105 protein-coding genes, 5 tRNA genes, 1 other RNA gene, 1 pseudogene and 1 other annotated feature are annotated in these 115,343 nt (G+C 43.0%); of the genes and pseudogenes, 90 read left to right on the forward strand and 22 right to left on the reverse strand.

Annotated features, from left to right (window positions below):
* Positions 1–82 precede the first annotated feature (82 nt).
* The 3 genes from AC1EKL_RS03705 (at position 83) to AC1EKL_RS03715 (ending at position 1,325) form a co-directional block, all read left to right on the forward strand.
* A tRNA-Asn gene (locus tag AC1EKL_RS03705) sits at positions 83–155 on the forward strand.
* A 50-nt stretch (positions 156–205) separates the two neighbouring features.
* Positions 206–278: transfer RNA gene (locus AC1EKL_RS03710), tRNA-Thr, on the forward strand.
* Positions 279–422: 144 nt separating this feature from the next.
* On the forward strand, positions 423–1,325 hold the full coding sequence (locus AC1EKL_RS03715; protein WP_480189613.1) for a DUF4767 domain-containing protein: 903 nt from the start codon (positions 423–425) through the stop codon (positions 1,323–1,325).
* A gap of 51 nt (positions 1,326–1,376) precedes the next feature.
* Here AC1EKL_RS03715 and AC1EKL_RS03720 read toward each other — a convergent pair whose 3' ends face one another.
* Positions 1,377–1,739 (reverse strand): winged helix-turn-helix transcriptional regulator, encoded by a 363-nt coding sequence (locus tag AC1EKL_RS03720; RefSeq protein ID WP_480190202.1) that lies wholly within the window; start codon positions 1,737–1,739, stop codon positions 1,377–1,379.
* Positions 1,740–1,855: 116 nt separating this feature from the next.
* Between AC1EKL_RS03720 and AC1EKL_RS03725 the strand changes: the two genes are divergently transcribed.
* The 23 genes and pseudogenes from AC1EKL_RS03725 to AC1EKL_RS03835 all read left to right on the forward strand — a co-directional run bounded on the left by AC1EKL_RS03725 (position 1,856) and on the right by AC1EKL_RS03835 (position 25,262).
* Positions 1,856–2,218: a phenylpyruvate tautomerase MIF-related protein gene (locus AC1EKL_RS03725; protein WP_480189614.1), complete on the forward strand. Its 363-nt coding sequence runs from the start codon at positions 1,856–1,858 to the stop codon at positions 2,216–2,218.
* A gap of 66 nt (positions 2,219–2,284) precedes the next feature.
* A pseudogene (locus tag AC1EKL_RS03730) lies at positions 2,285–3,391 on the forward strand (NADH-dependent flavin oxidoreductase).
* 11 nt (positions 3,392–3,402) lie between these two features.
* A complete protein-coding gene (locus AC1EKL_RS03735) occupies positions 3,403–4,260 on the forward strand; it encodes a DsbA family protein (RefSeq protein ID WP_480189615.1) in 858 nt (285 codons plus the stop codon).
* A gap of 3 nt (positions 4,261–4,263) precedes the next feature.
* Positions 4,264–5,127: a DUF1749 domain-containing protein gene (locus AC1EKL_RS03740; RefSeq protein ID WP_480189616.1), complete on the forward strand. Its 864-nt coding sequence runs from the start codon at positions 4,264–4,266 to the stop codon at positions 5,125–5,127.
* 23 nt (positions 5,128–5,150) lie between these two features.
* Positions 5,151–5,747, forward strand: a complete 597-nt coding sequence (locus tag AC1EKL_RS03745) for a TMEM175 family protein (protein WP_480189617.1) — start codon at positions 5,151–5,153, stop codon at positions 5,745–5,747.
* Complete coding sequence (locus tag AC1EKL_RS03750; RefSeq protein WP_480189618.1) at positions 5,737–6,861, forward strand: NADH-dependent flavin oxidoreductase; 1,125 nt, start codon at positions 5,737–5,739, stop codon at positions 6,859–6,861. Before AC1EKL_RS03745 ends, AC1EKL_RS03750 begins: the two co-directional genes overlap by 11 nt.
* Positions 6,862–6,879: 18 nt before the next feature.
* On the forward strand, positions 6,880–7,743 hold the full coding sequence (locus AC1EKL_RS03755) for an alpha/beta hydrolase (RefSeq protein ID WP_480190203.1): 864 nt from the start codon (positions 6,880–6,882) through the stop codon (positions 7,741–7,743).
* Positions 7,744–7,879: 136 nt separating this feature from the next.
* A complete protein-coding gene (locus tag AC1EKL_RS03760) occupies positions 7,880–9,379 on the forward strand; it encodes a peptide MFS transporter (RefSeq protein WP_480189620.1) in 1,500 nt (499 codons plus the stop codon).
* 165 nt (positions 9,380–9,544) lie between these two features.
* Positions 9,545–9,627 (forward strand) — tRNA-Tyr (locus tag AC1EKL_RS03765).
* Between the two features lie 11 nt (positions 9,628–9,638).
* Positions 9,639–9,710 (forward strand) — tRNA-Gln (locus AC1EKL_RS03770).
* Between the two features lie 61 nt (positions 9,711–9,771).
* Entirely contained in the window at positions 9,772–10,422 is a 651-nt protein-coding gene (locus AC1EKL_RS03775; protein ID WP_480190014.1) for a hypothetical protein, read from the forward strand.
* A gap of 106 nt (positions 10,423–10,528) precedes the next feature.
* Positions 10,529–11,101: a TIGR01440 family protein gene (locus AC1EKL_RS03780; RefSeq protein WP_480189639.1), complete on the forward strand. Its 573-nt coding sequence runs from the start codon at positions 10,529–10,531 to the stop codon at positions 11,099–11,101.
* Positions 11,102–11,207: 106 nt separating this feature from the next.
* Complete coding sequence (locus AC1EKL_RS03785; RefSeq protein WP_480189622.1) at positions 11,208–12,830, forward strand: bifunctional aspartate transaminase/aspartate 4-decarboxylase; 1,623 nt, start codon at positions 11,208–11,210, stop codon at positions 12,828–12,830.
* A 55-nt stretch (positions 12,831–12,885) separates the two neighbouring features.
* Positions 12,886–13,587, forward strand: a complete 702-nt coding sequence (locus AC1EKL_RS03790) for a GntR family transcriptional regulator (protein WP_480189623.1) — start codon at positions 12,886–12,888, stop codon at positions 13,585–13,587.
* 74 nt (positions 13,588–13,661) lie between these two features.
* Entirely contained in the window at positions 13,662–15,125 is a 1,464-nt protein-coding gene (locus AC1EKL_RS03795; RefSeq protein ID WP_480189624.1) for a nicotinate phosphoribosyltransferase, read from the forward strand.
* Positions 15,126–15,137: 12 nt separating this feature from the next.
* Positions 15,138–15,965, forward strand: coding sequence for an ammonia-dependent NAD(+) synthetase (nadE, locus tag AC1EKL_RS03800; RefSeq protein ID WP_480189625.1), 828 nt, complete (start codon positions 15,138–15,140; stop codon positions 15,963–15,965).
* A gap of 17 nt (positions 15,966–15,982) precedes the next feature.
* Entirely contained in the window at positions 15,983–18,154 is a 2,172-nt protein-coding gene (locus tag AC1EKL_RS03805; RefSeq protein WP_480189626.1) for a Tex family protein, read from the forward strand.
* Positions 18,154–18,624 carry a SprT family protein gene (locus AC1EKL_RS03810; RefSeq protein WP_480189627.1) on the forward strand — a complete coding sequence of 157 codons (471 nt, stop codon included), beginning with the start codon at positions 18,154–18,156 and terminating at the stop codon, positions 18,622–18,624. Before AC1EKL_RS03805 ends, AC1EKL_RS03810 begins: the two co-directional genes overlap by 1 nt.
* Positions 18,625–18,666: 42 nt before the next feature.
* Positions 18,667–18,751 (forward strand) — tRNA-Leu (locus AC1EKL_RS03815).
* Positions 18,752–18,851: 100 nt separating this feature from the next.
* Positions 18,852–21,056: a glycoside hydrolase family 3 C-terminal domain-containing protein gene (locus AC1EKL_RS03820; RefSeq protein ID WP_480190204.1), complete on the forward strand. Its 2,205-nt coding sequence runs from the start codon at positions 18,852–18,854 to the stop codon at positions 21,054–21,056.
* A gap of 111 nt (positions 21,057–21,167) precedes the next feature.
* Positions 21,168–21,845 carry a 2,3-bisphosphoglycerate-dependent phosphoglycerate mutase gene (locus AC1EKL_RS03825; RefSeq protein WP_480189629.1) on the forward strand — a complete coding sequence of 226 codons (678 nt, stop codon included), beginning with the start codon at positions 21,168–21,170 and terminating at the stop codon, positions 21,843–21,845.
* A gap of 1 nt (position 21,846) precedes the next feature.
* Positions 21,847–22,725: a prolyl oligopeptidase family serine peptidase gene (locus tag AC1EKL_RS03830; RefSeq protein WP_480189630.1), complete on the forward strand. Its 879-nt coding sequence runs from the start codon at positions 21,847–21,849 to the stop codon at positions 22,723–22,725.
* Between the two features lie 11 nt (positions 22,726–22,736).
* Positions 22,737–25,262 carry a M1 family metallopeptidase gene (locus tag AC1EKL_RS03835; protein ID WP_480190011.1) on the forward strand — a complete coding sequence of 842 codons (2,526 nt, stop codon included), beginning with the start codon at positions 22,737–22,739 and terminating at the stop codon, positions 25,260–25,262.
* A gap of 61 nt (positions 25,263–25,323) precedes the next feature.
* Here the strand turns inward: AC1EKL_RS03835 and AC1EKL_RS03840 are convergent, their stop codons facing one another.
* The 4 genes from AC1EKL_RS03840 to AC1EKL_RS03855 form a co-directional block, all read right to left on the reverse strand.
* Positions 25,324–26,661, reverse strand: a complete 1,338-nt coding sequence (locus AC1EKL_RS03840; protein WP_480189632.1) for a C1 family peptidase — start codon at positions 26,659–26,661, stop codon at positions 25,324–25,326.
* A gap of 47 nt (positions 26,662–26,708) precedes the next feature.
* Positions 26,709–27,323 carry a sugar O-acetyltransferase gene (locus AC1EKL_RS03845; RefSeq protein ID WP_480189633.1) on the reverse strand — a complete coding sequence of 205 codons (615 nt, stop codon included), beginning with the start codon at positions 27,321–27,323 and terminating at the stop codon, positions 26,709–26,711.
* Positions 27,324–27,389: 66 nt separating this feature from the next.
* A complete protein-coding gene (rpiA, locus tag AC1EKL_RS03850; RefSeq protein ID WP_480189634.1) occupies positions 27,390–28,073 on the reverse strand; it encodes a ribose-5-phosphate isomerase RpiA in 684 nt (227 codons plus the stop codon).
* Positions 28,074–28,088: 15 nt separating this feature from the next.
* The gene (locus AC1EKL_RS03855; protein ID WP_480189635.1) at positions 28,089–28,382 is read right to left on the reverse strand and encodes a GNAT family N-acetyltransferase; all 294 of its coding nucleotides are present in this window, start codon (positions 28,380–28,382) and stop codon (positions 28,089–28,091) included.
* Positions 28,383–28,503: 121 nt separating this feature from the next.
* On the opposite strand from AC1EKL_RS03855, the gene AC1EKL_RS03860 reads away from it, so the two are divergent.
* The 12 genes from AC1EKL_RS03860 (at position 28,504) to rplA (ending at position 37,811) form a co-directional block, all read left to right on the forward strand.
* Positions 28,504–29,040, forward strand: coding sequence for a dCTP deaminase/dUTPase family protein (locus AC1EKL_RS03860; protein WP_480189636.1), 537 nt, complete (start codon positions 28,504–28,506; stop codon positions 29,038–29,040).
* A gap of 14 nt (positions 29,041–29,054) precedes the next feature.
* On the forward strand, positions 29,055–30,428 hold the full coding sequence (gene radA, locus AC1EKL_RS03865; RefSeq protein WP_480189637.1) for a DNA repair protein RadA: 1,374 nt from the start codon (positions 29,055–29,057) through the stop codon (positions 30,426–30,428).
* An 18-nt stretch (positions 30,429–30,446) separates the two neighbouring features.
* Positions 30,447–31,577: a PIN/TRAM domain-containing protein gene (locus tag AC1EKL_RS03870; RefSeq protein ID WP_480190010.1), complete on the forward strand. Its 1,131-nt coding sequence runs from the start codon at positions 30,447–30,449 to the stop codon at positions 31,575–31,577.
* Between the two features lie 365 nt (positions 31,578–31,942).
* Complete coding sequence (cysS, locus tag AC1EKL_RS03875; RefSeq protein ID WP_480188491.1) at positions 31,943–33,352, forward strand: cysteine--tRNA ligase; 1,410 nt, start codon at positions 31,943–31,945, stop codon at positions 33,350–33,352.
* Between the two features lies 1 nt (position 33,353).
* Positions 33,354–33,767 carry a Mini-ribonuclease 3 gene (locus tag AC1EKL_RS03880; protein WP_480188492.1) on the forward strand — a complete coding sequence of 138 codons (414 nt, stop codon included), beginning with the start codon at positions 33,354–33,356 and terminating at the stop codon, positions 33,765–33,767.
* On the forward strand, positions 33,757–34,506 hold the full coding sequence (rlmB, locus tag AC1EKL_RS03885) for a 23S rRNA (guanosine(2251)-2'-O)-methyltransferase RlmB (RefSeq protein WP_480188493.1): 750 nt from the start codon (positions 33,757–33,759) through the stop codon (positions 34,504–34,506). The genes AC1EKL_RS03880 and rlmB overlap by 11 nt, the downstream gene beginning before the upstream one ends.
* A gap of 299 nt (positions 34,507–34,805) precedes the next feature.
* Positions 34,806–35,378 carry an RNA polymerase sigma factor gene (locus AC1EKL_RS03890; RefSeq protein WP_480188494.1) on the forward strand — a complete coding sequence of 191 codons (573 nt, stop codon included), beginning with the start codon at positions 34,806–34,808 and terminating at the stop codon, positions 35,376–35,378.
* 99 nt (positions 35,379–35,477) lie between these two features.
* Positions 35,478–35,627, forward strand: a complete 150-nt coding sequence (rpmG, locus tag AC1EKL_RS03895) for a 50S ribosomal protein L33 (protein WP_006917071.1) — start codon at positions 35,478–35,480, stop codon at positions 35,625–35,627.
* A 12-nt stretch (positions 35,628–35,639) separates the two neighbouring features.
* Positions 35,640–35,819 carry a preprotein translocase subunit SecE gene (secE, locus tag AC1EKL_RS03900; protein WP_006917070.1) on the forward strand — a complete coding sequence of 60 codons (180 nt, stop codon included), beginning with the start codon at positions 35,640–35,642 and terminating at the stop codon, positions 35,817–35,819.
* Between the two features lie 106 nt (positions 35,820–35,925).
* Complete coding sequence (nusG, locus tag AC1EKL_RS03905) at positions 35,926–36,474, forward strand: transcription termination/antitermination protein NusG (protein ID WP_480188495.1); 549 nt, start codon at positions 35,926–35,928, stop codon at positions 36,472–36,474.
* A gap of 126 nt (positions 36,475–36,600) precedes the next feature.
* Positions 36,601–37,026, forward strand: a complete 426-nt coding sequence (gene rplK, locus AC1EKL_RS03910) for a 50S ribosomal protein L11 (RefSeq protein ID WP_295731444.1) — start codon at positions 36,601–36,603, stop codon at positions 37,024–37,026.
* 92 nt (positions 37,027–37,118) lie between these two features.
* Positions 37,119–37,811 (forward strand): 50S ribosomal protein L1, encoded by a 693-nt coding sequence (rplA, locus tag AC1EKL_RS03915; RefSeq protein ID WP_006917067.1) that lies wholly within the window; start codon positions 37,119–37,121, stop codon positions 37,809–37,811.
* A 65-nt stretch (positions 37,812–37,876) separates the two neighbouring features.
* Here rplA and AC1EKL_RS03920 read toward each other — a convergent pair whose 3' ends face one another.
* The 3 genes from AC1EKL_RS03920 to AC1EKL_RS03930 form a co-directional block, all read right to left on the reverse strand.
* Entirely contained in the window at positions 37,877–39,181 is a 1,305-nt protein-coding gene (locus AC1EKL_RS03920; protein WP_480188496.1) for an Nramp family divalent metal transporter, read from the reverse strand.
* On the reverse strand, positions 39,162–40,112 hold the full coding sequence (hemH, locus tag AC1EKL_RS03925) for a ferrochelatase (RefSeq protein WP_480188497.1): 951 nt from the start codon (positions 40,110–40,112) through the stop codon (positions 39,162–39,164). Before hemH ends, AC1EKL_RS03920 begins: the two co-directional genes overlap by 20 nt.
* Before the next feature lie 136 nt (positions 40,113–40,248).
* Complete coding sequence (locus AC1EKL_RS03930; protein ID WP_480188498.1) at positions 40,249–41,580, reverse strand: APC family permease; 1,332 nt, start codon at positions 41,578–41,580, stop codon at positions 40,249–40,251.
* 312 nt (positions 41,581–41,892) lie between these two features.
* Positions 41,893–42,011 (forward strand) — a sequence feature (ribosomal protein L10 leader region).
* Positions 42,012–42,040: 29 nt separating this feature from the next.
* On the opposite strand from AC1EKL_RS03930, the gene rplJ reads away from it, so the two are divergent.
* Positions 42,041–42,541 carry a 50S ribosomal protein L10 gene (gene rplJ / locus AC1EKL_RS03935; protein ID WP_006917063.1) on the forward strand — a complete coding sequence of 167 codons (501 nt, stop codon included), beginning with the start codon at positions 42,041–42,043 and terminating at the stop codon, positions 42,539–42,541.
* 66 nt (positions 42,542–42,607) lie between these two features.
* The gene (gene rplL, locus AC1EKL_RS03940) at positions 42,608–42,973 is read left to right on the forward strand and encodes a 50S ribosomal protein L7/L12 (protein WP_006917062.1); all 366 of its coding nucleotides are present in this window, start codon (positions 42,608–42,610) and stop codon (positions 42,971–42,973) included.
* 104 nt (positions 42,974–43,077) lie between these two features.
* On the opposite strand, the gene thrC is transcribed toward rplL, so the two are convergent.
* Complete coding sequence (gene thrC, locus AC1EKL_RS03945) at positions 43,078–44,571, reverse strand: threonine synthase (protein WP_480188499.1); 1,494 nt, start codon at positions 44,569–44,571, stop codon at positions 43,078–43,080.
* Between the two features lie 113 nt (positions 44,572–44,684).
* On the opposite strand from thrC, the gene AC1EKL_RS03950 reads away from it, so the two are divergent.
* Together AC1EKL_RS03950 and thrB are read left to right on the forward strand one after the other, a co-directional pair.
* Entirely contained in the window at positions 44,685–45,959 is a 1,275-nt protein-coding gene (locus tag AC1EKL_RS03950; RefSeq protein ID WP_480190205.1) for a homoserine dehydrogenase, read from the forward strand.
* Positions 45,960–45,972: 13 nt separating this feature from the next.
* Positions 45,973–46,836, forward strand: coding sequence for a homoserine kinase (gene thrB / locus AC1EKL_RS03955; protein ID WP_480188501.1), 864 nt, complete (start codon positions 45,973–45,975; stop codon positions 46,834–46,836).
* Positions 46,837–46,945: 109 nt separating this feature from the next.
* Here thrB and AC1EKL_RS03960 read toward each other — a convergent pair whose 3' ends face one another.
* Positions 46,946–48,352 carry a glycoside-pentoside-hexuronide (GPH):cation symporter gene (locus AC1EKL_RS03960; RefSeq protein WP_480188502.1) on the reverse strand — a complete coding sequence of 469 codons (1,407 nt, stop codon included), beginning with the start codon at positions 48,350–48,352 and terminating at the stop codon, positions 46,946–46,948.
* Positions 48,353–48,364: 12 nt separating this feature from the next.
* Entirely contained in the window at positions 48,365–50,548 is a 2,184-nt protein-coding gene (locus AC1EKL_RS03965; protein WP_480190009.1) for an alpha-galactosidase, read from the reverse strand.
* Positions 50,549–50,737: 189 nt separating this feature from the next.
* Between AC1EKL_RS03965 and AC1EKL_RS03970 the strand changes: the two genes are divergently transcribed.
* Both AC1EKL_RS03970 and AC1EKL_RS03975 read left to right on the forward strand, forming a co-directional pair.
* Entirely contained in the window at positions 50,738–51,766 is a 1,029-nt protein-coding gene (locus AC1EKL_RS03970) for a LacI family DNA-binding transcriptional regulator (RefSeq protein WP_480188504.1), read from the forward strand.
* A gap of 54 nt (positions 51,767–51,820) precedes the next feature.
* Complete coding sequence (locus AC1EKL_RS03975; RefSeq protein WP_480190206.1) at positions 51,821–52,351, forward strand: TIGR01440 family protein; 531 nt, start codon at positions 51,821–51,823, stop codon at positions 52,349–52,351.
* Positions 52,352–52,537: 186 nt separating this feature from the next.
* On the opposite strand, the gene AC1EKL_RS03980 is transcribed toward AC1EKL_RS03975, so the two are convergent.
* The 8 genes from AC1EKL_RS03980 to nrdH all read right to left on the reverse strand — a co-directional run bounded on the left by AC1EKL_RS03980 (position 52,538) and on the right by nrdH (position 62,309).
* A complete protein-coding gene (locus AC1EKL_RS03980; RefSeq protein ID WP_480188506.1) occupies positions 52,538–52,969 on the reverse strand; it encodes an Rrf2 family transcriptional regulator in 432 nt (143 codons plus the stop codon).
* A 27-nt stretch (positions 52,970–52,996) separates the two neighbouring features.
* Positions 52,997–53,848: an NAD(P)H-binding protein gene (locus tag AC1EKL_RS03985; protein ID WP_480190007.1), complete on the reverse strand. Its 852-nt coding sequence runs from the start codon at positions 53,846–53,848 to the stop codon at positions 52,997–52,999.
* Positions 53,849–54,224: 376 nt separating this feature from the next.
* Entirely contained in the window at positions 54,225–54,854 is a 630-nt protein-coding gene (locus AC1EKL_RS03990) for a pyridoxamine 5'-phosphate oxidase family protein (RefSeq protein WP_480190207.1), read from the reverse strand.
* A 48-nt stretch (positions 54,855–54,902) separates the two neighbouring features.
* Complete coding sequence (thiD, locus tag AC1EKL_RS03995) at positions 54,903–55,724, reverse strand: bifunctional hydroxymethylpyrimidine kinase/phosphomethylpyrimidine kinase (RefSeq protein WP_480188508.1); 822 nt, start codon at positions 55,722–55,724, stop codon at positions 54,903–54,905.
* Between the two features lie 90 nt (positions 55,725–55,814).
* Positions 55,815–58,451 (reverse strand): bifunctional acetaldehyde-CoA/alcohol dehydrogenase, encoded by a 2,637-nt coding sequence (adhE, locus tag AC1EKL_RS04000; RefSeq protein ID WP_480188509.1) that lies wholly within the window; start codon positions 58,449–58,451, stop codon positions 55,815–55,817.
* Positions 58,452–58,763: 312 nt separating this feature from the next.
* The gene (nrdF, locus tag AC1EKL_RS04005) at positions 58,764–59,765 is read right to left on the reverse strand and encodes a class 1b ribonucleoside-diphosphate reductase subunit beta (protein WP_480188510.1); all 1,002 of its coding nucleotides are present in this window, start codon (positions 59,763–59,765) and stop codon (positions 58,764–58,766) included.
* A 55-nt stretch (positions 59,766–59,820) separates the two neighbouring features.
* Entirely contained in the window at positions 59,821–61,992 is a 2,172-nt protein-coding gene (nrdE, locus tag AC1EKL_RS04010; protein WP_480188739.1) for a class 1b ribonucleoside-diphosphate reductase subunit alpha, read from the reverse strand.
* Positions 61,993–62,087: 95 nt separating this feature from the next.
* Positions 62,088–62,309, reverse strand: a complete 222-nt coding sequence (gene nrdH / locus AC1EKL_RS04015) for a glutaredoxin-like protein NrdH (RefSeq protein WP_006917048.1) — start codon at positions 62,307–62,309, stop codon at positions 62,088–62,090.
* Between the two features lie 268 nt (positions 62,310–62,577).
* Here nrdH and tadA point away from each other — a divergent pair, with 268 nt between their 5' ends.
* The 21 genes from tadA to AC1EKL_RS04120 all read left to right on the forward strand — a co-directional run bounded on the left by tadA (position 62,578) and on the right by AC1EKL_RS04120 (position 83,072).
* Complete coding sequence (tadA, locus tag AC1EKL_RS04020) at positions 62,578–63,087, forward strand: tRNA adenosine(34) deaminase TadA (RefSeq protein WP_480188511.1); 510 nt, start codon at positions 62,578–62,580, stop codon at positions 63,085–63,087.
* Positions 63,088–63,123: 36 nt separating this feature from the next.
* Positions 63,124–63,223: signal recognition particle sRNA small type (gene ffs / locus AC1EKL_RS04025), an RNA gene on the forward strand.
* Positions 63,224–63,420: 197 nt separating this feature from the next.
* The gene (dnaX, locus tag AC1EKL_RS04030) at positions 63,421–65,133 is read left to right on the forward strand and encodes a DNA polymerase III subunit gamma/tau (RefSeq protein WP_480188512.1); all 1,713 of its coding nucleotides are present in this window, start codon (positions 63,421–63,423) and stop codon (positions 65,131–65,133) included.
* Between the two features lie 27 nt (positions 65,134–65,160).
* A complete protein-coding gene (locus AC1EKL_RS04035) occupies positions 65,161–65,475 on the forward strand; it encodes a YbaB/EbfC family nucleoid-associated protein (protein WP_480188513.1) in 315 nt (104 codons plus the stop codon).
* 1 nt (position 65,476) lies between these two features.
* The gene (gene recR, locus AC1EKL_RS04040) at positions 65,477–66,076 is read left to right on the forward strand and encodes a recombination mediator RecR (protein WP_480188514.1); all 600 of its coding nucleotides are present in this window, start codon (positions 65,477–65,479) and stop codon (positions 66,074–66,076) included.
* 2 nt (positions 66,077–66,078) lie between these two features.
* On the forward strand, positions 66,079–66,327 hold the full coding sequence (locus AC1EKL_RS04045) for a YaaL family protein (RefSeq protein WP_480188515.1): 249 nt from the start codon (positions 66,079–66,081) through the stop codon (positions 66,325–66,327).
* Between the two features lie 10 nt (positions 66,328–66,337).
* Complete coding sequence (gene tmk, locus AC1EKL_RS04050) at positions 66,338–66,976, forward strand: dTMP kinase (protein ID WP_480188516.1); 639 nt, start codon at positions 66,338–66,340, stop codon at positions 66,974–66,976.
* Positions 66,977–66,999: 23 nt separating this feature from the next.
* A complete protein-coding gene (locus tag AC1EKL_RS04055; RefSeq protein ID WP_480188517.1) occupies positions 67,000–67,320 on the forward strand; it encodes a cyclic-di-AMP receptor in 321 nt (106 codons plus the stop codon).
* A 32-nt stretch (positions 67,321–67,352) separates the two neighbouring features.
* A complete protein-coding gene (gene holB / locus AC1EKL_RS04060; protein WP_480188518.1) occupies positions 67,353–68,354 on the forward strand; it encodes a DNA polymerase III subunit delta' in 1,002 nt (333 codons plus the stop codon).
* Positions 68,355–68,364: 10 nt separating this feature from the next.
* Positions 68,365–68,706, forward strand: a complete 342-nt coding sequence (locus AC1EKL_RS04065) for a DNA replication initiation control protein YabA (RefSeq protein WP_006917030.1) — start codon at positions 68,365–68,367, stop codon at positions 68,704–68,706.
* 13 nt (positions 68,707–68,719) lie between these two features.
* Positions 68,720–69,583: a 16S rRNA (cytidine(1402)-2'-O)-methyltransferase gene (gene rsmI, locus AC1EKL_RS04070; protein ID WP_480188519.1), complete on the forward strand. Its 864-nt coding sequence runs from the start codon at positions 68,720–68,722 to the stop codon at positions 69,581–69,583.
* 8 nt (positions 69,584–69,591) lie between these two features.
* Positions 69,592–70,341 (forward strand): acyl-[acyl-carrier-protein] thioesterase, encoded by a 750-nt coding sequence (locus AC1EKL_RS04075; protein ID WP_480188520.1) that lies wholly within the window; start codon positions 69,592–69,594, stop codon positions 70,339–70,341.
* Positions 70,342–70,439: 98 nt separating this feature from the next.
* Positions 70,440–71,939: an exopolyphosphatase gene (locus tag AC1EKL_RS04080; protein WP_480188521.1), complete on the forward strand. Its 1,500-nt coding sequence runs from the start codon at positions 70,440–70,442 to the stop codon at positions 71,937–71,939.
* 3 nt (positions 71,940–71,942) lie between these two features.
* Positions 71,943–74,189 carry an RNA degradosome polyphosphate kinase gene (locus tag AC1EKL_RS04085; RefSeq protein WP_480190208.1) on the forward strand — a complete coding sequence of 749 codons (2,247 nt, stop codon included), beginning with the start codon at positions 71,943–71,945 and terminating at the stop codon, positions 74,187–74,189.
* Between the two features lie 3 nt (positions 74,190–74,192).
* Positions 74,193–75,149, forward strand: coding sequence for a Ppx/GppA phosphatase family protein (locus AC1EKL_RS04090; protein ID WP_480188523.1), 957 nt, complete (start codon positions 74,193–74,195; stop codon positions 75,147–75,149).
* An 84-nt stretch (positions 75,150–75,233) separates the two neighbouring features.
* The gene (gene galE / locus AC1EKL_RS04095) at positions 75,234–76,229 is read left to right on the forward strand and encodes a UDP-glucose 4-epimerase GalE (RefSeq protein WP_464465313.1); all 996 of its coding nucleotides are present in this window, start codon (positions 75,234–75,236) and stop codon (positions 76,227–76,229) included.
* Between the two features lie 109 nt (positions 76,230–76,338).
* Positions 76,339–77,067 carry a tRNA (adenosine(37)-N6)-threonylcarbamoyltransferase complex dimerization subunit type 1 TsaB gene (gene tsaB, locus AC1EKL_RS04100; RefSeq protein WP_480188524.1) on the forward strand — a complete coding sequence of 243 codons (729 nt, stop codon included), beginning with the start codon at positions 76,339–76,341 and terminating at the stop codon, positions 77,065–77,067.
* Positions 77,051–77,617 (forward strand): ribosomal protein S18-alanine N-acetyltransferase, encoded by a 567-nt coding sequence (gene rimI / locus AC1EKL_RS04105; RefSeq protein WP_480188525.1) that lies wholly within the window; start codon positions 77,051–77,053, stop codon positions 77,615–77,617. Before tsaB ends, rimI begins: the two co-directional genes overlap by 17 nt.
* Positions 77,618–77,620: 3 nt before the next feature.
* A complete protein-coding gene (gene tsaD / locus AC1EKL_RS04110; RefSeq protein WP_480188526.1) occupies positions 77,621–78,652 on the forward strand; it encodes a tRNA (adenosine(37)-N6)-threonylcarbamoyltransferase complex transferase subunit TsaD in 1,032 nt (343 codons plus the stop codon).
* 143 nt (positions 78,653–78,795) lie between these two features.
* Positions 78,796–82,236, forward strand: coding sequence for a pyruvate carboxylase (locus AC1EKL_RS04115; protein ID WP_480188527.1), 3,441 nt, complete (start codon positions 78,796–78,798; stop codon positions 82,234–82,236).
* A 77-nt stretch (positions 82,237–82,313) separates the two neighbouring features.
* Entirely contained in the window at positions 82,314–83,072 is a 759-nt protein-coding gene (locus tag AC1EKL_RS04120; protein ID WP_480188528.1) for a biotin--[acetyl-CoA-carboxylase] ligase, read from the forward strand.
* A gap of 70 nt (positions 83,073–83,142) precedes the next feature.
* Here AC1EKL_RS04120 and AC1EKL_RS04125 read toward each other — a convergent pair whose 3' ends face one another.
* Positions 83,143–85,080, reverse strand: a complete 1,938-nt coding sequence (locus tag AC1EKL_RS04125; protein ID WP_480190005.1) for an ABC-F family ATP-binding cassette domain-containing protein — start codon at positions 85,078–85,080, stop codon at positions 83,143–83,145.
* Positions 85,081–85,257: 177 nt separating this feature from the next.
* Between AC1EKL_RS04125 and AC1EKL_RS04130 the strand changes: the two genes are divergently transcribed.
* The 5 genes from AC1EKL_RS04130 (at position 85,258) to AC1EKL_RS04150 (ending at position 90,339) form a co-directional block, all read left to right on the forward strand.
* A complete protein-coding gene (locus AC1EKL_RS04130; RefSeq protein ID WP_480172678.1) occupies positions 85,258–85,905 on the forward strand; it encodes a redox-sensing transcriptional repressor Rex in 648 nt (215 codons plus the stop codon).
* Between the two features lie 202 nt (positions 85,906–86,107).
* Positions 86,108–86,392, forward strand: coding sequence for a co-chaperone GroES (gene groES / locus AC1EKL_RS04135; protein WP_480188530.1), 285 nt, complete (start codon positions 86,108–86,110; stop codon positions 86,390–86,392).
* Between the two features lie 42 nt (positions 86,393–86,434).
* Positions 86,435–88,069, forward strand: coding sequence for a chaperonin GroEL (gene groL, locus AC1EKL_RS04140; protein ID WP_480188531.1), 1,635 nt, complete (start codon positions 86,435–86,437; stop codon positions 88,067–88,069).
* A 154-nt stretch (positions 88,070–88,223) separates the two neighbouring features.
* Positions 88,224–90,062, forward strand: a complete 1,839-nt coding sequence (locus tag AC1EKL_RS04145) for an APC family permease (RefSeq protein WP_480188532.1) — start codon at positions 88,224–88,226, stop codon at positions 90,060–90,062.
* Between the two features lie 16 nt (positions 90,063–90,078).
* The gene (locus AC1EKL_RS04150) at positions 90,079–90,339 is read left to right on the forward strand and encodes a hypothetical protein (RefSeq protein ID WP_480188533.1); all 261 of its coding nucleotides are present in this window, start codon (positions 90,079–90,081) and stop codon (positions 90,337–90,339) included.
* Between the two features lie 46 nt (positions 90,340–90,385).
* On the opposite strand, the gene AC1EKL_RS04155 is transcribed toward AC1EKL_RS04150, so the two are convergent.
* On the reverse strand, positions 90,386–91,027 hold the full coding sequence (locus tag AC1EKL_RS04155; RefSeq protein ID WP_480190209.1) for a YigZ family protein: 642 nt from the start codon (positions 91,025–91,027) through the stop codon (positions 90,386–90,388).
* Between the two features lie 60 nt (positions 91,028–91,087).
* Between AC1EKL_RS04155 and AC1EKL_RS04160 the strand changes: the two genes are divergently transcribed.
* From AC1EKL_RS04160 to whiA, 20 genes are all read left to right on the forward strand, one after another.
* On the forward strand, positions 91,088–92,413 hold the full coding sequence (locus tag AC1EKL_RS04160; protein WP_480190210.1) for an ATP-dependent helicase ComFA: 1,326 nt from the start codon (positions 91,088–91,090) through the stop codon (positions 92,411–92,413).
* Positions 92,407–93,081 carry a phosphoribosyltransferase family protein gene (locus AC1EKL_RS04165; RefSeq protein ID WP_480188536.1) on the forward strand — a complete coding sequence of 225 codons (675 nt, stop codon included), beginning with the start codon at positions 92,407–92,409 and terminating at the stop codon, positions 93,079–93,081. The genes AC1EKL_RS04160 and AC1EKL_RS04165 overlap by 7 nt, the downstream gene beginning before the upstream one ends.
* A gap of 138 nt (positions 93,082–93,219) precedes the next feature.
* Complete coding sequence (gene hpf, locus AC1EKL_RS04170; RefSeq protein WP_480172686.1) at positions 93,220–93,759, forward strand: ribosome hibernation-promoting factor, HPF/YfiA family; 540 nt, start codon at positions 93,220–93,222, stop codon at positions 93,757–93,759.
* A gap of 188 nt (positions 93,760–93,947) precedes the next feature.
* The gene (gene secA / locus AC1EKL_RS04175; RefSeq protein ID WP_480188537.1) at positions 93,948–96,311 is read left to right on the forward strand and encodes a preprotein translocase subunit SecA; all 2,364 of its coding nucleotides are present in this window, start codon (positions 93,948–93,950) and stop codon (positions 96,309–96,311) included.
* A 160-nt stretch (positions 96,312–96,471) separates the two neighbouring features.
* Positions 96,472–97,588, forward strand: a protein-coding gene (gene prfB, locus AC1EKL_RS04180) for a peptide chain release factor 2 (RefSeq protein WP_480188538.1) whose coding sequence is annotated in 2 segments (ribosomal slippage) — positions 96,472–96,543 and positions 96,545–97,588 — 1,116 coding nt in all. Because the reading frame shifts where the segments join, the coding sequence is not laid out codon by codon here.
* Between the two features lie 55 nt (positions 97,589–97,643).
* A complete protein-coding gene (locus AC1EKL_RS04185; protein WP_480188539.1) occupies positions 97,644–97,958 on the forward strand; it encodes a PspC domain-containing protein in 315 nt (104 codons plus the stop codon).
* A gap of 12 nt (positions 97,959–97,970) precedes the next feature.
* The gene (locus AC1EKL_RS04190) at positions 97,971–98,336 is read left to right on the forward strand and encodes a phage holin family protein (RefSeq protein WP_480188540.1); all 366 of its coding nucleotides are present in this window, start codon (positions 97,971–97,973) and stop codon (positions 98,334–98,336) included.
* 9 nt (positions 98,337–98,345) lie between these two features.
* Complete coding sequence (hprK, locus tag AC1EKL_RS04195; protein WP_480188541.1) at positions 98,346–99,305, forward strand: HPr(Ser) kinase/phosphatase; 960 nt, start codon at positions 98,346–98,348, stop codon at positions 99,303–99,305.
* Entirely contained in the window at positions 99,305–100,129 is an 825-nt protein-coding gene (gene lgt, locus AC1EKL_RS04200) for a prolipoprotein diacylglyceryl transferase (protein ID WP_480188542.1), read from the forward strand. Before hprK ends, lgt begins: the two co-directional genes overlap by 1 nt.
* A gap of 5 nt (positions 100,130–100,134) precedes the next feature.
* Positions 100,135–101,151, forward strand: a complete 1,017-nt coding sequence (locus AC1EKL_RS04205) for an NAD(P)H-dependent glycerol-3-phosphate dehydrogenase (RefSeq protein WP_480188543.1) — start codon at positions 100,135–100,137, stop codon at positions 101,149–101,151.
* 61 nt (positions 101,152–101,212) lie between these two features.
* Positions 101,213–102,121, forward strand: a complete 909-nt coding sequence (galU, locus tag AC1EKL_RS04210) for a UTP--glucose-1-phosphate uridylyltransferase GalU (RefSeq protein WP_006916997.1) — start codon at positions 101,213–101,215, stop codon at positions 102,119–102,121.
* A gap of 194 nt (positions 102,122–102,315) precedes the next feature.
* On the forward strand, positions 102,316–103,254 hold the full coding sequence (gene trxB, locus AC1EKL_RS04215; protein WP_480188544.1) for a thioredoxin-disulfide reductase: 939 nt from the start codon (positions 102,316–102,318) through the stop codon (positions 103,252–103,254).
* 46 nt (positions 103,255–103,300) lie between these two features.
* Positions 103,301–104,086: an HAD family hydrolase gene (locus tag AC1EKL_RS04220; protein ID WP_480190211.1), complete on the forward strand. Its 786-nt coding sequence runs from the start codon at positions 103,301–103,303 to the stop codon at positions 104,084–104,086.
* Positions 104,087–104,167: 81 nt separating this feature from the next.
* Positions 104,168–105,895 carry a phospho-sugar mutase gene (locus tag AC1EKL_RS04225; protein WP_480188546.1) on the forward strand — a complete coding sequence of 576 codons (1,728 nt, stop codon included), beginning with the start codon at positions 104,168–104,170 and terminating at the stop codon, positions 105,893–105,895.
* A gap of 60 nt (positions 105,896–105,955) precedes the next feature.
* Positions 105,956–106,594 carry a YfbR-like 5'-deoxynucleotidase gene (locus AC1EKL_RS04230; RefSeq protein WP_480188547.1) on the forward strand — a complete coding sequence of 213 codons (639 nt, stop codon included), beginning with the start codon at positions 105,956–105,958 and terminating at the stop codon, positions 106,592–106,594.
* A gap of 125 nt (positions 106,595–106,719) precedes the next feature.
* On the forward strand, positions 106,720–108,759 hold the full coding sequence (uvrB, locus tag AC1EKL_RS04235; RefSeq protein ID WP_480188548.1) for an excinuclease ABC subunit UvrB: 2,040 nt from the start codon (positions 106,720–106,722) through the stop codon (positions 108,757–108,759).
* A 3-nt stretch (positions 108,760–108,762) separates the two neighbouring features.
* The gene (uvrA, locus tag AC1EKL_RS04240) at positions 108,763–111,618 is read left to right on the forward strand and encodes an excinuclease ABC subunit UvrA (RefSeq protein WP_480190212.1); all 2,856 of its coding nucleotides are present in this window, start codon (positions 108,763–108,765) and stop codon (positions 111,616–111,618) included.
* 112 nt (positions 111,619–111,730) lie between these two features.
* Positions 111,731–112,600 carry an RNase adapter RapZ gene (gene rapZ / locus AC1EKL_RS04245; RefSeq protein ID WP_480188550.1) on the forward strand — a complete coding sequence of 290 codons (870 nt, stop codon included), beginning with the start codon at positions 111,731–111,733 and terminating at the stop codon, positions 112,598–112,600.
* Positions 112,601–112,611: 11 nt separating this feature from the next.
* Positions 112,612–113,595 carry a gluconeogenesis factor YvcK family protein gene (locus tag AC1EKL_RS04250; RefSeq protein WP_480188740.1) on the forward strand — a complete coding sequence of 328 codons (984 nt, stop codon included), beginning with the start codon at positions 112,612–112,614 and terminating at the stop codon, positions 113,593–113,595.
* 14 nt (positions 113,596–113,609) lie between these two features.
* Entirely contained in the window at positions 113,610–114,542 is a 933-nt protein-coding gene (gene whiA / locus AC1EKL_RS04255) for a DNA-binding protein WhiA (protein ID WP_480188551.1), read from the forward strand.
* A 45-nt stretch (positions 114,543–114,587) separates the two neighbouring features.
* Here the strand turns inward: whiA and clpP are convergent, their stop codons facing one another.
* Positions 114,588–115,181, reverse strand: coding sequence for an ATP-dependent Clp endopeptidase proteolytic subunit ClpP (gene clpP / locus AC1EKL_RS04260; protein WP_480172703.1), 594 nt, complete (start codon positions 115,179–115,181; stop codon positions 114,588–114,590).
* Positions 115,182–115,343 lie beyond the last annotated feature (162 nt).

Here is a 115,343-nt window from a genome sequence, read left to right on the forward strand (position 1 = left end):
CGAACACAGAAGTTAAGCTTCAACGCGCCAAAAGTAGTTGGGGGATCGCTCCCTGCGAGGATAGGACGTTGCCACGCGTTATTGCGAATTAGCTCAGTTGGTAGAGCACCTGACTGTTAATCAGGTTGTCGTCGGTTCGAGCCCGACATTCGCAGTTGCTGAGAGGAAGTGTTGATTGTACCGATCGGCATTTCCTTTTTATTTTGCCAACTTAGCTCAGCTGGTAGAGCATCTCCCTCGTAAAGAGAAGGTCGGAGGTTCGACTCCTCTAGTTGGCATTACATTAGAACTATTAAGTCTTCGTACCAACCTTTAACGGTTATGTATGAGGACTTTTTTTATTATGATAAATTAAATTTTAACTTTAACGTTTTTACGAGTATACTATAAAACGGTTATTCATAATTAAGGGAGAGTACAGAATGCTTCGGAAAAGAACTTTAGTAACAATTAGTGCGTTAGCGGGAATTTCAATTTTATTAGGCGGTTGTGGTAAGAGTTCACCGACTAATCACTCCAATCAAGCCGCGACCTCATCATCAAAGAGTGTTCAGAAAGGATCCACTCAATCTAATTCTTCAGCTCTTTGGAATAAGAAAAAGGACCAAGAATTAACGAGTTTTATTAATCAATGGGCGCCAACGATGGGGCAATCTTATACTAAATATGATGGGAACACTGACTTAAAAACCAAGGCTGGGATGTATTATCCCAAAGACCTTAGTAAGACAACCGTAAATGGTAGTAACGATTCAATTGGTTGGGCACCATCAGGAAAGGGATCATACGACTATAACGTGGTTGCTTTGTACAACTATGATCGTCCGGGGAATGCGGCCACCCACATTACGTATGCTTTTGCTTTTCATAACGGGGAACCAGTAGCTTTAGTAGAGCAAAGCACGAACGGTACTCCAAACTGGACACCAACAAAGAATACGGATGTTTCTAGCAATTTCGCTAAAATTGCCAATGGTAATGGATCAGCAAAGCAATCCTCAACCACCAAGAAAGATAATGATACTTCTAGTACAGCAGAGTTATCGTTTGAAGATGCTGCAGCTTTGATTCAAAAGGGTGGATTTACTGACTTCAATTATGACTCTGCTAAGACGATGCACGACGGAAGTCATCCAACCAGTAACGGTGGTTATGTCATGATTACCTACCCTGGGGCCAAGGGGCAAGATCAATTCACCATTACCAAGACAGGGAAAAATAAATATCACATTGAGGCTAAATATGGCACCCTAGAAGGTGGCAGCTTTAAAGCCTTTGATGATCAAAGTACCTATGGTCCAACTTCAGCAGATGTAACTAAATAATAGTGGACCCAAAAGAGGGTGATCACGTTTTTTTGTGATCACCCTCTTTTATTATTGTTGTTTTTCCATCAAAGACTTCCCCCATTCAAAGAGGTCGCCCATCGTATAAATTAGATTCTTTCCGGTATCGGTTAAATGATAAGTTACAGAAGGAGGGACTGTTCCCTTAGAATGGCGTTCCAAAAGGCCGTCCTCTTCTAATTCCCGCAGACTCTTTGACAGCATCGTATTCGTAATGGAACCAATGCTCCGTTTCAATTCATTATAGTGCTGACCGTCATTGAGCATTAGATACCACATGACCGGAATTTTCCATTTTGAGCCAATAATCTTCATTGAATATAAGATCGGACACTGAGGTGGCATATTTTCATGAAAGTATTTAATCTTTTGGTCAAACTCTTGTTGCTTCATTTTTAAGCACCTCCAAAAAATTTTAAGGAAGAAAAAACTGCGTACTTGTTCTTCTCTATCCACAACGATATACTTACTTTAGATTCAAGTCAAGGAACATGAGAGGAGGAATTAAAATGCCATTTATTATGTCACGAACTAATGTTAAGTTACCTAAAAACAAGGAACTAGCGTTGAAGAAACGTTTGGGATTGGCGATTGCCAACGTCCCAGGCAAGAGTGAAGATGTATTGATGGTCGGTTTTCAAGACAATTATCCCTTGTACTTACGGGGGCAAGGAGACGACCCGTTAGCTTATATTGAAGTTAGTATTTTCGGCACAGAAGATCATGCTGGTTATGATAAATTGAATTTCGCGATCACCCAGGCATTTTATGATGTCCTCGGGATCCAACCTGATCATTTATATATCAAGTACGATGATATTAGTAGTTGGGGTGTTCAAGGGCAGTATATTGACCGCCGTGACTACTTATAATTTTTTTACTTGTTAAGGAAGAAAAATATACGTATAACTATAAAACTTTTAAAGGAGATTTTTAAAATGAACAAAAAATACGAACCATTATTCCAACCATATACACTTAATAACGACGTTGAAATCAAGAATCGTTTGGTAGTGGCACCATTGACGGTCTATGATGCTGGTCCAGACGGTGAATTAACTCCTACTTCGCGCAGATTCTGGCATGACCGCTTTAACGGCTTTGGAATGTGGATCATTCCTTTCACTAACGTTCACCCAAGCGGAATTGGTTTTGAATCACCAAATGCATTTAGTGAAGACCATTTAGCAAATCTTCGTGAATATGCCAAGATCTCCCATGAACAAGGGGCGAAGGCGGTAATCCAATTAGCCCATGCGGGACTCCATGCTGATGCAAGTATGACTCGTGGAAACGGCGTTTGGGGACCAAGTGCTATGTCATATTATGGAGCACACGAAATGACCGATGCTGAAGTGCGAGAAATCATCCATTCCTTTGCCTATGCCACTGAACTGGCAATTCGCGCTGGATTAGATGGAGTCGAAATTCACGGTGCCAACGGTTGGCTAATTCAACAATTTGTTTCCGCAACTTTTAATCACCGTACGGACCACTGGGGTGGGACAATGGAAAAACGCTTTAACTTCCCACTGTAAATTATTGATGCGGTTGATCGAGTTCGGCAAAAGTACCACCGACCAGATTTTATCGTTGGTTACCGTTTTTCACCTGAAGAACCTGGTACAGATGGCTTAACGATGAAGGAAAACCTGGCGTTAGTTGACAAGCCACTCCAATATCTCCATATTTCGTTATGGAACTTCTACAAGAAAGTGCGACGGGGTGGCGATCCAAAGATGACAAGAATGGAAGCAGTCCACAAGCGGATTAACGGGCGTCTTCCGTTCATTGGGGTCGGTGACCTATTTGCTGAAGAAAATGGTTTGAAGGCTTTTGAAACTGGTTGGGCTGATTTCCTAGCTGTCGGTGGATCAGTGGAATTAAACCCACACTTGGTTCAAATGATTAAAGAAGGTCGGGAAGCAGAAGTACAAAGTGAATTTGACTGGGAAAAGATGGATTCTTATCGGTTTACGCCCGCAATGCTCTACGGAACAATGGCGGGAAACGCGATGTTCCCAAAAGTAAAACAACGTTACTGAGGTGATCTTAAATGAAAAAATTAGTAATTACGACGGTAGCTGATCCAATGATGGGCATGCTCTGGGAAACGTGGCCCACAACGCGCAAGTTAGAAACCCATTATGGAGAACAATTGGAATTTAAGTTTCTATCGGGGCAACTAGTAAAAAATGTTTATGATTTAGTGGACCAAAATGTCCGACAGCGATTTGGCGATCGGGTGGCCCTAAACCAATATTGGGTGCGACTAATGCAGATCTATCTCCAAGAGGAGCAAATCGGCAATATGCCGATTTATATGGGTGGTAATGAGCGGTTATTTGATGAACACCATCTGTCTTCTGTTACACTCAATCAAGGGATCCTCACAATCGCAGGCGATCAACAACCACGATTAGACCAGGTATTGTATGAAATTCAATATGACACGGTGATCAATAACCTGCAGACTAACGATATTAAATATTTAACGACTTTAGCTCAACGCTTTGGCTTAGGTGCGGAAGAATTTAAGGCCAGTTACAACTCGGCTACCATCAAACAAAAACTTAATGATAGTGAACAAGCTCGCCAACAGCTACAAATTGATCAGCTACCAGCATACCTACTGACCTACCAAGGGAAAACATTTGTCGTTAAAGGGCTGCCTAAATATGGGGATTGGCAAAAATTAATTCAACAGGTAACTGATGGAGCAATTACCGAGCGAACGGTGAAGTTTGATGTTACGACATTGGCTGCCTTTTTGAATAAACATCCGCATATTTCGCAATTAGAATTGCAGACGGCATTTGATGTGAACGAACAAGCCATCACGGATGCATTAGCAACTTTTGACTTGGAAAAGCAACGGGTTAAGGGAACAATATTTTATCGAAAGAAGGGATGATCGATGAAACGATTAGCATTACCAACTAAACGGGGAAGTGTTCTAACCGGGGTCCTTTTTGATGCTCCTGCAGATAAGCATGCTTCCACAGTGGTCATTGCGATTACTGGGATCCACGGTAACTTTTACTCGAATCCTTTCTATGTCAACATCGGGAAGACCCTTTCGGCTGCCGGAATTGACTTTATCTATGCGCAAACGGCAGATGCCTTCGGTGAAATTCCCACCGTTAACGTCAAGACTGGCCAGCAGGAAGTGATTGGTTCATGGAATGAAGATTTTAATAATACTGATGAGGATATTGAGGCCTATCTCAACTATGTCTATCAACAGGGATACCAGAATGTGATTTTGGCCGGTCATTCCCTAGGAGCAAATAAGGTCATTTACTATTTGGCTCGGCACCATGACTACCGGATCAGCCACTTCTTGCTATTGAGCCCGGCTAATCTTGAGCATCTAACCAGTGTGGTAACCGATGAAGAAAAACAGGCAATTCTCGATCAGCGTAAACGGGGTGAGGGAGACCAGCGGATGCCATTTAATTTGCTTGGCTGGATTCCTGGGACCGCTGATACGGATTACCAATGGGTCTTTGATAACATTTTGGATAATGTTCACGTCGAACCAGAGAAAGATTTCTCCCAAGTTGCAGCGGTAACACATAGTGGGGCGCTAGTGATCGGTGGCTATGATCGATTTACTTATGGAGACCCAGAACAATTTTTGAAAAATATTAATGATCATTTTCCAACGGCTCAGCAAAATCAAATGATTATTATCCCCAAGACCGGTCATACCTACCAACAAAAGGAGCAAGAGTTAGCTGATGATATTTTAAAAATCGTTCAAGAATGGAATAAGTGATTTGATGAGAGGAGGGAAACAGCATGAATAAAGCACGTGTTGAAGCGTTTACTGACGCCATTATCGCAATTGTGATGACCATAATGGTTCTAGAAATCAAGATTCCAGAAGGCGCAACCCTATGGTCACTACTGAGGGAGCGGGCGTATTTTCTGGCCTACTTAATCAGTTTTTTCCGGATTGCCGCTACTTGGTACAATCACCACTATTTGTTTGCAAACGCTCAGTGGATTTCGCGGAAGGTCTTTTGGCTCAACATTGTCTGGTTATTTTTCATGTCGCTCTTTCCAGTGGCAACCGGCTGGATTAGCGCTGATCCCTTCTCTCGGGCAGCAGCCTACTTCTATTTTCTGATTTTTGCAGTGTGGGGCGTGACCTTTTATATTATGGTAGCTGTCCTCGCAAAAGATAACCCGCGTCGGGCACCAAAAATTATGTTAATGCTCAAGCCACAACGGTGGTTATTTGAATTATTTTCATTAGTCACCGGGCTGATTGTCATTTACTGGCTACCAATTGCTTCGCTTTTAATTCTCGGGATTAATATTATCTTTTGGATTTTGTTTCCACCCAAGGATTCAGATCAAATTACAGATTGGAGGGATAATCATGAAAGTTAAATTTCAACCATTATTTGAACCATATACATTTAACAACGGAGTCCAACTTAAGAATCGGCTGGTGGTAGCACCACTGACTATTTATGACTCAGGTGACAATGGTGAACTAACCCCAACCGCGCGGGAATTTTGGCGGGATCGTTTTCGTGGCTTTGGCATGTTTATCATGCCATTTACCAACGTTGCACCGAGTGGAATTGGGTTTGAGTCACCAAACGCCTATTCCGAGGAGAACTTAGCAACGCTACAAGAATATGTCCAAATTGCGCATGAACAGGGTGCCAAGATTATCATGCAGTTAGCGCACTCCGGGTATAAGGCGAAGCGTTGGATGACGAAAGGGTATCCAGTTATTTCCCCAAGTGGTGATTCGCGTGGACGGGCTAAAACGATGACAGGTGCCGAAGTTAAACAGATGGTCAATAATTTTGCAAAGGCGGCCGAACTTGGACTGCGGGCCGGAATGGACGGTGTTGAAATCCAAGGCTCGAATGGCTGGTTAATTGAACAATTTTTTGCGGGCAACGTTAACCACCGGACTGACGAATGGGGCGGTAGTTTTGAAAAACGGCTCAAGTTTCCATTAGCAATCATTGATGCGATTGACGCGGTTCGTCAAAAGCACCACCGGCCAGATTTCATTATTGGGTATCGTTTCTCTCCAGAACGGCCATACCAGGGTTTTACCATGACGGATACGTTAAAGCTGGTGGATGAACTCACTAAAAAGCCGCTGCAATATCTCCACATCTCACTACTAGGCTTTTACTCGCATCCACGGCGGGGTGCTGACCGCAAATTGACTCGGATGCAGGTATACCATGAGCGGATTAATGGTCGCTTGCCATTAATTGGGGTTGGCTCATTAAAGACTGCTGACCAAATTCTCGATGCCTATAATACCGGCTGGGCGGACTTGATTGCAGTTGGCCGAGCGGTAATGTTAAATCCAGATTTAATTGAACTTATTCGTACCGATCGTGAAGATCAGATTGAGACGAGTTTTAATTGGCAACATGCTGCTCACTATCGATATACACCAGCAATGTTGCAAGCAGAACGTGATCACCTCGATATGGCGATTCATAACCCCCGACCAGTTAGGAAACATTAGACGAAGGAAGGTGACATTATGGTTCGTGAATTGAAGGTAACGACGCGGACCGGGTTGGTTCTAAATGGGCGACTGTTTCACTCCGCAGCTGCAAAAACCGTTTTAATTTTAGTAACCGGAGTTGAAGGTAATATCTACAATAATCCATTTTATTCGGTGATTGGCCACCAACTGCAACAGCAGCAGATTGATCTGGTAGTGGCCCATACGCGGGACGCTTTTAATGTGACCAATGCGGTGAACCAAATTACTGGTCGTCAGGAAACGTATGGGGCGTTTGATGAATACTTTCAGGACGGTGATGATGACGTGGCAGCATATGTAAATTTTGCCACGCAACATCATTACGCACAGATCATCTTAGGTGGGCAATCGCTAGGCGCCAATAAGGTTATTCATTATCTAGCTAACCATCCTGAAGCACCAATTGAACATTTTCTATTTATGAGTCCAGTGAACTTAGCGGTTTTACGAAAAAAGATTGGTCCCGACCAACGAAGCGTAATTCAGCAAATGATCGATGCGGGACGTGATGAAGAACGTTTGCCGTTTCGCCTTTTTCGTTGGTTAACCAGTACGGCAGGCAATGCCAAACGTTGGCTAACTGATAACACACTGGATAATGTTCACTTTGACCCCCGTGGTGATTTTAGTCAGTTAAAGGCCATCACAAAATCAGGGGCGTTCTTGATTGGGGAAAATGATCATTTTACTGGTGGAAATCCAGCAACGTATTTACGAACTTTAAATCGTCAAATGGCGACTGCACAGCAGAATCAGTTGATTTTGATCCGGAAAGCAAGTCATATCTATCGTAATCGCGAGCAAGAGGTGAGTGCGGAGATTCGTGATTTACTGAAAAATTGGCACGTTCTCGGGTAAGAGGTCGCCTTAAAAATGAAGTTTGCGTTTAACAATCAAAGGTGTATACTAACAAGGTTGTTATTAATTTCAAATTAAATCTTAATAGAATTTTCATGTGCGCCATTATGGTGCCTTTTTCATTAGGAGGAATTGCATGAAAACGCAAAGGAGCTTAGACACAGCCTTTTTTGGTCAGCCCCGAGGCCTTTCCACCCTCTTCTTTACGGAAATGTGGGAACGTTTTAGTTACTATGGAATGCGTGCCATTCTGTTGTTTTATATGTACTATGCCGTTAGTCAGGGTGGACTTGGAATGCGGCAGACGACTGCTGCCTCGGTAATGTCCATCTATGGTGCGTTGGTTTATCTTTCCAGCATGGTTGGTGGTTGGCTAGCAGATCGGGTTTGGGGAGCTCGCCGGACGGTGTTTATCGGCGGCGTGCTTATTATGCTGGGGCATGTTGCACTTGCTGTGCCGCTTGGTTTAAGAGCACTCTATGTTTCAATTATTTTAATTGTTTGTGGAACGGGATTATTAAAGCCCAATGTTTCAGAAATGGTTGGCCGACTTTATTCGCCGAATGATCGGCGCCGCGATGCTGGATTTAGTATGTTTGTTTTTGGCATTAACTTGGGAGCTGCCTTAGCCCCCTGGCTAGTTCCATGGGTTGCCAATGGATTTCGAAACTCTTCGATTGATTCATCAATGAATTTTCATGCCGGCTTCGCGCTGGCCGCCGTTGGGATGTTGCTAGGCTTGATTCAATATTATTACGGAGGCCAGCGGTACCTCTCTAAGGAGAGTTTGTATCCGAATAACCCCATTGATCAAGACGCCCTCCGTCCAATTATGATTTGGATTGGAGTACTAGTTGCAACTTTAGCAGTAATCCTAGCTTTAATGGCAACAATGCGCTTATTGACCGTCGCCAATTTGATTACCTTAATTAGTATTCTGGCAATTTTATTGCCAATCGGTTACTTTATTATGATGCTCAATAGTCGAAAAGTGACGGCAAATGAACGGGCCCGGGTTTGGGCCTACATTCCGTTATTTATTGCGGCAGCAATTTTCTGGGGAATTGAGGAATCCGGTTCGGTTGTCCTAGCGTTATTTGCAGAACAACGGACGGTTTTAAGAATCGGTGATTGGCACTTGATGGCCGCTAATTTTCAAACACTTAACCCATTCTTCATTATGATCTTGACCCCGTTGTTTGTATGGCTGTGGGACCATTGGAAAAGCCAACCAGGGGCACCAGTTAAATTTGCGGCCGGACTAATTATCGCTGGTGTTTCCTATGTTTGGATGGCCCTTCCCGGAATCATTCATGGGACGACAAATGGCCGGGTTAGCCCATTTTGGCTAATTGGTTCCTGGTTAATCGTGGAAGTCGCGGAAATGTTGATTTCGCCAATTGGTTCATCGATCACGACTAAATTAGCGCCGAAGGCTTTTCGTTCACAACTGATGAGTATGTGGTTTCTGGCGGATGCCGTGGGGCAAGCCATAAATTCGCAATTAGTGAAGTACTATTCAACGGCGACAGAAGTGCCGTACTTCTTAATCATTGGTCTGGTGACCGTTGGTTGTGGTGTAGTTATGGCCCTAATTGCGCGAAGATTACAAACACTCATTCAGAATAATCTTTAAAATAATGTGGACGGACGATTGAAATAATGGTTCGTCCTTTTTGTTAAAGTAATTTGATGAAACTTGGACATTTTTTGAAAAAAGTCCGAAAAACCTCTTGAAAAAAATGGGGGAGTTGTGTATTATAATACATGTTGATTGTTAGTAAACAACAACAGACCTCACGGAGGAGTAGCGAAGTCTGGTTAAACGCGACGGTCTGTAAAACCGTTCCTTCGGGTTCGGCGGTTCGAATCCACCCTCCTCCATATTTTATTATTGGGCTATAGCCAAGCGGTAAGGCAACGGTTTTTGGTACCGTCATGCGCTGGTTCGAATCCAGCTAGCCCAACTGCCAAAGTCGTCACAATTGTGGCGACTTTTTTTATACCTTAACGAAAGGGACGGTTGAAATGCCAAAACAGGGACAATTTGCCCGTAGTCAGCGACACGGAATCAGTAAATCATTCCGCCAACACCATCAGCGCCAACGCCAACGCACAATTGATCAGACAATGGTGAACGATTTTTTAATTGTTCGTTATCGCCTTACTACTGGGAAACATCTTAAATCCTTAGACCGGGAAACCGGTCAGCGTTTTCTTCAAGAATTAACGCCCCGCCTGCAAGGGACCTCGTTTGATTTGTCGGCTGCGGTTCATCAAACATTAGTTGAGATTAATGCAAAAGTACCATGGCAATTTTTCTATCAGCTCAGCCGGAATTGGTCATTGCTGAACCAATTTATTCAGCGGGAGCTACCGGCATTGCCGTTAGCTAAACCAGTGCTACTGAAAAACTTGGTAACGCAGGAGGAGCTTGATCAGGTCATTGTTCAATTACTGGCGCAACGGATTATTGGGATGACTTTATTGCAACGGTCGGTACCAGCAACCGTTCAGCAAAACTTAATTCACCAAATGGTGACCAGCTTGGAAAGTGACGCACAAATTCAGTGGCCCAAAGTGGCGGCTGCCTTCAAGCCATGGCCATTTCCGCTTGATGAGCATATTGATTCTGGAACAAAAGATTGGCTGAAGGCCATTTCTCAAATTCATGTTTAAATTTCGACGTTTTTCAAACATTGTCATACGGTATTTGCTAGCGTTTTCTTAACAAGGATTTTATAATGAAGATATCGAAATAATAGACAAAAGGAAGGGCGATATGATGACAGAGGAACTCGAAACCTACCGTAAAGAAGTCCATACTGGCTTAACGGAACTCTTGAAAGAAGCCAAGCTGGAGAATGGGGACTTATTTGTTGTTGGTTTGAGTACAAGTGAAGTCCAAGGCCAACACATTGGAAAGGACTCCGACATTGAAATTGGCCGGACGATCATTAAGGAAATCATCTCCGTATTGCGGCCGCTGGGGATTCACCTAGCAGTGCAGGGCTGTGAACATCTTAACCGGGCGTTAGTAGTGGAACGTGACGTGGCCAAAAAATTTGGTTTAGAAATTGTGACAGTTTACCCCCAAATCCATGCCGGTGGTGCGGGGCAAATTGCAGCATTTGAAAACTTTGAAGATCCGGTCGAAGTTGAACACCTCCAAGCCAAGGCCGGGATGGATATCGGTGATACTTCCATTGGGATGCAAGTGAAATTTGTTCAGATTCCGGTCCGGACTTCCGTAAAGGAAGTTGGTAAGGCTCACACGACTTACTTACGGTCACGACCAAAGTTGATTGGTGGCGCGCGGGCCAAATACACTTGGGATCCATTTAACCAAAATAAGTAATGCTAGATATGGAACTGATTCATCGCTAAATGTTGATGAATCAGTTTTTTTGTTATAATTAATGGGAACGATTAATAAGGTGAAAAGACTTGGAAGGATCTCTAATATGACAGCAGATTTAAATATTTTTCGGCAAGTTGATGATACTAAGGTCAAGCAGTTCGATCAGCTTTCCAATTTTGAAATTGCCGCAATTTTTAAACAGTTGGCCAAGAATAACTTGCGCCATCAATCAGTCGTAAATGGTGGGCGTGGAAATCCCAATTGGATTGAAACAACGGCCCGGCTGGCGTACTCACGTTTACTTGAAATTGGGGTTGAAGAAGCAGAAAGCACGTTCCAACACGATGCCGGAATGGCTGGTGATGTCAAAAAAGCAGGACTCTATCAACGGGTGATGACCGCTTTGGATGATGGGACCCGTCGGGACGTTTTTTTACGCCGGGTAATTGAAGCTGCGGTTAATCATTTGCAGATTGCAGACCGGGATGCCTTTATGTACGAACTAATCGATGGTGCACTTGGAGATCACTATCCATATCCACCGCGGTGTTTAACATTCACTGAGCAGATTCTGGCGCAATACTTGCAAAAGAATTGTTTTAAGGATCAGAATTTGGTTAATGATGTCGATATTTTCCCGACTGAGGGTGGAACTGCGGCGATGGTGTATATTTTCCAAGAATTGCACAGCGCTCATATTCTTTATCCGGGTGATACTGTCGTGGTCAATTCATCAATTTTTACACCATATTTGCAAATTCCCGTACTTAGCGAATATGACTTTAACGTTAAAACGGTCACGACAAAGCGGAGCAATAATTGGCAGATGACGGACGAACAGTTTGAAGAACTAAAAGATCCAAAAGTGAAGGCTTTCTTTGCCGTTAACCCAACGAACCCCACTGCCCGAGCCATTACCCCTGAGAACTTACAAAAGTTTAAAGAGGTGTTAAAGGCCAATCCGAACTTAATCATCATTACCGATGATGTTTATGGGACATTCTCGCCAGATTATCAATCAATCTTTGCGGTAGCGCCGCACAACACGATTTTAGTCTATTCATTTTCCAAACTGTATGGGGCCACTGGTGAGCGGTTGGGCTTAATTTGTATGCACAAGAAGAATGTATGTGATCGCTTAATTTACGAAAACCTGCTCAATTCGCACTTAAACGAATTGGATGAGCAACGCTATTCGATTGTGGCCACGGATCCGCACAAAATGAAGTTCATTGACCGAATGGTGGCCGATAGTCGGGCAATTGGTATTTACCATACGGCTGGCCTTTCAGCACCCCAGCAAATCATGATGGATATGTTTTCACTCTCCAATCTACGGGAGCCAGAAGGGGATGCCTATGTTGACAGCTCGCGGCAAATTGTTACTGATCGCTACAATGAATTTTGGAACACATTAGGTCTACAGGCGGACCAAACCGCAGAAAATACCCGCTACTATACATTAGTGGATATTTACCGGCTGATGTGTGAACGGCATGATCAAGAATTCGCGGATTACTATAAGCAACACTACAACTACCTGGACTTTACGTACCGACTAGCGGTGGAATTTGGGACAGTGATTATGGATGCCACGGCATTTGGTGCAGAAAAGGGTAACGTGCGGATCTCACTCGCTAACTTGACTATTCAAGATTATCACCGCATTGCACAGGATATGCTTGATTTAGTAGATGAATATTATGCGCAATATCAGCAACGGTAAATCCGGCGTTTTCATGTTAAAATATGATTATTAGGTAAGCAGGGGGAAGAGAAGTATGGGATCACCGGTATACATTCAGATTCATAATCAACTGCGGTCGAATATTGAGAATGGCAAATGGCACGTTGGCCAAAAAATACCGGCCGAACGAGAATTGGCCACTGAATTTGGGGTTAGTCGTATGACCCTGCGCCAAGCTATTCAAACCTTAGTTGATGAAGGGGTTCTGGAACGCCGCGTTGGTTCGGGTACATTCGTTGCTAACCAAAAGGTCCAGGAGAAAATGTCTGGCGTGACCAGTTTTACGGAGCTAATGCAGGCGATTGGTAAGGTTCCTTCGAGTAAGACCATTTCTTACCATTTAACGATTCCATCGGAAAGCGAGGCGGAAAAGCTAAAGCTATCTGATGGCGAACGGGTCCTGCGAATGGAACGGGTTCGCTATGGTAGTAAGGTCCCAATTTGTTTTGAAGTGGCAACAATTCCGGCGTCCCTGATTACTGACTTTAGTAAGGATGAGGTGACCTCTTCTTTTTACCGGACGTTAGCAGAAAAGGCTAACTTGTATCCGGGACATGCAGTGCAAAAGGTTTCCGCCACGAATGCAACGGAAAAGATTGCTGAGTACTTAGATATTCGCCGTGGTGACGCCCTTTTGCGGATGACCCAAATTTCCTACCTACAAGATGGCCGGCCATTTGAGTATGTCCATACCCAATACGTTGGCAACCGTTTTGAATTTGTTCTTGAAAAATAATCGTTTAATCATAACAGCCGGATTAGTAGCTGGGATGTTACTTACCGGCTGTTTTTAATTTGAAGGAGAAAATCATGAAATTCCTATATCCAGATGATAGTCCAGCTTTGCACACGGATGCTTACGAACTCACGATGATGCAGACGTATTGGCAGCAGGGGATTGGCAATCGGCGGGCCGTTTTTGAAACGTTCTTCCGGAAGATGCCTTTTGAAAATGGTTATGCAGTGTTCGCGGGCTTAGATCACATCATCCGGTATATTAACCAATTGCACTTTACTGACTCTGATATCGAATATCTGCGTTCTACTGGTCAATTTAATGACGAGTTTTTAGATTACCTCGCTCATTTTGAATTTCACGGTAATATTCGCAGCATGGCGGAAGGTGAGCTGGTCTTTAATCATGAACCGATCGTTCAAGTTGAAGGGACCCTTTTAGAAACTCAGTTAGTGGAAACGGCCATTTTGAACGTCATCAATTATCAAATTATGGTGGCCACCAAGGCGGCCCGGATCAAATCGATTGTTGGTGATCAAACAGTCATGGAATTTGGGACACGACGGGCTCAAGAATTTGATGCGGCACTTTGGGGGACCCGGGCGGCTTACATCGGCGGCTTTGATGCCACAAGTAATGTTCGCGCCGGAAAGCTATTTGGGATTCCAATTTCAGGGACGCATGCTCACGCGCTAGTGCAAACTTATCGAAATGACTATGAAGCTTTTAAGGCGTATGCGCAAACTCATCACGATTGCGTTTTCTTGGTAGATACCTACGATACGTTGAAGAGTGGGGTGCCAAGTGCCATTCGAGTTGCTCGAGAAATGGGTGACCAAATTAACTTTGTCGGCGTCCGGATTGATTCCGGTGACATGGCCTACCTTTCCAAAAAGGTGCGGGAAATGTTGGACGACGCTGGCTTCCCAGATGCTAAGATTATTGTTTCCAATGACTTAGACGAAAAGACCATTTCTAATTTGAAAATGCAGGGCGCCAAGATTGATACTTGGGGAGTTGGTACCAAATTAATTACCGCATTCGACCAACCAACCCTTGGTGCAGTCTACAAGATGGTGTCCGTAGAAAACGATGCGGGCGAGATGGTGGATACGATTAAGCTTTCGAATAATGTTGCCAAGATGTCGACTCCTGGGAAACACCAAGTGTGGCGGATTACGGATCGGCAGGATGGCAAGAGTGAAGGGGACTATGTCACATTAAGCGATGAGGATCCACGGCAACTCGATTCGCTATTTATGTTTGACCCGAACTACACATTTTTAAACAAAACGGTGGTTGATTTTGAAGCCCGACCACTTTTGCAAGATATCTTTATTGATGGTCAGCAGGTTTATACCGAACCTAGTTTGGAAGAAATTCGCGCGGCCAAGCAGCACCACCTTGATAAATTGTGGGATGAATATAAACGGGATTTGAATCCAGAAGTGTATCCAGTTGATCTCTCACAAAAGTGCTATGACAATAAGATGAAGATGATCCAACAGATCCACGAAAAGGTCCGTAAATTACATTAGGAGTTGACAGTGATGAGCGATCTACAAGCAGCGATTATCAAGCAATTAAAAGTATTGCCACAAATTGATCCGGCCACGGAAGTCCAGCGGCGAATGCAGTTTGTGATGGACTATCTGAAGTCTACAGGAATGAAAACATTGGTGTTGGGAATTTCTGGTGGACAGGATTCCTCATTAGCGGGCCGGCTATGCCAAATGGCGGTGGAAAAGCTACGTCAGCAAACTAGTCAGCAATATCAGTTTATTGCCGTGCGGTTACCATATGGTGAACAAGCCGATGAAGCGGATGCCATGAGTGCAATCAATGATTTTATTCATCCAGACCGCACGATTCGGGTCAATATTAAACCCGCAACGGATGCAATGGTCGCGGCCCTAACAACAGCAGGGAGTCACATCTCCGATTTTAATAAGGGCAACATTAAAGCGCGACAGCGGATGATTGTGCAATATGCCATTGCCGGTGAATTTGGTGGCGCAGTTGTGGGAACGGATCATGCTGCCGAAGCAGTGACTGGCTTTTACACGAAGTTTGGTGATGGTGGGGCAGACCTAACACCGCTCAGCGGTTTAGATAAGCGTCAAGGACGGGCCTTAATGGAATATTTAAAGGCTCCGGCCCACTTATATGAAAAGACGCCAACCGCCGATTTGGAGGAGGATCGCCCCGCATTGCCGGATGAACAAGCCTTGGGGGTCAGTTATCACGAAATTGATGATTATTTGGAAGGAAAAGAAGTCTCAGCAACCGCCGCACAGACGATTGAAGGATGGTACACGAAGACACGTCATAAACGTCACCTTCCAGTAAGTCCCCATGATGAATGGTGGAGAAAGTAAGTAGACAGGAGAAATTGATGGAAACTAGCGTAATTAAAGCAGTCACGACTGCAATGCCGGAACTTAAAGCCCACCAGATTGAGGCGGCTTTAAAATTAATGGATGAGGGGAATACGATTCCCTTTATTGCCCGTTATCGAAAAGAAATGACGGGGACCTTGGATGAAGTTCAACTTCAAGGGATTCAGGAACAATACCACAAGGCTAATGAGCTGTTTGAACGGAAACAGTCCGTCATTAAAAGTATTGAAGAGCAAGGTAAGTTAACTGCAAAGCTAAAGACGGCGATCTTAAATGCGGAAGACTTACCAAGTGTGGAAGACTTGTACTTGCCATACAAGCAAAAGCGCCGCACCAAGGCGCAAATTGCTCGTGAACATGGGTTACAACCACTAGCTAACTGGCTTTTATCCTATCCAGATGAAGATTTAGCTACGCGGGCAGCAGAATTTGTCAATGAAGATGTGGAAACTGCTGAAGATGCTTTAGCTGGCGCCCACGAAATTCTTGCTGAAGCGATTAGTGAAATGACTTCCGTCCGGGGATGGCTGCGTAACTATACTGTTAATCATGGTGAAGTTCACACGGCACTCAAGAAAAACGGTGAGGAGCATGATGAACTCAAGGTCTATCAACAATACTATGATTTTTCCTCACCAGTTAAGGAAATGACTTCTTACCGAACATTGGCAATCAACCGAGGAGAGAAGGAAAAGGTCCTACGGGTCAGTGTGGTTTCGGATGAACAAACAGTGCTGAATTACCTCCAGTTCCGTTTGATCGGCTCGCATGCTGAAAATGACGCTACTAAATTTGTTGAGGAAGCAGCGGCGGATGCCTATAAGCGTTTCTTACAACCGTCGATTGAACGGGAAATGCGGCGGCAGCTAACTGATGCGGCGAACGAGCAAGCCATTAAGGTCTTTGGCGAAAATCTGTATAACTTATTAATGCAAGCACCAATCAAGGGCAAAGTGGTTCTGGGCTTTGACCCAGCCTACCGGACTGGATGCAAGCTGGCGGTAATGGACCCTAACGGGAAGCTTTTAACAACCGCGGTAATTTATCCGCATAAACCAGCTCCAGAAAAGGAGCGGGCATTAGCAGAGGGGCAACTGATTGATCTGCTAAACAAGTATCATGTTGAAATGATTGCCATCGGGAATGGAACGGCCAGCCGAGAATCAGAGCAGTTTGTGGCGGCGGCTTTGAAAAAGATGGATCGGCAGGTCTACTATGTGATTGTGAACGAAGCTGGAGCGTCCGTTTATTCTGCGAGCCAAGATGCGCGGGATGAATTTCCTGATCTGCCGGTTGAAAAACGGAGTGCCATCAGTATTGGTCGGCGGCTCCAGGATCCGTTGGCCGAGTTAGTTAAGATTGATCCCCAAGCGATTGGGGTTGGCCAATACCAGCACGATTTACCAACGACGGAATTAAAGGCTGAATTAGCTGCGGTAATTGAACGGGCTGTTAACCGGGTTGGAGTTAACTTAAACACCGCTAGTTACCAACTGCTAACGTACATTTCAGGGTTATCAGCAACGATTGCCAAAAATATCGTTGCCTACCGGAATGAGCATGGTGCTTACACGAATCGGACACAATTAAAGAAGGTGAAACGGTTAGGACCAAAGGCTTACCAACAAGCGGTTGGTTTCTTACGGATTATTGATGGTGAGAACCCGTTAGATAATACTGATATTCACCCCGAAAGTTACCCATTAGCCGAGGAAATCTTACAAGCAGCTGGGGTATCCCTGGATGAGTTGGGAACTGACTCAGTAAATGCTAAGTTGCAGAAGCTGGATGATCAGGAATTTGTCAATGATGAACATGGTCTGGCGACAGTGCAAGATGTTGTCGCTGATTTGCAAAAAACAGGACGTGATCTCCGTGATTCACTTCCAGCACCACTATTACGGACTGATGTGATGACGATGGATGACTTAAAACCAGGGATGAAGTTACAAGGGACCATCCGTAACGTCGTCGATTTTGGGGCGTTTGTGGATATTGGTGTCAAGCATGACGGGTTAGTGCATATTTCTCAATTAACCAAGAAGTTTATTCGGGATCCCCGTCAAGTTGTTGCCGTTGGTGATATCGTTGATGTTTGGGTACTCTCAGTAGATCATGACCGGCAACGGATTCAATTAACAATGATTGAACCGGGAAGTAGTAAATAGTGACTAACGAACAGTTACAAAAATTGACGGAACAGCTTTCCCAGCAATTCTTTCACCAGCCATTCCGCCATCAAGTGGTCTTTAATCGACGATTACGAACAACTGGTGGGCGTTATCATTTAGGAGATCACCATATTGATATCAATCCGTTAATGTTGGAAGAATTTGATGAAGAGAACCTTAAGCGGGTTATTCTTCATGAACTGTGTCATTATCACCTGCATCTAGCGGGGCGTGGTTACCGCCACCGAGATCGGGACTTCAAACGGTTGTTGCAAGCAGTTGGTGGTTCACGGTACGCCCCTGCTACCAGCAAGGCTAAACGACACCGGAATTACCGTTATTTATATCGTTGTCAGGGTTGTGGCGTTTTGCTGCCTCGGCAGCGGCGCTTTAATACCAATCGGTTTCATTGTGCCCGTTGTGGCGGACGGTTCCGACTGGAAAAAGAAAGAAAAGCGAAAAAATAGTTGTCAATGAATGGTATTTTTGATATGATACTATTTGTTGATGCGGCCATGGCGGAATTGGCAGACGCGCAAGATTAAGGATCTTGTGGTCGTTTAGACCGTGGAGGTTCGAATCCTCTTGGCCGCATAACAAAGGATCATGACGAAAGTCATGGTCCTTTTTTTGTACTTAAATTTGAATGATTAGCGATATAATGACCATAAGAAATAAAAGGAGTGATGAGCACGTGGTTAAGATTAATCGAACTTTTGTTGAAGGCTTAACTCTCGAAGAAAAAGCAGCTTTAGTCACTGGGCACGACTTTTGGTTTACGGCAACTGTTCCAGGTGTGGATAAAATGATGATGACGGATGGCCCGTCCGGTTTACGTAAGCAGGCGGATGATGCCGATGCCCTAGGCTTAAATGATAGTGTGGATGCCGTTTGTTTCCCATGTTCAGCACTCACAGCCAGCTCTTTTGATGATGATATGTTAATGCAGTTAGGCGAGAATCTGGGGATTGCGGCTAAAGCAGAACGGGTCGGAGTACTTTTAGGACCCGGTGTGAACATTAAGCGTAGTCCCTTAGCTGGAAGAAACTTTGAATACTTCTCAGAAGACCCACTGCTAGCGGGACGAATGGGAACGGCTTACGTGAAGGGTGTGCAAAGTCAAGGAGTTGGGGTCTCGGTTAAGCACTTTGCGCTTAATAATCGTGAAAACCAACGGTTCACGAATTCATCCAACGTGGATGAGCGGACGATGCGGGAGATCTACCTGGCTCAATTTGAACGGATAGTTAAAGAAGCTCATCCGGCGACCATTATGTGTTCTTATAATAAGGTTAATGGTACTTTAAATTCACAGAATCAACGCTTGTTGACCAGGATTCTTCGTGATGAATGGGGCTTTGATGGATTAGTCATGTCCGACTGGGGTGCGGTTGCGGATCACGTAGCAGCTCTTCAAGCGGGCTTAGATCTTGAAATGCCTGGTAAGGGAGCAGCTTCAGTTGATGAGATTGTTGAAGCGGTTAAGGATGGCCGACTGGATGAAGAAGTACTGAATAAGAGTGCTTTGCGGGTGCTGTGGATGGTGGCCAAGTGGCACACCAAAGGGGCAGTCGAATCATATGATAAAGATGCTCATCATGAATTTGCCCGTAAGTTGGCAGATGACAGTATTGTGTTATTGAAGAATGAACACCATGAGTTGCCACTGGATAAGCAGTCTTCACTGGCAGTAATCGGCGAATTAGCGGCCCGGCCACGGTATCAGGGTGGTGGCAGTTCCCATGTCAATGCTCATCAGGTGGTAACACCGTTATCAGCCATGCCCCAAACGGCTAGTTATGCTCAAGGTTATCAGCTATCTAACGATGTGGTCGATGATGATCTAACGGCGGCTGCTGTGAGCCTCGCTCAGCAAAGTCAGCAAGTCGTTTACTTTATGGGGTACCCAGAAGAAATGGAATCTGAAGGTTTTGATAAGAACACAATTGACCTGCCAGAAAACCAAGTGGCCTTATTGAACAAACTGGTTCAAGTCAATCATCATGTGACGGTTGTCTTACAAAATGGATCTGTTGTGGCAATGCCGTGGGCAGATCAGGTCAACGCCATTGTGGAAACCTACCTTGCTGGGGAAGCCGTTGGTGAAGCTACTTGGGATATTTTAACGGGGAAGGTGAACCCCTCTGGTAAACTTAGTGAAACTTTCCCACTGCGGTTGACGGATAACCCAACTTATCCCACCTTTGATAGTGAGCAGAATGAAGAAAATTATCATGAAGGACTATTTGTTGGGTATCGCTATTATGATAGCAAACAGCTGCCGGTACGCTTCCCATTTGGGCACGGTCTTAGCTACACCACGTTTAGTTACCGTGATTTAAAGGTGGAAGTCAAGGATGACCAAGTCCAAGTTGAATTTCAGTTGACGAATACCGGAGATATGCCAGGTCGCGAGGTTGCGCAAATATACGTTGGAAACCGGGTTAGCAAGGTTGAAAAGCCAACTAAAGAATTGCGTGACTTTGTGAAGGTGAGCCTTGAACCGGGAGAAAGCAAGACGATTCGTCGGACATTAGAACGGCGCGCATTTGATTGGTATAACTCCACTGAAAAGAGGTGGGAAGCGGATAATGGCCGTTATGAAATTTCCGTCGGTAGTTCAGTCGAAGATATTCGGCTGCAGCAGAGCTTTGACTATGAACTTGGGCAAGATCCGCTTCAAAAGGTGACGGAGGAAACGTATGTGGCAGACATAGTTAACCACCAATCGCCGAAAATCAAATCTGCCTTGGAGCAAACAGGCCTAGGGCGTCAATTAGCGGCCATCCTCCAATCAGATAGTGCGCAGATTTTTGAAAATATTCCATTACGCTCATTAGTGATGGCAGATATTGATCCACGAATGGTTCAGAAATTTATTGAATTAGCGAATGCATAATAAGGATAATCAGGAGCGTACGCTGTCCATTGAAGATGGCGTACGTTTTTAGTTACTTTTCAATCTCAATGATGGTGGTAAAATAAGACCATGACGAAAGGGGAGAAAGCAATGGCAACGTTAGTGATGGTGCGACATGGGCAAAGCCAAGCCAACTTGGATAATGTCTTTACGGGGTGGAGTGATTCACCTTTGACGGCTAAAGGAGTTGCCCAAGGTCACCAAGTCGGTCAAGAATTACGCCAACGTGGATACTTGTTTGACGATGTTTATACCTCATACATGCGCCGTTCGATTATGACGGCTAACATTGTTCTGGATGAAATTGATCAGCTGTACTTGCCAATCCACAAAACGTGGCGGCTGAACGAACGTCATTATGGTGCTTTGAGTGGGCAAAATAAGGCGGTCGTGAAGCAACGCGTCGGAGCAGAGCAACTCCATCGCTGGCGTCGTGGATATACTGAAGTTCCACCGCGGTTAGCCCATCGCCAGCACGAACGGCGCTATGATCGCCTCGGCGTTCAAGAGCCATTAAGCGAGAGCCTCCAGATGACGTTGCAACGAATTTTACCGTACTGGCAGGACCAGATTGCTCCCCGTCTCTTAGATAATAAGAACCAACTAATTGTTGCTCATGGTAGTTCGCTCCGGGCGCTAGTTAAATACATTGAGCAGATCCCTGATGATCAGATTGATCAAGTGGAAGTACCAAATGGTCAGCCAATTGTTTATCAATTTGATGAACGGCTGCAGTTAATGAACAAAGAAATTTTGAAGGAGAATTAAGATGCCAATTCATGAGCTTAAAAATAACCCCACGATGAAGGGCCAGGTGCGGTTGATTGAAAACGTTGTTTACTCAGCGGTTGATGGCGAAGCCGTTAAAATGGACATTTTGGCACCCTGGTCACAACGCTATGATTATCTCACCAGTGAACCCCGGCCTCTGATCGTTTTTGTACAGGGGAGCTCCTGGCGATTACCGACAATGGGGGAAGAGATTCCACAATTAGTACAGTTCGTGAAAGCTGGCTACATCGTTGCGACAGTGCAGCACCGGAATTCACTGGATGGACACGCTTTCCCAGCCTTTTTAGAAGATGTGAAGACCGCAATTCGTTACTTGCGGACGAATGCAGATAAATATTCCATTGACCCAAAGCGGGTCGCTATTTGGGGCACTTCGTCCGGAGCAAATGCTGCCTTGTTGGTTGGGTTACCGGCCAATGATCCCCGCTATAAAACGGCTGAATATGAAGATCAGTCAGATGCCGTTAATGCGGTGGTAAGCTGCTTTGCGCCGACGGATGTGATCGATACATTCAAGAATGCTGATCGGGTTCCAGGATCAGATATTTTGCAATACTCGTTATTTGGTCGTGACAAGAGTAAGTGGGACCAAATCAAGCGTCAAATGAGCCCGTTGTATCAGGTTAAAGCTGGGCAGCAATACCCGCCATTCCTTTTAATGCATGGTGATGCTGACCAAGTGGTCCCGTACCACCAGATGGAAGAAATGTATGATGTACTGCAACAACATGGGGTGGCAGTCGAAGCGTACCGGGTTAAAGGAGCCAATCATGAACGTGATTTCTGGAGTCAACGGATTTATGACCTTGTCAAAGAATTTTTGGTTCCAGTGGAGCATCCAGAGCAGGAAGAATAGGAGGCTTTTAGATGAGTAAACGATTATTAACGGATTTTGTACCAAGTAACTATCAAGTCTACCTGGATATCGACCGTCAAGCGAAGACGATTAAAGGAATTACAACAATTACCGGTGATGCCCGCCAAAAGCAAATTGCGGTGAACCAAAAATTTTTGAGGGTTGATGAAGTAACCGTAAATGGTCAGGCAGTTTCCTTCAAGGTTGATGATCAGGCGGAAACCATCAGTTTACCGGTTGAACAACCGGGAGCAGTTACGGTCCGGATTGCGTACCACACTGATTTAACTGATACGATGATGGGGATTTATCCATCGTATTACCAGGTTAATGGTCAACAAAAGGAACTAATCGGCACCCAATTTGAAACAACGGCCGCGCGGCAAGCCTTCCCGTGTGTCGATGAACCAGCCGCTAAAGCAACCTTTGATTTAGCAATTAAGTATGATGAACAACCAAATGAAACGATTATTGCTAACATGCCCGAAGAAAAGGTCGCGGACGGGGTGCACTACTTTAAGCGGACAGTTAAAATGTCTACGTATCTGATTGCCTTTGCGTTTGGCGAGATGCAAAAGAAACTTACCACCACGAAGAGTGGGGTCCAAGTTGGTGTGTTTGCGACGAAAGCGCACCAACCGAAGGAATTAGACTTTGCTCTGAACATTGCTAAACGGGAAATTGAATTTTACGAAGACTTTTATCAGACGCCATATCCACTAGAACATTCTTGGCAACTGGCCTTGCCAGACTTTTCCGCGGGGGCAATGGAAAACTGGGGATTAGTAACGTACCGGGAAGCATATTTATTGCTAGATCCAGATAACACAACCCTCGATAACAAGCAATTGGTAGCGACTGTAATTACCCACGAATTAGCACACCAGTGGTTTGGTGATCTAGTTACGATGAACTGGTGGGATGATCTCTGGTTAAACGAAAGTTTTGCCAACATGATGGAGTACCTCTCTGTTGACGCAATTCATCCGGAATGGAAGATTTGGGAAATGTTCCAAACCAGTGAAGTGCCAATGGCTTTGCAACGGGACGCGACCGATGGAGTTCAGTCTGTTCACGTGGATGTCGATAGCCCAGCGGAAATTGACTCCATTTTTGATGGTGCCATTGTCTATGCTAAGGGTTCGCGGATGTTGGTTATGGTCCGGTCACTATTGGGCGACGATGCGTTACGAAAGGGCTTAAAGCAGTACTTCCAAGATCACCAATATGGCAATGCACAAGGTGATGACTTGTGGACTGCCCTTGGCAAGGCTTCTGGAATGCAGATTGGTGACATTATGCATTCATGGTTGAACCAACCGGGGTATCCAGTGGTAAGCGCGTCAGTTGTTGATGGCCATTTGAAACTCCATCAGCAACAATTCTTTATCGGTGCCGGGAAGGACCAAGGTCGTTTATGGAAGATTCCGTTGAATGCCAACTATGATGCTGCACCAGAGATTATGGATAATGCTGATATCGACTTAGGTGATTACCAACAATTGCGGCAGGCGAATGGGCAACCATTCCGCTTGAATGTCGGCAATAATTCACACTTTATCGTGAAGTATGATGAGACGTTGCTCAACGATCTTTTGGATCATGTAGATGAGCTCGATCACATTACTCAGCTGCAATTATTACAAGATTTACGCTTGCTGGCGGAAGGAAATCAAGTTACCTACGCGTCAATTGTTCCATTACTAGCCCGCTTTAAGGATAGTCATTCAGCCATTGTCAATACGGTCCTGTATCAGATTGCGAATGCCTTGAAGAAGTTTGTTGAACCGGGAACGATGCAGGAAGACAATTTACGTCAATTGTTTGATCAGCTCAGTCACTACCAGGTAGAACGGTTAGGTTGGCGTCCGGTTGCTGGAGAAAGCAATGACGATCAATTAACCCGGCCACTTGTACTAATGGCTTCCTTGTACGCCAAGAATCAGGCTGCCATGCAAAGCGCTCATGAACTCTTTGAGCAGACAGCTTCTTTGGCAGAGTTACCAGCTGCGGTGCGGCCAGCGATTTTACAAAATGAGGCTGAGAACTTTGGTACCACTGAGTTGTTCGGCCAGCTGATTCATGAGTACCAAACGGCAACCGATCCTGGTTTAAAACAAGACTTATGCTTGGCAACCACTAAGGTCACGGATCCAGAATTATTAGCCCACTTGGTTAATCAATTTGAAGACGCAAGTTTGATCAAGCCGCAAGACTTGCGTGCTTGGTACCGAGGGGTGTTAGCAAATAATGCCGGTCAACAGTTGGCCTGGGATTGGCTACGGAACGAATGGAACTGGCTCGAATCTACTGTGGGTGGTGACATGGAATTTGCCACTTTTATTACCGTTACGGCTGGGGTGTTCCATACACCTGATCGGTTGGCAGAGTTTGAAGAGTTCTTTACTCCAAAACTTGATACTCCTGGTTTAACCCGTGAAATCCAAATGGATACGAGCGTTATTCGGAGCCGCGTTAACCTCGTGGAAAGCGAAAAGAACGGGGTCAATGTCGCAATTGAAAAGGCGGTTCATTAGTAAAGTGCATACTAAAAGGCGATCAGCATTTTTTGCTGGTCGCCTTTTTCAGTCAAATTATTTAAGCTAAAGTTCCCATTGGGTCCCATGGCTTCAGCACGATTGGTTCTTGAGCCGCCGCTTGCTTTAATTGATCGCTAAGGTATTTCTTATTGATCACGATTTGGTAACAGTATTGGTCCATCCAGGAATCACTCATAACGAAGTAACCCTTGGTACCAACTTTTGGACCCCAGGAATTTTCGACCTTCCACTTGGTTGATCGATCATTGACCAGGTCAACTCCCGTTAGAACCATGGCGTGATCCATCATGCTTTCTCCATAATCTAAGGCTTCCGCCTTCGTCATGGTTAATTCTGTATCAAAGAGTTTTTCATAATCGTAAGTATTCAAAGCCATCAGGCCATGCTTGGTGTTGGAGTACTTAATGACGTCTGATCCAAACCAAACGCTTTCGCCACCCTTTAACTGGTCGATTGCTAACTGCTTAAAATCGGCCATTGATAAGTTAAGGTGCTTAACTTGACGACCACCAACAACGTTTCCTAACATTTCGATTGTGTAAGTCTTACCATATTCCTTATCTGCCGTTGGGGCTTGGATGATTGAAATGTAATCATCCAGGTTCCAGCCAACGTACTTTTTAAAGAATTCTTGAGGAGTTAGATCTGCGTCGCGATGGTATTCTTTATCCTTCTTTGTCCGGTATTCAAAGTCAAATTTAGTTACTGGTTCGCCAAATGCGTAGGCAAGCATCCGGTAAACGTTATTGAGCATTTGTTTACGAATGGAGTTGATTTCATCATCCGTTGCCTGATCATTGACTAGCTTCCGTAAAACGACCGCATCATGCCGGAGTTGGTTATTTAGGACCGCGTTAATTTCATTGGACCGGCTAGAATTGTATGATTCGGGCATTGCCGTCTTTGGCACGACACCGTACTTTTCGATGAGGGCGCACAGCATATCCCACTGGCCACCGTCTTGTTGCGGTGTTTCTAATAGCCAAGCTACTTTACGGTCACCAAGCGGCAATTGAGCGGTGTTAATAATGTTTTCGTAAAACCAGTTGGCTTTTTCAAATTTGTCCCAGAAAAAGGCATAGGATTGGGATAGTTCAAAGTTATCTGGCAAGTTAAACTTTTGCTGCATCCCATGACGCATCGTATTTAAAGCCGCAAACATCCAGCAACGACCAGATTGCTTTTGATCAGCGACGTCACCAGTAGCGAGGTCAATCGAAAAGACTGGTGCATCATCCGCGATGGAATGCCAATTAAAACTGGCGGCACGGACCCCATTCGTGGTGACCGCATTTTCTAAGACCTTCGCAGCAGGTCGGTTGTGATAATCTTGGGCAAAGTCTTGAAGATCATCATTAGTAATTTTAAAACTCACAAAAATCACTCCTTTAAAGATATTAAAGACCATTATACCGTATTTATTTAGTAGGGGTAGGAATCTAGGTGGTCGTTTTCGGTAATTTGGCGAACTGCTCGTGCAGGAACGCCGACGACTAAAGAGTTCGCGGGCATATCATGGGTCACTACTGCACCGGCACCGATCACACAACCGTCGCCAATGGTGACACCGGGGCAAACGGTCACGTTGCTGCCAAACCAACAGTTATTGCCGATATTAATTGGTTGTCCCAGTTCTAGATCAGTAAAGGTGCCGTCACTTTGCTGACGGGGATTACGTTGTTGCCAGCGAAGCGGGTGGGTAGCCGTGATTAGACTGACGTTAGGCCCTAGCATCACGTTATCACCGATGGTAATTGGACAGGTGTCCAAGACGGTCAGGTTAAAATTCGCATAAAAATGATCGCCAACGGTGGAAAAACGACCGTAATCAAATTGGATTGGCCCCTGCAGGTATGGTTCTTGCCCATGGTGGGGTATCAGTTGGTCAATGATTTGATTGCGGTGCGTCGTGTCTGTATCCCGTAATTGATTGTAATCTTGACAAAGCCGGTGAGCGATTTCGTGGAAAGCGTCTAATTCGGGAGAATCTGGTCGATAGGGCTGACCATTCAGCATTCTGCGTGTATTTTCTTCCATTATGAGTAAACTCCTTTTTCAGAAAACGCCCATCAGAATAAACTGATGAGCGTTGGAAATTAATAACTATTTAGTTGCGTGCAAAACTTCGGGACCGTTATCACGACCAACAATCACATCATCAACGCGATTCAGGAACAAACCATGTTCAACCACCCCGACGGTGTGAATGAGATCTTCCGCAAGGGCATGGGGATCATCGATTTGACCAAGGTGGATATCAATGATGAAGTTATTTTCGTCAGTACGGTACTTGTGGTCACCATCCATTCGCCAAACTGGCTTGTAACCCTTCTTTTCAAAGGTGTTAAAGACATGTTGAGCACCAAACGGAATGACTTCCACAGGAACTCCAAAGTCCCCAATCCGGGAAACTAACTTGGATTGATCAACAATCCAGATCTTTTTAGTTGAGGCGTTGTTAACGATCTTTTCCCAAAGTAGGGCACCACCGCCCCCCTTGATTCCGTTAAAGTCATCATCGACTTCGTCAGCTCCGTCGATACAAAGATCAATGTGGTCAACATCATCAATGTCCTTGATAGTAATACCAAGTGATTCAGCCTGCTTCGTAGTGCGGTTAGAAGTGGTTACCCCGACAATCTTGAGGCCCTCATTTTTGACCCGTTCACCAAGGGCGTCGACCATATAACGCACGGTTGAACCGGTTCCTAGTCCAACGATCATGCCGTCTTGAATGTACTTAACGGCTTCCTTACCCACTTGGGCTTTTAATTCATTTTGATCCATAATCATAATCTCCTTTTAAAATCGATCTTGTGGCAACAGGACGGATTGTGCTTCCGGATGCAACTTGAAATATTGCTTGGCATAGGGACACATGATTTTGACAATCCACTGCTTTGCTGCGGCAAGCTGAACAAAGCGTGCCATTAACTGGCTGGCGAGCCCTTGATGGCGGAATTCTGGAACCACAAAAACTCGTTCAACGACGACATGATTACTGTCAGGGGTTACCGGTGAGAAGCTGACTTCTCCGGCCCACTGCTGATCATCCGTCAGGGCACTAATATTGTCCTCGGCAACGACCAAGTGCATGCGAAACGCACTCCTTTCTAACGATCTCTTTTTGCACACTAAATTGTCACTGTTTTAATAATAAAAGTCAAGCAAAGTTCATGTTACAATTAATAAGTAATCAGATAAACGGGGTGAAATTATGCAACGCGGATTTAAAATTGTTTCGCATAAAGCAAAGGCGGGATTGCATCTTCCACAGCGGCAAACTAAACAAGCTGCAGGCTACGACTTTGAAGCTGCGGAAGACTTTGTTCTACCGTCCATTTGGAAGGGAAACTTTATTAAAACTTTATGGAAAATTCATCACCAGGACCAATTAACGGTGGATGATATTACTGCTGGTGATCAGAGTTTGAAGCCTTATCTGGTACCCACCGGCATCAAAGCTTACATGCAACCAGACGAGGTATTAATGCTTTTTAACCGGTCGAGTGGGCCTCTGAAACGGCGCCTGATTTTACCAAATGGCGTCGGGATCATTGATGCGGATTACTACGATAATCCAGCGAATGAGGGAGAAATCTTCGTTCAATTAATTAATTACGGGTTGACCGACTATCACATCAAAAAAGGTGAACGAATCGCGCAGGGAATCTTTGTTCCATATTTAACGGCGGATGAAGAAGAGCAACCACAAGCGGTTCGGGAAGGTGGGTTCGGCTCAACCAAAGAATAAGAGGGATTGGAATTATGGCAAAAGCCAAGACACACTTTGTCTGCCAAAATTGTGGCTACATTTCACCACGGTTCTTAGGCCGGTGCCCGAACTGTGGTCAATGGAATACGCTAGTTGAAGAAGTGGATCAGTCGACAATTAAGCAGCCGAAAACCACAACTACGACACTAACGGGGATTGTTGCTAAGCCCCAACGAATTAATGAAATTGATACCCAAAAAACACCACGGGTTAAAACGCAGCTTCATGAGTTGAATCGGGTACTTGGTGGGGGCATTGTTCCGGGATCGTTAGTACTAATTGGTGGTGATCCGGGAATTGGAAAATCGACCCTATTATTACAAGTATCCGGGCAATTAAGCCAAGAAGGACACTCGGTTCTGTACGTTTCTGGTGAAGAGAGTGCTAACCAAATTAAGATGCGGGCGCAACGTTTAGACGTGTCTGGTGATGATTTTTATATCTATCCGGAAACGAACATGGATAGTATTCGGGCTACCATTGATGAGATGAATCCGGAATATGTAGTCATCGACTCCGTGCAGACGATGCAAGCGACTGATGTGACATCCGCAATCGGTAGTGTTGCACAAATTCGGGCAGTGACGGCCCAACTAATGCAGATTGCCAAGGGCAAGAATATTACCGTGTTCGTGGTGGGCCACGTTACTAAAGGTGGCGTGTTAGCCGGCCCCAAGATTTTGGAGCACATGGTGGATACGGTTCTCTACTTTGAAGGGGATCTTCACCACACCTACCGGATCCTACGGTCAGTCAAAAACCGGTTTGGTTCAACCAATGAGCTAGGCATTTTTGAAATGAACGGGACGGGGTTGAAAGAAGTTGCGAACCCTTCCGAAATCTTTTTGGAGGAGCGACTCAAGGATGCTACGGGTTCTGCAGTAGTGGTTTCACTGGAAGGAACCCGACCGATTTTAGTTGAAATCCAAGCTTTAATTACCCCGTCCGTATTTGGCAATGCACAGCGGACCGCGACCGGCTTGAGTCGTAATCGGGTATCATTAATTATGGCTGTGTTAGAAAAGCGGTCTAATTTGCTATTACAAAATCAGGACGCCTACCTCAAAGCAGCGGGTGGCGTCAAATTGGATGAACCCGCAATTGATTTAGCCATTGCGGTGGCAATTGCCTCTTCGTACCGTGATAAAGGTACGAAACCTACGGATGCGTTCGTGGGTGAAGTTGGTCTAACGGGTGAAATTCGGCGGGTCAACCGGATCGAGCAACGAGTGGCCGAAGCAGCTAAGTTAGGTTTCAAGCGGATCTTTATCCCGAAAAATAACTTGCAAAACTGGACGCCACCGCAGAACATTGAAGTGGTTGGGGTAACTACCATTAGTCAAACGCTGCAATTAGCATTAGCATAATTGAAAGGAGGACACGTGATGAGAAAGGGAATTGTTCGATTAGTTTTTACGATTTTAGGAGCCGCAATTGGTTACTACTATTTACCACCTTTATGGCCAGCGATTGGAGTTCAGTACAACTCGGTATTAATGATTATTGCTGACCTCTTTATTGGTGGGGTGATTTTCTGGTTAATTTCACTAATTTCGATTGGTTGGATCTTAAAGTTGGTGCAGCAAACTGAAGATTACTTAACGCAAAAGAGTCCGTTATACTTATTCTTTGGGGCATTATTAACGATTATTGGCCTGATTTTAGCAATTTTAATTTCTATTCCACTATGGCGGACCCATATTCCGGTTGTTAACAACATTGTGCCAATCTTATTGATGCTGATATTTAGTTACTTCGGTTTCCGAATGGGGACGACCCGGTTGGATGACTGGCGGACTTTCCTGACAATTAAGCGCGGCACCAAGGATAACAGTCAAAGTGGCGAGGTCATCAAGCAACAAGATGCTAATTATCACCACTACAAAATCTTAGATACGAATATCTTAATTGATGGGCGGATTTATGACTTGGTAAAGACGGGATTTTTGGAAGGAACCTTGTTAGTACCGAACTTTGTGTTGTATGAACTACAATACATTGCTGATTCTGGCGAAAGTATTAAACGGGTTCGCGGTCGGCGTGGCTTGGATATTTTAAATAAACTCCGTCAGGAAAAAATTGTGCCCATCGAAATGTATGATGGTGATTTTGAAGATATTCCAGAAGTCGATAGTAAATTAATCGCCCTCGCTAAAAAAGTTGATGGGGTAATCGTAACCAATGACTGGAATTTAAATAAGGTCATTCAGTTCCAAAATGTCCAGGTTTTAAACATTAATAACCTTGCGAAGTCCTTGCGTCCACGCGTAATTCCAGGTGAACACCTGCACGTAACCGTTGCGAAAAAAGGAACGGAACGGCAACAAGGGGTGGCCTACCTTGACGATGGGACAATGGTTGTGGTTGAAGACGGTCGTTACTACATGAATGAGAATGTTGAAGTTGAAGTCACTAGTGCGCTTCAAACGGATGCTGGGCGGATGATTTTTGCTCGACCATTACATTCAGCCAAGGGAATTAGCAATGACCAAGACGATTCACATGATGATAAATAAAAAGTCGAGCAGATCAGGTGTGGAGTGCAAGCACTGATCTGCTCGTTTTTGTTTTTTGTTAGCAAAAAGAAAAGCCGTGGCTTGGGAGAACCACGGCTTGGTTTACGAATATCTTTGGGGAAGATTTCGTAAAGGAGTATTTTTCGGTTACTATTGGGAGGAGTAATTGAAAAATAATCGGTTTCGGTTAATTTGTAGTAGTTGTTTTCTACTACGGTTTATATACTAGCAACAGATTGTGAAGAAAGTGTGACCAAAAGGTAAATAATTCTTTGCTTTCAAAAAATTAGCGGAGAGAAGTGTGGTCGCGCGGTGAGTGTGGTACTATTAAACTATCAAAATTGGCCCACAAAGGAGTTTTACAGATGCTAAAAATATATAATACTTTAACCAGAACAAAAGAAGAATTTCGTCCAGTTCATCCCGGTGTGGTTAATATGTATGTCTGTGGGCCAACGGTATACAATTACATTCACATTGGTAATGCGCGGAGTGCGATTGCTTTTGATACGGTGCGTCGGTACTTAGAGTTTATTGGCTATCATGTTAACTACGTCTCTAATTTTACCGATGTTGATGACAAGATGATTAAGGCGGCTCATGAGCAGGGAATTACTGTCCCAGAATTAGCCGATAAGTATATCCGAGCCTTTTTGGAAGATACGGCGGCGGTCAATATCGAACCCGCCACAATGCATCCGCGTGCAACGGATAATATTCCAGAAATTATTGAATTTATTCAACGTTTAATCCAGCGTGGTTATGCCTACGCTGTTGATGGGGACGTTTATTATCGGGCCCGTAAATTCAAACATTATGGTCAATTGTCAGGTCAATCAATTGATGATCTGGAAGTTGGAGCCAGTGAACACGTTAGTGCTGATGAAGTGAATAAAAAGGCTGACCCAATGGACTTTGCTTTGTGGAAGGCAGCCAAGCCAGGCGAAATTAGTTGGGATTCACCATGGGGCGCCGGTCGGCCAGGTTGGCATATTGAATGTTCAGTGATGTCCACGAAGTATTTAGCCGATACAATTGATATTCATGCTGGTGGTCAGGATCTGGAATTTCCTCACCATGAAAATGAAATTGCACAATCAGAAGCGGCGACGGGCAAAAAATTTGTGAACTATTGGATGCATAATGGATTTGTAACGATTGGTAAGGACAACGAAAAGATGAGTAAGTCCTTGCATAACTTCATTACTGTTCACGACATTATTAAGCACGTTGATCCACAAGGATTGCGCTTCTTTATGGCAACGACCCAGTACCGGCGGCCAATCCAGTACAGCGAGGATAATTTAGTGGACGCTCAAAATAATTTAGCCCACATCCAAACAGCATTTAATAATTTGGAATACCGGAAAAACGATGCGACTGATGGTGACGACACCACGGTTGCTAATCAATTAGCTACTTTCCGGTCATCATTTATTGAAGCCATGGATGATGATATTAACGTTCAAAATGGGATTGCTGTCGTGTATGAATTAGTTAAGTTTGCTAATCGCTATACTGAAAAGAAGACGGTTGCTAAGGATGCGATTGGTAACATTCAAAAGTTATTGAAGGAACTGTTACTGATTTTTGGGGTTAAGCTAACGGCTACTGGTCAGATCGATGATGAAACGATTAAACAACTCATTGCGAAGCGAGATGAAGCGCGGCGGCAAAAGAATTTTGCTTTAAGTGATCAAATTCGTGATGATTTAAAGGCCCAAGGAATTATTATTGAAGACACGCCGCAGGGAACACGGTATAGAAAGGAATAGCATGGCAAAAGCGGATTATCGACAATTGAATGGAATTGCATTAGCCTATCTTGGTGATGCCGTATATGAAGTCACAGTACGGGAGCACCTTTTAAATCTTGGTATGACGAAGCCAAATCGTCTGCAAAAGAAAGCCACCGCATACGTTTCTGCCAAAGCCCAAGCTGGTTTGATTAAGTTAATGGAAGAACAATCTCTGTTAACTGATGAAGAATGGGAATTTTTTAAACGCGGTCGGAATGCAAATAGTTATACGCATGCTAAGCACACGTCTGTGCTGACGTACCGTATTTCAACGGGATTCGAAGCACTAATGGGCTACTTGCAACTATCTGGGCAAACAGAGCGGCTTGCAGAATTATGTCGATGGTGTATCAAACAAGTTGATTTAGGGAGGGTGCAATATGAACAATGAGACACCAGAGTTTGTGATCGGCCGTCACCCGGCCGTTGCGGCATTAAAATCGGATCAGGAGATCAATAAGGTCTTTATTCAAAAGGGATTACGCACTGACGCAATTGCCCAGATTATCAAACTTGCCAAAGAGCGGCACCTCGTTATTTCAAATGTTCCCAAAACCAAGCTCGATCAAATGGTTGATCATCAAAACCACCAAGGGGTAGCTTTAGCGGTGGCGGCTTATCATTACGCAACGATTGATGCTTTATTTGCTAATGCGCAGGCACATGATGAAGAACCGTTTCTGCTGATTTTGGATGAGTTAGCGGATCCGCATAATCTGGGATCAATTATGCGGACTGCGGATGCAGCTGGAGTGCATGGTATTATCATCCCTAAGCGCCGAGCCGTAGGTTTAACTTCCGTAGTGGCGAAGACTTCCGCTGGTGCCATTGAACGGGTTCCGGTAGCGCGGGTTACCAACCTTGTGCAAACCGCGAAGGAACTTAAAGCGCGGGGCGTTTGGCTGTTTGGTACAGATATGCAAGGGACTGACTATCGCCGTTGGGATGCTCAAGGAGCAGTAGCAGTCGTGATTGGTAATGAAGGGAAGGGAATTTCTCCATTATTAAAGAAGACCTGTGACGAAATGTTGACGATTCCCATGATTGGTCAAGTGCAAAGCTTGAACGCCAGTGTGGCAGCCAGCTTATTAATTTATCAAGGGTTCAGTTCTCGTCATCCATTAAAATAATTTGAAAAAAACAATCTAAGGAATGACTAGTTCTAAAGATTGTTTTTTCTTATCCAAAGATCAGAGACAAATTTTTCGTATTGTCTCTTTTAAAGAAGTTTGGTAAATTATTTGAGACAACTAACGAGTGACGGTCAAATTTTGCGACAGCGGTACTAAACGCAGGAGAAAAGCCGTCGTGGAACTAAGGTGAGAGCTGGTTCTATACCCCCGGTCAAGACGCTGTGACGGTGAGATGATTAGCTAGCTAATTTTCAAGTGGGTCCGTTAGGGGTTAGTGGAAAATGAGGTTGCGTCTAATGAGTCCAAGATTGATTCAAACAACCCCAGAGAGTGAACTAATTAAGCAGGTTGCGGGAAAAGATTCGGAAAGTTTTGTAATCTTGTATCGGCAATACTTACCATTAATTTGTAAATTATGGTATCAGTTTCGTTTAGATGAAGTACCATTGGATGATTGGAAACAAGAGGCAGCAGTTGTATTATATCGAACGGCTTGTTCCTACTCTTGCCATGAGTCCCGGTTTTGCTGGTACCTACGTCAGGCGCTCATGAATAAGATTCGGGATCTTTATCGACAGCAAGCTGCACAAAAGCGGATCCCGACGAATCAGGTTGAAATGATTACAGACGTTCAGATTGACCAGCGCTTGGTGGACATCGACTTTCAACCAGATGAGGTTAGCCATTTTCGGCTGCTGTACCAGCAGTTTTTGCAAGAGTGTTCCCATTTAGAAAAGAATGCCTTTTTGGGGATTAATTCTGGTGAACGCTTGGAAAATGTGGCTCGTCAATTATGTTGTTCGCCATTAACAATTCGCAGTGCCTTTGAACGCGCACGGAAGAAGTTTAAGCAGCGAATCCTTAATTAGTTCACAACGCTTGTTTGGAACAACTCCTGTCTAAGAACTAGATAGGAGTTGTTTTTATTTTCGGAAAATGATAGCCTTAGATAGATGGAGGTGACTGTGATGGCGCAAAGAAAAGTTGGCTTGGAGTGCACGAAATGTGGAGCTCGCAACTACACCGTTACGGTTAAACCAACCCGTGAACAACGGTTAGAGTTAAAAAAGTTTTGTAAACATTGTGGTGAATATACCGTTCATCGTGAAACTAGGTAGTGGAGGGAAACAATGCATTTATTTAGATTTTTAAAGAGTGTTGTTCAAGAAATGCATAAGGTGGTCTGGCCCACTTGGAAGGAAAATCGGCGCGACACAGGAGTGGTAATTTCGCTAACGATTTTCTTTGTGATCTTCTTTGCGTTGGCAGACTGGATCATTCAAGCGGGGATGCTGGCCTTTGTCAAATAGTGATGGCTAGTCAAAGCGAGTATTTTTTGCTATAATTCAAAAGAAGCAAAACTTCGTGAGGAGCGAGGTTTTTTTATTTTGACAAAATTATTAAAGGAGAATCATCATGGAATCACATGAAAAACGCTGGTATGTACTGCACACCTATTCTGGATACGAAAATCGGGTTAAGAGCAACCTGGAGTCCCGAGCTCAATCAATGGGCATGGAAGACTACATTTTCCGGGTAGTGGTTCCTGAAGAAACGGTGCGGACAGTTAAGGATGGCCAAGCAAAGGAAACGGAAGAAAAGACGTTCCCAGGTTACGTTTTAGTTGAAATGGTGATGACTGATCAAGCTTGGTACATTGCACGGAATACACCTGGCGTTACCGGATTCTTAGGTTCCCATGGTGGTGGTTCCAAGCCAACCCCATTGCTTCCAGAAGAAGTGGACAGGATCATGAAGCGAATGGGAGCGGATGTCGCACGAACGGACATTAACGTTAATGTTGGCGACAGCATCAAGATTATTGCTGGGCCATTTGCTGATTTGACCGGAAAAGTAACGGCGGTTGATCATGACAAGATGAAGGTCAACGTGGATATTGAAATGTTTGGTCGGCAGACTAGTGCCGAAGTTGGTTTTGACCAAATCGATACGATGGATAATTAATTCTCTAACTTGAATTTTATGTAATTTTGTGGTAATTTATTTTGGTATGCAATATGCATACTGTGGGAGAGGTAAAAACTTACTGCCTCATCATTACCACAACACGGACTAAGGAGGTTTTGTCTCGTGGCAAAAAAAGTAGCTAACATTGTTAAGTTGCAAATTCCTGCCGGTGCAGCAACACCAGCTCCACCAGTAGGTCCTGCACTTGGACAAGCAGGTATCAACATTATGGGATTCACTAAGGAATTCAACGCACGGACTGCAGACCAAAAGGGTATGCTGATTCCAGTTGTAATTACCGTTTACGAAGATCGTTCATTCGACTTCATTACCAAGACCCCACCTGCTGCCGTATTACTTAAGAAAGCCGCTGGTGTTGAACATGGTTCCGGTGAACCTAACACGAAGAAGGTTGCTAAGGTAACCAAGGATCAAGTTAAGGAAATTGCCGAAACTAAGATGCAAGATCTAAACGCTGCTGACGTTGAAGCAGCTATGCGCATGATCGAAGGTACTGCACGGAGCATGGGCTTCACTGTTGAAGACTAAGCCACGCACAGCGCCGGGACTTTTATCAAAATAAAAGTTCCCACGTGGGAGGTCAACCCGTTAGACCACATTTGCAAGGAGGAAAACACAAGATGGCTAAAAAACATGGTAAGAAATACCTTGAAGCGCTGAAGAAGGTTGACAGCAAGAAAGAATATGCTGTTAACGACGCGGTTCAATTAGTAAAAGATATTGATTTTGCAAACTTTGATTCAACTGTTGAAGTTGCATTTAAGTTAAACGTTGACACTAAGCAAGCAGACCAACAATTACGTGGTGCCGTTGTTTTACCAAACGGTACTGGTAAAGACCAAACTGTAATTGTTTTTGCTAAGGGTGACAACGCTCAAGCTGCTAAGGATGCTGGTGCTGACTTTGTTGGTGACCAAGACTTAGTTGAAAAGATTCAAGACGGTTGGTTAGACTTTGACGTTGCAATTGCAACTCCAGACATGATGCCACAAGTTGGTCGTTTAGGTCGGGTCTTGGGACCAAAGGGCTTAATGCCAAACCCAAAGACTGGGACTGTAACGATGGATGTTGCAAAGGCCGTTGAAGAATCAAAGGCTGGTAAGGTTACTTACCGGACTGACCGTGACGGTAACGTTGCTGTACCATTTGGTAAGGCTTCATTTGATACTGACAAGTTAGTAGAAAACTTGAAGACGATTGAAGATGTTGTTGTGAAGGCACGTCCAGCTTCTGTTCGTGGGACTTACGTTCAACACGTTTCCATTGCTTCAACTTTCGGACCAAGTGTTACGCTTGATTTGACCACTTTCTAGTTCAGTGGAATTAATAAAACAGCATCAGAATTGTTAATACAATTCTGATGCTGTTTTTGTATTCTCTATAATAATGCGGCAAAATTAAGAAAAGTTAATGCTAAGACAATGGTTAAATAACTAATCATTTGCCAATGGTGGTTGGCATATTGTCCCATGATCTGGCGGTTACTTGTAATGATAATGAGGGGAAAAAGGGTAAAAGGTAGCGCAACACTTAAAATGATTTGGGCGAGAATAATTAATTGTTCAAATTCCTGTTCATTAAAGTGAATGCAACAGCCAATGATGATCACTGGGATCAGAGTAACTAAACGAGTGAGCAGGCGTCGTTTCCAAAGGGGTAAACGAAGGTTAATATAACCTTCCATGACGATTTGACCTGCAAGGGTGCTGGTGATTGAAGAAATCAATCCAGTAATTAAGAGAGCAAAACCAAAAAGGCTACTCATGACGGGACTAGCTAATGAGCCAACAATCTTAGAATTATTTAAGCCATAAAAGACGTCTGCCAAGCTATTGAGGGTTCCATGATGGAAGAATAATGTTCCTCCCATGATCATGAGAAGGGCATTGACAAGGAGGGCGGCTACCAAGTGAATGATGGAGTCCCAATTAGCAAATTGCAAAGTTTCGTGAACTTGGCGGGGATCATGTTCATCATAACGGCGGCTTTGGGCAAGCGCGGAGTGAAGATAGATATTATGGGGCATGATCGTGGCACCAATGATTCCCAAACTTAGTAACAACTGAGCGTGATTGTTAACAATATTAGTGGCAGGAAGACAACCATTTAAAATTGGCGACCATTCTGGATGAGCACGGGCGACTTCAATAGTAAAGATTCCTGCAACAATTAGGATTGTTGCTAACACAATGAATTCAATTCTGCGAATACCAAATTGCAAGAAGAGTAAAACGACGATGACGTCCGCGACCGTTAGTAATACGCCAACAATAAGGGGAAGATGAAATAATAAATACAGAGCCACGGAGGTGCCGATGACCCCGGTTAGATCGGTGGCCATCATGGCCAGTTCGTTTAAGAGCCATAAAACAATGCGAACTGGTTTAGAAACTCGAGCAGCAATGGCTTGCGCAAGATCTGTTCGAGTAACCACACCTAACTTAATGGATAGGGATTGCATTATCATTGCGACCAAGATGGAGAAGATTAGAACACTTAATAGTGAGTAACGATATTGAGCACCGCCCGCTAAAGAAGTTAGCCAATTACCAGGATCCATATAACCAACTGCTACTAGAGCACCGGGGCCACAGTAAGCGAGAAATTTTTGCCAGAAGGCAGATTCATAAACTGTCGGTACTTTAACACTCCCATTAATTTCATCAAGACTTTTCTTGTTCATTAGCGGCCTCCTTGGCCAGATTGGCGATCAAAGCAGCAAACTCTGGATCATCATTCAGGGATGGCATTATGGCGAGTTCTTGACCGCCACTGGCCCGAAAGGCCTGATAATTTTGAACGCCGTTTTCTTCTAGTGTTTCAAGACAATCTGTAACAAATGAGGGTGAAGCAATCATGATGCGTCGCTTACCCAGTTGAGCTTGGCGAAGTAATTCATTTTTAAGGTACGGTTTTAACCATGGCATGGGGCCGAACTTTGATTGATAAACCATTTTGATTTGATGGTCGGGGATGGCTAGTCGCTTTTTTAATTCAACAGTCGTCCGTTCGGTTTCAGATTGATAAGGGTCACCAGCTTTAACCATTGATACAGGAATCCCGTGGTAGGAAATCATTAATAGATCGAAGTTACCATCATCCCAAAAAGCCTGAATATGTTTCGCTAAGAGATCCAAAAAGGCAGGTTGATCAGCAAACCGGTCAATGATTGGAATCGTCGGATCAACGGCGTTGACTTGGTCAATGATGGATTGGGTAGTGCTTTGGGTGAAATGCGGAAACAGTGATAACACATAAACTTGATCACAGGTTTGTTGGAGCTGATGTAATACCGTTGAAATTGCCGGTTTGCGGTATGTCATCGCCATGGCGACCTGCCAATCGGGTAGAGCATCCTGAACCCGGTTGGTTAGTCGTGCAGTATTAGCAATTAGGGGTGAGCCATCCCGTTCCCAAATATCACGATAAAATGTAGCTGATCGCCAAGCACGGGTTGGCAGGATAATTCCCTTTAGTAATGGTTGCCAAAACCACCGGGGCAGGGTAACGACGTTTTGATCACCTAAAAATTCGGCTAAGTATTTCTTAACTGCAGGAGTTGTCGGTTCATCTGGTGAACCTAGATTTACTAATAGTAGTCCATTTTTCTTCATCAGTACTTTAACCTCACTCAAACTTAGATAATGTTATTGTACAACAACTTGATAAGCAAAAACGGGTGCGTGACAGAAGACATTTATGACTTCGTAATCACGCACCCGTGCGATTTAGATTTATCAATATGGAGATTTACCCTTTTTGGTAATACTTTTTAACAAAGTAAAGAATTGGCAACCCTACAATCACAATCCCGATGAAGAGAATAACACCCGCTGGGTCATTGAAGATTTCACTGACGAGAACAAAGATTCCACCGGCAATCGCAATGATCGGGACAAATGGATAGAGTGGAGTCGAGAAAGGCCGCTTTGCAAACTTATTACGTTTCCGTAGGATAAAGACCCCAAAGAAAGCCAACATGTAGAAGCAGTAAACCGTAAATACACAGAGATCTGATAAGTGATCTGGATCAAAGAAGAGCATCATAATGAAGGCCAGGACGACGATAAAAATGGTCGCCGTAACTGGCGATTTACCCTTCGGACTGAGGTATGCTAAGAATTTCGAAAATGGAATATCTTGCCGTTTAGCCATGGCATAGACAATACGGGGGAAAGTTAACATTTTACCATTCAACGTTCCCATCATCGAGATGATGATTCCAGCTGACAACAGTTTACCACCAATCTGTCCAAAGGCCTTGGTTGCTAAATAGGCAGTAGTATTTTCACCAAGGCGATGAATTGTCGCAACGGGAAGGAAACGGAGAATTCCTACGGTAATTAAGGTATAGATAATCAAAACAGCAGTAATTCCGAAAATGATCGCCTTCGGAAGTAATTTTTGCGGATTCTTCATTTCGCCACCGAGGTTGGCAATCAGGATCCAGCCGTCGTACCCGAAAAGGGTAGCGAGCACAGCGACACCAAAACCACCAGAACTTTGATGAATTTCACGAACAGTTTGTCCAAAGGCATCTTGGTGCCCCCAGAAGAGACCAAAAATGATAATTGCGGCAATCGGGATCAATTTTCCTAAAGTGGTGATGACGGAGAATAGAGCACCAACCTTGTTTTCCAACAGGTTCATTAATCCAATGAGGCCAACAGTAATAATCGTTAATGGAATTCGCCATTCATTACCTAATCCAAAGAAATTGGCCATGAGGATACTCATAAACCCTGCTACCGAGGCAATGATCGCTGGACCGTAGACAATAATTTGCATCCATCCGGCCAAAAAGCCAAGAATCCGACCATAAATGTTTTCAATATATACGTAAAGACCACCAGTATATGGCATCTGAGCACCAATTTCGGCGACGGTAAGACCACCGGTCAGGGTAATAACCCCACCAAAGACCCAAGCCAGGATTGCCATTGTGGAACTACCGGCACTATCTAACACCGAGCCTTGTTTAAAGAAGATTCCTGATCCAATGATAGTTCCAATTACAATTGAGATTGCCGAGCCAAAGCCGAGCGAACGTTTTAAGTCTTCAGTTGGTTGTTTGTCCTGCATAACTAATTCCTCCATTTCTATGACACAATAAAAGCCGCCTCAAGCACCATTCGCAAAATTGCAAGTGGTTGAGACGGCCCATTAATTGTTATTATAAAATAATAAACATCAAAATTACCCAACCACAATCAGAGATGATGAGGTTGAGGAAGAGGATAAATTAAAATGAGTTAAATTTAGTTGTAACATTTGCGTCCCCTCCAAAATTTTGATTGACATTAGAATACCATTAGAAAAAATCTAACGCAAGCATTTTTTTATTTTTACTGATGCCTTGCAAAATGAACTGGAGTTATGTATACTGTTTGAGTGGTTATAAATATGACTCTGCCTAAGACTCAGGTGGCGCAAGCCTCAATCATACCTGCCGAGGAAGAAATGAAATGTTCCTTCTCTATGTCTGCCGGTCATAGGGATTTTTTTAAATCCGTACCAAATTTAATATAGGAGGTGTAATTTCATGAGTGAAGCAGCTATTGCTAAAAAGGCTGAAGCCGTTAAAGTTGCCAATGGTTTGTTAACTGATGCTGAATCAGCTATCGTTGTTGACTACCGTGGTTTGACGGTTGATGAAGTCACTGATTTGCGTAAGCAACTTCGTGATGCTGGTGTCAAGATGGTTGTTATCAAGAACAAGATCTTGGAACGGGCCGTTGACGGTACTGATTACGAAGACTTAAAGAGTGTGTTTGTTGGCCCAACTGCAGTTGCCTTTTCAAATGAAGATCCAATTGCTCCTGCAAAGATTATGAAGAAGTTTGCAGAAGACCACGATGCTCTTGAAATTAAGGGTGGTTTCATTGAAAAAGACATCAAGACGCTTGATGAAATCAATGAATTCGCTGAACTGCCAAGTCGGGACGATCTTCTTTCCATGCTTGCATCTGCATTGCAAGACCCAATGCGGAAGATCGCACGGGCCGTCAAGGCCGTTGCCGACAAGGCCGACGAAGCCGCATAATTGTGTGCTTACAGTTACATTTAAACTATCAATTAAACAAGATTTAATCATTGGAGGAATTTAAAAATGGCTTTTGATAAGGATGCTATTATTGCTTCATTAAAGGAAGCATCAATCTCTGACCTTAACGACCTTGTTAAGGCAATTGAAGACGAATTTGACGTTTCAGCTGCTGCTCCAGTTGCAGTTGCAGGTGCTGCTGGTGGCGACGGTGCTGCTAAGGATAGCTTCACTGTTGAATTAACTGAACCAGGTACTGCTAAGGTTAAGGTTATTAAGGCTGTTAAGGACATCACTGGTTCCGGCCTTAAGGACGCTAAGGACCTTGTTGATAACGCACCATCTGTTATCAAGGAAGACGCTAAGGAAGACGAAGCCAACGACATCAAGGCTAAGCTTGAAGACGCTGGTGCTACTGTTACCCTTAAGTAGTTTTATCCAAATAAAAAACCGCCGTTTTGGCGTTTTTTTATTACCTAAAAGAGGAGCATAGTGATCGTTGATCGCTATGCTCCTCTTTTGTCATTGATTTGCAATTATTGTAGTTGCAGAATTTGTCGAATAGTTGATTTCATTTGGGCAGGCTGAATAACCCGTTCGCTCTGCTGACTTTGATCAAACAATTGTTGAATGTTTGGACTTAATGGTTGTCGGAGAAGTTGGTGCAATTCGGTAATAGCATCTAATCCGGTGACTGAACTCTGCTTATCAGTAATTGCTTGGTGCACTGTCTCTGGGAATTTATAGGGACTAGCAGTTGAGATAATGACATTAGGGGTGGAATCATTAGTGACAGCTTGGTATTGGTTAGCAACGAAAGAAGCCACGGCGGTGTGAGGGTCAATCACGTAACCATCCTGTTGATAAATGCGCTTGATTTCCTGTAGAACCTCTTGCTGAGTGGCATAACCAGCATTAAAGTGTTTATGAAGTTTAGCACGGGCACCATCATCAATTGAGTATTTACCATCGTTATTTAACTGTTTCATTAACTGATTGATACTAGGAGCGCTCTCATCGTAAATGTCAAACAGCAGTCGTTCCAGGTTACTGGAGACCAAAATATCCATGGCTGGTGAATTGGTCAGGAAGAAAGGGCGTTTTCGATCATAATGACCGGTTTTAAAGAAATCCGTTAAAACATTGTTTTCGTCGGATGCGCAAATGAGGCGATTAATTGGTAATCCAAGTTTTTTAGCATAATAGCCAGCGAGGATATCACCAAAGTTTCCTGTTGGCACCGTAAAGTTGACTTGGTCACCTAGTTGAATGTCTCCACGCCGTACAAGTTGTCCATATGCGCTTAAATAATAAACAATTTGGGGGATCAGTCGACCAATGTTCATCGAGTTAGCAGATGAGAATTGAAAACCATTGGCCAGTAATTGGTCATTAAAGTTTTGATCATTAAAAATGGTTTTAACGGCAGTTTGGGCATCATCAAAATTACCCTCAATGGCGATTGCGGTCAGGTTATCTCCCCGCTGACCTAACATTTGTCTTAACTGAACAGGACTAACACCACCGTGAGGGTAGAAAACAATCACCTGTGTACCATCTTGATCACTAAAACCACGCATTGAAGCAGTTCCAGTATCACCAGAGGTTGCTGTGAGGATGATAATTTCATTACTGTTTTTTTCAATGGTTAAGGATTTTTGCATTAACCGTGGTAGGACTTGTAATGCAATGTCTTTAAAAGCCAGGGTGGGCCCATGAAATAATTCAAGATAGTAGTTACCAGCGTGCTTTTCTGAAAGTGGTGCGATAGTTGCATCATCCCATTGGGAACCATAGGCTCCTTGAACAATTTGGTGAAGCTGGTTTTTACTAAGGTCATCAAAGAACCAGCCTAATACTAATTCCGCAATTGCTTGGTAGGACATTGTTGCTAGATTCTGCAGCGGTAGGTCGACTTGGGGGAAATCGACGGGGACGAAAAGACCACCATCAGGAGCAAGCCCCTGGATGACTGCTTGGGGCGAATTTAATGTTGCTGTAATTTGCCCACGGGTACTACGGTATTGCATGAAAAAAGCCTCCATTTCTAGATTTAGTGATTGATTATTGGTTATTGTAACCTGGAAGGGACGTATGTTACAATGCTAAAAATGAAAAAATAATGAGAAAATGAGGTGGCAAGATGGAAACCATTCAAATCGGGATGCTTGGCCTAGGAACGGTCGGCTCTGGTGTGTTACAGATGATCCAGCATAATGAAGATAAGGTGGTGAATGTCACCGGACGGCAACTAAATGTGAAGCGGGTGCTCGTGAATCATCCAGAGCGCCACCAAGATGTTGCAGATAAAATTGAATTAACGACGTTAGTGGAAGACGTCATTAATGATGATGAAATTCAAATTGTATTGGAACTGATAGGTGGAATCCATCCCGCTAAAGAATACATTGAGGCGGCACTGCGTAACCATAAAAACGTGGTCACTGCAAATAAGGATCTTTTGGCAACCTATGGTCCAGAATTGGTGAAACTCGCCCATGACCATCATTGCGATTTGATGTATGAAGCTAGTGTGGCTGGAGGAATTCCAATTCTGCGGACGATTACCAATAGTTTTGCGGCGGATAAAATTACTGAGGTTAAGGGGATCGTGAATGGAACCACGAATTACATTCTGACGCAAATGAGTCAGCAAGGTTGGTCGTATGACCAAGCACTCAAAGCGGCCCAGCAGTTGGGATTTGCTGAAGCGGATCCTACTAATGATGTTACTGGTAAGGATGCGGCTTATAAAATGGTCATTTTGAGCCAGTTTGCCTTTGGAACTCAATTAACGGTTGATGATTTTGCAGTAACGGGAATCGATCATTTAAACGGTTTTGATGTTCAGCAAGCCGGTAAATTTGGTTACGTTATTAAACTAGTGGGGATCGCACAGGTAATTGATGATGGGGTCTTTGTTGAAGTTGCTCCAACCCTAGTACCTGCGGACCACCCGTTAGCAACAATTAATAACGAATATAATGCGGTCATGGTAACGGGGGAAGCTGTGGGCGATACCCTTTTCTATGGTCCCGGGGCTGGTTGCCTGCCAACTGCCAATAGTGTTTTAAGTGATATTATTTCGGTCACGAAAAATCTAGTTCTGAAAACAAATGGTAATTTCTTTAATAATTATCAACGTCAGTATATTCCTGCAGCACCACGCGACGTCGTTTGCCCATATTTCCTTTCCATCATGATGCCAGATGTGCCAGGGCAAATGTTGAAGTTAACGCAAATTATGACGGAAATTGACGCCAGCTTTAGTCAAATTACGCAAACAGAAGCGGATGGCTTAGCCCATGTGGTGATCATTACTCACGAAATGACTGCCCAGCAATTAGCCGATTTTAAAGCACGGGTTGCTAAAGATTCGAGTATTAATTTATGCGCTGCATATAAGGTTTTAAAGTAGGGTGGTGACCAGAATGAAAATTCAAGTACCAGCCTCGAGTGCCAATTTAGGCCCGGGATTTGATTCCATTGGGATCGCAGTTTCGATGTATCTGTATTTAACCGTTGTTGGACCGAGTAATGAATGGCGGGTCGATCATCAACTGGGGAATTTACCGCATGATCGCCAAAATATGATTGTTAAAACGGCACTAAAAGTGGCTCCTAATTTAACACCACACCACCTCAAAGTCGAAAGTGCAATCCCGGTTACTCACGGTTTAGGAAGCAGTTCGAGTGCTATTGTAGCGGGAATTGAACTGGCCAACCAATTAGCACAGTTAAACCTTAGTGATGAAACAAAGGTTGAAATTGCTAGTCAAATTGAAGGGCATCCCGATAACGTGGCCCCAGCAATTTTGGGTGGTTTGGTAGTCGGTACTGAGGTGAATGATCATTTTACAGCAGTAAAAGCTCCGCTACCGCCATTTGATTTAGTTGCCTATATTCCAGCCTATAACTTACCAACGAAGGAAGCCCGGGCAGCATTGCCGAATGAACTGACTTATCATCACGCTACCCATGCTAGTGCAGTGGCCAATACTCTGGTGGCAGCGCTATTTAAACCAGATTATGCTGTAGCCGGAGAATTAATGGAGGCGGATGAATTTCATGAGGGGTACCGGGCTGCTTTAGTGCCAGAATTAGCAAAGGTTCGAGAAATTTCCCATGATCATGGCGCATTAGCAACTTATTTAAGCGGGGCCGGTCCAACGATTATGACATTGATCCCACATGACAGGGCTGCTGACTTGATTACAGCGCTTCGGAATTACCACCTGAACGATCGCGTTGAAGTTTTACATCCTGATCATGCTGGAGTAACGGTTGACGAATAACAAAAATGAGAATATAAAAAGGCGTCAGAGTTCTGAAATGGAACTCTGACGCCTTTTTCAGGCCGAAGCATCAAATTAAATTAATGAGTTAGATAGGGAGTTATGAAATTTAATTGTTGTTATCTTCGGCCTTGATGTTTTGCGCGATCTTATCAACGATGTCCTTGTGCATCTTTTCATCCAACTTAACTTTGGCGATAAAGATGATCATGCCGATCAAGATGCAGAAGAATGGGATGTAGAAGCAGAAGGATTTGAAAATCAAAATATCATGAGTGGAGATGGAAGCAGCAGTGGCATTACCAGTCATCCCGGCTAATCCAGCAATGATTCCAGTCAATCCGGTCGTAACCGCGCCACAGAACTTATCAAGCATTGGCCGAACGGCGGAAGTGGCAGCTTCTGACCGGTGACCAGTCTTCCATTGCCCATATTCAACACAGTCAGCAATGGTCAATAAGAGCACCATGAAGACCAGCGGATTAGCAAGGGTGTAAAGAACTTGAGCAACTAAGGTCATGGTTACGGTTTGGGTAAATGAGAAGATAACAAAGGCAATGAGTTCAACACAAAGTGCACCAACCATGATCTTGCGCCGGCCAAAGTATTTCGCAAGCGTTGGGTATGAAATGATGGAGATAAATCCGGTTACCATGCCGACCCAGCCGACCAAAGCCCAGCTTGATTGAGCGTTTAAAACGTAACGGAAGTAGTAGAGTAAGAAGTTGTTCGTTGTGGAAGTACCTAAGCAGTAGATGATGTAGGAAAGGGACATCCACAATAATTGATCATTATGAAACAGGGTATGGAAAACTTGTTTCAGGGTAATTTTTTCTGCATTTTGTTCGGTAACGACGGAATCCTTTTCCTTAGTTCCAAAGGCTGCAAAACAAGAACCAATCAGTTCAACGATCCCAATGGTAAGGGCAAACATGAACCAACCATGAACGGTAAAATTCTTAGAACCAGAGAAGAAGGTCAAAAGTGAAGCGTAAACAACGGTAATGATGTTTCCGCCAAGAGTGGAACCAATCCGGGCACCAGTAGCAGTGAAACCACGGTCATCAGAGCTGAGAGACATTGCAGGAAGTAATCCCCAGAATGAGATGTCCTTAAAGGCATAAACTAAGTACAAAGCCAAGAATAAAATAGTAAATAGAACCAGGAAGAGGCCACCGTTATTGGTCGACATACCGCCCATTGTAGTAAAGAGGAATGGGCTACCAATTCCCAAAACTAACCCGGTACCAAAAATCCATGGACGATATTTACCCCACTTAGAATCGGTCTTATCAATCATGGAGCCAATGAATGGGTCGAGGACCAATTCAATGATCCGAATAACCATTAAAATCATTGTAACGATGGCAACCATTTTGGTGGTGTAACTCTTACTGCCGTTTGAGAACATCAGACTCGTAATAAACATTAGCATATAGGTGTTCAGGATTCCGTAGAAGGAATCGTGACCAAACGTCCCTAAACCATAACAAATTGTGTTTTTCCACTTACTCATAATTAGTCCCCTCTAGATTTCTTTGAAGTAATGGACTTCTGATAAATAATCACCAACGTGGGTTGGGTCACGGAAGAGTTCTACATTCATGAGTTCATCACCACCGTAAACGGTTTGACTATCTTCATCACGGTAATCACGGTGGGGATCCAATGCAGTTAATTTCGTGTTAACAATTTCCATCCGGTTGGTATGTTGTTTTCTAAACATGAACAGTAACGCTTCTGATTTGTCAGGACTGACAAATTCCCAAGCCACGGTATTACCCTTAAATGGACTTTCTAGGCGGTAGAAATCTCCATATTGGATCAGGTGCCGGTGCTTTTTATAGAAGGCAATTTGCTTTTTAACTAATTCTTTTTCATCGTCAGTTAAATCCGCCAGGTCGAGTTCATAACCAAATACGCCTGCCATTGCAACATCACCACGGGTCTTGAAACTAATGTCACGACCAGTTTGTTGATTTGGTGATACTGAAACGTGGGCACTCATGGAAGAGATTGGGTAGACTAGCGATGTTCCATCTTGAATCTTGAGTCGTTCACCAGCGTCGGTATCATCAGATGGCCAACTTTGTGGCATGTAGTAAAGAATTCCGGCGTCAAAGCGGCCACCACCACCAGAACAACCTTCGAAGAGAATGTCTGGGTAGCGTTTCGTTAAGCGATCCATTAGATCGTAAACACCTAAAATCACGCGGTGGGCGATTTCGCCTTGATGGTCAGCCGTTGCTGCTTGGGAAAAGACTTCCGTTAAGTTTCGGTTGCAATCCCATTTAATGTAGTCAATCGGCACGTTGTCTAAAATCTGACACATCTGATTAAAGATGTTATCAACAACTTCTGGACGACTAAAGTCGAGTACTAATTGGTTCCGGGAGAGAGTTGATCCCCGTCCTGGTTCTGCTAAGGCCCAATCTGGATGCTCACGGTAAAGTTTTGAATCCACCGAAACCATTTCTGGTTCAAACCAAAGGCCAAATTTCATTCCAGCGTCATGCGTTTGCTTAGCAACCCGTTGGAGATTAACCTTATCGTGGTTAACAAACCAATCACCGAGTGATGAATTATCATCATTTCGGTGGCCAAACCAGCCGTCATCAAGAACGAACATTTCAATGCCTAGTGGCTGCGCTTCTTTAACGACTTCATCAAGTTTTTGGTCGTCAAAGTCAAAGAAAGTGGCTTCCCAGTTATTAATAACGATTGGACGGTCAGCGTACTTAAATTTACCACGGGCAATCCGTTCACGCAGTAAGTGGTGGAATGCTTGCGACATGACATTAAGACCTTTCGTACTAAAGACGGTAATGGCTTCGGGAGTTTGGAATTCTTCTCCCGGTTCAAGATGCCAAGCAAAGTTAAAATCATTAATTCCAGCAATTAAACGGGTTTGATCAATTTGATCCCGTTCAATTGAGATTTGGTGATTACCGGAGTACACCAGCAGTACTCCGAGGGCATTACCATTAAATTCATCCGTGTTAGGGTCGACTAAAGCTGCAAATGGATTCATATGGTGGGAGCTAGAATCCCGTCGACTAGAAATTTCAAAAATCCCTTGATGGAGATTAATCCGCCGGGTTTGTCGTTCTAACGCATATTGGCCAGGTAAGTAAACAAGGTCGTAATCATGCTTTGGTAAGTCGAGTTGAAGCGAAGCGATTTTATCAATTTCAATTGCTTGATTACTAGTGTTTTTCAGACGAGCATTTCTGGTAATTACTGGCCGATCTTGATAGATGGTGTAAACCAGTATTAATTCCACATCGAGTGTGGCATCCTTTAATGTTACTTCCAAAGTTTGTGCTTCATCGTCGTCATTAACGTATGATGAAGGCAAACCTTGGAGGGCTGGTTTACCAGAAAGGATCCGGTAGGAATCATAGCGGAAATCAGTTAAGCGGGCGCCATCAGCTCCCTTGATGGTAATGGCTGGCAGCCGGTAGTCTCCGGTATTATTACCGGAATATTCTTGAAGTAAATCATCTTTAGAATAGGTCCGATCCATTGATTGGGGCAGGTTACCAGAAAACCCCCGATCAACCCGTGGATAGCGACGTTCGCCATGGTAATGGCGGATCTTCGGCCCATAGTACAAGTGGCTTAATAGGCCGCCCTCTTCAATTGAAAAAAGGTAAGAAATTGAAGAATTACTCAGGTTAAAGACCCGTTGTTTTTCGTCAAAAGTAATCATAAGCTAACTCCCTTTCATTTGATGGTTCAAGAGTAAAATAAAAAGCGCTTACAGTAAACGCTTTCTTTAACTTGTGAAATGAAACAGAATGACGATAACGGTGTGGTAAAGGCGAATGAAACGTTTACTATTTTATTAGTAAACATTTAGTGTTATCCTAATAAACAAAAGAGCCTAAGGAGAAGATAAATGGCAAGTATTCGTGATATTGCAAAAGAAGCGGGGGTTTCTCCAGCAACGGTTTCCCGGGTATTAAACCAGGACAAAAAGTTTTCGGTTCGTTCAACCACGAGAGAGCGGGTTATGGAGGTAGTCAGAAAGCTTCATTACGATCCGCGTGAACATCGTGAAATGGTGCAATCACTTCCCCATCGAGACCGGGAGCTGATTGTGTTATGTTCACTAACCAGTAGTCAGGAGACCCGAGACCTGTATTTTGCGACGATTGATGAGGGTATTCATGAAGAAGCAGCCACGCTGGCAATTAAAATTGGGGCCTTTGTGCGGTTCCCGAATCCTGATTTTGACTATCAAACGGTAGGCAAGTTTGATGGGGTGATCATCATTGGTACGTTTAGTGAGCGCTTTTTGAATAGTGTTTACCGTTGCAACCGTAATTTGGTGGTCGTGGATGAGTACCGTTATTTTGATCAATTTGATCTTGTTCGTAATAATTACCATGCCGAAACCGAACGAGCGCTGAACATGCTTTACCAACAGGGGCATCGCCAAATCGCGTTCATTGGCGGAGCAATTAATCAGATGGAGAAGACGGGAATCACTGGTGAGCAGATTACTGATATTCGTACTACGGCCTATCTTAATTGGATGCAGATTCACCACTTGCGATCCAAAAATCTAACGACCGATTGGAGTACTCATGAGGGATACCAGGCGATGGAGGAGTTGTTGAACAATGATACATTACCAACCGCCGTGGTGGTTGCTAGTGACCAGTTAGCGATCGGTGCATATCGTTCCATTCAATTGCATCACTTGGTAATTCCTGAAGATATTGAGGTAGTCAGCTTTAACGATTCACAAGTAGCGTCTTACTTAGTGCCTTCATTATCTTCAGTTCACGCACCAAGTAGTGAAATGGGGCGGGCAGCAGTTAGACTACTGCTTGATCGGTGGCGCAACCGGCGGACGGTGCCGTGGCAAGTGGTCCTACCATCAAAGTTGGTGGCCAGAGAAAGCACAGTCTCAAATAATTAATGATGGTTGCGAGAATGGTTTTAAATCCGGTAAAATATTCATGAGGTGATGATCATGACAGTTGATTTATCTAAAGTTAGGCAGCAGGTGACCCAGGGAGTGCAGGAGTTGCTGAAAGTAGCTAATTTACACGCAGGGGATACTTTTGTTTTAGGTATTTCGACGAGTGAAGTGGCAGGAGTAAAGCTAAGCGGAGCACCGTCAGTAGATGTCGGACGAACGATTGTTAATACTTTAGTGGACATTTTGGCACCCCGGGGCATTAATTTGGCGGTTGAGGGCTGTGCGGAGATTAATCGGGCCCTGACGGTGGAACGTCAGGTAGCAGAACATCATGGTTGGGAGATTGTGACAGTTTATCCATCAGTAAATGCCAGTGGATCGGCCCAAATTGCTGCATTTGAACGATTCGATGACCCGGTGGAAGTTGAACACATTACTGCTCAGGCAGGAATGGACATTGGAGATTGCGACATTGGTATGCACGTTCAGGCAGTTCAAATTCCGGTTCGAACAACGATTAATACTGTTGGTCAAGCCCACACTCGTTACTTGCGTTCGCGGCCAAAACTGATTGGTGGTTAGCGTGCAAAGTACATGTGGGATCCCTTTAACTAACAAAGAAAAGGCGAAGGAGTTGAATCGAACAACCCTCGCCATGACATGCAAAAAGCCTTCAGCAACTTAGGACCTCGCTGAAGGCTTTTGTATTTGTTATGTGTATGCACTCGCAAATCTGTTTCTACGATTATTAAACCCTGGGTTTGAAGATTATCGATTCTTTTGGGATTGTTCCATTATTTCATCGATAATATCTTGCAAAGATACCTTACTCATTTTAGTAAAGGCTTGCAATTCAATCTCACTATAAATATGATCAAGGACATTTTGAATATTGCCACCCACGATGCAATGGGGGTTAGTTTTAGGATCAACATGTAAGATCCGATGATCCATGTTAATTGCTTGGTAAATATCTAATAATGAAATTTTACTTGAATTTTTTGCTAAAGAGGGCTTGGCGGATCCTTTGTGCGTTTCAATTAGTCCTGCATTGCGTAAATCAGACATTAATTGACGGATAACACTGGGATTAGATTCAACGCTAGTTGCGATAGCTTTGCTTGAAAGATCATTATTCTGATATATATCAATGTAGCTAAGAATATGAACAGCATCACTTAATTTATGAGAATACTTCATGACGGTTTAATTCTACCTGTAAATTTTTTAGCGCGCAAGAATTTCTTTAAGATCGTCTTCAATTGATGCAAGTGGATGACCTAACGCTTCTTCAAAATCATTGCTTTGCTCGCTTAATGTACCATCTTCAATTGGAGCTTGGAAGGAGGAGAAAAGTTCAGCAGTTGCGTGGTCAGTTCCGGCATTTTCAAGATACTTTGTATATTCTTTGGCAGTTACTTGTTTAATAGCAAAGTTGTTGCCAGTAGCTTTTTGGAGGGCATGTCCTAAATCTTCGTAGGAGCGTGGAGCACCAGCGAGTTCATAAACTTCCTTTGGGTTATCCATCATGACAACTTTTGCGGCAGCTTCAGCATATTCACGTTCAAGAGCCCATCCAGCAGTATTGTTTGCCCAGTATATTGCATCATTATTTGAAGCACCACTTTGCAGGAAGACAATTTCATTTTCAAGGTACCAGTTATTTCTTAAGAAAGAATGGTTGATCCCGGCATCTTTGATGGCATTTTCTGTTTCTCGGTGATCTTGGGCTAAAGCGCTGGTTGAAGTTTGCGCATTAGGAAAACTAGTGTAAGCGACAAATTTAATGTTATTGGCTTTCATAGCATCAACAACATTCTTTTGGGCAGTGCTACGGGGAACGGCGCCACCGGGTTGGGATGAGATAAAGAGAACTCGATCAATTCCTTTAAGCGAGTTAATCATACTTTCCTTGTTATCATAATTTCCTTGCCGTACTTCATTATTGGAAAACAGTTGCTTACCTTTTTCAATATCGCGCACAATAACAACGACATTATCAGGGTTAATATTTTCATTGAGAATTTTAACGGCAGCTTGACCAAAGTTACCAGTAGCAGCAGTAACAGCAATTTTCATAATAAAAGACTTCCTTTCGAGTAAAGTTTTAATCGACAGTATTTATAATAACACGTGTATTTTTAAAATCAACAAGTTAATATAAAAACGGGATTTATATCAAAACATTGAAAGCTAATAAATGAGTAAAAAAGCAATCAATAGCAAAAATCTGTAAATGTACTCCTAAAAACGTGATACTTTTAAACCAACAACTATTTAGAAGCGGTCTGGAAATTGTTCTCTGAAAGGGCACTTAATCCGTATAGTAAAATCTAAAGCAAAAAAGGTCAGCTTAAGCAGTTTCACTGCCTAAGCTGACCTCAAAATATTTCATCAGGATGGTACAAAGAGCTGATTTTGTCAGTACCTCCGCATTTTTAGATACTATGAATGGTTATTTAGATGGTTCATCGTTGGAATGATCGTCCGTATAGACATCTGAATAGTCGGCATTTTGTGATGCGCTCGCAAGGGCATCTAAGTCCACTGTCGTATTGGGATCACCATAAACGGTTTCTGGACCAGATAATTTTTCTCCTGGTTGCATGTCTTTGAGCCCCGCAGGAATGTGGATCCGTGCAGAAATCTTATTAGCATCAAGCCGCCAGACGGTCACTTTACCTAACATCCGTTCCGTAAATTTGGGGTGTTCTTTGATATAATGGTCAGTCATGACATTGAGACCGTGTAGCATTTCCTGATGATCGGTTACCTTCGTTACAATTCCCTGTCCAATGACACTCTTAAACTCAGCACTGTAATGGAAATGCTTTGGTACAAGGCGGAATTTTTGCCCGCCATCCAGTTCAAAACCAACGTGGGGATCAGCAGCCAATAATCGACCGGTGGTGTGGGTATCGTCACCATGGAACCAAAGCGTATATTGACCGTCGATTTCCTCATAGCCAAAATGAACGGGGGTTTGATAAATGCTTTCGCCATCATGCATTCCAATTACTAAAACTTCCATTTCATCCAGGACTTGATTAATATGTTCGTGATCAAAATAGGTATCGGCTTTCATAATGAACCTCCAAGAGAATTAGTTAATTTAAGTGTAACAAATTTTGGGTTATCCATCTATGGAATCGTTGTCATTAGTGAGCGCTTTTTCTCCCGCCCAGTGATTAATGGGGCCAAAGTTTTGACCAACTGCCAGCGGATGGTGAATAGCGACATCTACAAATTGGTTAGCCCGCTTAATCGCGTTGACCACAGGCTGCCCCTTTGCTAATTCTGCAGTAATGATGGCCGAGAAGGAGTCGCCAGCCCCGTTGACTTTATTAGTTTTAACAAACCGATTGTTCATCCAAAAATCGGTACCATCCGCCAAGAGAACGTAATTATGAATAAGCGGCTGGGCTTGATCATGGGAACCTTTAATTACCACGTTTTGAGCACCCATCGCTTGGAGCTGGTGGGCACCTGCCACGATATCATCCCGATTACTAAAGTCGTGATCAAGAAGTTCTTCAGCTTCGGTAAAGTTAGGAGTTAATACTGTGGCTAGCGGAATTAATTTATGACGGAAATCCACAAAGGCGTCGTCACTAAGGAGTCGATTGTGGCGCTTAGTGATAATGACCGGATCAACAACTAAGGGCCCAAAGGCAGTCGCGGAATAGCAGTTAGCCACGGTTTTGATAATAGCTGAATTGGCCAGCATTCCAGTTTTAGCAGCTGTGATGTGAAATTCGGCCAGGTCATCAAATTCTTCTTTGATAAAACTAGGCGACATAGTGGTAGATGCAGTAATTGTTGTTGCATTTTCCGCTACGACCCCAGTTAAAACACCGTGACCATAGATTCCAGCCGCATAAAATGAGTGTAGGTCTGCAGCTAAGCCGGCACTTCCATTTGAATCGAAGCCGGCGATTGTTAATGCTTGTTTCATAAGCTTCCTCCGTTCTTAAAATTCCACCATTACCATAACATAAAAATCCGGAATGCCAAGCGACATTCCGGATTGAATAGTTAATTTATACTATTTGTCTTGTGGTTCAACACCAGTACCATCATAGCAACGTTCTAAGAGTTCCTTCAGTTGACTTACTAATGGTTCAACTGGGTTGGTAGTAGTACATTGATCTTCGTAAGCCAACACAGCCAACTTATCAACGGCTTTGTCAAAGTCTTTGCGACTAACACCGTTGGCCTTAAGGCTCAGTGTTACACCACATTCATGAGCTAATTCAATAATCTTTTGAACGTAGGCTTCCATTAATTCTTCATCAGTGTCACCCTTTAATCCTAAGAACCGTGCAATGTCTGCGTAATCCTTTGTGGCATGGTAAGTAGCGTAGTGTGGCCACATTGCCAACTTTTGTGGGCGCTTAGCATTGAAGCGAATTACTTGGGGAAGGGCGATTGCAATACAAAGACCGTGAGGAAGATCAAAGGCACCACCCATCTTATGAGCGAGGGAGTGGTTAATACCAAGGAAGGCTTGACCAAAGGCCATTCCGGCAATCGTTGAGTAGTTATGCATCCGCCGCCGGGCATCTTGATCACCCTTCACCGAAGCTGCCAAGGTTTCCATAACCCCTTTGATGGCTTGAAGTGACCAACCACGAGTATAATCAGTGGACATTACTGAAACATAAGATTCAGTAGCGTGACAAAGGACATCTAGTCCAGTATAAGCAGTGGTCTTTGGTGGCACAGTTTCAACGAATTGTGAATCAACAATCGCAATATCCGGAGTTAAGGCATAATCAGCTAATGGATACTTAACATGGGTCTTAGAATCCGTGATAACCGAGAAACAAGTAGTTTCAGAACCAGTCCCAGAAGTGGTTGGAATCCCAATGAATTGAGCCTTGTGTGGTTTACCAATTTGGTAAGCCCGCTTCCGAATATCCAAGTACTTCTGCTTAACCCCATTCCAGCTAGTTTCTGGGTGTTCATAGAACATCCACATTGCCTTTGCAGCATCCATTGGTGAACCACCACCAAGGGCAATAATTGTGTCAGGCTTGAAGTCACGCATTAACGCAACCCCTTTGTTGACAGTATCAGTTGATGGATCTTCTTCAACTTCGTCAAATACTTGGAAGTGTGCTTCCAGCGGACGTTGACGAAGTTGGTCAATTACCCGTTGCGCGTAACCACGCTTAACAGTTCCTGGACCGGTAACGATAAAGGCCCGGTTAATGTTTGGAATGTCTTGCAATTCCTTTAATGAGTTCCGTTGAAAGTAAACTTTTGGGGGAATCTTAACCCATTGACGGTTTTCACGCCGTTTTGCAATTACCTTGTAGTTTAAGAGGTCATAGTCAGAAACGTTATGCGAAACGGAATTCTTACCATATGAACCAGTTCCCAGGGTTAATGATGGGGTCATGTTGTTATAGATGTTACCAATCCCACCGAGTGCAGAAGGTGAATTTACGATAATCCGGGAAGCCCGCATTTCTAACCCGTATTGAGTTGCTAAACTGTCATCTGTTGTGTGAATAGCGGCCGTGTGACCTTCACCACCATAATGCAGAAGTTCCTTACACTTATCGAAGGCTTCTTTGTGGGAGTGAACTCGATACATGGTTAGGACTGGGGATAGTTTTTCTGCAGAAAGTGGGTAGTCGTCACCAACTCCTTCGTATTCAGCAATTAATACCTTGGTATTGGCAGGAACGTTCTTCAAACCACACATTTCGGCAATGTCGTTTGCGGAACGACCGGCGATTGGTCCAGCAACTTGGTGGCGTTTAGGATCGATAAAGCCCTTGGTGAAAGTATCAATTTCGTCTGGCTTAATGAAGTAACAATTCCATTTCTTCAGTTCAGCTTTGACTTGATCGTAGATTTCATCGTCAACCACGATGGAGTTTTCTGAAGCACAAATCATCCCATTATCAAAGGTCTTTGAAAGAACGATGTCATAAATAGACCGTGGAATGTTGGCTGTCCGTTCAATATATGCGGGACCATTACCAGGGCCAACCCCCAATGCTGGGTTACCAGAGCTATAAGCAGCTTTAACCAGGCCTGGACCACCAGTAGCTAAGATGGTTGCTGTCTTTTCGTGTTGGAGAAGGTCAACAGTTGCGTAACGTGAAGGTTTAGTAATCCATTGAATTACATTCTTTGGGGCACCTGCTTCTTCAGCTGCCTTTTCAAGAATTTGGGCGGTGTGGATAGAGGCTTTTAATGCTTGTGGGTGCATCGAAAAGACAATCGTGTTCCGCGTCTTCAAAGAAATGATTGACTTGAAAATAACCGTTGAAGTTGGGTTAGTAACTGGAACCACCCCAGCAATGATCCCTAGTGGGTCGGCGATGGTAATAGTTTGGTTTTCATCATCATCTTTGATAATGCCAACGGTCTTATCGTGGCGGATGTTATTCCAAATGTATTCACTAGCGTAGATATTTTTAATGGCCTTATCTTCGGCAACTCCACGGCCAGTTTCTTCGGCAGCTTCCATTGCCAGTTCCATGTGGTGCTCTTCAGCAGCGAGGGCCATGGCTTGACAGATATGGTCAACTTGTTCTTGGGTAAAGTTACGTAGTTCGTTAAAAGCAACTTCACTCTTATCCATTAAATCATCAATTTGTTTTTTTGCTTCCGCAGCTTGATCAGTCGCAGTTGCTTCGGTAACTTTCTTTTTTGAATCAGCCATAATAATAATTCTCCCTTGTTATTGAAAAAGTTTGTTAATAACTGAACAATTACAGTATACAAAATATTTTTGAAATGTAAATAGTAATTGTGAATAAAAACACAAGACCGGTAAAGCAACTTTCTCACAAGGTTTTATGGTAAACAAAAGAGTCAGAAATATAAAGGCTATGCCGATGCTGATGATAGCGTTTACACTAAAATTCGGTATAGTTTGTGAAACGACTAACAAAAATTAAAAAATAAATATTGTTGCAGCTATGAGCAGGTATAAAAAAACCGCGACAATTAATGTCGCGGTTAGCAATCATAATTAATTACGAGAATTGCGATCTTTACCAGCATTAGGATCTTTGACATGGTAGTCGCTATCGTTCATTGCTTCAACTGCACCGAGCCGGTAACCATTACCAACTTGACTAAAGAAGTCATGGTTAGAAGTGGTGGTTGAAATTCCGTTCATCACGACTGGATTAACATCCGATGCAGTATCTGGGAACAATGGATCCTGACCAAGGTTCATTAAGGCCTTGTTAGCGTTGTAACGAATAAAGGTTAGAACATCGTCAGTCCAACCGATTTGGTCATAAAGTAGGTGGGTGTAATTTTCTTCATTATCGTATAGTTCATAAAGGAAGTTATACATCCAATCTTTCATATCTTGTTGTTGCTTTTCGGTTAGTTGACGCATACCAACTTGGAACTTGTAACCAATGTACGTTCCGTGCACTGATTCATCCCGTAAAATCAATTTGATGATTTCGGCAACGTTATTCAACTTATTATGCCCAAGATAGTAGAGTGGAGTGTAGAAACCAGAGTAGAACAAGAACGTCTCTAAGAAGACATTTGCAACCTTTTTCTTCAGAGGGTCAACACTTTCGTCTAGGTAGATATTACCAATTTTAACAGCTTTATTTTGTAAATATTCTTCACTATCTGACCAGTCAAAAATTTCGCGAATTTCATCTGGAGTATTTAAGGTGGAGAAGATGGTGGAGTAAGACTTAGCGTGAACTGATTCCATAAATTGGATGTTATTTAAAACTGCGGTTTCGTGCTGCGTTTTAACATCCTCTTTCAAGGCAGTTAATCCTGCTTGAGATTGAAGGGTATCTAGAAGGGTTAAACCACCGAAAACGTGGCCAACGGTCCATTGATGATCGGTGTCTAATTCACGCCAATCATCTAAATCATTTGAAACAGGAATTCGGGTATCTAACCAGAATTGCTCGGTTAACTTTTCCCAGGTGGCTTTGTCAATCATATCGGAAACTTCATTCCAATTGATGGCCTGATAGTTTTTAATTTTCATTCGTTATCTCCTTATTAATAAAACGATTAAATCCTTAGTAATTATATCGTGTTGACTAAATTACGCAACTCTCACATTGGTTAGCACCAATTTCGTCTTGATCGTCAGTAAATGTCCGAATGTAGTAGATTGATTTGATACCCTTTTGATAAGCATAGTGACGAAGGATGTTTAAATCCCGAGTGGTCATCTTATCTGTGCGACCGTCTTTCCATTCATACATTCCTTCAGGGATGGTGGAACGCATAAAAAGTGTCATGGAAAGCGATTGGTCAACGTGTTGCTGAGCAGCTGCATAGGTATCAATCACTGAACGCATGTCAGTATCATAAGCAGACTTATAATAAGGCATTGTGTCATTGCTTAGATACGGAGCTGGATAATAGATTTTACCAATCATCTTTTCTTGCCGTTCTTCAATTTTATTGATGATCGGCTGAAGACTGGAAGTCGAATCGCCAATGTAAGAAGTGGATCCGTTTGGCGCTACCGCAAGCCGGTAAGCATTATAAATACCGTCTTCCATAATCGCTGCTTTTAGTTGCTTCCAATCATCAATCGATGGAATAAAGATTCCTGCAAAGAGTTCTTGAACAGCTTCTGATTGTGGTCCCCAATCTTTTGTAATGTATTTATCAAAGTAGGAACCGTCCGCATAGGCGCTTTTGTCGAAATCAGCAAACGTTTCATGTCGTTCAACGGCAATTTCATGTGAAGCGACCAACGTCCAGTAGTTTAATAACATGAAGTAGACACTGGTAAATTCTAGGGCAACCGGAGAACCATATTGAATGTGGTGTTTTGCGAGATAACCGTGCAATCCCATCGCGCCAAGTCCAATTGCATGAGAACGAGCATTTCCACGTTTGATTGATGGGACAATGTCAAGGTTTTCAATATCAGAAATATGAGTTAGACCACGGGTAATAGCACGAATTGACTTACCGAAGTCGGGAGTTTCCATCATATTTGCAATATTAGTAGAACCTAGGTTACATGAAACATCCGTCCCTAATTCTTGGTAGGTTTGATCATCATTCACGACGGAAGGCTTTTGCACTTGGGCAATTTCAGAACAAAGGTTGCTCATGATGATTTTACCGTCAATCGGATTGGCACGATTTTCAGTGTCAATATTAACGATGTATGGGTAACCAGACTCTTGTTGTAGTTTAGAAATTTCATCTTCGAGGTCGCGGGCATTAATTTTCTTTTTGGTTATTTCATCGTTAGCGACCAGGTTATCGTACTCTTTAGTAATATCAACGTAGGCAAATGGTTCGCCATAGACCCGTTCCACATCATAAGGACTGAACAAGTACATATCCTCATCGTTTTCAACAAGTTCATAGAATTTATCAGGAACGGTAACCCCTAGTGAAAGAGTCTTAATTCGAATTTTTTCATCGGCATTTTCCTTTTTGGCACCAAGAAATTCGACGATGTCTGGGTGGAAGACACTGAGGTACACAACTCCGGCGCCTTGTCGTTGTCCCAGTTGGTTAGAATAAGAGAATGCATCTTCCAAAAGTTTCATAACTGGGACCACACCACTGGCGGCACCTTTAATCTTTTTAATTGGGGCGCCTGCTTCTCGCAGATTAGTTAAGTTGATACCAACACCACCACCAATCTTGGACAGTTGGAGGGCAGAGTTAATGGTCCGACCAATGGTATTCATATTATCCGTGGTTTGGATTTCAAAGCAGGAAACGAATTCGCCCCGACGTTTACGCCCCGTATTAAGGAAGGTGGGGGTAGCTGGTTGATAACGTTGATTAATTAATTCATGCGCTAAGTCCATCGCTAAGTCCTCATTTCCATTAGCGAGGTAAAGTGCATTCATTGCTACTCGATCGATATAATTCTCTAAGTAATATTCCTTATCATTTGTCCGCAAAGCATACTGAGCATAGAATTTATATGCTGCCATGAATGAGTGGAAATGGAAGTGCTTAGATTTTAAATAGTCATATAATTTGTCAATAAATTCGTTACGATATTGACGAATGAATCCTTCTTCCAGATAGTCATGGTCGATTAGCCACGTTAGTCGTTCTTGAACAGAAGCAAAGTGCTTAGTATTTGGTTCAACGTTATTTTTAATAAAATCGTCTAATGCTAACTTATCTTTGTCTAATTGGATTTGACCATTCTTAGGAATATTGATTTCGTTGTTGTAATCAAAGTATTTAACTTTGGTTAGGTCGATGTCTGATAAAGCCATAAATTCACACACTCTCTTATCTCTTAGGTTGATTAAAAATAGCAAAAATAAAACAGGCACTGTATATTTACCGGTGCCTGTTAAGCTTGAAACCCTTAGGCAAGTTGTTTCAGCATGTCAGGACGAAATCCAGAAAAGGCATCGCCGTTAGGAAGCTTAACCACAGGTGTGGCACGAAAGCCATCAGCTTTAAGCCGTTCAATAAATTCTGGTTGTTCATCAATATTATGTTCGACAAAGCTAACATTATGTTGTTTGAGAAACATTTTGGTCATTTTACATTGGACGCAATTATTTTTTGAAAAGACAGTTACCATCACTCTCATCCTCCCGAAGATTAATCTAAATCTTGTAATTGATGTTTCTTAGTATAGCTTTTTTCGGTAAAAAATCAACGTGTAAACAGCAGATATTGTGTTATTAGTTTTATTAATCCACCATATATGGTGGTGGTAAAGCGTTTTCGTTTTTCTACTTTTTTGTAAATTAATTTTAGAGGAATGACTGAATTGACAGTCGATTTTATTTTAAAATTAGGTATGATAGAAAGAAAATGGACCACAAATTGTTGTTTGGAGGTGACGTATGGAGATGTTTGATTATACGGAACCGGCAGACTTTATGCGAGCGGCCATTAATGAAGCCCACCAGGCAGAGTTGTTAGGCGAGGTCCCAATTGGGGCGGTCATTGTTAAAGATGGACAAATTATTGGTGCGGGACATAATATGCGTGAGAAATATCAGCAGAGTATTTACCATGCTGAAATTTTGGCAATCATGGAGGCTTGTGATGCGCTCCATAGTTGGCGATTAGAAGACTGCGATCTTTACGTTACTTTGGAGCCATGCATTATGTGTAGTGGTGCAATCATTCATTCACGTCTGCGCCAAGTATATTACGCTGCACCGGATCCAAAGGCTGGAGCAGTCAATAGTTTATATACATTACTGAATGATTCCCGACTAAATCATCAAGTGACGGTTCATCAAGGGTTGTTACAGGATGAGTGCAGTCAGATGTTAAAACACTTTTTTCGTGAAATTCGCCAAAGAAAAAAATTAGCAAAACGAAAAAGAAACCGTGAACAAGACTAGTTTTTACTTAAGAAATAGTGTATGATATTTATTGCCGTAAGGCCTTAGGGCAAGGACACGCTTACGAACCGTGTCAGATCCGGAAGGAAGCAGCACTAAGTTTGATGTGTTTTGTGCTCTAAGTTGATATGCAATTAACTCAAGGGACTGGCAATTGCCAGTCCCTTTCTTTTTAGATTCAAAAAAATCACTATATAGTAGAGTTGTACGGGAGGAGGGAACATTGCCCCCTCCTGGTTATTTTTGTTGTATGAAGTCAAGATTTCGCTTTTATCCCGTGAGTAAAACCTAGTATAATATTTAGCAGAAGTTTGTTCATCAAGGAGGAAATTTATGAGCTATCAAGCATTGTATCGGGTTTGGCGACCACAGCGGTTTGCTGATGTTGTTGGACAACAAGTCATTACCCAGACGTTAAAAAATGCGATTATTACCAATCAGATTAGTCATGCTTACCTCTTTGCTGGGCCCCGGGGAACTGGTAAAACTTCGGCAGCCAAAATTTTCGCCAAAGCGATTAACTGTCACCATCAAAAAGATGGGGAACCTTGTAACGAATGTGAGATTTGTCAATCAATTACTGCCGGAACGTTAAACGATGTCATTGAAATTGACGCCGCTTCTAATAATGGTGTGGAAGAGATCCGTGATATTCGTGATAAGGCTAAATATGCGCCCACTCAAGCAGATTATAAGGTTTACATAATTGATGAAGTCCACATGTTATCGACGGGAGCGTTCAATGCGCTACTTAAGACTTTAGAAGAACCACCAGCTAACGTTATTTTTATTTTGGCGACCACTGAACCACATAAAATTCCGTTAACAATTTTAAGCCGGGTGCAACGGTTCGACTTTCATCGGATTTCACCGCAGGATACTTTTGACCGAATGAAGTATATTTTGGATCAAAAGAAATTTAAGTATGAAGAAAAGGCCTTATGGGTGATTGCGAATGCAGCTGAAGGTGGAATGCGGGATGCACTTAGTATTCTTGATCAGGCCTTATCGTTTGGCGATGATGATGTAACATTAGATGATGCTTTGCTGGTAACTGGAAGTGTTACCAAAAAGCTACTACAAACGTACTTTCAACAGGTTGCTACCCATGAAGGCCCGGCTGCCTTGAAGACGATGGACCAGATTTTGGGTCAAGGAAAAGATGGACAACGCTTTATTGAGGATCTAATTTCCTTTATTCGTGATTTGTTGTTGTACCAAGAGTCACCGGAGCTAATTGAAATAGCAGCAACAGGGTTAAAAGAAGCGGACTTTCAAGAACTTAGCCAGTTAGCTAATGCTCAACAACTCTACCAGATGATTGATGTCTTAAATCAAGTTCAAGATGAAATGCGTTTTACTACCCATCCAGATGTTTATTTGGAAGTATTAACGATTCGATTGAGTCAAATTAGCAGTGAGCAACCATCGACAACTGTGACTGCCGATCAACAAGAAATTGATCAGCTGAAGCAACAGGTTCAATCTTTGCAACAGGTGGTGCAAAAGTTATCAAAGCAGGCTCCACCGGTTAATCAGCCTCGAGTACAGCCTAAAAAGTCGGCACCAACTGGTCAACCAGTGCGGATTAACCTGGAACAGGTTTACCAAATATTAGATCATGCTACTAAGCAAGATTTAGTTGATTTACAAAATATGTGGCCAGATATTTTAAATCTGCTGAATCCAGCTTATCGGTCACTGATTGAACTTTCTAAGCCGGTTGCAGCGAGCCCGGATGGGGTTGTGGTAGCGTTTGATAATGGTTTTTTACTTCAAAAAGCGTCAGTCGGGAATTTGGCTGATGATGTCAATCAAGGGCTGGAAAAGATTACCGGTAGTGAACGGCATGTTGCGTTTGTCCCGAGTGGCAAATGGCCACAAATCCGGCATGATTTTTTGGCAGATCGGGGCTATTTTAAAAAGCAGTCGACCACTCAAGTAAAAGATCCAGTAAAGACGAGTCAGCAAAAGCAACATGATCAAATCACCAGTCAAGCGGAAAATTTTTTTGGAACTGGTGATGTGGAAATTAAGAACGATTAATAATGTTAATAAAGGAGAAATAAAACAATGCGCGGAATGAACGGAATGAATATGCAACAAATGATGAAGCAAGCCAAAAAAATGCAAAAGCAGATGATGGCAGAGCAAAAGGATTTAGCAGCACAAGAATTTGTTGGAACTGCACCAGATGACATGGTCAAGGCTAAGTTTACTGGTGATAAAAAGTTAGTTGACTTACAAATCAAGCCGGAAGCGGTTGATCCTGACGATGTTGAAATGTTGACGGACTTAGTTGTGGCAGCGGTCAATGATGGCCTCCAAAAAGTGGATGCTGCAACGCAGCAAAAACTTGGCAAATACACTAAAGGACTAGGAATGTAGTATGCAGTACCCAGAACCAATTGCTAAGTTGATTGCGAGTTACATGAAATTACCCGGAGTTGGTGAAAAAACGGCAACGCGCCTCGCTTTTTATACAATCGGCATGGATGAAGACGATGTTAAAGATTTCTCTAGGGCTTTGGTATCAGTTAAAGAGGATCTTCATTATTGTTCTATTTGTGGAAACATTACCGAAGACGATCCATGCCCAATTTGTAAGGATCAGGGGCGCGACCAAACGACCATTGTGGTGGTAGAAAATTCGCGTGATGTAATGGCCATGGAGCGGATGAATGAGTATCATGGCTTATACCACGTATTACACGGGACAATTTCTCCAAGTGAAGGGACTGGTCCGATGGATATTAACATTCCATCATTAATTGAGCGTTTAAAAAAGCATTCAGAAGTTAAGGAAGTAATTATTGCTACCAATGCTTCAATGGATGGGGAAACAACTGCTCAGTACTTGGCTAAGTTATTGAAGCCCGCGGGAATTAAGGTCACCCGGCTTGCCCATGGTTTGTCTGCGGGTGCGGATATTGACTACACTGATGAAGTTACTTTATTCAAAGCGGTTCAAGGAAGAACGGAGATGTAGACATGCTCTTTAAAAGTGATCCGCAGCGGATGCGTAAAATCGGTAATCGTCAACTCATGCAATTAATTTATGCAACCAAAGATAGTTGGAATCAGGCGCGCGAAACAGAACAGGCCGTTTATGAAGGTCACGTTGATAGCGAATTAACTGATCGGACTAAACTGCAGGAATGCAAGTACATGTACCTTTATCAATGGGCCCGGAAAAGAAAAGCACATGGGCACCTTAATGATGGGGTCATCCAACATTAGGAGAATAGATATGCAAGGAAGGTTTATTTCATTTGAAGGACCCGATGGTGCGGGGAAAACAAGTGTCATCAGCGCAATTCAAGAGTGGCTGACGCAAAAGTATGGTGAACAAGCCGTCTTATTAACGCGAGAGCCGGGTGGTAACCGAATCTCAGAACAAATTCGACAGATTCTTTTTGACGATCACAATACAAATATGGATGCACGGACGGAAGCGCTATTATTTGCTGCGGCCCGTCGTCAGCACATTGTAGAGGATATTGAGCCCGCATTACAGGCGGGAAAGATAGTCCTGAGTGATCGATACGTTGATAGTTCGGTCGCTTACCAGGGTGGCGGACGTCATCTTGGTGCGGATGATATTTGGGAATTAAACCAATTTGCCATTCATGGACTTCTCCCGGATTTGACCATTTATCTGGATATTCCATCAGAATTAGGGCTCGAACGAATTAGTAAACATCGGCAAAATCAGGTCAACCGATTAGATCGAGAAAAGTTACGATTTCACCAGGATGTTCGGAATGCTTACCTGACTTTAGCTCAACGTCACCAAAAGCGAATTCAACTAGTAGACGCGAGTCAGCCACTGCCAACGGTTATTAATACGGTGCAGAAAATGATTCAAAGTCGTTTCAACCTTGAATAAGGAACGAGAAGGAGGAAGAACTTATGAAAATGATTATGGCAATTGTGCAACCGAAGGATAGTAATCGGGTTCGGGATGCACTAGCAAAAAATAAAATCGGGGTCACTAAGTTGACCACTTCTGGTGGCTTCCTTCATGAGGGAAACACCACATTTATGATTGTAGTTGAGGATAAGCGAGTGGATGAAGCGTTAGAGATTATTAAGGCGAATGCGAAGACTCGTCAAGAATATATGACGCCAACAGCCTATATTGACAATGCTGCTAATTCTGTACCAGTCAATGTTCAAGTTGGCGGTGCAACGGTATTTATTTTACCGGTCGATAAAATGTTGCACTTTTAAGCGCAACAAACTGAGAGGAGCACAACGTGGGAATGCAATCATTAACAGCCCAGGATTTGCAGCCAGCGATTGTTGAACGTTTTCAACACATTATTAGTAATGGAGAATTAGCGCATGCTTATCTATTTGTAGGTCCCAATGGTTCTGGAAAACAGGAATTAGCTCAGTGGCTAGCACTGAGTATCTTTTGTTCCCATCGTCAAGCAGGTCGGCCAGATTTTACGTGTGATGAATGTCAACGGATTTTATCAGGTAACCACCCTGATGTGGTCCGAGCAACTGCAGAAGGCCGGCAAATCAAAGTTGATCAAATTCGTCATTTAAAGGCGGAGTTTACCAAGTCCGGGATGGAAGGCCAGAAAAAGGTCTTCATTATTGAGGATGCCGATAAAATGACCGTTAGTGCTGCGAATAGTCTCCTTAAATTTATTGAGGAACCTGGGGCGGGAATTTACATCTTTTTATTAACAAATAATAAAAATGCAGTGTTGCCCACGATTCAATCCCGAACCCAGATTATTGAATTACAACCGCTTGCTAAGACAATTACTCAAGAGTTGCTGGATAGCAAAAAAATTCCAGAATACTTACTATCAATTATTTTAGGGTTAACAGACTCAGCTGAGCAGGCAGCTCAATGGGTGGCTGATGATTGGTTAGCAAAAGCGATTGACGCAGTTGTGCAGTGGTTTAAAGAATTAGTTCAAGGAGATCCCGTGGCTTTCGTGGATATTCAAACAGTCATGAAGGGGCTTGCTAGTGAACGAGAAAAGCAATTACTGATGCTGGATTTAATGGCGTTAATCTGGCGTGATGGACTAGTTGCTAAATTAATGCCAGCAGAAAGTGACCAATTGTATTTTCAGCAATGGCAGGAAATCATTGTTAATGGTGTCCAGCGGTATTCGATGCATCAGTTAATTCAGGCTAGTCAGGTGACTCTTGAAGCTCACCAGATGTTGGGACAAAATATTAGTTTTCAAAACGTGGCCGAACAACAAACGTTACGGATCTTAAAGTTGTTACATGGGTAGGTGAATTGTCATGGAAAAACAACCAGTTGATAAGAGCGAAATTTACGAGCAATTTGCCAGGTTAAGTCAACAAACCAAGGATTTAATGGAAAGCATTGAAATTCTTTCTGACCGGATGACTAAGGTCTTAGCAGAAAATGCGCGGCTAACGATTGAAAATGAGCATTTGCACGAAGTGATTGCGGATAAACATGTTCAAAAACAAGAAGAGGGTCTTTCTGAGTCACGAAAAATGTTGCAAAAGCTCTATCAGGAAGGGTTTCATGTTTGTAATGACATGTATGGTAAACGCCTGGAGCCAAATGAATCTTGTACGTTTTGCTTAGATGCTATTTATGGGCGGCATAATTAAGGAGTAAGGGATAATGCAAACAATGTCGAGCTTTCGCGAAAACGCTGGGAAACTGTATTTGGTACCAACACCAATTGGTAATTTAGACGATATGACCATGCGAGCAATTAAGACTTTAACGGCAGTCGACCTAATTGCTGCCGAAGATACTCGGCATACGCAAATCTTACTCAATCACTTTGATATTCATACCCCCACGATTTCGTTTCATGAACACAATACGGCAGAACGAATCCCCCAGTTAATTGAAAAATTAAAGGCGGGTCAAGAAATTGCCCAATGTAGTGATGCTGGAATGCCGTCTATTTCTGATCCGGGGAAGGAATTAGTGGCTGCTTGTGTGGGCGCGGATATCCCCGTTGTACCGCTTCCGGGGGCTAATGCTGGGATCACGGCATTAATTGCATCAGGTCTGAGTCCGCAGCCATTTACTTTTTATGGTTTTTTAGAGCGTAAACACCAGCAACAAGTCCGCCAGTTAAAACAACTGAAAATGCATCGTGAAACAATGATTTTTTACGAAGCACCCCACCGACTGAAAAAAACTTTGAAAACCATGGCGGAAGTTTTAGGAATGGAACGGCGGGTGGTTTTAGCCCGGGAGTTAACCAAGCGTTATGAAGAGTTTATTCGCGGTTCGCTTTCTGAAGTCATCGAGTGGGCTGATACAAATCCGGTTCGGGGCGAATTTGTGATTTTAGTGGCCGGTAATGATCAATCAATTGAGCAAATTCAGGAACGATCGCAGGGGACGCCAATTGAACAGGTTGACCAAGAAGTAGCTAATGGACTCAGTACGAATGCTGCCATTAAATTAGTAGCAAAACGCTTAGGAATTAAAAGACAAGAGTTATACAAACAGTATCATCAGTTTTAGGAGTTATTATGGCAGGACAAAAATTTATCCTTGAGCATCAAGTTAATTACTATGAATGTGATCCCAGTGGCCATCTTAGCTTGAGTATGCTAGTGGCGTTGATGATCTTAGCTTCCGAAAAACAGAATGCTCAGTTAGGGGTGGATGAACACGTCACCAAAGAGCTTGGCGGTGGCTGGGTAATCATTGATTATGAAGGGCATTTTCAACGAGAATGGCCAAAAGAAAATGAACAGGTCAAATTTGAAACTGCAATTGTTGCTTACAATAAATACTTCGTGGTTCGCCAATTTGTGATCAAAGATTACCATGAGCAAATTATTGGGACGGTGAACGGCCTCTTTGTTTATATGGATTTACATAAACGGCGAATGGCTAAAATTCCAGAAGTAATTATGACTCCATATGAAGCAGCCAGCAGCCTACGATTGCCAAAGGTGGCTCGTCCGGATAAGGTAGTGGCAACTGATGAATGGCAAGAAAACCACTATCAGGTTCGTTATTTTGATATTGATTACAACGGTCATGTGAATAATGCCCGGTATTTTGATTGGATGCTTGATACGTTAGATCATGATTTCTTGCAGAAACACCAAATTGTAGGGATCCGGATGAATTATGAGCATGAAGTGCGTCCACAGACAGTGGTCAACAGTATGGCCGCCACTATAGAAAACAATGAACAGGAATGGACGACCCAGCATCAGATTTGGGTAGGAACGCAAAAGTGTGCTATGGCGACGATTAAATGGCAGTGAAAATTTTAAAAGGGAATTCATCAATTGATGAATTCCCTTTTTTGCATGGTCCGTGGTATTCTGAAATAGTAATCAGGAGAAGTAAAGGGGCGTTTGCTGTGGAAAAAGGATTATTGGGATTAATCTTCTTAAAACCCGATCGGTTAACCTTAAGAATCATTGATTTAGATAAACACCAGGTTGTCAATGAAGCCCGGTCTGGATCTTTACATGTCGGACAGCAAGCAATTGCTAATTATGCGGAAAATATTTCAGCCATTGCGAATAATCTGATGGGCTTTAAAAGGTTACTGGCAGACTACCAAGTAACTAATTATTATCTATACGGAGCATTGACGGATATTGATCTAGTTACGGGAAAGTATGTTGCAAATCAAATTTACGTGCGCACTGGATTAAAAATTCAGTGGTTAAACAAGGATCAAACACTAGCTAATGTCCTGGCAGCGGTTGATCAAGTTGTCGAGCACGAAGAGATTGAGAAGAAACAGTTAACGGGGTACGTCTTAAATATTGGCCTTAACACCAGTAATTTAGCCTACTACAAAAAGGGTAAGTATACCCGTTCTTGGGAAATCGATTTAGGTAAAGCGCGTCTTAGTCAATTGGTTAATAATTTACGGCAAACAGCCGCCACCCCTAGTGACATTATTTTAGATTACATTAGTTCAAAGCTAGAGTACTTAGTGCCAGAATTGAAAAATAATGAAGAGTCGACAATGTTAATTCAAGGTGCCGAAACGTTAGCAGAGCGGTATTTACCAGCTGAAAAGCATGTTGAGAAGGTTCCCCATAAAGAATTTCATAAACGGTATCAACACTTACTGAACGCTTCGGATCAATACATTATTCATCACTACGATGTTGATGAACAGAGTGTTAACTGGGTCTTACCAACCTATTTGATTGTTCGGCAAATGATGCGGTTATTGAACGTCAAGAAAGTTTATGTGACGGACGTTTCAGTGCTTGATGGATTGGAAGTCACCCGTGCACACCCCGAAGTGGTTATTAAAATGGTTAAAACGGCTGCCGATAATCTAGCAATTCGCTATGGGGCGGATTCTAGCCATAAGCGGTTTGTGACTGCAGTTGCCATGCAGTTGTATGATGCGCTAAAACCAATTCACCGCTTGGATGACCATTATCGTTTGTTACTGGAGGTAGCATGTAAGGTTGATGACATTGGTAACTTTATTAACCCGCAAGGGCACTATCGCCATTCAGCGTATATTCTAGAAGCCAACCCGTTAATTGGTTTATCCAGTCAGGATAATGAAGTGATTGCTGAAGTTTCACGGTACCACAGTTCTGAAACGCCGGAAGTTAGTCAACCCCACTACATGCACTTGGACAGTGAAATTCAATTGCCGGTGGCCCAATTAGCAGCGATTTTACGGGTAGCAGATTCCTTAGACGATTCACGATTGCAAAAGATTCTCCAAGTTCATTTAGCACTAGTTGGGGATGATTTGCAGATTAAAGTTAAAACTACTGATGATTTGGTTTTGGAACAGTGGGCATTCGAGCGGAAAAACCAGCTGTTTGCTGAAGTATATGGACTGCATCCTAAATTAATGATTGTGGGGAGGGATTAAGCGATGTATAAAGACTTCTATAAACCAACGAACTACGTTAACCGTGAACTATCGTGGATTGATTTTAACGGTCGCGTGCTTGATGAAGCATTAGACCCGCATAATCCATTATTGGAACAAGCTAACTTTGTTGGGATTACCCAAAGTAATGTGGATGAGTTCTTCATGGTCCGGGTTGCTTCTTTGCATAAGTTATCCGCAGCCAAAGTTACGACAACTGACGCTTCTGGAATGACGCCAGAAGAGCAGTTGGAAGCTGTTAATGACAAGGAACACCAGATGGTAGAACGTCGTTACCGAGTATATAACAAGCATGTATTGACCGAACTAGCTCGCCATGATATTCAAATTCTCCGGGAGCGGGACTTACCAGATCGTGATTACGAATTTACCCGTCGGTACTTTAACGATGAATTATTGCCAGTATTGACACCCATGGCGGATGATGCTTCCCGGCCCTTCCCATTTATTAATAATGGGTCATTAAATATTGCGGTAAAACTTCACCGGAAAAAGCATGGAAAGCCGGCAAACGATCCGGTTTTGGAGGGTGACCAAGAAGTAGTTGGTCAAACTCCCGAACCACATGAAGACCGTCGGCACCATGGCGATAAATTTGCAACAATCCGGGTGCCAAGTATCTACAAGCGGTTAGTAAAATTACCGGAAAAGAATCATTTTGTATTAATCGATGATTTGATTCAAGAATTTATGGCAGTATTGTTTCCTGGCTACAAGATTGATGCCAGCGGCACATATCGTGTAATGCGGGATATGGATTTAGATGTAGCCGAGGAGGATACGTCTGATTTATTACGGTCTGTTCAACACCAGTTACGAGCTCGCGAACATGGGCAAGTAATGCGGCTTGAAATTGGTAATCACTTTGACCACTGGTTGGAAGAGCGCTTATGTGATAATTTACACGTGGCTGAGAATGCGATTTACCGGGTGGATGGTCCGGTTGATTTAAGTTTTCTGAAAAAATTATCTGGGATGGTCAATGGTCATGCTGATTTACGTTATTCGCCATTTAAACCATATTTGAACCCAATTTTAGACATGGATCATAATATTTTCGATGCTATTCGGCAGAAAGACTATTTAATGCAACATCCATATGACGATTTTCAATCGGTGGTCAATTTTATCCATCAAGCGGCGTTGGATGATGCAACCTTGGCAATTAAAATGACCCTTTATCGGGTATCCGGAAATTCGCCGATTATCAAATATCTTGGTATGGCAGCCCAACGTGGAAAACAAGTAACAGTTTTGGTCGAAGTTAAGGCGCGGTTTGACGAAAAGAATAATGTCCGTTGGGCACGTCGACTGGAGCAAATGGGATGTCACGTTATCTATGGACTAGCTGGGCTAAAGACGCACTGTAAATTAGCGTTAGTTATTCGCCGGGATGAAGATGGTTTACGGCGATACATGCATTTAGGAACGGGAAATTATAATGATGTTACTGCCCATTTTTATACTGATATGGGAGTACTTACCTGTGACTATGAATTAGGTAGTGATATGACGAACCTCTTTAATATGCTTTCCGGCTTTGCACGACCGAAGTATTTCCATAAGTTACATGTGTCACCAAACGGGATTCGGGATTTTATTAACGAGAAAATTGATCAGCAAATAAAAATCGCGCAAAGTGGTAATCCTGCATTGATCGGTATGAAGATGAATTCCTTGTCCGACAAGCAGATTATTGCTCACCTATATGAAGCGGCGACTGCGGGAGTACAGATTCGTCTAATTGTTCGTGGGATTACTTGTTTACGAAATGATTTACCAGAATTGCATGGTAACATTCAAGTCCATTCAATTGTGGGACGGTTCCTAGAACATTCCCGAATTTATTACTTTAGCGGAAACGACCATGAGGAAATATATTTGGCGAGTGCTGATATGATGACGAGAAATCTAAATCGACGGGTAGAAGAATTATTCCCGGTAACGGAGGATGAAACCAAAGCCCGGGCAATTAGTATTTTTCACGAAATGTGGCATGATAATACTAAAGCTTGGCGATTAGTGGGCAATCACTATGTCAAAATGCATCCAGACGGTCAAAAACCGGTGAACTCACAACAATTCTTTATGGATGAGGCCACAGCACTACGTAAAAAGGAAAAGCATGAGCGCAAAAACAAAAAGCATTTTAGTAACGTTTTTGAAACTTTAACTAAGCATGTTTCTGGTCTGCTGTTAAACAAGACTGCGACCAATGAAAAGGAGTAGCCGATGAGTATTAACTTAGCAATTATTGATCTGGGATCGAATTCTTGTCGTTTACGAATTACCCGTATTTTTGAAAATCAGCGGACAGAATTAGTTCGTTATGAAAAAGAGTATGTTCGCTTATCAGAAAATATGGGGCCAGAAAAGGTTCTCAAACCGGAGCCAATGGAGCGAACGATCGCAACGTTAACCCGGTTTAAAAATATTTGCGCAGAATTGAAGGATGTGCGGCTAATTGCGGTTGCTACTGCTGCTGTCCGGCAGGCGGTTAATCAAGCAGAATTCTTACACCGGGTCGAAAATGAGCTCGACATCCGTTTTACAATTCTTTCGGGTGAACGAGAAGCTTACTTAGATTATGTCGGCGTTTCCCGTACTTTACCCATTGATAATGGTCTAATCATCGATACTGGAGGTGCCAGTATGGAAATGATCTTAGTTGATCAAGGGCAGGCTGAAGAATTAGTAAGTTTACCAATTGGTTCAGTGACCCTTTCCCAAAAGTATCATTTGAATGACCAGGTTAGGGCAGCTGACCTCTACGATGCAACAATTAAGGTTGATGAAATGTTATCGACCCAGCGGTGGTTAAATCGGGCCCGTCATACGCAAGTAGTGGCGCTTGGCGGCAGTAATCGTGCATTAGCCAAAATGTACCGGTGGAAATTAGCGAAGGATCCGGCGACCGTCCAACCAGTCCATGGGCTGACGATGCAAACCAGCGAAGCCAACCAAATGATGCATGAGTTGTTAGCGACTGACCGCAATGGGCGGGCTGGAATTCGTGGTATCAATAGTTCCCGTGCGGATGTGATCGTCGGGGGACTCCTACCATTAATGGCGTTACTAAGACAACTGAATTTACGTGAAGTCCGTTTCAGTAACAATGGTCTCCGTGAAGGCTTATTATTTGAATACCTAGATCATGAAATTGAACGAAGTCAACTACAAGAGATTTAAAATCAAATCTCTGTTAAAATGAAAACGTGGTATAATGCTAGTAAAGTTTTAGTAAACTTTTATTAAAAATGGAGGCAAACAAAGATGGCAATTTTGGTTTGTGGTGGGGCCGGCTATATCGGTTCACACATGGTCAAACGGTTAGTTGAAAATGGCGAAGACGTGGTTGTGGCAGATAATCTGTCGACTGGCCATAAGAAAGCAATTGATCCTCAAGCTAAGTTTTATCAAGGTGACATCCGTGACCGGGCTTTTCTGGATCGCATCTTTTTAAACGAGGATATTAAGGCAGTTGTCCATTTTGCGGCATTCTCAATCGTTCCTGAATCCATGAGTGAACCACTGAAGTATTTTGACAATAACACCGGTGGAATGATTACTTTATTGGAAGCGATGCGCGACTTTGGAATTAAGTACATCGTCTTTAGTTCGACGGCCGCTACCTATGGTATTCCAGAGCACATGCCGATTAAAGAAACGGATCCGCAAAAGCCAATTAATCCATATGGTTTGTCTAAGCTCATGATGGAACATATGATGGCCTGGGCAGATAAAGCTTATGGCATCAAGTTTGTGGCGCTTCGTTACTTCAACGTGGCGGGGGCTGCTCCGGATGGCACGATTGGGGAAGATCACGGGCCAGAAACCCACTTGGTTCCAATCATTATGCAAGTTGCTCAAGGAAAGCGACCAGAATTAAGTATTTTTGGCGATGACTATAATACTCCTGATGGGACTAACGTTCGTGACTACGTTCACGTCATGGATTTAGCGGATGCGCACATTTTGGCGCTTAAGTATTTGGAAGATAATAACCAATCTAATGCATTTAACCTTGGTTCTTCAACTGGGTTCTCTAATAAGCAAATGCTAGAAGCGGCACGGGAAGTAACTGGCAAGGAAATTCCAGCCAAGATTGCTGCCCGGCGTCCAGGGGATCCAGACTCATTAATTGCGGCTAGTGATAAGGCTCGCAGTGTACTGGGCTGGAAGCCACAATATGATGATGTTCATGATATTATTGCTACGGCTTGGAAGTGGCATTCAACTCATCCAAAGGGTTATGATGATCGTAATTAAATAAAGCAGCGGTGACTGGGATTAACCAGTCGCCGTTTTTATATTGAAACTCACTGAGCTGACTTGACGAATATGGTAAGATACTTACTGTATGAAAGGACGGAGAAAGATGAAGATACTCGCTCTTGACACTTCTAATCATCCCATGAGTGTTGCACTTGTTGAGGATGATCAATTAAAAGCTACAATTACATTAAACATGGTACGTAACCATAGCGTTTATGTTTTGCCCGCAATCAATGATCTTTTTACCAAAGTTGGTTGGCAACCAAGCGATGTTGATCGAATTGTTGTTGCTAATGGGCCTGGTTCGTATACTGGAGTGCGAATCGCGGTAACGACTGCCAAAACGTTAGCAATGACCTTAGGAAAAGACTTGGTTGGAGTTTCAAGCTTGAAGGTCATTGCTGCGAACGTTCCACCAATTACTAACCAATTGATTATTCCGTTTATGGATGCGCGGCGGGGAAATGTATTTGCTGGCGGTTACCAGTACCAGAATGGTCAGTTAACCAATGTTATCCCTGAACAACATATTGGCTATCGGCAATTAATTGAGACAGTAATTAAGCATGACCAGAGTGGATACCTAGTTGGCGAACTGACGAGGAAAATCAGTGCAGAAAAGGTTGAACTACCAGCTAACATCCAGTTACTACCGCAAACATATGCGTTGCCATCAACGCAACAATTAGCCCATCTTGGTAAACAAGCAGCAGTGATTGATAATATTGATGATTTTGTACCAAATTACTTACGGATGACTGAAGCAGAAGTAAACTGGCTAAAGCAGCATCCGGGAAAGCATAGTGACGCTAACTATGTTCAAGAAGTTTAGTCGCTGGTTTGCAGACTTTCTCGATGATGTGAATGGCAAACCGGTCCATTATCAAGATCATGATGTCATTATTAATCGGCAACGGTATCGACTTATCAGGGGGCAGTTGCTGGATATTCCACAACTTTTGGAGGTCGAAAAGGAGATTTATGGTCGAACACCATGGAACAAAATGGCCTTTAAAATTGATTTGAGTCGGCCCAATACTCTTTATCTATTGTTAATTGACGATGATTCTAAACAATTAGTGGGATTTATTGGTGCCGCCTTTAACGCTTATGCACAGGATGTTCATATCACAAATTTTGGTGTATTACCTGCTTGGCAACATCACGGGTTGGGAACCTTTTTAATGAATCAAATTGAAAGAAAGGCGCAAGTGGATCGGTTCGTAAGTATGAGCTTGGAAGTACGGCGCTCTAATCAGCGTGCTCAACGTTTGTATCGGAAGCTTGGCTTTCGTCAAACCCAGACTCGCGCACGCTACTATCGAGATAATGGTGAAGATGCATTTGATATGTTAAAGAAATTAGAAAGAGAAGGAAATTAACCAATGGCAAAAGATACGCTTATTTTAGCCTTTGAGTCGAGTTGTGACGAAACTAGTGTTGCAGTTGTTAAAAATGGGGTTGAAATATTATCTAACATTGTCGCTACACAAATCCAAAGCCATCAACGATTTGGTGGGGTCGTCCCGGAAGTAGCCAGTCGCCATCACATTGAGTGGATTACCCGGTGTATTCACCAAGCTTTGGAAACGGCTCAAGTGGATTATCAAGATTTAGATGCGGTTGCGGTCACGTATGGTCCTGGCTTAGTGGGTTCCTTATTAATTGGGGTTACGGCAGCTAAAACGGTGGCGTGGGCTCATCAGTTACCACTAGTGCCAATTAATCATATGGAAGGTCATATTTATGCGGCACGGTTTGTGGGTGAATTTCAATTTCCTCAAATGGCGTTATTAGTTTCTGGTGGCCATACAGAATTAGTTTATATGCCTAGTGAACATGAATACGAAATTATTGGTGAAACTAGAGATGACGCTGCTGGTGAAGCTTACGATAAAATTGGTCGGGTGTTGGGCGTTAACTATCCGGCAGGAAAGACCATTGACGAATGGGCGCATCAGGGACAAGATACTTTCCATTTCCCACGAGCCATGGAAAAGGAAGCTAATCTAGACTTTAGTTTTTCTGGATTAAAGAGTGCGTTCATTAATACATGTCATAATGCTGATCAACGTGGTGAGCAGTTAAATAAGTATGACTTAGCTGCCAGTTTTCAACAGAGTGTGGTTGATGTACTGACGGAAAAAACGCTACGGGCATTAGGTGAGTACCCAGTTAAACAATTAATTTTAGCTGGAGGGGTCGCGGCTAACCAAGGATTACGTGAACGATTAACGAAAGAAATGCGTAAGAATTTCCCAGATGTAACAATGCTGCAAGCGCCGTTGAAATATTGTGGTGATAATGCGGCAATGATTGGTGCGGCGGCTGAAGTTGCTTATCGCCATGGCGATCGTGCAGGTAATGATCTTAATGCAGTACCAGGATTATCATTTCCGGTTAATAAAAAAGAATAGTTAGTAATTGATGAGCAGGGTGAAAATAATTCGTCCTGCTCTTTTTAATCAATTTCTCATTTTCCAGCCCTGTTAAACGCAGATTATGGTATGATTAAGCAGTGAAGTAGGAAAGATGTTCGTTATTTAAGGCGGTGGAAAATTTGAAGAAGGTATTGATTGCCAATCGTGGTGAAATTGCGATCCGCATTATTCGTGCGTGTCACGAACTTGGTTTGCAAACCGTAGCAGTCTATGCGAAGGAAGATGAGTACGGTGTACACCGTTTCCGGGCTGATGAAGCTTATCAAATTGGCGCGGGCAAGAAGCCGATTGATGCATACCTGGATATGGATGATATTATTCGGGTTGCCAAGCAAACGGGTGCGGATGCAATTCATCCAGGATATGGTTTTTTAGCCGAAAATGAAGAATTTGCGGAAAAGTGTGCACAAAATGGCATTACCTTTATTGGCCCAACAGTTGAGCAGTTGAAGATCTTTGGTGATAAGATTACGGCGAAGGAAGTTGCCGAAAAGAATGGCCTGCAAACTATTCCGGGAATTAATGAGCCAGTGAAGTCAATGCAGGAGATGGCTGATTTTGCGCATACCCATGGTTACCCAATCATGATCAAAGCAGCGATGGGTGGCGGTGGCCGTGGTATGCGGATTGTTAAGGATGATGAAGACCTAAAGACGGCGTACAATCGAGCACGCAGTGAAGCTAAGGCGTCATTTGGTGATGATGAACTTTATGTTGAAAAATACTTGGAAAATCCTAAGCACATTGAAGTACAAATTTTGGCCGATGAACATGGTCATGTGATGCATCTCTTTGAACGGGATTGTTCAGTTCAGCGGCGGAATCAAAAGGTAATTGAATTTGCGCCTAGTTTGGCGTTGGATAACCAGCGGCGTAAAGAAATTTGCGATGCTGCGGTTCGCTTAATGAAGGGTGTTCACTATCAAAATGCCGGGACCGTAGAATTCCTGGTTACTAAGGATAACTTTTACTTCATTGAAGTTAACCCACGAATTCAGGTTGAACACACCGTCACTGAATTAATCACGGGGGTTGATATTGTTCGTTCCCAAATTCGTATCGCGGCTGGTACAGATCTTCATCAAGATCTGCATTTACCAGCACAGGATGAGTTAACGATGAACGGCTATGCGATCCAATGTCGGGTTACTACTGAAGATCCAGAAAATAATTTCATGCCAGATACAGGACGGATCTTAACTTACCGTTCTCCAGGTGGTAATGGAGTGCGGCTCGATGGTGGGAACACCTATGCTGGTGCTGTTGTAACGCCATACTTTGATTCACTGTTGGTTAAAGCATGTGTTCATGCCCGAACTTTCCATAACACCGTAGAAAAGATGATCCGGGTTCTGAATGAATTTCAGATTCGTGGGGTCAAGACGAACATTCCATTTATGTTGAATGTGTTGAAGAACCCGGTCTTCCAAAAGGGAGAAGCCCACACCGCATTTATTGATCAAACACCATCGTTATTTAAATTCGATCATCAGCCAGATACCCAACAGCAATTACTTAATTATGTTGGTGATGTTACGGTCAATGGATTTAATGGTGTTCAACGGCAAAAGCAGGTTCATGCAGCCAACGTTAAGTTACATGGACTTGACCTTAATGATGATAGTTTGTTGCCAATCGTGAATGCCAAAACGATTCTTGATCGTGACGGGGCAGCTGCTGCCATGGAATGGGTTAAAAACCAAAAGTTGGTATTGTTAACTGATACCTCAATGCGGGATGCTCATCAAAGCCTCTTTGCTACCAGAATGCGAACCCATGATATGCTGCCGGTGGCGGACGTGTACGACCGGGCATTGCCAAACGTCTTTTCTGCAGAAACTTGGGGCGGAGCAACTTTTGATGTTGCCTACCGGTTCCTTGGGGAAGATCCTTGGAAACGGCTAAAGATGCTGCGTCAACGAATGCCACATACAATGTTGCAAATGCTTTTGCGGGGGTCCAATGCGGTTGGCTATAAGAACTACCCGGACAATGTTTTAAAGAAATTCATCGATCGCAGTGCGCAAGATGGCGTCGATGTCTTCAGAATCTTTGATAGTTTGAACTGGGTTGAGCAAATGCAAAAGAGTATTGACTATGTTCGGCAGACCGGTAAGATTGCTGAAGGTACCATGTGTTACACGGGCGATTTATTAAGCCCTCATGAAACGAAGTATACGCTGGATTACTATAAGCAATTAGCGGGCCAGTTGGTTGATGCGGGTGCCCAAATCTTGGGCATCAAAGACATGGCAGGTTTGCTCAAGCCAGATGCAGCTTACGAGTTAGTTGGCGAACTAAAGGCTAAGTATGATGTACCAGTTCATTTGCACACGCACGATACAACTGGGAATGGGGTTGCTACTTATGATCAAGCTACCCGGGCCGGTGTTGATGTGGTTGATGTTGCAATGAGTGCCCTGTCAAGTACTACGAGTCAGCCAAGTATGAGTAGTTTTTACTACAGCTTGGAAGGAAATGATCGGCAACCCGAATTGAATATTGATCATGTTGAAAAGATTAACCAATATTGGGCTGGAATCCGGCCACTGTATAAGGACTTTGCCAACGGGATTGATGCGCCACTACCAGATATTTATGAAACTGAAATGCCGGGTGGACAATATTCCAACCTGCAACAGCAAGCTAAATCACTTGGAATTGACGACTTTGAACAGGTTAAGCGAATGTACCGGGTAGTTAACCAGCTCCTTGGGGATATCGTTAAAGTGACCCCAAGTTCCAAGGTGGTTGGTGATCTCGCTATTTTCATGATTCAAAATAATTTGACGGCCGACAATATTCTGGAACGGGGTGCGACCCTTGACTTTCCGGAATCGGTAGTGAACTTCTTTGCTGGTGATTTAGGTCAACCTTATGGGGGCTTCCCAAAGGAATTACAAAAGGTTGTCTTAAAGGGGCAAACAGCAATTACGGTGCGTCCGGGGAGTTTAGCAAAGCCAGTTGACTTTACTAAGGAATCTGCTGATTTAGCCCAGAAAATTGGTCGGCAGCCGAGTGAAGAAGAGGTATTATCATACGTTCTTTATCCGGATGTCTTTATGGATTACTTCAAGCGACACCAGCAGTATGGAAAGATCAGTGTATTAGATACGAATACGTTCTATCAAGGGATGCGTCCGGGCGAAACGGTTCACGTACACTTAGCACCGGGGAAGACTGAAATCCTTCGCTTAGACTCCATTTCAGATGTCGATGTTGATGGTAACCGGCACCTCTTCTTTGCAGTTGATGGTGAGCAGGTTGAATTGCCAGTTGAAGATCAAACACATGCGGATGCCAAAGTTAAGGTTCCAAAGGCAGATCCGAGTGATCCAGGACAGATTGGGATGCCGTTAAACGGAACTGTGGTCGAAATCCTCGTTAAGGAAGGCGATCATGTTCAAAAAGGTGATTCATTGATTGTGACTGAGGCAATGAAGATGGAAACCACGATCAAGGCATCGTTTAGTGGTCGAGTGGCCAAAATTTATGCTAGTGAAGGGGCAGTCATGGATAGTCAAGACTTGCTAATTCAACTTACCCCAGACGAAAAATAGTTTTTAAACAATAAACTCCATTGCTCTTTCGAAGGGAGGCATGGGGTTTTATTTTTTATAACAATAAGGAGGGAAAAATGAAACTCGCAGAAGAAGTAATTAAGCAGTTTTTGGGAGATGATTTCCCGGGAAATGTTTACGTTAAAGACCAAGTTGACTCGACGCAAAACGTTGCCAAACGTCTTGAGGACCATCGTCCAGCAGCAATTTTGGCAGAAACACAGACGACTGGTTATGGAAAGGGCAAGCGGTCATTTTATTCACCACAAAACTCTGGATTGTATTTAAGTGTTTTATTACCACAAATTCCCACTGATGAATTACTGCATGCTGGTCTATTTACAACGGGCTTAGCGGTAGCGATTACTCAGGTATTAGAAAAGTTTTACCCGACGAAAAGGTTTATGGTGAAATGGGTTAATGATATTTTACTGAACAAGAAAAAAGTGGCAGGAATCTTGGTGGAATCAATTCTGGAAGGCCATTCAGCCAAATGGATTGTGGGGTTGGGAATTAACTTAACGACGACTAATTTTCCGACACAGCTCCAAGCAAAAGCTGGCAGTATTGCGCAGCAGGAAGTAGATCGAAACAGATTGGCGGCTGACATAATCAAGGCAGTTTGGCAAGCTAAGTTGACCTACCAAACCAAACAATTTATTGATGAGTATCAGCAACGTTTGATTTTAATGAACCGAGAGGTTACATTACAATTAACGGATGGTACAGTTACAGGAATTGTTAAGGGAATTGCTAAAGATGGCGAATTGATTGTTCAGCAACCATCTGGAACGAAAGTTATTAGTGCGGGTGAAGTAGTGAAGGTTAATTATTAATTTAATTTGGTATGGAAAAAACGGCTCAGAGGCGCTTTCAGCACTCTGGGCCGTTTCTTTAGATGGATAATTATTGATTAAATTCTTCGAGTTGTTCAGCTGCACTTGTCCAATTTTCCTCAGCTTGATCCAATTCAGCCTGACATTGATCAAGCTCTTTTTGCAAATCACTTAGCTTTGCAATATCGGTGGCAATTTCAGGATCACTCATTTGTTGCTCGATTTGATCGTGCTGCGCTTGCAGTTGATCCAACGTGGTTTCCCATTTTGAAACCTCCCGTTCCAATTTACGACGGGCACGTTGTTCTTGCTTGCTAGCTTGGTAGTTTTGTTGACTCGTAGATTTTGAGGAATGCTTTTTATTTGCAGCTTTTTTGGGGACGTTCACTGGGTCTACCAATTTTGCTGTTTGTTCAAGAAAACTATCGTAATTTCCTGAGTAATGTTGAATTCCCGTTGCGGACATATCTAAAATGTCAGTTGCTACTTGGTTTAAAAAGTAACGATCATGAGATACGAAGAGAACGGTTCCCGAAAATTCGTTAATGGCAGTTTCAAGAACTTCCCGACTGTCGATATCTAAGTGGTTGGTTGGTTCATCGAGAATTAAGAAGTTAATTGGCTGAAATGAGAGTTTGGTTAACTCTAACCGAGCCTTCTGCCCACCACTTAACTCATGAACGGTTTTAAAAACATCATCGCCAACAAACAAGAAGCTTCCTAACAGGGAACGGATTTCCGTTTCTGGAACTTCTGGGTGATCATCCCAGACTTCATCTAATACTGTTTTATTAGGATGTAGTTGTTGTTGCTCTTGGTCGTAGTAACCAATATCAAGGTTAGCGCCTAGTTTAATAGTGCCGCTAATTGCTGGGAGTTTGTGCAAAATAGTTTTCAGAAGGGTGGATTTACCAATTCCGTTGGGTCCAATAATACCGATCCGTTGTTTCCGTCGTTCTTGAAAGCTTAATGGACCAGCGAGAACATGCTCTTGATAGCCAACTTTAAGTTCTTGAACGTCTAAGACTTCGTTCCCACTGTCCTTAGCAGAGTGAAACGCAAAGTGGATTGAACGGTCATCAACTGTTGGTCGTTCTAGTCGTTCCATTTTATCTAATTGTTTTTGTCGCGCTTGAGCACGTTTAGTGGTGGAAGCGCGCACGAGATTTTTATTAACAAAGTCTTCCAGTTTTGCAATTTCTTTTTGTTGCTGATCATAGTGTTTTTGTTCAGCTTGGATGCGGGCCGTCTTTTCTTTGGTAAATTGTGAATAGTTACCAGAATAACGAGTTAGAGTTTGATTTTCTAAATCGTAGACTTGGTTAACCACGCGATCGAGAAAGTAACGGTCGTGCGAAACTACCAGCACAGAACCAGCATAGCCGCGGAGGTAGTCTTCTAACCAGCTCAAAACATTCATATCTAAATGGTTCGTTGGTTCATCTAAGATTAACAGGTCAGGTGCTTGTAAAAGAATCTTGGCAAGGGCCAGCTTAGTTTTTTGCCCTCCGGAGAGTGAGTTGATGGGTAGATCATACATCGAGGAATCAAAACCAAACCCGGTTAGCACACCCCGCATTTTAGATGCATATTCAAAGCCACCACGCTCCTTAAAGGTGGTTTGGAGGTCGTCATATTGCTGGATAACGTGCTGGTATTGATCAGTAGTACTATCCAATGTCGCTAATTGTTCCTCCAGTTGGTGAATTTCAGCCTCCATTTTATGTAATGGCGTGAAAACCGAATCTAATTCAGCCCAAATTGTGTTTTGTGAATCTAATCCCTGGTCTTGAGCTAAGTATCCAATGGTAAGGTGATGGGCTTTTGAAATTGTTCCTTCATCTGGCTCTGTAATGCCGGCAATCATTTTCAGCAGGGTTGTTTTACCGGCACCGTTTCTACCCACGAGGGCAGTTCGACTATGCTCGTTAATTTGCATATTGACATTGTGAAATAAAACGTCAGCACCGAAGCGACGTTCGACATGGTTTGCTTGGAGTAATATCATTCAGTAACCGCGTTTAATTTCAGTATTAATAGTATTCTAAAACGATTTTAGCATAAAAAAGCAGTAACTACTAAATGGATCTTTTCTTGCAAAAAGGTTCACAAAGTTAGAATAAGTTGCTAGAATATCAAGTAGGTTAATTCACAAACGTTTTAAATTGAATGGAGGAATTTGGTTATGCCAACGCGTAAAATCCCGCGGGCAACAGCCAAGCGTTTACCAGTATACTATCGGTATCTAAATGCTTTGCTAAATGCTAATAAACGTCGAGTATCATCAACGGAACTTTCAGAGGCGGTTCAAGTTGACTCGGCAACTATCCGGCGTGATTTCTCATACTTTGGTGAGTTGGGAAAACGTGGATATGGGTATGATGTTGAGAGTCTTATTAAGTTTTTTAAGGGAATTTTGAACCAGGATAAGCTCACAAGTGTAGCGTTAGTTGGGGTCGGTAGTTTAGGAAGTGCTTTAATGAACTACAACTTCCACCAAAGCACTAATCTGCGGATAAGTGCTGCTTTTGACCCTAAGCCAGCCTTAGCCAACACCATCAAGAGCGGTATTCCAGTTTACCCAGCTAACGAACTAAAAAAACAGATTAAGGAACAACAGATTGATGTGGTGATTTTGACGGTTCCGGCATCCCAAGCACAATCAGTCACGGACGATTTAGTTGAAGTGGGTGTTCACGGAATTTTAAACTTTTCGCCAGTTCGTTTGTCAGTGCCGGATAATGTGCAAGTTCAAAATATTGACTTGACAAACGAACTCCAAACATTAATTTACTTTATTGAAAGTAATCATCTTAATGGACAAGACGAATAAAACAAGAATTGCCGGGCGTTGCCCGGCTTTTTTGCTAATTTAAGTTGAATTAGTCAAAAAAGGTCAAACTTTTTAGTTGTAATTAGGCAAGATGATGTTATACTAAGAAATGTGGTTATCACTTAAGACGTTTAAGTGCTAACACTCACTACTAAATAGTGCTAAATGATTACAGAAATTAATGATATTTGGAGGGGTTAACGTGTTAAAGCCATTAGGAGATCGCGTGGTTATGAAGGCCGCAGAGGAAAAAGAAGAAACTGTTGGAGGGATTGTTTTAGCTTCCAACGCTAAGGATAAGCCAACTACTGGTGAAGTTATCGCTGTTGGCGATGGTCGAGTTCTTGATAATGGGACCAAGGTGCCAGTTAGTGTTAAGGTTGGCGAAACAGTCCTCTTTGATAAGTACGCTGGTAATGAAGTTGAATACCAAGGCGATAAGTACTTAGTTGTTCATGACAAGGACTTAGTTGCGGTTGTTGATTAATTCATTAACAAATTAACTTTTCTTACAATGAGGTGAAAATTTATGGCAAAAGATTTGAAATTTGGTGAAGATGCACGTAAGTCAATGATGGCTGGTGTTGACAAGCTTGCGGATACAGTTAAGACGACAATTGGCCCTAAGGGACGGAACGTGGTTTTGGAACAAAGTTATGGTTCACCAACAATCACTAATGATGGGGTTACGATTGCCAAGAGTATTGACTTAGACAACCACTTTGAAAATATGGGAGCTAAGTTAGTGGCTGAAGTTGCTTCCAAGACGAATGATATTGCTGGTGATGGGACCACGACTGCTACTGTCCTTACCCAAGCCATTGTTAACGAAGGAATGAAGAACGTTACAGCTGGTGCTAATCCAGTTGGTGTTCGGCGCGGGATTGAAAAGGCGACTAAAGCTGCTGTAGCAGCATTACACAAGATGAGCCATGATGTTAAGACCAAGGATGACATTGCACAAATCGCTTCAATTTCAGCTGCTAACCCTGAAGTTGGTAAGTTGATTGCTGACGCCATGGAAAAGGTTGGTCATGATGGTGTCATTACAATTGAAGATTCCCGTGGTGTTGAAACTAGTGTGGACGTGGTTGAAGGGATGAGCTTTGATCGTGGTTACATGTCTCAATACATGGTTACCGATAATGACAAGATGGAAGCAGACCTTGATAACCCATACATCTTGATTACAGATAAGAAGATTAGCAACATTCAAGACATTCTTCCATTATTACAATCAGTTGTCCAAGAAGGTCGTTCCCTCTTGATCATTGCTGATGATATTACCGGTGAAGCATTACCAACCCTTGTTTTGAACAAGATTCGGGGAACCTTTAACGTATGTGCTGTTAAGGCGCCTGGTTTTGGTGACCGGCGGAAGTCTCAATTACAAGATATTGCGATTTTGACTGGTGGAACAGTTATTTCCGATGATCTTGGGATGCAATTAAAGGACGTTACTGTTGATCAATTAGGTCAAGCTAACAAGGTTACGGTTACAAAGGATGCTACCACCATTGTTGACGGTAGTGGTGACAAGAATGCCATTGCTGAACGGGTGGACCAAATTAAGCAAGCAATTGCTAAATCAACTTCTGACTTTGATAAGGAAAAGCTTCAAGAACGTTTGGCTAAGCTTTCCGGTGGTGTTGCTGTTGTTAAGGTAGGTGCCGCTACTGAAACCGAACTTAAGGAAAAGAAGTACCGTATTGAAGATGCTTTGAACGCGACGCGGGCTGCTGTCCAAGAAGGATTTGTTCCAGGTGGTGGAACAGCCTTGGTAAACGTTATTCCTGATATTGAAGCAATTGAAAAAGATGTTTCTGGCGATGAAGCAACGGGTGTTAACATTGTAAAGAACGCGCTAGAAGCTCCAGTTCGTCAAATTGCTGAAAATGCTGGTGTTGAAGGTTCTGTAATTGTCAACAAATTGAAGAACGAAAAGCCAGGTGTTGGTTACAACGCTGCTAATGGCACATTCGAAGATATGATTGATGCCGGAATTGTTGACCCAACCAAGGTTACCCGTTCTGCTTTGCAAAACGCAACTTCAGTTTCCGCATTATTATTGACGACAGAAGCAGTTGTTGCCGATAAGCCAGAACCAAAGGATGCAGCTCCAGCTGCCCCACAACCAGGTGCTGGCATGGGCGGCATGATGTAATTTAATATGGTGAGTTCAATCTCGTGTGGTGTTGAGTGCTGGAAGCGGTGCTTAACACCACTTTTTTATTATTAATTTTACAAAAATGGTAGCAATTCACGAAGCGAGTGGAGTAGAATAGCCATTGATTTATTACATTTGAGGAGAATAATTTATGTGGCGTTATTTGAAACGGGTGTTAATTGGAAAACCCTTGAAAACCCTTGATGAAGGGAAAACACACCTATCAAAGTTTAAAGCATTAGCAATGCTTTCTTCTGATGCAATTTCGTCAGTTGCTTATGGACCAGAGCAGATTGTAACGGTTCTGGTAACTTTGTCCGCGATGGCAATGTGGTACTCGATTCCGATTGCGGTGATTGTGTTGGTCCTATTATTAGCAATTACGCTATCTTACCAACAGATTATTCATGCATACCCAAGTGGTGGTGGTGCCTACATTGTAGCTACTAAAAACTGGGGTAAGAATGGTGGATTAGTAGCCGGTGGATCATTGCTAGTTGACTATATGTTGACCGTTGCGGTTTCGACAACCTCTGGGACCGAGGCGATCACGTCTGCCATTCCAGCATTATATAAATACTCTGTTCCCATTTCGGTCATCATTGTCCTTTTGATCATGTTTATGAATTTACGGGGAATGAGTGAGAGTGCCAACTTCCTGACTGTTCCGGTGTATTTCTTTGTCATTATGATCTTTGTAATGGTGATCGTTGGTGCGGTTAATATTGCGACTGGGCACATTACCTATCACGCGCCCGCAGATTACGGAACCCCAGTCGTTGGAATGAGTTTTGTATTGTTCGTCCGAGCCTTTTCAGCTGGTTCTTCTTCACTAACCGGGGTGGAAGCGGTAAGTAACGCAGTGCCAAACTTTAATGAACCTAAAGAAAAAAACGCTTCAACAACTTTGGCAATCATGAGTGCCATCTTAGCGTTCTTCTTCATTGCGATTATCTTCTTTGGCTTTTACTTAGGGATTGTGCCGAATGCTAAGGTAACGGTTCTTTCACAAATTGGGACGAGAATTTTTGGTGGTCACGGATTAGGTTTCTACTTACTTCAATTATCGACAGCGATGATTTTAGCGGTAGCAGCCAACACCGGTTTTTCAGCCTTTCCAATTCTGGCTTATAATATGGCCAAAGATAAGTTTCTTCCCCATGCATTTATGGATCGGGGAGATCGACTAGGTTATTCTAACGGGATAATTGCACTGGCGGTTGGCGCCATCGTGTTGATTTTGATTTTCCACGGGCAAACCAGCATGCTGATTCCGCTCTATGCGGTTGGGGTATTTGTGCCATTTACCTTGTCACAATCTGCGATGATTATTCACTGGTTCCGGGAACGTGAAGGTTGGTGGATTGGAAAGTCCTGCATTAACTTTGTTGGGGCATTAATTTCACTTTCCCTAGTTGCAGCCCTATTCTGGCAACACTTCGAAAATGTTTGGCCATATCTGATTATCATGCCTTGCTTGTTATGGATGTTCCATAAGATCCACAGCCACTACATTAAAGTTGGTAAACAGCTTCGGGTAGCTGAAAAGACCGCAGTTCAGCTTCATGATTATGATGGATCGACGGTTATCGTTTTAGTTGGTAACGTCACCCGGGTAACCAGAGGGGCAATTAACTATGCGCGGTCAATTGGTGACTACGTGATTGCCATGCACGTTTCATTTGATGAGAACCCTGGTAAGGAGCATAAAACTGCCAATGAGTTTAAGGCAGAATATCCAGATGTCCGTTTTGTTGACATTCATTCCTCCTACCGGTCCATCGCCACACCGACGTTACGATTTGTCGATGTAATTGCTAAGCGAGCGGAAGCGCGGAACTATTCCACGACAGTTCTGGTTCCACAATTTATTCCAAAGCATCCTTGGCAATTAATCCTCCACAACCAAACTAGTTTGCGTTTGCGGACCGTACTAAACTCACGGCAGAATATCGTTGTGGCAACTTATAGTTATCACTTACATGAATAGTAAGATTGGAGAAATTGTGGATAGACGAACTTTACTGAGTGGGTTAGTGTTTGTGATTGGATTAGTATTCTTAGCATCCTTTACCATTCAGCATAATCACTTTTACTCTGGAATTTGCGGCATTCTTGGTTGTTTGGCGATCGTTGGCGGGTTTATCGGTCTCCACTGGGATAAAATTCAAAGTGGTGATCGGCACATGAAACGCACTGTGCGGTTACTATTGGCTTTATGTTTAGTTCTGATTATTTTAAATGTAATTGCCAAGTTACTTGGTTGAGATAAAGTTAAACGGCGTATGCAGACTGTTTTGCATACGCCGTTTTTTAATTTTCATATGGAATTTCATGAAACCTGGTGCCATTTTTGTGGATTGTGAGTTGGTCACTGAACCGGTTGGTTAATTGTTCTTGCACTGCTGAAGCCTGTGCTTCATCCACGAAAATGGTGGTTTGAACGTCGACACCGTATTCTTCATTGGCAACTTCTAATTGCTGTTCCTTGAGAAAGTAAATTAATTGATCATGTAATTTGTAGGGCACGTCAATTTGGAGCAAGGTTTGTTGAATGCGTTGAACGAGGCCCACTTGCTTAATTGCTTCGGAAGTTGCGTTGCTGTACGCGCGGATAAGGCCGCCAGCACCCAGCTTGATTCCGCCAAAGTAACGGGTCACCACAGCACATACATCGTGGACACCCACTAATTGTAATGCTTCCAAAATCGGGATCCCTGCAGTCCCACTTGGTTCGCCATTGTCACTTTCTCGTTGGATATGATCATCGGTGCCAATTTGATAAGCAAAGCAATTATGGGTTGCCTTGCGATGAATAGTTTTAGTCTTGTCGATAAAGGCCTTTGCCGCAGCTTCATCTTTCACACGAGCAAGCGAGCAAATGAACCGTGATTTTTTGATAGTAATTTCGTGTGTCGTATTTTCACAAATTGTTAAATAATTTTGAGTAGTCATCTTAAAATTTCCTCACAAAAATTCAATTAATTTCCGTCTTTAAATAATGGGAGGGAAATTATGGATATTAGTTTATTATATGGTCGTCGGGAACTCGTTCCGAAAGTTGATATTCCACCGAAGTTACCAAATACGGTGCAGGTTTTGCCAACATTGGTAGTTACCACTTCGGTTCATTGCCTGCGCTGTAATGCTGTTACCACACGTGATGATGGCGGATTACCGAATGAACAATATTATTGCCCACAGTGTATTAACTTAGGACGAGTATCGACGTTAGATTCATTTTACCATGTTCCAGAGCCAAACCAATTTTCTCCGCCAACGGAACCGTTAACGTGGCGAGGACAGCTATCGCCATTACAGTTACGGGTGACAGAAGAGGTGCAAAAAGCGATGGCAAATCATCAACGACATTTACTATGGGCAGTTACCGGGGCCGGTAAAACGGAGATGATTTTTTCAACCATTGAACAGGCACTCAAAAAACGAGAACGGGTTTGCATTGCTTCACCACGAGTGGATGTCTGCTTGGAATTATTTCCGCGCTTACAGCGAGCCTTTCAAAAAACACCAATAGTTTTATTACATGGTCAGCAGGAGCAGCCGTACCGGTATTGTCAATTAACCGTATGTACGACGCACCAATTGCTGCGCTTCTATCATGCATTTGATTTACTGATTGTGGATGAGATAGATTCGTTTCCATATGCAGCTAATCAACAGTTACTGTTTGCCACGAATCAGGCCAAAAAGCCGACGGGAGGCCTTTTAATGATGACGGCAACACCTGGCCAAACCTTGTTGCGTGAGGTCCAGCGGCATCGGTTAACTGTTAGTTATTTACCTCTTCGTTATCATGGACATTTGTTACCGGTAATTAAGTGCGGCAAAATTAATTCAAAATGGCGGGGCCGATTAGCACATGGCAGATTACCATTAACGGTGATTCAATGGGTACATCGTCATGTGCAAACAAAGAAGCGTTTTTTAATGTTTGTACCACATGTTACAGACTTAACACCGGTTGCGAATGCTCTTAAGAAAATAATTCCGCAAACAGCCTTTGCGACAGTTTATGCTGCGGATGATGAAAGGCTGACAAAGGTTCAAAGAATGCGAGAAGGTCAGTACCAATTTTTAATTACGACCACAATTCTGGAACGTGGCGTTACTTTTCCCACAATTGACGTTTGCGTCATCGGTGCTGATGATAAGGTTTTTTCGAGCTCTGCGTTAGTACAGATCGCTGGTCGGGTGGGTCGTTCTGCTGATTTTCCAAGTGGTCAAGTAACCTTTTTTATTGGGGATAATACCCTGGCGATAAGTTCAGCAGTGCGTCAGATTAAATACCTGAATCGACTTGGTAGGAAATTACAATGTTGAGATGTTTAATGTGTGGATGTTTAATTAGTGACCAATCCACGTTGATGCAATTATTAATGATATCACCCAATGAGAAAGAACTTTGTGATAAATGTCGTCAACGATTTATAAAAATTGGTGCAGAGAATCGCTGTCAGGGTTGTGGTCGACAACGTGGACCGTACTGTGACGATTGTCAACAGTGGCGTAGTTTAACCGGATTTCTGTTAGCTAACGAGAGTTTATATCAGTATAATCAAGCCATGAAGCAGTACATGCACGATTATAAATTTCAGGGAGATTACCGTCTCCGACGCGTGTTTGTTGATGAAATGAGTAGTTTGGTTGCCAGACGAAAGCCAGATTTAATTATGCCGATTCCCGTCCATGAACGGACCTGGCAAACACGTGGGTTTAATCAAGTAACGGGATTACTAAAGATGGAGGTTCAAACAGGCCTCTTAGTTACTCAAGAAGTTAAGAAGTCGGTTCCACAATCATCCAAAACTCGTGAGCAGCGACTCCAGACTAAGCAACCGTTCAAACTCCTTCAGCCGAGTGTAGTATTTGGTAAACGCATTGTCTTAGTTGATGACGTTTATACTACTGGGCGAACGCTTTACCACGCAGCAACGCTTTGTCGACAGGCTGGTTGTCACCAAGTTTGGAGTGTGACATTAGCTAGTTAAAGAATTTCTAAAATCCAAACGAGAATAAATTGTTAATTAAGTTAAATCAATCTATAATAGAGGTAAGGATATGAGAAGAGTGGTCCTTCTGATATTCAGAACAAGCCCAATCGCTTGGACTGAAAGGAGTAAAGTACAATGTTAAAATTCAATATTCGTGGAGAAAATGTTGACCTCACTGATGCAATTCGTGATTATGTTGAAAAGCGGATTAGTAAGATCAATAAGTTCCTTGAAGACAACGTTGATGCAACCGCTCATGTTAATTTAAAGGTTTACAAAAACAAGACCTTCAAGGTTGAAGTTACCATTCCTCTTCCTTATTTAACCTTACGAGCAGAAGAAACCTCCAATGATATGTATGCAAGCATTGACTTGGTAACTGACAAGTTGGAGCGGCAAATCCGTAAGTACAAGACAAAGGTTAACCGGAAGTCACGGGAAAAGGGCCTGAAGAATTTGGAATTTGTTCCTGGTGATGATGGAGCGGAAGATGACTCTTTGAAGATTGTACGGACCAAGGAAATTTCTTTGAAGCCAATGGATTCCGAAGAAGCGGTTCTACAAATGGATATGTTGGGTCATGACTTCTTCATCTTCCAAGATGCGGATACCAATGGCACAAGTGTTGTTTACCGTCGAAACGACGGCCGTTATGGCTTAATTGAAATCAACTAACACACTAGTTCAGTTCAGGGAGACGATTTACGGATCGTCTTCTTTTTATTTGTCCGCGAGAGAGTTTTAATCGGTAATTTTCCATGGTAAAATGGATTGTATATATATATTTAGCATGGTGTTTTTCGCTTAAAATTACATGAAGAAAAATCACCGGCAAATAACAAGATGAAGGAAAGGACACTTCTATGGCAAACATACTTAGAAAGTGGATTGAAAGTGACCGTCGTGAATTACGGCGGATTAACCGATTAGCAAATAAGGTTGAAAAATACGCTGATGAAATGAGTAAGCTGACGGATGAAGAACTCCAAGCGAAAACCCCAGCGTTTAAAGAGCGGATTCAAAATGGTGAAACTCTGGATCAATTACTACCAGAGGCCTTTGCAGTGGCACGTGAAGGAGCAAAGCGGGTATTAGGACTGTACCCATTCCATGTTCAAATTATGGGAGGGATTGTTCTACATGAAGGGAACATTGCGGAAATGAAAACTGGGGAAGGGAAAACCCTAACCGCAACGATGCCAGTGTACCTAAATGCTTTGAGTGGCAAAGGGGTCCACGTTATTACCGTTAATGAATACCTTTCCCAACGAGATGCTGAAGAAATGGGTCGACTTTATAAGTGGCTTGGCTGTTCAGTGGGGGTTAATGGTGCTGAAAAGAGCCCTGATGAAAAGCGAGCAGCTTATCAAGCAGATATCATGTACTCAACCAATAGTGAAATTGGGTTTGATTACCTGCGGGATAACATGGCGGTTTACAAGGAGGACCAAGTTCAACGAGGCCTTAATTACTGTATCGTAGACGAAGTGGACTCGATCTTAATTGATGAAGCCCGGACACCGCTGATCATTTCTGGTCCAGGAACGGGAACTTCAAAGCTCTATAAGCAAACGGATACGTTTGTGAAGAAGCTGAAGAAGGATGAAGATTATAAGATCGATTTGGAATCAAAAACAGTTTCGCTAACTGACCAAGGAATTAAAAAAGCAGAAAAGTACTTTAACTTGGAAAATCTGTATAATCCTGAAAACACCGCTTTAACGCACCACTTAGACCAAGCTTTGCGGGCAAACTACATCATGTTACGGGACAAGGATTATGTGGTTTCTGATGGTGAAGTGCTAATTGTTGATTCGTTTACTGGTCGGGTAATGAAAGGGCGGCGTTTCTCTGATGGCCTTCACCAAGCCATTGAAGCCAAGGAAGGCGTGGAGATTCAAGAAGAAAATAAGACGATGGCCAACATTACCTACCAAAACTTATTCCGGATGTACAATAAGCTATCTGGGATGACGGGGACGGCCCGGACTGAAATGGAAGAATTCCGTGAAATTTATAATATGGAAGTAATTAGCATTCCAACGAACCGTCCAGTGGCCCGGAAAGACGAACCAGACCTACTTTACCCAACCCTAGACAGTAAGTTTACGGCAGTGGTTAACCGAATTAAAAAACTTCATGAAAAAGGACAACCAGTTCTCGTGGGGACCGTCGCAGTTGAAACGTCTGAGCACCTTTCACACTTACTAGATCAAGCGAAGATTCCACACGTGGTTTTGAATGCGAAAAATCACAAAAAAGAAGCGGATATTATTAAAAATGCTGGTCAGGTTGGTGCAGTTACCATCGCAACTAACATGGCCGGACGGGGAACCGATATCAAATTAGGCCCGGGAGTTAAAGAACTTGGTGGCCTAGCAGTTATCGGTACGGAACGTCACGAATCCCGGCGGATTGATAATCAATTGCGGGGCCGTTCCGGACGGCAAGGTGATCCTGGCTTGTCCCAATTCTACCTGTCATTGGAAGATGATCTGATGCGGCGTTTTGGTGGTGACCGGATTAAGGCATTCCTAGACCGGATGAAAGTTGAAGGCGATGATGCCGTTATCAAGAGTCGGTTCCTTACTCGACAAGTAGAGTCTGCTCAAAAACGGGTTGAAGGGAATAACTATGACTCCCGGAAGAACGTTTTGCAGTATGATGATGTGATGCGTGAACAACGGGAAATTATCTATAAAGAACGGCAACAAGTCATTACAGAACAAAAATCACTCAAGTGGGTTCTGATGCCAATGGTTAAACGGACTATTCAACGGGAAGTTGACCAACACACACTAGGTGACCAAAAAGACTGGAAGTTACAAGAAATTGTTGACTTTGCTGGCGAAGTATTAGTTAATCCGGATGACATTAGTGTTGATGATTTAAAGGGCAAAAACCAAGCAGAAATTGTTGACTATCTGATGAGTCTGGCAGAAGGTGTTTATAAAGATAAACAACGGCAACTTTATGACGCTGACCAGATGCTGGAGTTTGAAAAGGTGGTTATTCTACGGGTCGTTGATGCTCACTGGACCGATCACATTGATGTTATGGATCAATTCCGTCAGTCAGTTGGATTACGGGGTTATGGACAATTGAACCCGTTAGTTGAATATCAGACGGCAGGGTACCACATGTTTGAGCAGATGGTAGCTGATATCGAATATGAAACAACGCGGTTATTTATGAAGTCGGAAATTCGTCAAAACGTTACCCGTTAGTCAGGTAAAGTTATTACAAAAACCAAGGGGCTGTGACATCAGTATTTTAACCAGGTTTAAATCTGAAAATTACGGTCAACAAACGAGTTCGCGGGAGCGTGAGGACGAAGCCAAGGATGGCTTCTTTCACGTTCCCGTTTTGTGTTAAGGAGACTAAATTATGGAACTGGTAGATATTAGTAAAAAAATTGAACAAATGCAGGCAGAAGTTACGCACTTCGGGAGGTCTCTTTGACCTCGATGCATTAAATGAACAAATTGCAGAAAATGAGCATCAGATGAAGGCACCGGATTTTTGGAATGATAGTGAACAGGCACAAAAACTGATCAATGATAATAACCAGTTGAAGGAACGTCGGGACACCTTTGCCAATCTCCGAGACCAATTGGCGGACCTAGCAACTAGTGTAGAGTTATTGAAGGAAATGCCAGATGATGATTTACAAAAGGAGTTGGACCAAAAGCTTCCCCAAGTGGAAAAGCAACTGGAACAGTATCGCTTAAGTCAACTCTTAAGTGGCCCATATGATGCTAGTAACGCCATTTTAGAAATTCATCCGGGTGCCGGTGGTACGGAAGCTCAGGACTGGGGTGAAATGTTGCTCCGGATGTATCTGCGCTGGGCTGACCAGCACGGCTTTGACGTAGAAACGGCTGCGTATGAAGCCGGTGAAGAAGCTGGAATCAAGAGTGTAACTTTACTAATTAAGGGACACAATGCCTTTGGCTATTTGCATCCAGAAAAAGGTGTTCACCGGTTAGTTCGGATTTCGCCGTTTGATGCTGCAGGACGACGGCATACTTCCTTTGCTTCGGTAGATGTGATGCCTGAATTGGATGAGAGTGTTGAAGTTGATATCGATCCGGCAGATCTGCGAGTTGATACTTTCCGTTCCAGTGGTGCCGGTGGTCAGCACATTAATAAAACAGAATCTGCAGTTCGGATTACTCACTTGCCAACTGGGATCGTTACTTCTTCACAAGCGGAACGGTCACAATTGCAAAACCGGGTAACAGCAATGAATATGCTGAAATCAAAATTATATGAATTAGAGCAAGAAAAACAGGCTAAGCAACGGGCAGAATTAGAAGGTGAGCAGTTAGACATTGGCTGGGGATCCCAAATCCGTTCGTATGTTTTTCATCCTTACACATTGGTGAAGGATAACCGGACTGGGTATGAAACCCACGATGGTCAGGCAGTAATGGATGGTAACTTGGACCCGTTTATTAATGCTTATTTACAATGGCAATTAAGTAAGAAAAATCCACACTAAAAATAGTGCAGACGTGCGATAATAATGTTAGAAATTATTGTAAGAGGGTGAGGATATGCAAAAACGTGAACAAATGCATCGACGCTTGACTAAGTCAGCTTCCGATCGGGTGATTGCTGGGGTTTTGGGCGGCCTTGCTCAATATTGGCATTTTAAACCGAATGTTGTCCGAGTGGTCTATTTGATATTTACCGCTTTGACGAGCTTCGTACCGGGAATTGTTATTTATCTGATGTTAGCAGTGCTAATGCCAGATGATCCTCATAAGCCGAATCAATGGCGCAGTTTGATGGATCTATTTAATCAGGGCCATCACGCTAAACATCCGGAACGCAAGGAATTACATAATGTGGAAGAAAAGGATTTATAAGGAACTGGATCAATGAAGGGCTACTTAAAAAGTGTTTTAATTAATACAATCTTGTTTATTGCGTTAGCTGGATTACTCCGTGATTCCGGGACCTTTTATGTTGCAAGTGTTGGTGTAGCTGTGATTGCTAGCCTTGTGCTGGGAATTCTGAATACCTTGGTCAAACCATTTTTGATGTTACTCTCGCTACCGATTAATATCATTACGTTGGGACTATTTAGTGTGGTAATTAATGGTTTAATGTTACAGCTGACGTCTCTTGTGGTTGGTGAGGATTTATTTAATTTCTCATCGTTTGGAATGGCGATGGTAGTAGCAATTATCATGTCGATATGTAATGTGATTATTGCCCGGCATTTTGAAACAGCGGATGAATAGGAGAAAACAATGGAACAAACAGATACAGTTACGGTTCGTGAACTTGTACAAAATGCGCGCTTGAAAGTGCTGCAGGGGGAGGATTATTTAGAACGGCCAATTGTCACTAGCGATATTTGCCGGCCTGCTCTTGAATTTGCCGGCGACTTTACGCACTATCCGGCAATGCGGATTCAATTGCTAGGAATTACCGAAACTTCCTTTGCTCAAGAATTAACTCATAAAAAACGAAAAAATTACCTCGAGCGAATGTGTCAGCCACAAACACCATGTTTTGTAGTGTCCACCGACTTACCGGTAATGCCGGAGTTACAAAAGGCAGCTGCAGCAGCACATATTCCAATTCTGGGTACCCATCTAACGTCATCGCGAGTTTTGGGGAATATGACATCGTATTTGGTTAGTCGACTTGCTAAGCGACAATCAATTCATGGGGTCCTGGTCGACATAAGCGGTGTTGGAGTACTGATTACCGGTGACTCGGGAGTTGGTAAGAGTGAAACTGCACTGGAATTGGTCCGGCGGGGACACCGACTCGTTGCGGATGATCGGGTGGAAGTATATGCCCGTGATGAACAAACGTTAGTGGGATCAGCCCCAGCAATTCTACAACACCTGATGGAAATTCGGGGGATCGGGATCATTGATGTGATGACCCTCTATGGAACCGGGGCAGTGATGCCAGAGGATACCATTGATTTCATTGTGCATTTGGAGACTTGGACGCCGGATACTCAGTTTGATCGACTGGGTGATCGCGGTGATCAGCAAATAATTCAAGATGTAGCGGTCCCCAAGGTTTCTGTTCCGGTTAAAACTGGACGAAACCTGGCGATCATTATTGAATCGGCGGCGATGAACTTCCGGGCCAACACGATGGGGTATGATGCTACCAAGACGTTTGATGATAATTTAAATCGGCTGATTAAGAAAAATTCGGTCGAAGATGAAAAGGATCATGATAAATAATGAAACAAAAATTAGCATTAAACCCCATTGCGTGGCAGGCTGGTCCATTTAAAATTCATTGGTACGGAGTAATTATCGCGGTTGGCGTAGTACTTGCTTTGTGGTTAGCGGTTCACGAAGGCCGACGACGGGGAATTTCTGAAGATGATTTTTACGATTATTTATTATGGGCTCTCCCGATCGCAATTATCTGCGCACGAATCTATTATGTGATTTTTCAGTGGTCTTACTATCGAGTTCACCCAGAAGAAATTATTGCGATTTGGGATGGTGGAATTGCTATCTATGGAGCAATTTTAGGTGGCTTTGTTGTGCTGATTGTCTTTTGTCGACACCGGTTAATTAACGTCTGGACAATGCTTGATGTAGTTTCACCAGCCGTGATTTTAGCCCAGGGGATTGGCCGCTGGGGAAACTTTATGAACCAGGAAGCATTTGGTAAAATTACGACGCGGGCAGCATTGCAATCCCAGCATTTGCCGACATGGATAATCGAACAAATGAGAATTGAAGGGGCCTATCGTGTGCCGACCTTCCTATATGAATCATTATGGGACATAAGCGGCTTTATTCTGTTGGTTCTCTTACGTCATCGGCCACGTTTTTTCAAGCAAGGTGAAGTTTTTTTAGCTTATATTGGATGGTACGCGGCCGGCAGATTTTTCATTGAGGGCATGCGGACGGATAGCTTGATGCTAGGACCAGTCAGAATTTCTCAATTACTTTCTGTCATTTTGTTTGTTGGCGCAATCGTTACGGCGGTTTGGCGTCGTTATCATGATGGTCGGCGTTTAAATTGGTACATTAATAATCAAAAGGGGTAATCATTATGAGTGAAAAAGTAGCAGTATTAGGTGCTGGCTCGTGGGGTAGCATTCTTGCCAACTTATTAGTTGAAAATGGCCATGAGGTTAAATTATGGTCTCGTGATCCAGAACAAGTAGAAGCATTAAATGAATGGCATATCAATCCGCAATACATGAAGGATTTTAAGTACAATCGGAATTTAATTGCGACAAATGACATGGCTGAAGCTGTTCAGGGTGCTAAGTACGTGTTGGTTGTAATCCCCACTAAGGGGCTACGTGAAGTAGCTGGTAAGCTGAATCGGGTGTTGGAAGAACAAGGTAGCACGCCGTTAATTATTCACGCCACTAAGGGACTGGAACAAGATACCTATAAACGTCCTTCTCAAATGTTGGAAGAAGAAATTGCGCCCCAACATCGTGAAGACATTGTTGTCCTTTCTGGACCTAGCCATGCGGAAGATGTGGCTCTGCAGGATATGACAGCGGTCACTGCCGCTTGTGTGAATATGAGCAGTGCCGAAAAAGCCCAAAAATTATTTAGTAATAACTTTTTCCGGGTTTACACCAATGATGATGTGATTGGAGCTGAGTTTGGGGCCGCACTGAAGAACATTATCGCAATTGGTGCCGGTGCGCTCCAAGGCCTTGGTTATAAGGACAATGCCCGCGCTGCCTTGATTACACGGGGGCTCGCTGAAATCCGGCGGCTGGGAGTCGCCTTTGGTGCTAATCCATTTACCTTTATCGGGTTATCCGGAGTTGGTGATTTGGTGGTAACTGCAACCAGCAAAAATTCCCGTAACTGGCGGGCTGGTTACCAATTAGGTCAAGGTCGTAAATTAGAGGATGTAATTAGTCATATGGGAATGGTAATTGAAGGGGTCTACACAACCAAAGCAGCTTACGAATTAGCTCAAAAACGTCAGGTTAAGATGCCAATTACCGAAGCCTTGTATCACGTTCTCTACGAAGGGCAAAATATTGAAACTGCTATTACTGATCTCATGGACCGCGAGGTAACCTCAGAATTAGAGTAATTTTTTAATCTGTGGTAAAATGATTGCGGATACATTCTACTAATGGGAAGGATTTAGATTTATGAAACAAGTACGTAAGGCGATTATTCCCGCTGCTGGTTTAGGAACACGTTTTTTGCCAGCAACTAAGGCGTTAGCGAAGGAAATGTTGCCGATTGTAGACAAGCCAACGATTCAATTTATCGTGGAAGAAGCACGGAAGTCAGGGATTGAAGACATCGTGGTCGTTGATGGCAAAAACAAGCGTTCAATCGAAGACCACTTTGATTCTAATCCTGAATTGGAAGATAACCTCCGGGCTAAGCACAAGGACGAAATGTTGAAGCTGGTTGAAGAAACCACAGATATCAACATTTACTTCATTCGTCAGTCGCACCCGCGGGGCCTTGGTGATGCGGTTTTAACCGCCCGTGATTTCATTGGTGATGAACCATTTGTTGTAATGTTAGGTGACGATCTGAATAACATTAATAACAATGGGAATGCTTTAACCAAGGAATTAATTGATAGCTACCACCAAACTGGTGCTTCGACGTTAGCCGTAATGCGTGTTCCACACGAAGATACTGCTAAGTATGGGGTGATCAATCCAAGTGCTGAAGTTGAAAAGGGGCTCTACAATGTCACGAACTTTGTGGAAAAACCTGATCCAAAGGATGCTCCAAGTGATTTAGCAATCATTGGTCGGTATGTCTTTACGCCAGAAATTTTTGATGTTTTGGCAAAGACGAAGCCTGGTAAGGGTGGCGAAATTCAATTAACGGATGCCATTAATACTTTGAACAAGACTCAACGGGTGTTCGCACATGAGTATACTGGTGATCGCTATGATGTGGGTAATAAATTTGGCTGGATTCAAACTAACATTGAATATGGCTTACAACACCCACAAACGAAAGATGAACTTCGTGAATATATTAAGAATCTTGGCGCTAAACTAAGTGCAGAAGATCAAAAGAAAACTAAATAGTTAGCTTAAGAACATAAATAGGGTTGCAGAGTTTGGCTTGACCAAATCTTGCAACCCTATTTATGTCACAGCCTCTTTACTTATTTTAGATCACGGGATATAATGATTTTGACTTATAAAAAGTAAGTAAAGTAATAGACATGATTACTTAAATCAAGTAGAATGGGTTTAACAATAGAACGGAGGAATCAAAGATGACGGAAGAAAAGCAATTCAATTATGATGTCATTATTATTGGTGCTGGTCCAGCCGGAATGACGACGGCGTTATATGCCTCACGGGCAAACTTATCTGTTTTAATGCTGGATCGGGGGATTTATGGCGGTAATTTGAACAATACTGCCACAATCGAAAACTATACTGGTTTTCCTTCGGTCCAAGGGCCCGACCTTGCTAAGCAAATGTATGATGGGGCAACTCAATTTGGGGCTAAGTACGCATACGGAACGGTTGAAAAGGTGGAGCTCGATGGCAATTTAAAGAAAATTACCACCGATATGGGTGAAACCTATACTGCTAAGGCACTAGTAATTGCCAGTGGTTCTGAGCAAAAGAAGCTCGGGGTTGCTGGTGAACAAGAGTATGGTGGGAAAGGTGTTTCCTACTGCGCAGTTTGTGATGGTGCCTTTTTCAAGGGTAAGCATCTAGTTGTAGTTGGGGGTGGTGATTCTGCCGTCGAAGAAGGGATGTACCTCACTCAATTTGCGGATAAGGTTTCCGTACTGGTTCGTAAAGACCATCTGCGGGCAGCTGCGGTCGCTCAAGATAAGGCCAAAAAGAATGATAAGATGGAATTCATCTTCAATACTAGTGTGACGGCGATCGAAGGTGATGACCAAAAAGTTACCGAAGTAAAGACGCATAATAACGCCACTGGTGAAGATAGTGAGATGCAAGCGGATGGGGTCTTTATTTACGTTGGAAACGTACCAATGACAAACCCGTTTGCGGATTTTGGGATTCTAGATGATCAGGGATGGGTTATTACCGATGACCATATGGCAACGAAGGTTCCTGGTATCTTTGCCGTTGGTGATGTCCGGGAGACGTTGCTTCGCCAAATTGCCACTGCTGTTGGTGATGGTGCGCTCGCTGGCCAAGAAGTGTTTAAGTACGTTGATAATTTAAAGTAAAATTAAAGAGCGGCCGATGTGGTCGCTTTTTTTGAGGAATGAAAGCATGTTGAAATATTTAATCAGTGATATGGATCACACTCTTTTACACAACGATGGACGGTTAGATCAGGCAACGATTTCTGCAGTTCACCAGACGGCAATTAAGTTATGCTTAGCATCGGCGCGTAACCCGTATTCGATGGTTGAATTTATTAATCAATTAGGGTTAACTGGTCCGCAATTAGCAATGAATGGTGCAATAATTTTTCAAGTGCAGGCTGGGAAAGTGCGTGTTTTACGCGAGTGTGCTATCTCACGAGGCTTAGCAAAGCAGCTTGCGATTGAATTACAGTCTTTTTATCCAGCAGTTGACTTTACCTGGATTACGAGGGATCACTGGTATATTCCTAAAATGACTCCGGCAATGCGGGAGGAAATGAAGTATTCTGGAATTCAGCCGGTTATTGGTCGGCAACTGCGGGACACTGCTGCACCGGATCAAATTGTGCTGATTATTAAAGATCAACAATTGTTTAGTAAGGTTCAGCACCACTTGCAACAACGGTTTACTGATCTTTCTATTCACAGTTCAGGTGATGGTTACCTGACCATCAATGCTGCCGGGGTAAATAAGGGAAACTTGGTGCAATACTTGATAGATCATGGCATCCAGCGGAGTGAGATTGCTGGGGGCGGTGATGATCAGAATGATTTGCCACTGTTGCAGGTGGTTGGCCACTCGCTTGCAGTTGCCAATGCTATTCCAGAGGCCAAAACGGAGGTTACTGAAGTGATTAATAGTAATGAAGAAGATGGGATTGCGCAATTTCTGAATCAATTTATAGACTAAATTCAGGAAATTAATGATATTGAAAGCAAGTATTGGTAAAATGGTGATGATGAAAAATCTTGAGATTGGAGATGCTTTGTAGTGAGTTGGAAAGAAACCTATGAAGAATGGTTAAATCAACCAAAGATGGCCCCAGCCTTAAAGGCGGAGTTGAAAGCCATGAAGGATGATCAGGAGATTGAAGATGCTTTTTATGGTCCACTATCATTCGGAACTGCTGGAATGCGGGGATTAATGGGCCCAGGAATCAACCGGATGAATATTTATACGGTTCGCCAGGCCACAGAAGGTCTCGCAGTTTTAATGGATTCATTGGGTGATGATATTAAGAAGCGTGGGGTTTCAATCAGTTATGACTCACGGCACCATTCTCGGGAATTTGCCCATGACTGTGCACGGGTGTTAGGTGCGCATGGAATTCAGACATATATTTATGATAATGTTCGTCCAACTCCGGAGTTATCCTTTGCGGTTCGGTACAACCATTCATATGCTGGTATTATGATCACCGCCAGCCATAACCCAAAGGAATATAACGGGTACAAGATTTACGGTGAAGATGGTGGACAGATGCCGCCAAAAGAATCTGATATGATGACCGGCTACATCCGGCAGATTAAGGATATTTTTGACATCCAATTGGCAGATGAACAAGATATGCTGAACAGTGGCTTAGAAGTAGTAATGGGCGAGGATGTTGATCACGCCTACCTTGAACATGCTAAAGCGGTTACCATCAATAAGGACCTGGCTAAGAAGTATGGTCAGGATATGAAGTTTGTTTTTTCACCATTGTGTGGAACTGGACGGATGTTAGGTGAACGGGCATTACGGCAAGCTGGTTTTACGAACTTTACAATCGAACCAACTGAAGCACAACCAAATGGTGATTTTCCTGGTTTGGAACACCCTAATCCGGAATTTCCAGAAGCTTTTGTTCGTTCAATTAAATTAGGTAAGCAAATCGACGCGGATGTTTTGATTGCAACAGATCCTGATGCAGACCGGCTCGGTTGTGCCGTGCGGCAACCAGATGGTGAATACCAACTGTTAACGGGGAACCAGATTGCTTCCGTAATGTTAAATTACATTCTGGAAGCTCACCGTCAGGCTGGAACGTTACCGAAGAATGCGGCAGCAGTCAAGTCAATTGTTTCCACTAACTTTGCGGCTAAGATTGCAGAGAGTTATGGTGTACAAATGATTAACGTACTGACTGGTTTTAAGTGGATTGCTGACCAAATTCACCAATATGAAACCGGCAAGGCTGATCATACCTTCATGTTTGGTTTTGAAGAAAGTTACGGTTACCTTATTAAGCCATTTGTCCGGGATAAGGACGCCATCCAATCATTGACACTTCTTGCTGAAATTGCCGCTTACTACAAGAGCCGTGGCATGACAATGTATGATGGGGTTCAAGAATTATTCCAAAAGTACGGTTACTTCAAAGAAAAGACAATTGCTAATACCTACGCTGGTGTTGAAGGCCCAGCAAAGATTAAGAGTCTGATGAAGAAGTTCCGTGAAGAAGCCCCAACTGATTTTGCGGGTCATCAAGTGGTATTAACAGAAGACTTCGCCAACAACACCAAGAAGACTGCTGATGGACAAGTTAGTGAATTAGGCATTCCAGAATCAAATGTATTGTGCTATGTCTTAGATGATGAAACTTGGATTGCTATTCGGCCATCAGGAACTGAACCGAAATTGAAGTTCTACATTGGTACTAGTGCCGATACGGATGATGCAGCTGCACAAAAGCTGACGGAATTCGAAAAGGCTTTGCAAGAATTTGCTGAAGCTTAAATGAAATTAAGGGATTGACGCGATACCGTGGCAATCCTTTTTTGAAAGGAGCGATTGCTGATGGGCATGCATGAATATTTAAAAAGTCTTAGTGATTTAGAAATGATTAATCGGGCCCCTGGTTATTTTAAATTTGAACAACATAACGTGGCTGCGCACTCATTTAAAGTGACACAAGCTGCCCAAATGTTAGGGGATATTGAAGAACAAGCAGGTAATAAAATTGATTGGCGTTCTTTATATGAAAAAGCACTCAATCATGATTACACTGAACGGTTCATTGGTGATATTAAAACGCCGGTTAAGTATGCAACCCACGAACTACGGAAGATGTTAGCCCGCGTGGATACATCATTGACCGAAAACTTTATTAAAAAAGAAATCCCACAAGAATTTCAGGAAGCGTATGAACGGCGGTTCGCTGAAGGCAAGGATGATACTTTGGAAGGAAAGATTTTATCAGTTGCGGATAAGATCGATTTGATGTATGAATCATTTGGTGAAATTCAAAAGGGTAATCCAGAGCCAGTCTATATGGATATTTATAAGTCTAGTTTAACGGCTATTATGAAATTTCGGGAAATGGCGAGTGTCCAATATTTCTTGAAAAAGATTTTGCCTGAGTTGTTAAAGGATAATGCAGATGCTAATGTGAAAAATCAGCTAGCAATTGCTACCACCCAGATTATTCAACAGTAGCTTAATTGGAGCGTGAAGATGAAGTCATTAATGATTTCAGTCACGCCCTTTTTTATCCTTTTCCGCGAATGGATGTTCGTGTTAAAATTAGACTAGTTACTTACGGAAAATGAGGAGGAATGGTTATGATTTACCGTCAGGCAGATAAAATGTTTGACTTGGTCTCTGATTATCAGCCGACTGGTGACCAGCCAGAGGCTATTGCACAACTAACCAAGGGAATTAAAGATGGCGATAAGGCCCAAATTTTATTAGGAGCAACGGGGACGGGGAAGACATTTACCATTTCTAATGTCATTGCGAATGTGAATAAACCTACGCTGATTCTTTCACATAATAAAACGTTGGCTGGCCAGCTGTATGGAGAAATGAAGAAATTTTTCCCGCACAATGCAGTTGAATACTTTGTTTCTTACTATGACTATTACCAACCAGAGGCCTACGTTCCTTCCAGTGATACGTATATTGAAAAGGATGCTTCAATCAATGATGAAATTGACCAATTGCGGCACTCAGCAACCAGTTCTTTACTGGAACGGAATGATGTGATCGTGGTTGCTTCAGTTTCCAGTATCTTTGGTTTGGGTTCGCCAGCTGAATACCAGAATCACGTGATTTCGTTAAGAATTGGTCAGGAAATCTCGCGTGACAGGCTTCTGCGTGAATTGGTTAATATCCAATTTGATCGTAATGATATTGACTTCCAACGAGGACGTTTCCGGGTTCGTGGCGATGTAGTTGAGATTTTTCCAGCGTCACGGGAAGAAAAAGCACTCCGGGTGGAATTCTTTGGTGATGAAATTGATCGAATCCGGGAAGTGGATGCCTTGACTGGTGAAGTATTAGGCGATCGAGAACATGTCTCCATTTTCCCGGCTACCCACTTTTTAACCACCGAAGAGACTATGAAGGTGGCTTTGCCGGAAATTGAAGCCGACATGAAAAAACAGGTTGAACAATTTACGAAGGAAGGTAAGTTGCTCGAGGCAGAACGGATTCAGCAACGCACGACTTATGATATTGAAATGATGCGGGAAATGGGTTATACCAACGGAATTGAAAATTATTCTCGTTATATGGACCGCCGGAAACCGGGAGAACCGCCATTTACATTATTAGATTTCTTTCCGAAGGATTTCTTATTAGTAGTGGATGAATCACACCAAACGATGCCCCAAGTACGGGGAATGTATAATGGTGATCGTGCACGGAAGAAACAGTTAATCGACTACGGATTTCGGTTACCGAGTGCACTGGATAATCGTCCCTTAAAGCTGGACGAGTTTGAACAACATGTCAATCAGGTGATCTACATGTCAGCTACTCCTGGGCCTTATGAAGAAGCCCAAACTGATCATGTGGTTCAACAAATTATTCGACCAACTGGATTGTTGGATCCAACAATTGAAGTCCGGCCAGTCATGGGTCAGATTGATGATCTAGTAGGTGAAATTAACAAGCGGATTGAAAAACATGAGCGGGTCCTAATTACGACGCTGACCAAGAAAATGTCAGAAGACCTTAGTGATTACTTGAAAGATCTTGGCTTAAAAGTTAAGTACTTACATAGTGATATTAAAACACTAGAGCGAACGCAGATTATTCGTGATTTACGGCTTGGCAAATTTGACGTTCTAGTCGGAATTAACCTATTGCGGGAAGGTCTAGATATTCCTGAAGTTTCCCTGGTTGCAATTCTTGATGCCGATAAGGAAGGCTTTTTGAGAAATGAACGATCACTAATTCAAACGATTGGTCGTGCCGCCCGGAATGAACACGGGGCGGTAATTATGTATGCCGATACGGTCACTGACTCCATGAAGGCGGCGATTGATGAAACGAAACGGCGGCGGACAATTCAAGAAAAGTACAATCAAGAGCACGGTATTACGCCGAAGACAATTATCAAACCAATTCAAGAAGCCATTTCAGCAGTTAAACCAGCTGAAGACCAAGATGATCAGCAAAGTGCAGAATTTACTGCCCAAGACTTTGCCAAACTATCGGCCAAGGAACAGCAACAAATGCTGGATGAATTGACGGAACAAATGCGCTCGGCAGCAAAGCGGTTAGACTTTGAACAAGCGGCCACTTTGCGTGATACGGTGATGGAATTGTCAGCTCAGCAAAAGGGTAAGCAGAAAATTAAGCAGGGAGGTAAGTAATTCGTGGCAAACGATAAAATAGTTATTCATGGGGCACGAGCCCACAATTTAAAGAATATTGATGTCACAATCCCCAAAAATAAATTAGTGGTTATCACTGGTCTTTCGGGGTCTGGAAAAAGTTCATTGGCTTTTGATACGTTGTATGCTGAAGGCCAACGGCGGTATGTGGAAAGTCTGTCGGCATATGCTCGTCAGTTTCTTGGTCAAATGGATAAACCGGATGTTGATTCAATTGATGGACTATCGCCGGCAATTTCAATTGATCAAAAAACAACTTCTCATAATCCACGCTCAACGGTGGGAACTGTTACTGAAATTAATGATTTTCTCCGTTTATTATGGGCACGGGTTGGTACTCCAATTTGTCCTAATGATCATATTCCAATTACCAGCCAGTCACCTGAACAGATGGTGAATCGCGTTTTAAAATTACCGGAACGGACGAAGTTACAAATTCTTTCCCCAATCGTACGTGATAAGAAAGGAACTCAAAAGAAAGTTCTAGATAAAATTAAACGGGAAGGGTTTGTTCGTGTTCAGGTTGATGGCGAAACTTATGATGTTGAAGAAGTTCCAGAGCTGGATAAAAATAAGCAGCATACGGTTAATGTTGTGGTTGACCGTATTATTGTTAAGGATGGTGTTCGTTCTCGGCTATTTGATTCCTTCGAGTCTGCATTACGCTTGAGCGATGGTTACGCAATTGCGGATGTGATTGGTGGGGAGTCAATCCCATTTTCTGAACAATATGCTTGCCCAATTTGTGGTTTTACGGTTGGTGAACTAGAACCGCGGCTCTTTTCTTTTAATGCACCAATTGGCGCCTGCCCAGTCTGTGAAGGATTAGGATCTAAATTGGAAGTTGACTTGGACTTAGTAGTGCCTGATCGTACTAAAACCTTACGTGAAGGGGCATTAGTTCCGTGGAATCCGATTTCTTCGCAATATTATCCATCAATGCTTGAACAATTCTGTACATCAGAGGGTATTGATATGGATAAGCCATTTAACAAGTTGACGAAGCGTCAGCGCGACAAAGTTTTATATGGAAATGGGGATAAAACATTTCATTTTCACTACGAAAATGATTTTGGTGGTGTCCGAGACGTTGATGTGCCATTTGAAGGAGTGATTAATAATGTTGCCCGGCGCTATAAGGAAACGAACTCTGATTTTACCCGTGAACAAATGCGGAAGTATATGGCAGAACTGCCGTGTCCAGCGTGCCATGGCTACCGTCTGAATGAACGGGCGTTAGCAGTTAAGATTGATGATCGGAACATTGGTGAGGTTTCTGATCTCCCAATTAGTAAGTCTTTGCCATTTTTCCAACAACTAAAATTAGATGACCAAAAGTCGGCAATTGCTAAACCGATTTTAAAAGAAATCATTGATCGGTTAACGTTTATGCAAAATGTCGGGGTTGAGTACTTAACGTTAAGCCGGGCGGCGCGCACCCTTTCTGGTGGGGAAGCACAGCGAATTCGGTTAGCAACTCAAATTGGCTCTAACCTTTCAGGTGTTATGTATGTTCTTGATGAACCATCAATCGGGCTTCATCAGCGCGATAATGACCGGTTGATTAATTCACTCAAAAAGATGCGGGATTTGGGGAATACACTAATTGTTGTCGAACACGATGAAGATACGATGCGGGCTGCGGACTACATTGTCGATATTGGGCCAGGTGCTGGTGAAAATGGTGGTCAGGTCATGGCAGCTGGAACTCCCAAGCAGGTAATGCGGAGTCGCAAATCCTTAACTGGGCAGTATTTATCGGGTAAAAAGATGATTTCGGTACCAGAAGAACGTCGGTCAGGAAATGGCAAGGCCATTACGGTGAAGGGAGCTGCTGAAAATAACCTGAAAGATATCGATGTTCGTTTCCCACTTGGTAAGTTTATTTGTGTTACGGGGGTTTCTGGTTCTGGGAAATCAACCCTTGTTAATCAAATTCTTAAACGGATTTTGGCACAAAAACTGAATCATAACTCTGCCAAACCAGGTCGTTACCGTTCTATCAGTGGAGTTAATAATATCGAGAAGATCATCGATATTGATCAATCACCAATTGGACGGACACCACGGAGTAATCCGGCAACGTATACTGGGGTTTTCGATGATATTCGGGCGCTATTCGCCCAGACGAATGAAGCCAAGATGCGTGGTTACACAAAGGGTCGGTTCTCATTTAATGTTAAAGGCGGTCGATGTGAAGCTTGCCACGGTGATGGAATTTTAAAGATTGAGATGAATTTCTTACCAGATGTTTATGTTCCGTGTGAGGTTTGCCATGGGACCCGTTATAATTCAGAGACTTTGGAAGTTGAGTATAAGGGGAAGAATATTGCCCAGGTCTTAAATATGACCGTGAATGAAGCACTTGATTTCTTCAGCGCCATCCCGAAAATTCGTCGGAAGTTGCAAACCATTCAAGACGTTGGCTTGGGTTATGTTCACCTGGGCCAGCCGGCAACAACTTTATCTGGTGGGGAAGCTCAACGGATGAAACTGGCGAGTGAATTACACCGGCAGTCTAACGGTAATAGTTTCTACATCTTGGATGAACCAACGACGGGACTCCATATGGATGATATCAAGCGATTGTTAGCTGTTTTACAACGGTTGGTTGACGCCGGAAATACAGTTCTAGTGATTGAACACGATCTGGATGTAGTTAAATCGGCTGATTGGCTGATTGACTTAGGCCCTGAAGGGGGCGACGCTGGTGGTTATGTCGTAGCGACTGGAACTCCAGAAGAAGTAGCTAATGTGAAAGAGAGTTATACTGGTCAATATTTGAAACCGATGTTAAAATGTGACCGTGAATGGGCTGCAAAACGACAACAAAAATAATAATAAAAAAGTCTAGGATAAGGGAATCATCCTAGACTTTTTTACTGGGTTACAGAAATGACACGCCCGGTATGTTACAATAGAAAGTGATTTTATTAAAGGAGGCATTTCAATGTCCCAAAAGTTAGAAGCCGTGATTATTACCGGAATGAGCGGTGCGGGGAAAACGGTAGCGGTTCAACTCTTTGAAGATTTGCGCTACTTTGTAATTGATAATATGATCCCGACATTAGCTGAGAAATTTGTTGATGTTATTAAGCAATCTGCTGATTTTCCAAAAATGGCGATGGTGATGGATACTCGGGCAAAGGGCTTTTATGATCAGGTATTACCGGTCATTCAGCAGCTTCGTCAACGTCATGATATAAGTGTGAAGGTTTTGTTTTTAGATGCGGGGAATGCAGAACTAGTCGCACGGTATAAGGAAACTCGTCGGGCGCACCCGTTAGCTAAACAGGACGGCGTGTTAGCCGGAATTGAACGAGAACGAAAGCTGCTCGGTGAATTAGCATCACAATCAGATGTTAAAATTGATACTACTAATTTAACGCCGCGGAACTTACGAACTCGCTTAACAGAAATCTTTAATAATGGTCAGGGGACCGATTTCTATGTTGATGTAATGTCCTTCGGCTTTAAGTATGGGCTGCCGTTGGATGCGGACATTGTGATGGACGTGCGGTTTTTACCTAACCCGTTTTACGTTCCAGCTTTGAAACATTTAACCGGTAACGATCCAGCGGTTCAAGAATATGTCATGCAAAGTCCGGAAGCCCAAAATTTCTATCAACATCTTTATTCGCTGATTACCACAGCACTACCTGGTTATATTAAAGAAGGTAAGACCAGTTTAACGATTGCGATTGGGTGTACTGGGGGGCAACATCGGTCTGTAACAATTGCTAACCAGCTGGCAGCGGACCTACGAAAGCAAGACTATGTAGTGAATGCACATCACCGTGATGTGGATAAGGCACATTAAGGAGGAGCATGATGTTTCATAAACCTAAAATTGTAATTATTGGTGGCGGAACCGGCCTCCCTGTTATTTTACGTGGCTTACGGGACCAAAATGTGGATGTAACAGCGATCGTAACGGTCGCCGATGATGGTGGTTCTTCGGGAATTTTACGGAATTATATTAATGTTGTGCCACCTGGTGATATTCGAAATGCACTGGTAGCGCTATCTGAATTACCAACGATTGAAAAAGAAATCTTCCAATACCGTTTTAACAGTAAAGATAATTTTTTTGCCGGTCATGCACTTGGTAATCTAATTATTTCTGCGCTGGCGGAGATGAAGGGGAATATTTTTGATGCAGTGCAAGAATTATCTGATTTAATGCGGATTAATGGGCATATTTATCCCGTGGCGAATGAGCCGTTAACGTTGAATGCTGAATTTACTGATGGTAGTAAGTTAGTGGGTGAGTCAGAAATTACTGCTGCTCATAAACAGATTCAACGGGTTTGGGTAACGGACTCAGATGAACCAGCAGCACCAATGGCGGTCAAACAGGTGATTGATGCCATTATGGATTCCGATCAGATTGTGCTGGGCCCTGGAAGCTTATTTACTAGTATTTTACCGAACCTCATGATTAGTAATGTTGGTGAGGCAGTGAAAAAGACGAAGGCGGAAGTTGTTTATATTTGTAATATTATGACCCAGAAGGGTGAGACGGATCATTTTACGGATGCTGATCATGTCCGGGTATTGAACCGCCACCTCGGTGAGCAGTTTATTGATACGGTATTAGTAAATGTTCAACCGGTGCCGAAGGATTACATTAATTTTCAGGAATGGAATGAGATTTCGCAGCCCGTTACGCATGATTTTGCTGGATTACGGGATCAGGGCTGTCGGGTAATTTCAGCTAATTTCTTGCGATTACGTGATAATGGGGCGTTCCATGATCGGGATAAGGTAGTAAGCGAATTGCTTAACCGGCTCCACGATGTTCATGCTGATTGAGAAAGGGTGATTAGATGTCATATGCAAGTCAGGTCAAAAAAGAATTAACTGGCTTAACGGTGCATAAGGATAACGCACAGGCTGAATTAATGGCCTTAATCAGAATGAATGGGGCGCTAGGAATTGCTAATCAGCAGATGGTACTAAGTGTCCAGACAGAGAGTCCGGCAATTGCCCGGCGAATTTATTCGTTGTTAAAAGATTTCTATAATGTTGAATCAGAAATCGTGGTGCGACGAAAAATGAAATTGAAAAAGAATAATACCTATGTTGTCCGTCTGCGGTATCACGTGAAAGGATTATTAACGGAATTGGGGATTTTAGACGGCTTCCATATTATGGAGCGGGTCCCAGTTCAGCTTCTGAAAAATGATTTGATGATTCAGTCTTACCTAAGGGGAGCTTTTTTGGCAGGCGGTTCAGTTAATAATCCTGAAACTTCCCGCTACCACTTGGAAATTTATTCCTTGTATGAAGAGCATAACGAGATGATTGCCGAAATGATCAATCATTTTCAATTGAACGCGCGTACAACTGCCCGACGGAGCGGGTATATTGTCTATTTGAAAGAAGCAGAAAAGATTGCTGACTTTTTACAATTAATTGGGGCGACCAATAGCATGTTAGAGTTCGAAAACATTCGAATCGTGCGTGACATGCGCAATTCCGTGAATCGGCTTGTTAATTGTGAAAATGCCAATATGGATAAGGTGGCCAATGCGGCTAATAAGCAGGTCGCAAACATTCAATTTATTGATCAGCATGTCGGTTTGAACAACATTCCAGAGAAATTACGGGAAATTGCTATGACACGGTTGGCCCATCCAGAAGTGAGTTTAAAGGAGCTCGGGGAGTTAGTTCCTGGTGGGCCAATATCTAAATCAGGGGTTAATCACCGATTAAGAAAGTTGAATGCTTACGCGGATAAGATAAAAAGTGGCCAATAAAAAAGGTGTTGCGATAATTCGCAACACCTTTTTGAGTTAGTAGCCTTAGTTTGCCTTTGGCTTGTTTTCCATGATGCCATCCAGTAAACCATAATCAACCGCCTCTTGAGCAGTTAAGTAGTGGTCCCGTTCAGTATCTTGGTTAATCTTTTCGATTGGTTGACCGGAATTTTCTGCTAGAATTTCGTTAATCATCTTACGAGTCTTCAAAATTTCTGTTGCAGCAATTTCAATTTCGGTTTGTTGACCTTGTGCACCACCAGAAGGTTGGTGAATTAACACTTGGGAGTGTGGTAAACCAAACCGCTTGCCCTTAGCACCGGATGAAACGAGGACACTTGCCATTGAAGCAGCCATCCCAATAACGATGGTTTGGACATCTGCCTTAATGAAGTTCATCGTATCATAAATTGCCATTCCGGACGTAACAACACCACCAGGTGAATTAATGTATAAGTAAATATCTTTGGTTGAATCTTGCGCGTCTAAGAAAAGAAGTTGCGCAACGATTGAATTTGCCATGTCGTCTTCAATGGGACCAGAAAGCATAATGATCCGATCCTTGAGAAGCCGTGAATAAATATCATAAGCACGTTCACCACGTGATGATTGTTCAATCACAGTTGGAACTAAATTCATATTAAGTGGCCTCCTTTTAGCACTTATTAGCGTTAATTGCTAACGTATGATTGTATTTTACCCTATAGGTCAAGAAAGGTCAAATAAAATTACTGATGAAAAAAGAGGTTGAATTTTATTCATCCTCTCAAGTACTATTTTAAGTTTTCTGCAATTAGGTCC

The organism is Limosilactobacillus sp. C0001E2 (assembly GCF_056590915.1).

Bases quoted from the DNA above. Each gene is read 5' to 3' on its own strand.
- AC1EKL_RS03860 (WP_480189636.1), top strand. From the start codon at position 28,504: ATGCAACGCGGATTTAAAATTGTTTCGCATAAAGCAAAGGCGGGATTG.
- holB (WP_480188518.1), top strand. From the start codon at position 67,353: ATGCAATCATTAACAGCCCAGGATTTGCAGCCAGCGATTGTTGAACGT.
- secE (WP_006917070.1), top strand. From the start codon at position 35,640: ATGCATTTATTTAGATTTTTAAAGAGTGTTGTTCAAGAAATGCATAAG.
- nrdF (WP_480188510.1), bottom strand. From the start codon at position 59,765: ATGAAAATTAAAAACTATCAGGCCATCAATTGGAATGAAGTTTCCGAT.
- AC1EKL_RS04045 (WP_480188515.1), top strand. From the start codon at position 66,079: ATGCTCTTTAAAAGTGATCCGCAGCGGATGCGTAAAATCGGTAATCGT.
- AC1EKL_RS03790 (WP_480189623.1), top strand. From the start codon at position 12,886: ATGGGATCACCGGTATACATTCAGATTCATAATCAACTGCGGTCGAAT.
- AC1EKL_RS04230 (WP_480188547.1), top strand. From the start codon at position 105,956: ATGGGCATGCATGAATATTTAAAAAGTCTTAGTGATTTAGAAATGATT.
- AC1EKL_RS03725 (WP_480189614.1), top strand. From the start codon at position 1,856: ATGCCATTTATTATGTCACGAACTAATGTTAAGTTACCTAAAAACAAG.
- clpP (WP_480172703.1), bottom strand. From the start codon at position 115,181: ATGAATTTAGTTCCAACTGTGATTGAACAATCATCACGTGGTGAACGT.
- thrC (WP_480188499.1), bottom strand. From the start codon at position 44,571: ATGCAATACCGTAGTACCCGTGGGCAAATTACAGCAACATTAAATTCG.
- AC1EKL_RS03825 (WP_480189629.1), top strand. From the start codon at position 21,168: ATGGCAACGTTAGTGATGGTGCGACATGGGCAAAGCCAAGCCAACTTG.
- AC1EKL_RS03745 (WP_480189617.1), top strand. From the start codon at position 5,151: ATGAATAAAGCACGTGTTGAAGCGTTTACTGACGCCATTATCGCAATT.
- AC1EKL_RS03855 (WP_480189635.1), bottom strand. From the start codon at position 28,382: ATGCACTTGGTCGTTGCCGAGGACAATATTAGTGCCCTGACGGATGAT.
- groL (WP_480188531.1), top strand. From the start codon at position 86,435: ATGGCAAAAGATTTGAAATTTGGTGAAGATGCACGTAAGTCAATGATG.
- AC1EKL_RS03750 (WP_480189618.1), top strand. From the start codon at position 5,737: ATGAAAGTTAAATTTCAACCATTATTTGAACCATATACATTTAACAAC.
- AC1EKL_RS04085 (WP_480190208.1), top strand. From the start codon at position 71,943: ATGTATAAAGACTTCTATAAACCAACGAACTACGTTAACCGTGAACTA.
- AC1EKL_RS03990 (WP_480190207.1), bottom strand. From the start codon at position 54,854: ATGAAAGCCGATACCTATTTTGATCACGAACATATTAATCAAGTCCTG.
- AC1EKL_RS04250 (WP_480188740.1), top strand. From the start codon at position 112,612: ATGTTTCATAAACCTAAAATTGTAATTATTGGTGGCGGAACCGGCCTC.
- AC1EKL_RS04205 (WP_480188543.1), top strand. From the start codon at position 100,135: ATGAGTGAAAAAGTAGCAGTATTAGGTGCTGGCTCGTGGGGTAGCATT.
- AC1EKL_RS03720 (WP_480190202.1), bottom strand. From the start codon at position 1,739: ATGAAGCAACAAGAGTTTGACCAAAAGATTAAATACTTTCATGAAAAT.
- AC1EKL_RS03735 (WP_480189615.1), top strand. From the start codon at position 3,403: ATGAAAAAATTAGTAATTACGACGGTAGCTGATCCAATGATGGGCATG.
- AC1EKL_RS04120 (WP_480188528.1), top strand. From the start codon at position 82,314: ATGAAACTCGCAGAAGAAGTAATTAAGCAGTTTTTGGGAGATGATTTC.
- thiD (WP_480188508.1), bottom strand. From the start codon at position 55,724: ATGAAACAAGCATTAACAATCGCCGGCTTCGATTCAAATGGAAGTGCC.
- AC1EKL_RS04065 (WP_006917030.1), top strand. From the start codon at position 68,365: ATGGAAAAACAACCAGTTGATAAGAGCGAAATTTACGAGCAATTTGCC.
- nrdE (WP_480188739.1), bottom strand. From the start codon at position 61,992: ATGGCTTTATCAGACATCGACCTAACCAAAGTTAAATACTTTGATTAC.
- AC1EKL_RS04090 (WP_480188523.1), top strand. From the start codon at position 74,193: ATGAGTATTAACTTAGCAATTATTGATCTGGGATCGAATTCTTGTCGT.
- AC1EKL_RS04165 (WP_480188536.1), top strand. From the start codon at position 92,407: ATGTTGAGATGTTTAATGTGTGGATGTTTAATTAGTGACCAATCCACG.
- rplL (WP_006917062.1), top strand. From the start codon at position 42,608: ATGGCTTTTGATAAGGATGCTATTATTGCTTCATTAAAGGAAGCATCA.
- rsmI (WP_480188519.1), top strand. From the start codon at position 68,720: ATGCAAACAATGTCGAGCTTTCGCGAAAACGCTGGGAAACTGTATTTG.
- rapZ (WP_480188550.1), top strand. From the start codon at position 111,731: ATGTCCCAAAAGTTAGAAGCCGTGATTATTACCGGAATGAGCGGTGCG.
- tadA (WP_480188511.1), top strand. From the start codon at position 62,578: ATGGAGATGTTTGATTATACGGAACCGGCAGACTTTATGCGAGCGGCC.
- AC1EKL_RS03785 (WP_480189622.1), top strand. From the start codon at position 11,208: ATGACAGCAGATTTAAATATTTTTCGGCAAGTTGATGATACTAAGGTC.
- nadE (WP_480189625.1), top strand. From the start codon at position 15,138: ATGAGCGATCTACAAGCAGCGATTATCAAGCAATTAAAAGTATTGCCA.
- AC1EKL_RS04125 (WP_480190005.1), bottom strand. From the start codon at position 85,080: ATGATATTACTCCAAGCAAACCATGTCGAACGTCGCTTCGGTGCTGAC.
- recR (WP_480188514.1), top strand. From the start codon at position 65,477: ATGCAGTACCCAGAACCAATTGCTAAGTTGATTGCGAGTTACATGAAA.
- adhE (WP_480188509.1), bottom strand. From the start codon at position 58,451: ATGGCTGATTCAAAAAAGAAAGTTACCGAAGCAACTGCGACTGATCAA.
- AC1EKL_RS03715 (WP_480189613.1), top strand. From the start codon at position 423: ATGCTTCGGAAAAGAACTTTAGTAACAATTAGTGCGTTAGCGGGAATT.
- tsaD (WP_480188526.1), top strand. From the start codon at position 77,621: ATGGCAAAAGATACGCTTATTTTAGCCTTTGAGTCGAGTTGTGACGAA.
- AC1EKL_RS04130 (WP_480172678.1), top strand. From the start codon at position 85,258: ATGCCAACGCGTAAAATCCCGCGGGCAACAGCCAAGCGTTTACCAGTA.
- nrdH (WP_006917048.1), bottom strand. From the start codon at position 62,309: ATGGTAACTGTCTTTTCAAAAAATAATTGCGTCCAATGTAAAATGACC.
- radA (WP_480189637.1), top strand. From the start codon at position 29,055: ATGGCAAAAGCCAAGACACACTTTGTCTGCCAAAATTGTGGCTACATT.
- hprK (WP_480188541.1), top strand. From the start codon at position 98,346: ATGGAACAAACAGATACAGTTACGGTTCGTGAACTTGTACAAAATGCG.
- AC1EKL_RS03760 (WP_480189620.1), top strand. From the start codon at position 7,880: ATGAAAACGCAAAGGAGCTTAGACACAGCCTTTTTTGGTCAGCCCCGA.
- AC1EKL_RS03965 (WP_480190009.1), bottom strand. From the start codon at position 50,548: ATGATTACTTTTGACGAAAAACAACGGGTCTTTAACCTGAGTAATTCT.
- rlmB (WP_480188493.1), top strand. From the start codon at position 33,757: ATGAACAATGAGACACCAGAGTTTGTGATCGGCCGTCACCCGGCCGTT.
- lgt (WP_480188542.1), top strand. From the start codon at position 99,305: ATGAAACAAAAATTAGCATTAAACCCCATTGCGTGGCAGGCTGGTCCA.
- cysS (WP_480188491.1), top strand. From the start codon at position 31,943: ATGCTAAAAATATATAATACTTTAACCAGAACAAAAGAAGAATTTCGT.
- hpf (WP_480172686.1), top strand. From the start codon at position 93,220: ATGTTAAAATTCAATATTCGTGGAGAAAATGTTGACCTCACTGATGCA.
- dnaX (WP_480188512.1), top strand. From the start codon at position 63,421: ATGAGCTATCAAGCATTGTATCGGGTTTGGCGACCACAGCGGTTTGCT.
- hemH (WP_480188497.1), bottom strand. From the start codon at position 40,112: ATGAAGAAAAATGGACTACTATTAGTAAATCTAGGTTCACCAGATGAA.
- AC1EKL_RS03775 (WP_480190014.1), top strand. From the start codon at position 9,772: ATGCCAAAACAGGGACAATTTGCCCGTAGTCAGCGACACGGAATCAGT.
- rplA (WP_006917067.1), top strand. From the start codon at position 37,119: ATGGCTAAAAAACATGGTAAGAAATACCTTGAAGCGCTGAAGAAGGTT.
- AC1EKL_RS04220 (WP_480190211.1), top strand. From the start codon at position 103,301: ATGTTGAAATATTTAATCAGTGATATGGATCACACTCTTTTACACAAC.
- AC1EKL_RS03970 (WP_480188504.1), top strand. From the start codon at position 50,738: ATGGCAAGTATTCGTGATATTGCAAAAGAAGCGGGGGTTTCTCCAGCA.
- AC1EKL_RS03795 (WP_480189624.1), top strand. From the start codon at position 13,662: ATGAAATTCCTATATCCAGATGATAGTCCAGCTTTGCACACGGATGCT.
- AC1EKL_RS04055 (WP_480188517.1), top strand. From the start codon at position 67,000: ATGAAAATGATTATGGCAATTGTGCAACCGAAGGATAGTAATCGGGTT.
- AC1EKL_RS03985 (WP_480190007.1), bottom strand. From the start codon at position 53,848: ATGAAAATTGCTGTTACTGCTGCTACTGGTAACTTTGGTCAAGCTGCC.
- uvrB (WP_480188548.1), top strand. From the start codon at position 106,720: ATGATTTACCGTCAGGCAGATAAAATGTTTGACTTGGTCTCTGATTAT.
- AC1EKL_RS03920 (WP_480188496.1), bottom strand. From the start codon at position 39,181: ATGAACAAGAAAAGTCTTGATGAAATTAATGGGAGTGTTAAAGTACCG.
- AC1EKL_RS03930 (WP_480188498.1), bottom strand. From the start codon at position 41,580: ATGCAGGACAAACAACCAACTGAAGACTTAAAACGTTCGCTCGGCTTT.
- tmk (WP_480188516.1), top strand. From the start codon at position 66,338: ATGCAAGGAAGGTTTATTTCATTTGAAGGACCCGATGGTGCGGGGAAA.
- secA (WP_480188537.1), top strand. From the start codon at position 93,948: ATGGCAAACATACTTAGAAAGTGGATTGAAAGTGACCGTCGTGAATTA.
- AC1EKL_RS04145 (WP_480188532.1), top strand. From the start codon at position 88,224: ATGTGGCGTTATTTGAAACGGGTGTTAATTGGAAAACCCTTGAAAACC.
- AC1EKL_RS03880 (WP_480188492.1), top strand. From the start codon at position 33,354: ATGGCAAAAGCGGATTATCGACAATTGAATGGAATTGCATTAGCCTAT.
- rimI (WP_480188525.1), top strand. From the start codon at position 77,051: ATGTTCAAGAAGTTTAGTCGCTGGTTTGCAGACTTTCTCGATGATGTG.
- AC1EKL_RS04075 (WP_480188520.1), top strand. From the start codon at position 69,592: ATGGCAGGACAAAAATTTATCCTTGAGCATCAAGTTAATTACTATGAA.
- AC1EKL_RS04155 (WP_480190209.1), bottom strand. From the start codon at position 91,027: ATGACTACTCAAAATTATTTAACAATTTGTGAAAATACGACACACGAA.
- AC1EKL_RS03975 (WP_480190206.1), top strand. From the start codon at position 51,821: ATGACAGTTGATTTATCTAAAGTTAGGCAGCAGGTGACCCAGGGAGTG.
- AC1EKL_RS03890 (WP_480188494.1), top strand. From the start codon at position 34,806: ATGAGTCCAAGATTGATTCAAACAACCCCAGAGAGTGAACTAATTAAG.
- thrB (WP_480188501.1), top strand. From the start codon at position 45,973: ATGAAAATTCAAGTACCAGCCTCGAGTGCCAATTTAGGCCCGGGATTT.
- AC1EKL_RS03960 (WP_480188502.1), bottom strand. From the start codon at position 48,352: ATGAGTAAGTGGAAAAACACAATTTGTTATGGTTTAGGGACGTTTGGT.
- whiA (WP_480188551.1), top strand. From the start codon at position 113,610: ATGTCATATGCAAGTCAGGTCAAAAAAGAATTAACTGGCTTAACGGTG.
- rplJ (WP_006917063.1), top strand. From the start codon at position 42,041: ATGAGTGAAGCAGCTATTGCTAAAAAGGCTGAAGCCGTTAAAGTTGCC.
- galU (WP_006916997.1), top strand. From the start codon at position 101,213: ATGAAACAAGTACGTAAGGCGATTATTCCCGCTGCTGGTTTAGGAACA.
- AC1EKL_RS03835 (WP_480190011.1), top strand. From the start codon at position 22,737: ATGAGTAAACGATTATTAACGGATTTTGTACCAAGTAACTATCAAGTC.
- AC1EKL_RS04190 (WP_480188540.1), top strand. From the start codon at position 97,971: ATGAAGGGCTACTTAAAAAGTGTTTTAATTAATACAATCTTGTTTATT.
- rpiA (WP_480189634.1), bottom strand. From the start codon at position 28,073: ATGGATCAAAATGAATTAAAAGCCCAAGTGGGTAAGGAAGCCGTTAAG.
- rpmG (WP_006917071.1), top strand. From the start codon at position 35,478: ATGGCGCAAAGAAAAGTTGGCTTGGAGTGCACGAAATGTGGAGCTCGC.
- AC1EKL_RS04185 (WP_480188539.1), top strand. From the start codon at position 97,644: ATGCAAAAACGTGAACAAATGCATCGACGCTTGACTAAGTCAGCTTCC.
- AC1EKL_RS03805 (WP_480189626.1), top strand. From the start codon at position 15,983: ATGGAAACTAGCGTAATTAAAGCAGTCACGACTGCAATGCCGGAACTT.
- AC1EKL_RS03980 (WP_480188506.1), bottom strand. From the start codon at position 52,969: ATGAAGTATTCTCATAAATTAAGTGATGCTGTTCATATTCTTAGCTAC.
- nusG (WP_480188495.1), top strand. From the start codon at position 35,926: ATGGAATCACATGAAAAACGCTGGTATGTACTGCACACCTATTCTGGA.
- galE (WP_464465313.1), top strand. From the start codon at position 75,234: ATGGCAATTTTGGTTTGTGGTGGGGCCGGCTATATCGGTTCACACATG.
- AC1EKL_RS03755 (WP_480190203.1), top strand. From the start codon at position 6,880: ATGGTTCGTGAATTGAAGGTAACGACGCGGACCGGGTTGGTTCTAAAT.
- AC1EKL_RS03780 (WP_480189639.1), top strand. From the start codon at position 10,529: ATGACAGAGGAACTCGAAACCTACCGTAAAGAAGTCCATACTGGCTTA.
- AC1EKL_RS03845 (WP_480189633.1), bottom strand. From the start codon at position 27,323: ATGGAAGAAAATACACGCAGAATGCTGAATGGTCAGCCCTATCGACCA.
- AC1EKL_RS03950 (WP_480190205.1), top strand. From the start codon at position 44,685: ATGGAAACCATTCAAATCGGGATGCTTGGCCTAGGAACGGTCGGCTCT.
- AC1EKL_RS04160 (WP_480190210.1), top strand. From the start codon at position 91,088: ATGGATATTAGTTTATTATATGGTCGTCGGGAACTCGTTCCGAAAGTT.
- AC1EKL_RS03830 (WP_480189630.1), top strand. From the start codon at position 21,847: ATGCCAATTCATGAGCTTAAAAATAACCCCACGATGAAGGGCCAGGTG.
- AC1EKL_RS03740 (WP_480189616.1), top strand. From the start codon at position 4,264: ATGAAACGATTAGCATTACCAACTAAACGGGGAAGTGTTCTAACCGGG.
- tsaB (WP_480188524.1), top strand. From the start codon at position 76,339: ATGAAGATACTCGCTCTTGACACTTCTAATCATCCCATGAGTGTTGCA.
- AC1EKL_RS03870 (WP_480190010.1), top strand. From the start codon at position 30,447: ATGAGAAAGGGAATTGTTCGATTAGTTTTTACGATTTTAGGAGCCGCA.
- trxB (WP_480188544.1), top strand. From the start codon at position 102,316: ATGACGGAAGAAAAGCAATTCAATTATGATGTCATTATTATTGGTGCT.
- AC1EKL_RS04035 (WP_480188513.1), top strand. From the start codon at position 65,161: ATGCGCGGAATGAACGGAATGAATATGCAACAAATGATGAAGCAAGCC.